Raw genomic sequence first — 115,343 nt, 5'->3', positions numbered from 1 at the left:
AGTTTTGATAAATCACCTAAACCAATATTTTCTCGAAGTGTTAACTCGTATTTCAAGAAATCCTGGAATAAAGCTGATATCCTCTTATAATATGATTTTTTCTGTATTGAACGAATATTATTACCGTTTATATAAATGTTTCCTTCATAATTATCATAAAGTCCGCAGACTAATTTAAAAATAGTACTCTTCCCTGAACCATTTTCACCAACAATTGCTATTTTTTCTCCTGATTTAATTGAAAAACTTATGTTATTTATCACATTTTCCTTACCATCATATGAAAAAGAAACATTTTCAAACTCGATAGACTTAATATCGTTAACTACTTTTTCTTTTAGATTATTGTATTCAGTCTCACTATGAGTGAAATCATATAGTAACTCCATGTACAGTGATCCATTATAGAAGGAATAAATATTGTTCACTATATTTTTGGTACTCGTTTGCATTGTTGACAAAGATCTAATAAAGGTTGTTACATTTCCAATTAAAATTATTCCTAAAAACGCCTCTCTAACTGCAAGAAACATTATTATTGACTCTATCATAATCTCCAATATTCCCAATAAAATACCATTTCCCATTTTAGATTTATTTATGCTATTTTCCTGAGTAATAAATAGTTGATTATTTTTGTCAAATTTTTTTAAAAAATAGTTTTCTAATATGCCTAACCTTAATTCCTTAACAGCAAAATCATGTGTTAAAATATGGCTTATGTACCAATTTGCCCTTTCATCACTACTCCGCTTATATAACATTTCAAATTCGTTTTTACCTATTTTTAAGTATATATAAATTGAAATTACCGGAAGAATAATCAAGAGTGGAAAAATTGATGTTTTCCAATTCAACAAAATGATAAAGGAAGAAATAAATGATACTAATGAAGAAAGTACAGAAATAATAGATTTATATATTTGAAATGGTTTATAGGATATTTGATTTTGTATACGTGTAATATCATCATATATTTCTGGAGTTTCAAATTCAGCTAATGTTAGCTTTACAGTTTTCTGCATGACCAAGTGATTCATCAGAGTTATTTTTAGTTGTCTTTAAATCTAGGTCGAAATCTTTGATTGTATTTTTCATCTTATATTTCCTCTCTTATTTATATGTCCGATATATTTACGATGTTATTATTTCATCTTAAGTTCAGAATCTGTTCAGAAAAAAAGCATTTGGACAGAAAATTTCTTACAATTTCTGTCCAAATGCTTTAAATTATATCTATTTCTTCTTAATGGATAAAATTGCACTTGCTCCCCCTCTTGCTGGGTTTACCAACTGAAGGTGCCCTCCATGCTTAATAGCAACACCATTAACAAAAGCTAATCCAATTCCGTAATGCTTATTTCCTCTACTATTATCTTCTGTGTAAAACAATTTAGTGCCATTTTTCAAAGTACAATCATTAAACTGGGGACCATTGTTCCATACTTCAAAATAAATGAGAGTTTCCGATTCAGATAATATGACCTCTATTTTCTTATTTGAAGAGGGTGTAAATCTAATTGCATTAACTAGAAGATTAGATATTGCCCGTATCAAATTTTCTTCTTCTCCATAAAAAGAACTGCTTACAAGGTGATTCCCAATAGAAAATTCAACATCGTTTATATTCAAAAGATCATCAACCTCAAAATGTAACTCACTTAGCAGTTCTTCAACAACTATCAACTTTGCTCCTCTATCTTCTGAAAGCATCCGAGTATAGGAAATCAATGAGTCGAAATAGCTCTCAAAAACAGAAATACTATTATCCATTGAAAGAACATAACTTTGTTGACTAGTTGTTAAGGACGTTAATTCTAATAACTCAAGGTTCCCTTTTAAAACAGTTAAAGGTGTCTTTATATCATGAGAGAGAGCAGATATTTGAAATGATAAATCTTGTTTCTCTAATTTTTCTCGATCAATCAAATTTTTCAAACCATCTCCCTTTGTATATAGGGTTGCCAGGATATCATCAAATTCCGTTATTTTAGAAAAGTTTTCTTGTTTAGATAATCTTTCTATCCCCATTTTATTTGCTATTTTCTTTATTTCTTTAAAATTCGAAGAAATTTCTTTCACAAACCTTGTTGAAGCAACCACAATACTAGTTATTATTCCTAACCCTAGAAAATAAAAAGTCAACATATTATATGGAACATCCCTAAACTTAGGATTAGAAAATTCTGGCATCTCATTATATCTAATAACAATACTATAATCAACATTGTTATAGAAGTCATAATGCACTGTGTCCAAAATTAAGTTATCTTTTTCTTCTACAACTTTTCTGAATAAAGAAAATTCTTTAGGTATGTATTTCCCCTTAATGATTTTATTTACCTTATTATCTAAAATAACATAATCTAGTCCCAAAGATTCCGCATAGTTTGTCAGTTGTTTTATTGTTTTTTTATCTTCAAAATGATATTCCTCTCCAATATTATGGGACGTCACTATATTTAGCCTTAAGAAAGAAAATGAAATTATATAGATTATTAGAATTGTAATAAAAAAACCAGCACAAACTTCAAAAACTACTAACCAGACTCTTTTTTTTATTGAATATTTTTTAGACATCCCACTTATAACCAATCCCACGTACTGTTTTTATTGGATTAATTCCAAAGCTTGCAAATTTCATTCTAATTTGATAAATATACTCTGAAATGGAGTGAAATAATGCTGACGCCTCCTCGTCATAGACCTGTTCATATATCTCTTCTTTTGTAAATACTTTATGGGGATAACGAGATAATAATTCCAAAATATCATATTCCCTAGAAGTTAAAGTTAAAGGGATCTTATCGATGTATAGCATACGTTCCTCTAGATAAATTTCTAGAGGAGGAAAGCTCCTTTTATCTCTTTCAATCTTTAACCTTGCTCTTTCTTCTCTCTTCAAATGAGAATTAACCTTAGCTATAAATTGTTTCAAACTAAACGGTTTAACAATAAAATCATCTCCTCCTACGGTTAAAGCTTGGATAATTTCATCGTCATGAGATAAGGCACTAACAAAAATAATTGGAGAGCATACCTCTTCACGAATTTTATAACAAAATTCTATTCCATTTATATTAGGCATCAGAATATCTAATAGAATTAAATCATACCCCTTAAATTTATCAAAAACTATTGGTACTTGTATTTCTTGTAAAGTTGTGACTTGATAATTCTCAATCTCTAAAGCTGTCTTTATAAGTTTTAGAATTTCTTCGTCATCATCAATGGCTAAAATCTTATTCATCATTACTCCTATAATACTATAAGTAACACACAAATTAGTGAGTAACAGCAAAAATTCGATATAAAAGATAAAACGATTTTCTTTTATATTGTACCATAATTACTTTTTTAATACCTTATTTTTAGAATTTTCAATTAAATATTTCTCAATACCGTTATCAAATTTCTATCATAATATTGGTAAAGTTATAATGTCATGAATCTAATGGATTTTTCTGATTGTCACATGAATCATCAATAATTTATGACCAACCACTTTATCATCATACTTTCAGATAACTATCCAAGAAGGCACATATCTTGTATATAAGAGGACTCTACTATTTAATTAGTGAGCGTTTTTACGATACCAAATTTCTCTCAGTTCCAATTAAACAAGTACAATGTTTTAGAATGTAACTACTGACTGGAATTAATGAAGGTGCTGTCAAATATTCCCAAGGTTATGCAAGCCTTGTTTTGATGCTATCAATAATTATGTGTAAAAACTCAAACAGATTGAACTGTACCTCAAAAGTTAGACAGAAAAAATTAATTTTTGAGGGTGTTTTTTATGATGAAAATAGCCTATAAACAGTTCAATCAATCATAACTATCTCCATCTTTCATGTAAATATAAAGGGTTTATGGTACAATGATATTGATATACAAGGAGGTATGCCATGACTCTTGATGTAAATGAAGAAGAATTAACAATTTTAGGAATTTCTTTTGATAATTATTCAGATTTTGATACCGTTTGGTATGCTATCGGATCTTCAATGATTGAAAATTATGAGCCTACTGTTCAGGATGTAATTGATTTAAAAACTTATGTCACTAACAGACGAAAGGAATTGAACATTGGTTAAGAATCAATATGAAGGATATAAGTACATTGACCCTAATAACCAATATACCTATCCAGATTCTACAGTCTTAGTCAATAAACAAAATATTACAAATATCGAAGAAGCTTACCGAAATGAACACTTATTCGTTACTAGAAGGCTTGCAGACTTGCGTTTAGAGCCCATTCAGGTCTATTCCATGAGCGATATTCTAGCCATCCACAATTATTTATTTCAAGATGTTTACGCTTGGGCTGGACAATATCGCAAAGTAAATATCTCTAAAAGCGGTAATCCTTTTATGCCAATACAGTCATTTAATACAGCTGAAACTCATATGAATCATCTGATTCATTCCTATCATCAAACTGCCAACTCCAAAGATGAAATCATTATGCATTTAATAGAAATTCTTGATAATCTTAATTATTTTCATCCCTTTCGAGAGGGTAATGGACGAACTCAACGAGAGGTTATTCGTGCTTTAGCTCTATCAAAAGGTTACTCTGCACAGATACGAGTGGAACAAGACGATGAAGTTTATAATCTCTATATGGACGGGACAGTCCATGAAGACTTAGAAAAGTTAAAAGAATTATTTATCAGAATACTGATTAAATTATGAGTTACTGTACTACCTTTCAGTACTGTCTTACCTCTTAAACTAATTCTATACGAACATACGTAATATATCCCTGCTGGTGTTTATTAGTCAGGGCCACCCTTTCTCATGTAGGGCTAAAGTAAAGACAAACATTCTTTTGATGTTTGTTTTTTTGGCTCTTTTCTACCAAAAAACACCACCCTCAAAAGAGAGTGATGTTACAACTCTTAAGCAATGTCCACATAGCGTCTTGCACCGCTATAGGTTACATAAGACAACCAGGTGTGGCCATCAGCTGTAAGGACTTTGTCATAGCGAACGGACATGCCTTTATCATAGTAGGCTAACTCTGGACTAGCAATACTTGGTTGAGCCTTGATAGAGCTAGGTTTGGTAAAGGTATAAGTACCAGTCGCAGCTAGGCTTGGACTTGCTGGTTGAGCAACTGCTGTTGCCTTACCATCAATAGCAATGTAACGACGGTTGCCTCCATGGCTAACATAAGAGAGCCATGTGTGACCATCTGCAGTCACCAATCTGTCATAGTTAACGGACATACCAGCATCATAGTAAGCCAACTCTGGACTCGCTACACTTGGTTCTGCTTTAATGCTAGAGCGTTCTTTGAAAGTATAGGTACCAGATGATGGTGTACTTGGTTGAACAGGTTGTTCTACAGGTTTAGTCACACTCGTTGGTGCGATAGCCACATAGAAACGATGTCCTGAATAGCTGAGATAAGAAAGCCATGTATAGCCATCATTATTGACAACCTTGTCATAGTTGACTGACATGCCAGCATCGTAGTAGCTAACATCTGGGTTGGCTACCAAAGGTTGAGCCTTGATGCCAGTACGAGCGGTAAAGGTATATGAACCTGAAGCTGGAAGATTGTGGCGAGTTGCATTTTGAACTGGAACAGTTGTACTAGTGCCTCCGATACCTACCATTTTACCATCTTGGACATAGTAGAGATGGACAATGTATTCACCTGCTTCAGCCTTATGGTCACTAACATTGATACGAACCTTGTAGCTACCATCACTTTGTCTGCTAGCTTGGTGCCATACAAGGTCGTCTTGGCCGTCTTTAGCTGTCCAAACTGGAACACTTACGCCTTGAATAGCCTTGTCTCCACCAGAAACATTAGTGATATGAACGTCAAAACCGAGGTTAGAGAGGTTTTCAATATTGATAGTACCGCTTGGTTTGCTTTCTTGTTGAGCAAGTTTAGCCACGGCTACATAACGTCGGTTGCCATTGTAGCTGAGGTAAGAAAGCCATTCATAACCATCACCACTGACAATCTTGTCATAGTTGACTGACATACCAGCATCGTAGTAGGCCAACTCTGGGCTTGCCACACGAGGTTCTGCCTTAATGCCAGTACGAGCAGTAAAGGTATATGAACCTGAAGCTGGAAGGTTGTGGCGAGTTGCATTTTGAACTGGAACAGTTGTGCTAGTGCCTCCTATACCTACCATCTTACCATCTTGAACATAGTAGAGATGGACAATGTATTCGCCTGCTTCAGCCTTATGGTCACTAACATTGATACGAACCTTGTAGCTACCATCACTTTGTCTGCTAGCTTGGTGCCATACAAGGTCGTCTTGGCCGTCTTTGGATGTCCAAACTGGAACACTTACGCCTTGGATAGCCTTGTCACCACCAGAAACATTAGTGATATGAACATCAAAACCAAGGTTAGAGAGATTTTCAATATTGATAGTACCGCTTGGTTTGCTTTCTTGTTGAGCAAGTTTAGCCACGGCTACATAACGGCGGTTGCCATTGTAGCTGAGGTAAGAAAGCCATTCATAACCATCACCACTGACAAGCTTATCGTAGTTGACTGACATGCCAGCATCATAGTAAGCCAACTCTGGACTTGCTACACGAGGTTCTGCCTTAATGCTAGAGCGTTCTTTGAAAGTATAAGTTCCTGAGTCAGGAAGGCTATAACTAGTAGTTGTGTGAGTTTCTTCGACCTTGGCAGGAACTGTGTAAGTTGTGCCACCAACACCAACTAATTTACCATTAGTTTCAACATAGTAAAGATGAACATTGTAGAGACCACGTTCATTCTTATGGTCAGTTAGACTGACGTTAACCTTGTAGTTACCATTGTTAAGACGAGTCGCATTGTACCAGATGATGTCGTCTTGACCATTCTTTTCAGACCAGATTGGAACAGATACCCCGAGGACACCGTTTTGGTCTGAAACATTACTGATAACTACACTAAAGTCACCATTGTCATGACTTTCAATAGCGATATCGCCTCTTGGTTTAGCTACAGCCTCTGCAACAGCACCTAGGTCGACATAACGACGAGTACCACTGTACGAAGTGTAAGAAATCCAACGGTGGTTGTCCGCAAGCAAAGATCTATCGTAGTTGACTGACATGCCTGGATCAAAATTGAACTCAGTCTTGGCAGTCAAGCTAGGTTGGTTCTTCACATCTGCAGGTTTAGTGAAGTAATAAGTACCACGTTCAGGGATGGTTTCATCTCTAGTCGCTTCAGTGTTGCTACTAGTATTTTCAGCCTTCAATGCTGCGATATCAGCGTAGTAGCGTTCATAGTCATAACCAATATAAGAAATCCATTGATGATTGTCTCTCTTCAAGACCTTATCATAGATAACATGGTCGCCTGCACTAAAGACAAATGTAGGTTTGATATCCATGACTGGAGCTGTACGAATTTCAGTTGTGCGACGGAAATAATAGGTACCGTTTGATGGGATATCAAGAGAACCATCAGCAGTCACAGGACCATCTACACCTGGCTGACTAGCATTAGTTAAGACAGTACGAAGACTAGTATCGACAGCTTCACGGTCAGTAACTCTAGCTTCTGCTACTTCTGAAGTTGCTGAACGGTTAATCTCACTAACTACTTCAGAGCTAGCTACTGATGACACTTCATAACGTGGACTAGCCACCTCTGAGCTCGCAACAGAAGCGACAGCAGATGCAGATTGAGCAACCTCTGCTGGTACTTCCAAAGAAGCAGCCTCGCTGACCACTACACTACTAGCTTCAGAGGAAGCAACTTCACTGCTGGCAAGCTTAGGTCTTGGCGCTTCAGATCTTGAAGCTGGTTCATTGAGAACCTCGGTAACAGCTTCTGAAGTTGCTTGGTCAATTTGGGGTGCTTCAGAATTATTTACAGTAACTTCATAGTCCGTGATAGAACCTGTGCTATTGGCTTGTTCCTGAGCCAAAGCATGCCCACCAAGCATCAAGCTCGCACCAATCAAGACTGATGCAGCTCCAAAAGAATATTTACGAATTGAGTAACGTTGACGTTCCTTAAAAACATATGCCTTTCTCATTTTGATCACTCTCACTTTCTAGGCTGTTTCATAAAATAATGGAACCGTTTTTACGCCTATAGTATACTTCTTTTAAAAATATTTTACAAGTATTTCATTAATATTACTAAACTTTATTTTGTAGAAAATTGATCGATAATTTTTTCGATAACTATTACCTATTATAATGAAGAAAAGTCCTTAGATATATCTAAGGACTTTTCAAACATCTAATTTCTTGACACATTAAGCAAATCTGAACAGATTAATCAATTTATTCTGAGTTAAATTGACTATAGATATCATTCTAGTCTAAGTCTGATTCATCATAGATGTATTCCTCTAAATGTTCAGTCACTGTAATCTCATCACAGGAGCTAACATTTTGAAAATCCTTAATGTAAACAATTTTATATTGATTTGGTAGAAGTAATGGAAAGGCAATTGGCTTACCATTCTTACACACGCGAAACATCTGAAAGTTATCTGTTACATTACTAATAAAGACAAACGGAAACAAATGAGGACTGGGAGAATTCAAATAGTGATAGGTACCCTTTAAGGTGCCACTAGTACTTCTCACTTCTCCATGTTCTTTTTGAGACATTTTTAAAGTGTGCTCCTTCTACTACTTGTGATTTCCTTTTCTTAAGTACTGAGGGACAATACCATCAATCTACTTTATTGTAAACATGCATCCGACCATATATCGCATCAGAACCAAAACGAATCTGTCCGTTACTATCAAAGAAAATTGGGTCACTGGTTGGTCCATCATTATGAGCAAAACCTGCTACATAACCGCCATCTTGAGCAAAACCATTAAAGAGCTGACTACTTGTATCACTATAACCACTTTCAGCGCCAACACGAGTTACACTACCGGATGGGGATACTGTAATTGTATCTCCTAAGTCATTTTGATAGGTACCAGCAACACTAGAGAAATCACCATTAGCCATTGCCGTAGCATCAACTACTGTGGTAGCTGGTGTTTGTTCCGCTGAAGCAGCTGGTTGTTCTGTAGGAGTTCCTTGATTTACTCCAGCTGTTTCTTCATTAGGATTTGTTGGGGCAACTTCTTGTTGAGCAGATTCAGCAACATTTCCGGCTGATGGTTGTGAAGCCTTTTCTCCAGAGGTTTCTTTTGAGACTTCTTCTGAACTAGAAGATTTTGTCTTTTTCTCAGACTTCTTCGCTTTTTCTTTTGAGGATGGTTTTGTCGATTTCACTTTCTGACTAACCTTACTAGAGCTCGATGTTAATGTGGCTTCCTTCTTGTTATTACCACATGCACCAAGTAATAGAACGGAAGTTAAAGCGAGTGCGGTTAAAGTTGTGAAACGTTTTGTAGTAGGCTTCATAATAATTCTCCTTAATTAATAGCAATATAACGGCGATTTCCACTATAACTGAGATAAGAAATCCAAGTGTGTCCCTCATTAGTCAATACTCTATCATAATTAACCGTATTACCAGCGTCATAATAAGCTAATTCAGGGCTTGACATACTAGGTTCTGACTTTATACTGACTCGTTGTGTGAAACGATAAACACCACTTGATGGGATAGTATAGGTATCCTGATTCTTTTGCACATTAACAGTAGTCCCACCAACACCAACAAGTTTACCGCTATTTTCAACATAATACAAGTGAACATTATAAACTCCTGTTGAATTTTTATGATCACTTACGTTTACATGTTGACGATATGTTCCATCAGATTGACGAGTAGCAGTGTACCAAATAATATCATCTTGTCCATCAATTTCAGACCATGTTGGGAGCGATACTTTTTGAACTCCGTTAACGTCTGAAACATTGGAAACGATAATATCAAATGTTCCTGTCTCAGAATCATTATTTACAATTCTTATAGTACCCGTTGGACTACTAGTCACATTTACAATTTCACGAATAGGGATATAACGACGATTTCCAGCGTAAGATAGATAAGAAATCCACTCATGACCATCTGCAATCAATTTACGATCATAGTTTACACTTTGACCTGCGTCATAGTACGCAAGTTCTGGGCTTGACATTTTAGGTTCTGATTTTATACTAGCACGTCCTTTGAAATAATAGACACCACTTTCTGGAACTTCTTGGTCTACTGAAGGTGATGGGTGATTTGAAGAATCGTCCACCACTCTATTAATATCCTTAAAGTGAATAAATCCTGTTACAGTATTTTTATTAACTACCTGTCTATGATAAATATGATCATCATGCCAGTTATACTCTTCTAATTCAATGTAATCCCCCATGACATTAGATACCCATGCAACATGTTGATATTGATTATCATACCAAGCCACTGAACCCAATGCTGGAGTATTATCTACCCTGTAACCTTCACTACGTGCTCGATATCCCCATTTTCCTGCGTCACCATAAGCATAAGGAATTGTAAATCCATTTACTGTACTTAGGCGATAAGCTACAAATGATGTACATTCCCTAACATATTGTCCCCAATCATCTGCATCTACCCAAATTCTACCATTCTTGAATCTTTGAGGGTAGTCATCACCACGTGCAATTGAACCACCACCTGCTGAAAACAAGACAACATCTCCAGATGAAACATTATTAACATTTGTTGAATGAATGTACTTACCATCTTTTTTGGTAGCTCGAATCCGTGTCACATCATTAACAATGGAGGTCTCTGGCTTATCAATATTCGCAGCAGCATACCCAACTGTTTTTTTGCCTTCTGGGTTAGTAGGATCTACTTGTTCAATTGTATCAGCTTGTTTATCCTCAGCTACCACTTTGAGTGTCTCTTTTTCATCCTTTGTCTCTAACATAGGTGTAGTACTGTTTTCTGAGACTTTATTACTTGTGTCTAACTCGGAAATACTTAACTCAGATTTTTTGATTGTATCAGGTTTTACTTCATCCCTCGTTTCATTTGGGCTTCCTAAAGGAACTTCTGGAGTATTAGCTTGTACTACTTCTGTAGATTTTCCAATTTCTGTATTTGTAGAAGCCACTGTAGCATCTGATTTTTCTGTTACAAGACTTGATGGAGCGACAGCGTTCGCTTCTGTCACTTGATCAGCAGATACTGATACTCCCATAAAGAAAAATCCTATTAGAACAGATGCTACACCAATAGAATATTTTCGAATTGAATAGCGGGCTAGTTTGTTATTTGAGTATTTCATAATAAATCTCCTTTGTGTATTTTAAATAAATTTTATGACAAGTGTAAATTCCTAAAATCCCCAAAGAAAATAATGCACTCAAATTTCTATTCTTCAATTCGCTTTATGAATATAATATACTGCATATTAGAAAAAAAGAACAGGACACGTATGTCCTGCTCTATTCTTTCATAGCATCTCTCATTTTCTCTGATATAATGTCAGCTAAAGAGGTATCTCCTAACAATCTAGCCAAGATTATCCCTTCTTGATAGGCCTTTTTAGCCTCAAAAATATCATTCTTTACAACATATAGATACTGTCCCTCTAGCATTCTCAATATTGGTTTTTTCTGATAATCTTGAGTTTCCTCCATAATGTGATGCAGTTGATTGAATGCTATCTCCGATAAATGAAACTTTTTTCGTTCATATTCAACTATTGGAACCATTAATAAGGCATCCCTAAGTAAAAATAGATACTCCGTGGGAATATTATCATAACTATTTATTAGATTTCTACAAATAGTATAAAAAGTCCCTTCACTAAACCCATCTGACCTCATACTATCACCATCTCCTAACGAGATTTGATATAGTTCTATAAGTAGTAGATCATTGATAGTGTATACCCTTTTCTCACATAATGATGGTAAACTCTTCTCCAATATGCTCATGCCAAATTTTTGATGTGTCTTTGAAGTATAAGAGTAAAGTTTTGACTGTAAGATATCAACAACCCTCTGTTCATCAGCTGGCAAATCATCATAATAGCTATCAATAATTTTACCCAGCTTTTCGTCTAGTTTCATTAGATTATTTGGCTTATCTAGACTAGTCGCATGCATCAATTGATATTTGAGATTGAGGTATTCTAACGGCAGCTTTGAGCCTACAGCTCTCTCTCCAAGCAATTCCGATAAAGATATATTCAGACGTCTTGCCAAGTGCTCTAAGGTCTCTAATTTAGGTTGAGACTTCCCTGTTTCTATACGTGTCAATTGCCGTATTGATAAAACCTCATCCCCTTCACAAAATTTTTCTTTAGTTAGTCCTTGTGCTAATCTCAACTCTCTTAACCGATGACCGAAGTATTGTTCAAACATCGCTAGCTCCCTATTACTTGAAACTATTATAATTTTTATTATTTGTAATAGTATACCACCCAGTATTCACTATTTCAATTTTGAAATGAAAACAATTTTAACTTTCATGATTCTTATGTAGAAATAGATAAAAATGTGTACAAATCTTTGTCAAAAATTAAAGTCGTTGTATATCCTCGTTAAGCTAATCATCACAATAACTTAAAAATAGATATAAAGGCAAGATTCTCTCAATTTCTTTTTGTGTTTCTTTTTTGATTTAGAAAAATAACTTACGTTTTGCCTAGAGAGAGGTGAATTTTTCCAAATATTTTTGGAAAAAGAGGATGCAATCCTAGCTGTCTGCAAGACCACAATAATAATGACTCTGTCATTATTTCAGAATGAAGACAAACATCGTTTTTGATATTTGTCTTTTTTATATTCACACTTAATTCTCTCAAAATCCAATAATATTGTGGATATTTGGATAAAATAACAGTTCTTCCCTACGATCATTTTTACCAATTTTTTGTTATTTAAACATGCCAAAGTAATCCCAACTTTATCTTCATAAGTTAATTTCATAATAAAAACACTCCAAAAGTTAGATTTTTTCTGTCTAACTTTTGGGGTGCAGTTCATTTCTACCGAAGCTCGTTTATTTAATATTAAGAGGATTATTACGCATTTTACGATCAATTTTTTCAAATTCTATGTAGATTTTGTAACCTTCTAAAAATTTCATCTTTTTGATTGTACTTCACTATTTTTTGTGTATAATTATAACATATGGGAGAAAATTTATGAAAGATATTGAAGATAATATTACCAACACCCCTAGAATAGGGGCACTTGCAGATTTTTTTGAAAAGACTGCGTTAGGCGAATTGGGAAAACCAGACAATACTTATCTAGGTGATATAAACTTATTTAAAAATGACGAAAAAATGTTATTCTTTTATTTAAATCATAGAAAATTACAAGGACAATTTGACAAACATTTCTACTCAAGTATCCCCTTTATATTAGAGGAAGAATGTCGCGTTGGCTCGGCATTAAAAGATTACTTAGAAAAAAGAGAGGGGACGCAATATTTGTATGTTCTTGGAGCTGCTGAGGGAACAATGGCTAGAACAATTGGAAATTTAAGTAATGGAAAGATAAAAACTTTATCTTGTAGTCCAACAAAAGCTAATCAGGATAATTTTTTTAGATATGGTAAACCACTACATTCCAAATTTATCTTATCTCCTTACAATAAAATAAACAACTCAAATATCAGAGAATTATTTCCTAATTTCAATGGTTTTGATGTCATAATAGAAGATACGACATTTCAGATGTACAGTCCAGATAGAGCTAAACAAATAAAATTTACAAAAGAAAAACTTAAAAATGATGGTATAATTGGTTTTATTGAGAAATTTTCCAATAAAGATATTACTGAATTTCTAAAAAGAGAACATATTAAAGACTCTCTTTTTAAGAATAGATTTTTCTCACAAAAAGCCATTCGACTGAAAAAAGAGAATGTGTTAACAGATATGAATAACTGTCTTGTAACAATAGATACATTTAAAAACATTTTGGCTAACTTTTTTAAATATGCTGTCATAAATTGGAATTCTGGAAATTTTTATACAGTCTACGCATCTAATAGCAAAAATAACCTCTTAAGTTTTTTATCTAATATGACGCCAGCATTAACCCCTAGTCAGTTTGTACATACCAAGCTTCCAGTCCCATTGCTAAACTTAAATGAGGATGATATAAAATATAGAGTTGTAAAGGAAAAATAATATGTCATTATCTACATGGATATCATACACCATCGCTTGCATTCTACTTATTTCCCCTCCTGGACCAACAGTAACTTATCTTATAACAACTAGTATGACTCATGGAAAAAAAACAGCCTATGAAATAGTTTGGGGAAGTTTCTGGGGAGGACTTGTTTGTCTAATCCTTTCCTTTATTGGGATTGGAGCTATACTTAAAGCTTCGGAAACCTTGTACGCAATCTTACGTTTACTTGGAATCGCTTATCTTATCTATTTAGGAATCAAAAGTCTTCTTGGTGCTAATAAGGTAAAAGATAAAACTGAGAAAATGACACCTCCTGAAAAGGGAGAAGTCTTTAAAAATGCATTTTTACTGATATTTTTAAATCCTAAAAACATTATTTTCTTTGCTTCATTTTTACCTCAATTCATTAACCACAACTCTCCATTTTTATTACAAACTACAATATTAGGTTTGACATATCTATTTGTTGGTTTAATCAACGATTATTTATATAGTTATTTTGCATCGAATATTGGAAGTGCACTTGGAAAACATTCTGAAAAATGGATTGCATATATCGGTGGTGTAGCTATGATACTATCAGCTATAATCGTGGTATTTCAAAATTTTTAGTGAAATATCGAAAGAATTTTGAAAGCCTCCGAATTATTCACAAACCACTCTCTACTCCATTTACTTCATCAGGAAAATCATCAGAATATATAACTCTAATACCTAAAACTCAACCTCAAAATAACATATGATCGGAAAAGTATTTTTTCCACTTAAACAAAAAACACTCTAAAAACTTTTTTTTGAACGACACCTCCAAATTAGACAGAAAAAATCTAATTTTGGGGGTGTTTTTATTATGAAATTGACTTATGAAGATAAAGTGCAAATAGATTATCTTTGGAAAGCTTTAAGCGATCTTAATCAGAAAAGGAGTACATGAAAGCTAAGAAGGCTATTCTAAAAAAGTTGAAAGAACTCCGATTGGAGGAAGAAAAAGAGCAAGAAGAAAAACGATAATTATCCAAGGGTTGGTAACAGAGTTTTCTTTAGAGATTTTTCCAAGGTAAAACTAGAATACCTTGATATACTTGACAAATGGTAGAAAAGGACTTAGCCCTATGCAATGCAGAACTAAATCCTTTGCTTAAATAAATTATCTAACTTTTGGGGTCAGTACACAGTTCGATTTGCTTTTTTTGTAAACTAGTTATCACAATTCTCCATCTTCTCCAGCATCAAATTTCTGGAATCGACTGTCGCTGTCTAACCTATTCTTCTTTGGTAAGCTTTGAGTCGGAGGAGTAATGCTTGAAGTATCACCCTTTGGAGTAATTCTTCCAGCTCCACCAGTACTATTTAAGATTTTGTCTCTAACATTATCTCTAGTATTTGTATAACCTGCTCCGAAACTACTTGAGAAGTCTCTCTTAACTGTTTGACTAGCATTCCTGAATTCATTGCCAACAACTTCTTTACCAGATTTAACAGTCTCTCTGACTCCTTTAGACACATTACGTCCAGCAGCACTCATTGACTGACCAACAATCTCTCTATACTTAAGACCATGAGCTCTCCTATCAGCCATTGCTTTCCAAGTACCAGCGACTGTACCAGCAGTAGCACCAGCAGCAGTTAAGGCACCTCGTCTGATATTGTTAGCAGTCGAACCTACTGTACTTCCAGCAGTCTTAAGTCCCTTTACACCAACTTTGGTTCCACTACTAACACTATTTCTGAGACGGTTAAACCCACTTTGATTTCGTCTGCCAGTAGTTGGATTATACCTACCAACAGCGAAGTTTCTAGCACCGCCACCCATTTTATTAGCAGCCATCGCACCAACAGCCATTGTAGCAACTCCAGCCTTAGTTCCACTTGAAAGGTTAGTATCAATACCTATCCAGCGTTCCAAAACTTTTGAACCTTGAGAAACCGCAAGATAAACACCAAGGTAAACCGCAATCGTCGCAATGGCATGTTGGAATGGATCTAGTCCATCATAGAAACTTCCACCTAGAGTTTTCTTAGCAACATCAGATGCTCCAGAACCTAGATTGAGTTTCACTTCACTATAAGTAATTAAGAACCATTGAGCTACTTTAACGAATAGTAGTTGGAACCAGATGGCAGCAATTCCTGTCATAACTTCCTGCCAAACTTCCAAGATTCTCATACTATTTCCCACTGCTGCGTAAGAAACGAGGGGTGAAATAATCACTGTTATAAGCGTTTTGAAAATTACTCGTACCGTCGTTACTAGCAATCCGACAAGAAGAAGCAAAAGAATAATTTGCTGGGTTATCAGTGCTATCCAGTCAACCTTATAGCGAGCGTAAGTCGGCAAAAAGGCTGTATTATCAAAGCCAAGGAAATAACCTGATTTTGACGTAGTGACTCGTGCATAAGCTATCTTACCATCTGCATAACGAATGGTGTTGAGCGTGGATCTCATTACATCAGAGAAACCATTATAAGGTGAATTTGCCTGGTCCTCCTTCAAGTCTTTTTGCTCTTTCCAACCAGTAAAGAACAATTTACTGATTTGAAGAAGGGCTGTTACTGGGTTAGACATCGCAGCACTATTTTTAACCTGTTGCCACCAATCAACCGAACCGTCTTCTCGTATTCCTAACATCTTAGGTAGCGACGATACTCGTCCTTCACGTCCAGAATAATACTGCAACATGGCTTTATTGGTTGGGCCATAGGTTTCAGTAAAATTGGTGAACCAAATATTACCATCTGAAATGGTATTCCAGTTTTTATCACCCGCTATAAAATGAGTATCTTCATTATAGCCTAACTTATCTGTATCAAAATCCATTGCATACAGCATTTCGAGGTCAACCGTATTACCCCGAAATGGGGTTACAGAAAGTGAAACACTCTGACTACTACCAGTTATGTCATAATAGGCTAGTCCTACGGTATCCTTCGCTATAGCACTACCAAATTTTGAAGCGAATACCGGAAGTGCAGTTACAGAAAAAGTTACCAAAATAATGTGATTGAAGAATTCTCTGTACCTGAAAGGTGCTCCTGCCATTGCCATTATCAGACGAATGAGCGTTACCAAAACAAATAAAGAAATCCCAACGATTTGAAGCCACTTATAAACTTGACCAACAAAGCTATCGGATTGACTAATATAATCAAACATCCCGAACAACTTAAACATGTTGAGGTATGCTTTCTCAATCGCATAACTAAAACTATAGATACCTTTTGATAGCATCTCGGGAATAAAGCCAAAAGCTATAAAGACCCCAGTTGTTGGGTGGAGGTATTGGTCCCACTGTGCATAAAAGGATGCCAATAATAGCTCTTTATCCTTGTCACCTCCCCAACCTTTAGGACCAACTTCATTAGGCCAATCTTTCGATTGAGAGATCATATCTGATAGGGATGGCCAGACCTTCCCTTGTTCAATCTCAATTGTTGCTTCTGCACCCATAGGTTATCCCTCCTTGTTTTCAGCTGAAGTTTCAGTAGAAGGAGATGTTGGCGTTGCAAATGCTGTTGTTGTCGGTTCAGATGTAACTACCCAACCTTGAGTAGCTGATGGTTTTTTCTTAACATTGAAAGTAACACGACGAACTGTCGTTTTTTGAGCCTCATCCGTTGTACCAACAACGTATGTAACCTCATAGGTATCTTTCTCATTCTTAACGAGTTCAACTTTCTCCAACATTGTGCTAGAAACAGTCGCTACCTCTGGGTTAGTAAATTTAGCGTCGTTATTATCCAAGTAAGCCTTAAGCTTATCCTTGTCTCCTGAATAATAGTATGACAAGAAATAGCGAGCCATAACATCAATCTCATGTTCATGATCTTGTATCATTATAAGACGCTCAACTTTATCTGTTGTGGCCACAAGTTCTTTCTTGACGCGCGTGAAATTGCTATTGTAGACCATTAGCATCAACAATAAGAACACCGACAACGTACAAGAGACAATAGCCAAAATCAATGGCAACTTACTTGGTGGTCCTACTTCTTCATCTTCATACACTCTGCCTGTTTTCTCCTTCCGTTTCTTGGCTCCAGCAACTGACTGTTTATACTTATCCTTATTCGACATAAGACGATTTGGAAGTTCTCCTTCAATCGTTCCTGGTTTTGGATAAGGTGGCATATCAACAAGAGACAAGCCTAAACTTTCAGCATAACATGGAAGCAACCCCATTGGACCACTGAAAAAGTTGGAGATCCCTTCATATGTTGTTTTCTCAAACCGTTTATCACGGTGTGCTTCTTCGATGAGTGGGGTAACGAGTTCCTTATAATCTTTCGTAATAACAAAAGGGGTAATCTGAGGTTGTCCTTCAATACTAGGGACTCCCGTTGTTGGTCGTGTGACACGACCATTTTGTTCCATCGGTTGACTAGCAAGGGCAATTCCTTTTAAGGTAAATTCAGAATAACGCTTTTTGATTTCTCGAAAAAGTAATTCTGCTTGTTTAAAAGTTAGAAATGGTAGACTTTGAGCGATACTTTCCTTTTTATTACTAGGGAAATATTCAGTATCTAAGTCATCAATGATATCCGCTAACTCTTCATCCTTTTTAGGATTTGCATTGCCTTTCCACTCGATATAAAGAAACAAGGCATCGGGAAACAATACCTTGCGATTCCCCTTTATGGTAAGTAATTCTTTTTCCATAAAGTATACCTCTTAACTACTTATTTGGGTTGCCAAAGATATTCAACAACCGAAGCAAGTGCCGAACCAACACATAGTGCGATCGCAATCCACAAGAGTCGGTCAAGGGCTTCCGTTCGTTTCTTGTCACCCATCATCATCAATATACATGCAAGTAAACCAGATATTATTGCTATCCCTGGGAATACAAGTCGCAACATACCTGAAACATCATTAAGCGTATTAGTAGCCTCATTAGCTGGGTTAGTAGCTTTTCCTCCAGTTTGCTCCGCAAAAGCAAGTGATACAGAGTTTAACGTCAACAAAGCAGTCATTCCTAGTGTTGATGCCTTTGTCTTCACGTTGTTCAAAAATGTGTTTTCTTTCAAAACAGCCTCCTTAAAATTTTAATATCTGTAGTCTACAATAGTCCATCTACGAGTCACAACCTAGTGACACCCCTTAAGAAGTAAGCAAATAGTTACCATACTCCTCTGGAGGTATCCGTTTGACACTAATATGTGTCTGACGTCTATCTTGAACGGTCTTTCTACCTGAGTTCCCATACGCAAACGTTCCTGGTGCATGTCCAGATAAAGACACATCAACCATAAAGTAATCTTGTGGCTTTCGCCCAAGGAAATACAATTGCTCAAAGATTTCATCAGTTAACACTTCATCAATAGTTCTCTCTAAAGGCCTTGCTCCATCTTCTGGACTAACACCGACACTACTAAGATATTCATAAAAGTATTTTTTGCCATCGATAGTTTGGTTACCATCCTTAACATCCTCATAATTAATAAGGATATGATGCTCTTTAAACCAACTACTCTCATGCACTGCCATTTTTGAATAGACAATCTTATCAATGGTTTGTTTCGTCAAGATATTAGTCACTTCAATTTTCCAACGGTTGATAAATTCAGGACGTTTAAAGATCTTGATTAACTCGTCTCTCATGTCCTTCATGAACTCTTTATAGTCAGTCTTGTTCATTTCTGTAAAAGTTTGACCAGAGGTGATATATTTATCTTTGATTCGCTTATGACCCACGTTTGATGTTGCAATGATGAACGTATTCTTAAAATTGATTTTTCGTCCACGTCCATCAGTCAAATGTCCATCATCAAGCATTTGCAAATACAAAGCCCAGACATCTGGATGAGCCTTTTCTAACTCGTCCAATAGTACTAACGAGTAGGGATTCTTCTTAATTTTTTCCGTTAAGTCACCTTTTCGTTCGTCATTTCCTATAAGACGAACAACGGCATTATCTGTCATGTATTCTGACATATCCAGCCGAATCATCGCTTCTTCACTACCAAACAGTTGTTTGGCTGCTTGTTTCGCCAATTCAGTTTTACCTGTACCAGTTGTTCCAAGTAGAAGAAGAGTTCCAAGAGGTCTTCGCTTGTTCTGTCCTCCCTGGATTCCCTTATACATAAGGCGTGCTATGGTTCGAATCACATGATCTTGCCCCTTAACAACAGCACGCATCCCTTCCGCAAAATCCACTGGAGTTGAAGACGTGCGTAGTAGACTTTCCATTGGAATACCTTTTTTACGGTGAATGACATTCGCAATATCTCTTAAGGTAATCTCTGATTTTCCATCTATATTTGCAGTCGCTGAAGCTTCATCAATAATATCAATAGCTTTATCTGGAAGCATTTTATCCGTAATATAACGAATAGATAATTCCACTGCCGCCTTAATGACATCATTAGGAATCTCAATGTCAAGTTCTCGTTTGTACTTTGGTCGACGTTTTTTTAAGACCAAAATAGATGCCTCTTTGTCCAGTTCATCAACGTAAACTGGTTGTAGACGTCGTTCCATTGCAGGATCTCGTTCAATAATCATAAACTCATCAGCTGTGGTAGCTGATATAAGATAGATTTCCCCACGAGATAAGGCTGGTTTCAAGCTATTAGCGACGTCAAGAGCACTTCCCTCAACCCCAGTTCCCATAATGGTATGCACTTCATCAATAAAGAGGATAAACTCATCTTTATGAGCCATAAACTCTTTAATCAACCCGTCCATTTTAGCAATGATGTTCACCTCTTTACCAGTATGGTCAAATTCTTTCCCTTGGATAGCAGATAATTCTAGTTGCTTAACCTGCTTACCTCGGAAACGTGTTGGGACGTGGGCTTTATTGTTAAGAATATCCGCACAAATTCCTTCTACAATAGCTGTTTTACCTACACCAGCTTCACCAATTAGTACAGGAGAGTTTTTTTCTAATCGATTCAGTGAGATAAAGACTTGTCTGATTTCATCTTGTCTACCCCAAGCCACAAAATCTTGACGCTTGGGTCTGATTTTCTCAGTAAGGTCTGTTGTGTATTTGTCAATATAAGGAGTCTTACTAAGATTATGGTTAGTCCTCTCCTTCATCTATTTATACTTCCTTCCTAAACGTTCTGCAGCCTTATCCATTAAGTAGCGACGGTTTTTCGAGCCATCATCTCTCAACTCTGGGTAACAGTTCTTATCAATTGGATAATAACGTTTCTTTGTCCGACGGTGTGCATGAATAAATTCCCAGAACTTATTTCCACCAGACGAAGAAGGGATCATCCAATAAATCGTTAAAGTCATTGTACAGAGTAAATTGATTAGGAACTTCAACTCTTGCCCTCTAGGGAAAAATATATCCCTGAATTGTAGCGGAAAAACAAAACTCCCTACTATAATGAAGGCTTTCATTACCGGAACACCGTAGTACTTTACCTGTGTGTAAAGACCACGAGGCAGTCCCCAGTTCCCCTCTTGTTGTTGATTTTCTTCTTGATTCATCCAGTACCTCCTAGAAGTCAATATCCATCATTGGTTGAATATTACTTTCAAAATAAAGGAAATAACGGAATTTCTCAGTCAAAAGCTCTACTTGATTCCTCTGAATACATATAGAACCTTTCTCTCCAAAATCAATATCCAAAAGGTCCGTACATTCAATACGGCATTGGTTCAAGTGTTTCTTGACTACCTCAATGGATGTTTCAGCGTCATGATGAACGTTACTTGAGACAAAACTACGAAAGTTCTTCCAACCAACTTCTTTATCAATGATTTGGTGTAGGCGTTCTAAACCGTCTGCCCATTTCCCTCTAAAAATTTGAAGGGGTTCATTCATAGCGTTACCTCGCTGATATTTCATCAATAGGCAATCTTGGTTAAGTAAGTAGCGTTGTTCGTCAATTGTCATAATCGTTAATAAAGTCCTTTCTTTCCTTTTTATATTTATTCCCCAATATCTTGTTTTACTGATCGTACTGGTGAATTAAACTTGTAAGTACCATTCTTAACTGCTTTGATATTCTTTTCAATCTGTTCAATGATTGTCTGAACATAAGCAGCATTTTCACGCGCTTTCGCTCCATCCTTCTCTTTAGAGTCCATACTTTTCTCGATAGCTTCCATATCACTCTGCTTATCGGTTAAGTCGTTACCGACCAAGTATTCTGACTCACGCTTCAACTGCTCCAATGTCTTAGTATCTTCCTTGACACTGTCATCAAGTGTTTTTGCAGAATTCAGAAGTTCTTTCCGTTGACCTTTTTGATACTTCAACTCCTCTTCGAAAATATTAAGAGCAAACTTCTCACGTGATAAATTCTTAACATACTTGTTTTTGAGAAGTTCATTTTGAGGAGTTACAAAGAAATCAACATAGGTCTTGTTAAAATCATTATCTTTTTGTTTTTTCTGATTGAAAACTGAATTACTACTTGATGACAAGTAATCGTCATATTCTTGAACATCCAACTTTAGACTGTTAGAGTTTGGCGTCTTATTGGTCGCTCGAATAACCATGAGCGTATAATCTGAAGGAACATTACGCAAAACCAGATACACTTTATCTCCAGTTAACGGAATAACTTCTAAAGTCACTGCTTCTGGGTTCTTGACACTACTTGGCAAGAAAACTTGCCAATCAAGATTTTCAGTATTGATTCCTTTCTGAATAGCACTAGTCGCATCTGATGTTGCTAATTCCATAACGACCATTCCATTAGATGGTGAATACGTCATAGAGGTTGCTGTGATGCTTCCAAGGCCATTACCAAAGGTTTGCGTCGCTCGCAGCTGTGTCTCCGTGTAAGTAACCCGTTTAGGAGAGAAATAGCCAGTCGTAGCTGTCCATACCATTGTACCCAGTAAAGTATAGCTAATGATTAGCGTTCTCTTTAATCGATGTCTCCTAAAGTAAGAGATGACACTATTGATTGCCCTAATGGATTTTATCTTTTTAGAGGCCCTAACTGGCCAATTGTACCAGCCTTCTAGTTCCTGTGTATTTTCATAATCTTTAAATTCTACCATGAAGCCATGATAGGCTATTTTATATAGGTGTCGCAACCTAGTGACATAGGTTGACTTTTGAGATAATAACACTCTTATTCTGATTTCCTACCCTTGAAATAACACAATCAATAAGTTAGACTAGAAATGTATCTATTTCTGGAAGGCGAGGTTCCTGAAGGTGCGAGACTAACTGACTATGTTGATTTTACTAGCTTACCCAAAAATGTTTATGTAGTAGTTTGGGGAGAAAATGGGAAATTAGATAGAAATGGTTTTCAGGCGGAATAATTGAGATAGATTTATTCAAGGAGGAAACAAATGGTCATCACAATCAAACCAATGGTGACAGCTGAGGAGATAGAAGGGAAATCCAGAGTTCATTGGCAGACATGGCGTGAAGCTTATGATGAGATTTTGCCCGCGGATTTTCAAGAACAAATGACTTTGGATAAGTGCCGGTTTTATAGTCAAAAGTATCCTGAAAATACCTTAATCGCATTGGATGATGCTAAAGTGGTCGGCTTTGTTAGCTACGGTGATTTTCGAGATTCAGCTACGATAGCGGGTGAAATTTTCGCCTTGTATGTCTTAAAAGATTATTATGGCAAGGGTGTGGGCCGGCAGCTCATACAAGCTGCTTTTGCTGCCTTGGATGGTTATCAAGAGATTATATTATGGGTTTTAGAAGATAACAAACGTGCCATCGCCTTTTATGAAAAAATAGGTTTTGTTTTTGACGGTCAGGAAAAGGTCATTGACCTAGGAGAAGCCGTGAAAGAAAAACGGATGATTTACATTAGAAACTCTAACAGTTAGTTTGGAAATAATAGATATATTTGTAAGGAGCACACAAGCGTTATGCACTTTTACTCCGCGGTATCAATGTCGGCGGAAAAAACAAGGTCGTTATGGCTGATTTAGGATTTTTCCTAGATACAAGTCATTGTTTTTATGAAAAATATTGTTGTTGTGGCCATTGGAACTTCCTGTTGTTCCAATGGTTTTTTTAAAGTAACCTTTACGAGACAACAAAAAACGAGGCAAGTCTCAATGGACTACCTCGTTTTCCTAGTATTATTTCTACAAAGAAGAAAAACAATGACTATTTTTAGTTTATCTGTTAGGGGAGAAACCTAACAACACTAAAAACAGAAAGTACAGTTATGTTTATGGGATGTCCCTGTTCATAACTAGTAGAAATGAAAAGATTATGTTAGTTCCGAGAGGAGAAATCTCGTCTAACCTTACAACAACAATGGTGGGGTTAAGGAGAGGGGAGAAACCTCATTCCTTAACCTTGATATAAGTATATCATAACAGGTCTTGTTTTCGAAACTCAGAGGATACTTTATTTCACTTTTTTATATTTTTTCAACCAAATTTCGTAAATGCTAACAATCAGATTAAGCGAGAAAGCAGATTGCTTTATCGAAGCAACCAATCTAAACAAAAAACACCATCCTAAAATGAGTTACTCCGTTCAGTTGAAAATGAGCCAATAAATTCTCTTATTTTCTATATCAGATGCACATGCTATAGCTTACAGTAGTGAAATTTTTCAACTTTCTACTCTTTATGAAAATGATGTTTGAAAATTAAACTTCTTTTGTATTTCTATCAACATTACTATCTATAGATACCTTTGTTATAACTAGAAAAAGAAACATAAGAATTGAGATTAGCAAAGTATAGAGATAAGCATTTGCACTACTAGTTACTTTTACACTAATAGCTTTAGCTAGTTGAAGCGATAAAACATAATATATAGAGTTGAAAATTGAAGAAATAATCACAATCAAAAGACTGTAAATCCCCGCCTCGGACAGACGAACAAAATATCTTTGTGATTTGGAAATGCCAAGTACATTCCACTGTTGAACAACCCTTTTTTCTGCAAATGAGGACAGTATCGTAATGGTAATGATATTTGCAAGAATAACTAAGATAGGGCCTGCTACAAAGAGCAGTAATACTGCGTTAGTTTCATTAGCCTGCTGAGACTGATTTGCTAAATCACCATATGAAACAGCAGAGTACATCAAAAATCCAGAAATCAGCACTATTCCCATCATTACTGAAGAAGATAGGGACTTTAGATACGAACGATTTTCAAGAACTTGCCACTTAGCTAATGTAGAACTATAACTATGAGTTTTTCTAAATAACAATTTTACGATAAACTCTGGTAACTCTGGGGAAAGAAAATGAATCATAATAATATGAAGTATTAATATGACTAAAATATTATCGTCCAACTTAAATATTAAGTCATCACCTGATAGAGAAGTTGGAGGGTAAAAAAATTCATATGCTAACCATCCCCATAGGAAGAATAGTATGGTCGTACCACCTAGCTTAGCTACTCTAGATAACTTACGTCTTTTTAAATTATCATTTTCTTGTGATTCGATAACTTGATTTAAGATTTTACGTGTATGTATAAAGCTACCACAAAAAGCTAATATTGAAATTAACAATATGGTGAGGCAAAAAGCTTTAAAATCAAAAACGATGGGAATACTAGGTAGTTGTGCTTTTCCAGCTAAATGTTGAACTAGACTGTAATAATATCTAGCAACAAAAATGGAGATAAAACTTCCAACAATACTGACCAAAAAGGAAATAATTGTGATTTGCCCTGCAACTAAGAAAGCCAGTTGATTCCTATTAGTACCTAATTTATTCCAAGTTTGATAGTCCTCCTTAAAATAATTTAACAGTAACTGAATCGAACTTGATATTAAAAATAATAAAGTTAAGCCACCAAAAATAATTGGACCTACAAATATGGGCAGTGGAGTTCCAACATCTTGAAACAGTATCGGATTGGCAGAAATGTTGTTAGCGATTGTTAAACAAGTCCCCACCAAAATACTCGAAATTAAAAATACAGGTATTGTTCCTAACCATTGCTTTTTAGTATAGCGGAACTGATAATAAATTAATGTAAGCATATCGTCCTCCTGTTACTCAGCCGGTATGGACTCTAATGCCTGATATAATACATCTGCTGAAGGGTTTTGTAAATCCTGAAAAATTTTTCCCTCTTTTAGTATTAATGACCTATCTGTACGTGAAGCTAGTTCAATATCATGCGTTACCATAATGACACACTTCCCTTGCCTCACCAAGTCTTTTAGTAAATCAAATATCTTCTGACGTGAAATACTATCTAATGCACCAGTTGGTTCATCAGCAAAAATAATCTGACTATCTGCGAGTATGGTTCTAGCAATAGCTACTTTTTGTTGCTCCCCACCCGATAAAGAACTAATTGAACTATTTAGATTAGCAGTAAATGCCATCTTGTCTAGTAACTTTTCTATTTGTTTTCTATCTACCTTTTTATGAGATAATCTTAAAGGTAGCGCAACATTTTCAAGCACCGGTAGTGCTGGCAATAAATTATAAGATTGAAAAATTAAAGAGATATCTTCTCTCCTAAATTTGGCTAGTTTGCTATTATTCAATTGATATGGATTAATTCCATTAACTTCTACTTCACCACTTGTTGGTAATGAAAGGCTCGAGAGACACTTTAACAATGTGGATTTTCCTGAACCACTAATTCCTAGAATAGAAATAAACTCTCCATAATGTGCTACAAAAGATACCCCTTTTAAAACATTATTCACTCTCTCGTTAGTTATTCTAAATTCTTTCGATATTCGCGATGCCCTCACCGCAACCTTTTTTTCCATATAAGTACCTCAATTATCCTATTGTTTCAAGAAAATAATTCAATATGCTGAACATTAAATTATCGTTATCATCATCCCAACCACCATGTCCATAAAATCATACTAACATCACTATTATATCACTCTTGTATCCCTTTTACGAGACCATAGGAATCATCTTACTTAAAAGCTGCATCATTTTAGAACTCCTTCAACTCTTCAAGGACAACATCTAAGTCCTCTTTTACCACTATTTCTCCAGGTTCTACTTTCTCTCCTGATAAAACATAATCATGGATCTTGCCATTTCGTCGAATAATACTGATTTTATCTCCCTTGATAAACCCTCTTTCTATCGCTTCCATTACTTCATCATAAGTCATCATATTATATACCTCCTATTTTCTACAATATATCTATTCGTAAAAGATACCAAAAAGTAACAAAAAATGCACTCAAAGTTAAAAAACTTTAAGTGCTTTTTTAATTTCTACTATTAAGAGTCACTAGCTTGGAAAAATTCCCAATTTAACTCCATATCATCTAGGAAAGCATAGGCAATTAAATCTGCAACTGCTTCCCCACACGTTAGTTGCTTAACAACTCCAGGCATTTCATCTAACTCTTCTAGAGTTGTCTCTTGTGCCTATGACAGCTCTTCTTTCGAAATCTTAAGTAGCCCTTTTTTTATGATATCATATCTCAAAAGAGCCTGTTCAAAAGCCAATTTACAACTGATTTGAACTAATTTCATCTGAATAGTGTGAATTTTACCCTAAAAATCACTGAATTGAGCCATATTATACCCAAAAGTTCACACTATTGATGATTGTACAAATGAACAATATATGCTATCATTGAGATACAATGAAACACCCAAAATTTGAATTTTACACACGTACAAACGGACGGAATGAATTTATCGAGTTTTTACAAAACTTACCGATAAAAGACAGGCAGAAACTCCTAGCGACTATCAGCATGATTCAAGAGCAGGGCTTATTGGAAGCCCAACGCATGGAATGGGTTAAAAAGTTAGACAGTGACATTTTTGAAATCCGTTCTAAGGTATCAAGTAACATTCAGCGTGCACTTTATTTCCATGTTGTTGATGACCGCTTTATCATTACGCATGGATTTACAAAGAAAACACAAAAGACCCCTACTGCTGAAATCAAACACGCTAAAGCATTAAAACAAGAATTTGAGGAGAACGAAAATGGCAACCATTAAATTTGATAATTTTTTGAATGAAGAATTGAAAAATGATGACTTCAAATCTGGCTATTTGTCAGAAAAAGCTGTCTTGGAGAGCGCTCTAGCTGTCTACAACGCACGTCAAAAAGCTGGGCTTAGCCAGCGTGAACTAGCAGACCTATCACATGTTCCACAATCTACCATTGCACGTATCGAGCGGGGAAATAACACTAGCATCGAAACCATGAGCAAAATCGCCGTTGCTCTTAATAAACCTCTTACGATTCACATTGGTTAGTATTATTATAGTTTGAATCCAGCTAAAAAGCCCTATATCAAGGGCTTTTTATTATATATTTAAAGAATAATTATTGTAGAAAAATCTAGGTTAAAAATAACTTAATATCGGCATTTATCACAGCTACCTTCTTTTTATTTCACAGAAAATTCCCAATTTAACTCCATATCATCTAGGAAAGCATAGGCAATTAAATCTGCAACTGCTTCCCCACACGTTAGTTGCTTAACAACTCCAGACATTTCATCTAACTCTTCTAGAGTTGTCTCTTGTGTCGATGACAGCTCTTCTTTCGAAATCTTAAGTAGCCCTTTTTTTATGATATCATATCTCAAAAGAGGCTGGGACAAAAGTCCTAGCCTCTCAATTGTCTTTGGATTGTTGAACAAGACGCAGTGGTTGTGTGAGCTCTACTACGCTGATTTCATCAGCTTTTACAGCCCTACTCAACTGTCGGAGGTAGGACAGAAATCGAATTCTAACGAATTACTGATTTCTGTCCCACTCTCATGTTCTATAATGGATAAACCTTGCGAAATTCTTCTAAAACAACCTTGCTGTTAGGTGTAAAAGTCAGTCCTGCCTCCCTCAGCCACTCGGCGAAAAAGTCCTCATGAACCTGACGCCAATAGGCTAGGGATTTGTCACCTTCCCCTTCCTTGAAGGCATGGTCAGCTGACACTTGATTAAAGGGTTCAACGGAAACCTTTGTAATTTCGACAATGCAGACAGCTTGATCTTGACTGTCTAAAATAACATCGAATGTACCTTCCTGCGGAAGGGGTTCATCCTCTAGTGCATAAAGGTCGTAAGCTGAAGCGGTTGCCGTCTTTACGCCTTTTAAAACCAAGTCTGCCAAGAGATCAGCTTCCACTCCAAAAGCCCAGGCCTCTATCTCATCTCCGATAGAGGCGTTAATTTTCTTGTATTGATTCCACATTTCTTGCGGTGTCATGAGTTCTCCTTTCAACTGAATATACCTTTCCGATTTAAGTTTAACATATTTTCCATGAACAGATTTAATGTATCTGAAATCTCCTTTCTAGAAATGATTCTCTGAATAATTTCTGATTGTGCTTTACTGATACCTAAAACTTCATAGTTTTCATTCACGAAAGCATTCAACTTCATCTTATCAGTGAAATACTTGAAATCTCTACTAAACTGCCTTAACCAAATCTCTGTCTCTTCACCTTGATAGGCAGCAATCATCGGAGTCTCTTGTCCTCTAAAATAACATTTTAGATCAAAAAGTAAATAATCAATCCTATCTAAATATTTAGTGTAGTGATAAGTATTGATTGTTGGCGCCTTGTGTTAGGCCACAAAAATGAAGGTTTAAATTGGAACGAACAAGTTCATAATCTTCTCTCCACTTTTCATAATCATTTTCGTGAAACTTAACAATTTGCTTTCTACCACAAATAATATCAGCCGCAAGTCTAATCTTTCGTCCTTCAATATCATCTATCAAATGATCTTTTCTAGCAGGGATTTGAAACTTATTACTTAATTCTTGGTACAAAGTTCTGTCATGGAATTCTGTCAATATTTTGGACACATTTTGGGAGAAAAGACACGATTATCATACTGTACCAATAAACCATCTGTAAGACACCCTAGAAAAAGAACTCTGCCCATTAGCAGAGTTTGAATATAGATTTCCCAATAAAGACTCAGTTCATCCTTAGCGGAATCACAACCAATACAATAAATCGATTTGACTGAACAGTAATATTTAAATGTCCCTTCAATTTCATAGCCCGATCATAACTACTTTTTATCCCTATACCTTGCCGGTTAGGAGATTTTATCGACTTCATTCCATCGTAATTAACATCTACATTAGAATCTTTGATTGGATTGGCAACTTTAAAAACTAATTTGTTATTCTTAAAACGCAAAGCTATTTCAATTGGATCATCTAAGTTATTACGTTCAATTTCCTCTATAGCATTATCAAGAATATTACCCAGAATAGCACACGAATCAATAGCAATAGCACTTAGATCTAAATTATATGGAACTTGTAAATCTAAGCTATATGGAATACCATCTTTTTTCATCTTAGATATTTTTTGATTTAGCACTGCATCAATAGGTATACATCCTGTGATTTTACGATTAAATACTTCTTGTCCCAATATCTCTCTAGTTATCACCTTGATATTGTTATAATCACTACTATCTGCGTAAAAATCTATTGAGGAAACTATATTTTTTAAATCATGTCTAAGAGTTGCCAATTCTTCTTCCTGTTTTATAATTTCACAAGTCATACTATTTTCGTCAAAGACTATTTTGTTTTTGATAAGGTTATAATTTTTTTCGCTCAAGTAATTATAAAGTACAATTATAACAATATTTATTAATAATAAATAGCTATCAAATATAAGAACTTTATCTATAGGTGGTGAAACTTTATATATCAATAGAATGATGGACAACAGAGGAGTGACTGATAAAATAGCGTACTCTATTTTATTCAAACCTAATAAATTATCTATCTTAAAATGCTTTAATCCAAGTATAAATAAAAGCGTTAATAGCATCAATAAAAATTGAACGACAAAAATAACAATCGCTCTCGTCTGTTGCGCATGATTCAACAATAAAATTGTAATATCTTCTTGAATCAGGAACCAAAAAATCAAGAATAAGTAATGAAATATTTTTTTCATTACATCCCCTGATAAAAAAAAGAACAATATCAAGAATGTGAAAAACAAAGAAAAAAATTTAAAATCAATAATGGTATCGTGATTAACTGTTATAGACGTTCTACCAATGAAATAAACACCTAAAATAAAACAATAGAATTTATTTTTAGAAATTTTAATGACAAAAAAATGCTGTAAATAAATCCAAATAATAAAGCTTTGAAATAAAAAAAGAGAGAGGAGTCCAATTGAATTAAATAAGTTAATCATAACCCAAAACTCCTCTCAATAAACTGACTGTAAGCTGATATTACTATTTTCTTACGACTTCTACTAATGGTAATACAATCACCGTTTATCATCGTTACATCACTTCGATTAAGTGATGTAACATAATTCAGGTTAATCATAGTGCCACTATTGACTCTGACAAAATGGGTTTGGGGCAGACCTTCTTCAATTGACGATATTTTCCCATAAAACGACACATTACGACCATCAACCAATTCAAGATGAATTTTTCTACCAAATTCCGAGTACAAGCACACGATATTATCCAAGTTTACCTGAAAATGCTCCATACCTACTTGATAAAACAGAAATTTCTGTTTTGCAGTTAACTCCACAAGAACATCCTTAAGAACAGCTCTCAGTTTCTCAATAGATACTGGTTTTATTAAATATCGAAATGGTGATACTTCAAAACTCTCTAAAGCATATTGCTCATAACTTGTAACATAGACTAGGATGAAACTTTTGTCCAAACTCCTCAATAATTTTGCAGTTTCAATACCATTGAGACCCTCCATTTCAATATCTAAAAATATCAATTGATAGTTATCCATCTGTTCTCTCATTGATTTCACTAGACGGTCTCCTTTATAGTAACCGTCAATCTCATATTGAATGTTAAGCTCATCAAAATATCTCGAAATGTGATTTTCTAAATTACTAACGTGTAGACTATCATCATCACAAATTGCTATTCTATACATCCGCTTCCATAAATTCCTTTTTGGAGTATTATATCACTCACAGTGCTTTTTTTTCAAATCCTTTCATGGTAGCCATCAATAATAGCATACAGATGAAAAGATAGCTTAGCAAATGGACCATAGATAATCCAAACGAAAAACGATAATTAGATACAACAAAAAAATATCCTGGAACAAATTTAGAAATAATAGTAACATATGACAATAATTGACATAAAAAGTAAACACCTAAACTTGCAAATGCAGCTACTATTGCCGAAACATATAATGATAAGTAAAAAGCTACACTAGCCAATAAAATAATGAAACCTAAATTTACTAAACTAATTATTATTGATTGCATATTTGTAGGATGCAACTTCCAAAAATTCACATAGCCAAACTCACTTCGAGATAAAAAACAAATATATGTGATTAGTGATGATAAACAGTTCAGTACATATAAAAATAAAATTGATAAAATGACAACAATATATTTAGAAATAATTAACGTTTTCTTACTAGACACTCGATTTACTTCTAGTAAAATTTGCCCTCCTTGGATTTCTCCTCCTAAGATAAAGGAAGAGGTGTATAAGATTAATAATAATGGAATAGTTAATATCAATAAAAACGTCCACATCGTTGTAATAAAGGTAACCAAATCTAACTTAGCACCAATCTTTACAAAATCCCAATGCAAAAAAGCACCCAATCCGTAAATCAATGACCACAAAGATAGTACCGCTAATACAATAAAATTTTTTCGTTTCAGTAATTTATATAGTTCTGCTAAAATGATTGAGTTCATTTTGTCACCCCCTAAATAATTCTTCTATAGAATCATTTATTGTGATATCATTTATTTCACCGTTATATCTGTAAATAAGCTTTAATGTTGAGTTCAGTAGTGACATATCTTCTGGTAAAGTTATCTGATTTTCTTTCATATCAACCATATCTCTTAAACTATGTTCCAACTCTGGCACCACATTCCCTAAAGTAATAACTATTTGATTTTCTCCTAGTTTAGAATGTGTTTCAACTCTCTTATCATTTATAAATAAAAAATAGTCACAAATTTCTTCAATTTCATGTAACTGATGTGATGAGATTAAAATTGTAACACCCTTTTCTTGACGTAACTTTACAATATAATCAAGAAGGACTCTAACCCCCGAGGGATCCAAACCAACAAATGGTTCATCTAAAATCAAGAATTCAGGATCATCTAATAATGCCAGCGCCAAACCCAATCTCTGCTTCATACCAAACGAATAAGATTTTACTAGTTTTTTACTGTTATCTAAACCAACAAATTTTAACAACCTATCAATTCGGTCATCTAGATTTTCTTCATTAACTGTTGAAGAATACATAGAGAATAATTTCAAATTATCATATGCAGAGAAATCTTCAAACAACCTACAATCTAAGAGGAAACCAATTTTATTTAAAGCCTTTCTTTTAGTATGATAATTCGAATCACCTTCAAATTGAATATCACCTTCAGTTCGTGATGTGAGACCCAATATCATCTTCATTAGAGTAGTCTTCCCACATCCATTTTTTCCAATCAAGCCAACTATATCTCCTGATTGGATGTCAAAATTGATATTAGTTAACACCTCTTGTGAACCAAACGATTTACTTAAATTACACGCTCGTAGTATTGTACTCATGAATAGCTTCCTCCTTTGAATTATTTCAACATCACTGTTGATGGTTATAGGATACCTTAAATTATTAAGACTAAATTTCATTTGTATTATTCTGTTATTTTAAGTGTAGTAAATAGTAAAATAGTTTATTTGATAAAATTTTTATTTTATAGGGGTTTGGGGATTCTCCCCAAAATAAAATAGAAACATCAGTCAAAAGGTGTCAGTCTGACCTTTACTGATGTTTCTATTTTAACGATAGTGTGTGTACACTATCTGAGCTCGCAAAGTCCTAGTATCATATTTTTAGATAAACTCTAAATTTCCCGTATCAGATACGGTGCCTCACATTGTTTGGAATTATGTCAATATTTTGGACACATTTTGGGAGGAAAGTTTGAAGGCTAGCGCCCTTCGGTTGCCGGACCCCTTCAACTCTTCAAGGACAATATCTAAGTTCTCTTCTTCCACTATTTCTCCAGGTTCTACTTTCTCTCCTGGTAAAACATAATCATGGATCTTGCCATTTCGCCGAATAATACTGATTTTATCTCCCTTGATAAACCCTCTTTCTATCGCTTCCATTACTTCATCATAAGTCATCATATTATATACCTCCTATTTTATACAATATATCTATTCGTAAAAGATACCAAAAAGTAATCACATAAAGAGAACACCAACAAAAAATCATCTGTTGGTGTTCTCTTCATTTTTAGATTTCTGAACAAAACTCTTGTCCATGGATCAGTAGGTACCTTTTATCTCTTTTTTCATGAACATTATTTTATAAACAGCAGATTATATTCTTAATATGTATGGAAATATACAACTGTTCTATATCAACTTATATTCATACCACTCTTCATCTACTTTCTGAAATCCCAAAGCCAAAAACATTCTTTGACTTTGAGTATTAAAAGGATATATTTGTGCAGAGACCTTTACCATTTTTTGTTCTTTCGCCAGCTGTATCATTTCAGAAACACATCGTCTTCCGATCTGTAAATTCTGATACTCTTTGCTGATAACTATAGAAAGTTCCGAGTTATCTTGGAGTGTCACATCTCCAACTAACACTCCTTCATATTGGATATAATAGCAAGAACCATGTGAAGTTAGGTAATCATACATTTTATGAAGTTTTGCTAGATTATAAATCTGATCAGTATTATCTACTTGTTTGCAAACCTCACTATCTTGATACCAAAGAAGGGAGATGTCATCATTTCTATAATAAGGAATAAGCGTTATCTGATCGTCTACTATTCTATTCATCTTTATTTTTCCTTATTTCTTCTTTAAAAAAGGCTCAACCAAATCAACCCACTCTTGAGGCAGGTAAGCTGATAAATAGCCGTGATGATAGCCCTTTGCTTCATACAAAATCGTATTTGGATGTAGCTACTGAAATAATTTCGCCGATGCTTTCACACAGTTTAATTCTTTTTCACCATAGATATATAAAACCTGAGCTTTGCTAGCAGAAATCGTATCCTTCAGTTTGTAACGCCCCATATAGGTTTTGTAAATAGTCACTAATGTTTTGACAGGCGTCCTTGGCAGATCATCCAAATAATAAGCTTTTAGTTCCTCTGGATAAGCCAGTTTAGGATAGAATTTGTTCATCATGCTTAACTGAAGTTTGCAAGAGAATTTATTGAACATCAGTTTACCAAATAGAGACACTAGAAAGATGCTGATTTTGGCTAACCTTGGTTGAGGAATACAGAGGCTTCCGTCTATGATGGCCTTCTCAGCAATTTCACTGTCTAAAGACAAAAGCTCCATGGCAATTTGACCACCAAGTGAAACACCACCAATCGCAAACAACTTCCCGCCACAGTTTGCTTCGATACAGTCTAGGATCTCTAAAGCAGAATCTTCCGTAGAAACATAATCGAGATGATATTCTTCTCCGTGTCCATTCAAAGTAGGTAAAATAACACGGTATTCTTCTGACAAGATTTTTGCTTGACGAAGATAATTCCACCAGGAACTGCGACCACCATGTATCAGTAAGATAGGAGGCAAATTCTTATCACCAAATTCATGGAATTTCATGTTTAGACTCCTTACTTTAAGACTCTCACTAGCTACATCCTTGTTTAATCAGCTCGTACAAGCAAAGCTACACACTCCACGTATGGAGTTAGTCAACATCTATATTATAGAACGAAAGGGATAGAGTTGTTGTTTAAAATTAAACTTTAGATTGAAAATATTTTATAGTTACCATTTTTCCAACTTTGTAGCTGATAATTGTCACTTAATAAATTTACTTGCTAACTTGTAAACTTTTTGAATCTCTTTACTCTTAACGTCCCAACTATCAAGTTCTTCTTTAATCAAGTCTGGAAATTTTTTGCTAATATCCCTCAAAGCATTACCAACTGATTTTCTAACATATTCACTAGAATCTTCTTTTAATGTTGCGATTCGTTTAATAGCTTCATCTGGATTATCCTTGAAATATGGTCTACTCGTCCATATTCTCAAACCTTCTGTAACAGCTCTTCTGACATTTGGATTATTATTTTGTAGCCAGTCGTCAATAACCGGAAGAGATTTTTCATAACCTGTTTGCTTACAAAATTCATCAAATGCTTTTGCTAATACTTCTTGAACTCTCCAATTGTCATCCTTTGAAACCTCATCCCTCATAAAGATCAAAATTTCTTCATACGATGACAAATGGCCAAAGAGAAATACACTGTACATTCTAACTTGATATACATTGGATTTAAAAGCTAAAAATGCTAATTCTTTGGTATACACATTATCGTTTGATAGATAATCAGCAAGAGCTCTTTTCTCTTCTTCTTTAAATCCATTATCTATTAAAGAGAATTCTTTTTCTAAATTTAAAATATATTCTTTCATGTAACTTGACTCCAAAACAACATTCCAAGTTTCAAGATAATTCTCGATAGGTATTAATAAAGAATTGAATTCGTTATAATATGAGCAAATAATCTTGACATTTTTTCAAATTGATATTTAAACTCTTTTATTATTAAGCCTTTTTCTCAATCAAATACCAACTAGGAATGATTTGCTTCATATCATCATACCATTCTAAAATTTCCTTAGCTTGATGTTGCATTACTGATATTTCTTCAGCTCCGTATGGTACAGCCCATGGCAGTGCACCAACTATGTTATTTAGAATATAGATAGCGAGAAGCTTCCAAAATAAATCCGGAACCTTATGATCAAAATATCCATCTATCATACCAGACGCAAAAGAGGGAGAAACTTGAGCAGACCATACAATACGATTGAACTCCTCCCAAGGATCTCCAAGATCAAATCGATCAAAGTCAATGACATAAATTTTACCATCTTTTCCAATCATGAAATTTCCGATATGATAATCCCCATGTTGGAAAACCTGAGGTCTATCTTTTAACCATTCTCGATTTGCATTTAAATAATCAATAAAAATCTGACCATTTTCGTATTGAACGGGACATTCTTTGTATTTTTTGATTTTGTCATCAATTTTTCGATTATAAAAGGGTTCCCAATTTTCACGAACTTCTGTAACAGGAAGTGAATGAATTTTTCGAAGTATATTTCCTGCTTCTACTCCGTAAGTGTATTGTTGTTCTTTCGAAACAGTTAAAATGGTTTCTCTTGCATCTTTCCCGTCTATCCATTCGTGTAAAGAATGTACTTCGTCATCGCAGAGTTCAATGCTAATTGGTTTACACATCGGAACTCCAAGATAAGCTACTTTCTTCATCATATCAAATTCAAATTTCTTAGAACCCAATTTTTTCTTCTCAGAAATACGCAAGAAATAGTTTTGCTGATTTTGATCTGTCACACAATATTTTTTATCATCTGACCAGCCTTTATTTATGGCTATCTTACTACTAAAATCCATCAAGCACTCTCCGATTCTTTTCACATCACATCTTGCAGTTTTCACTAGTAACCTATCCAGTTCGTCTACGCTAGCTTGATTATTTAATAAATAATATTTTTACTGATTCTTATTGGCTCTCTATTTATAACTAACTGTATTCTATCACAAAAACGCAAAAAAGCCTTGCAATCAAGGCTTTTCATTATTGATTCATTACAAGGTTTTTACGCTTTTATAAGCAATCTTACACACTCAGCGGTTCGGAATTACCGTATTATTTCGTCGTAATATCCTCAGTCTACGAAAGCTATAGCATTTGCCGAACATCTACTTCACTGATGAATTAGCTCGCACAAGCAAAGCTACACACTCAACATGTTCAGGATGTTCATAGACACTGCTAGAAACTTGTTTAAAGGAGATACCTAATCGATTGGCTACATCAAAAATTGAAATTTGCTTACATTCCTCTATATTCATAAAATATCATCATTTTGTCGTAGTATTCGGCAATGATGGAACAGATGAGGATTCTTCTAAAGTTTTAGAAGTTGCCTTATCTAGTTCATCTAACCCAGATTTCCAAACCTGTACTTGATTGACCAATAACTTACCAGGTAGTTTAGAATAGGACAATTTAACCGTTCGGGTTTATGTTTGGTTTGTCTTTGATTGGTTGGCATTCTTTAAATCAGATACATAGGTTACATTATAAGACACCATGGCAATAGCTTGATTCGTAGTCTGATTGACAAAGATATCAGCTTTTTCAAAATGATAATCCAAAATATAGTCCTTATACACTTGGTTCATGGCATCGTTTTGACTTGTCAATTCTTGAGAATAAGCCGATTCAGTCATATAAGGTTGAATACGTGTATTATTTTCCCCTAGTTTTTCTTTCGTATAGTACTGTGTCAAAAATTCTTTTACAGTATCTGATGATAAAACACTTGCTTTATCTTCTGCTTGTTTGTCCTCTACAAGTTTAGCTACAGCCAATTCGATTTCTTTTCGACTTTGTTTGGCAGTAGAATGTTGACCAGCAGTATATCCCATCATGAGAATAAAGTTAGTTGCGCCTACTGCTCCAACACTAATTAAGGCTTTAGTTTTGACTTTATTTAACATCTTAGACCTTCTTTCTATAAAAACTAGGTCAAGAATAGCAGATAAATCTTGAAAAAAGTATCACAGAAGTAAAAATGCCACCCGAAGGTGGCCAATATAACTTACAAAATTAGTAATCCGTCTGATAAAGTTTCTTATACAAACCATTTTTCAGATACCATAGACATAATGATTTCCTCCTTAATTACTAATAGATTATCAAATTTACCGTTTATTAGAATGAGTAATATGTGCAATTTTTGTAAATAAATTAAAAAAGCTGCATCTTCTGCAACTTTTTAATCTGGTGGAAAATAGCCCAACTGCTCAGCGATATGAATCGCCTCCTGCCTGTTAGTCACTCCAAATTTTGAAAAGATATTGGCCAAGTGATTGGAAACTGTACGTTTACTCACATCGACCTTGTCACAGACATCATCAATGGTCAAGCCATTTCTAACCAATTCTAGTATCTCGATTTCTCGTGGTGTTAGCACCTCTACCATCACTTCATCTGAAAAGACCTTACCACCTAGATAAATCTTTTCCAGTTTTTTCACCAACTCATCTGGGTTCATGCTTTTATCCAGAAAGCCATAAGCCCCCATAGCTTTAGCTCGGTGTTCATACATCTTTTTGCTGTATCCCGTCAAAATTACAACCTTACTAGAACAACCATTATCGATAATCTCTTGTGCCAAGGTCAGCCCATCATCTTGATACAGACTCGTCAGGTTGATGTCAATCAAAATAATGTCGTAGTCATTAAAAGCAATCTCCAAAATAGTCGAAAAATTATCCACTAACTGGACCTTTTTAATGTTTTCCGATAACTCTAAAATCATCTTGATACTTTGGCTAAATAATTTATGATCATCAATTAACAAAATTTTCATAACACAACTCCTTATCAATCGGGAGAGAAATTTCTACACGAAATCTCTTATTATTTTCAAAAATCTGCATCTGACCACCTAAAACACTAATTTTATTAGACATATTTTTCAAGCCATAACCTAAGGATTTTTCTGTTTGAAGGCAGTCATTTTCAGAAATGATAAAAATAGCGTCATTATTCACATCAATCTTCAAAGAAATCGTTCCACCACTAGCGTACTTAACGGCATTGGTCGCCAACTCCTCAACCAGACGATAGGCAATTTTATCGTAAGGAGATAAAAGCCTAAAGTGGTCAGGAAACTGTGTGACGACTTCATTTTCTGCGTGATAGCGCTTGACAATCCGATTAATCAGCCCTTGATACTGGATGTCTAACTGCTCGTCTGTTTCTACCATTGGCTGATAATAATCCATCCGCTCACGAATCCGCTGAACCAACTCCTCTGTCACCAGATTGATCTGTTCACCAAAAGCTTGATTGCTACTATATTGATTGAAATTTTTTATCGCCATCACATTTTGCAGGATTTCATTGTGAAGAAATTCGGAGAACTGTTGTTCTGTGTCTTCATTTGCCAGCAGACTTTTCACCATACGATTACGCTTTAAAAAGAGAACTTTTACATAATCCCTAGCATCTAGCATTTCAGCAGAACGAAAGAGGCGAATCAATTCTTCCGAACAAATCCCGAACAATAGTAACATGATATTCAAGACTAAAAAGCTCGTGTTTAAGTCTAGACGAAAGATGATGAAAATACCTACTAACAAAAATATAACTAGTAAAAACAAGTGTGAAAAAGCTTTTATATAGGACAATTTCAACTCTGATACCTTTTTTTGAAGAGAGCTGACAATCGTTTTGAAGTGTACAAAAGCTAAGATACCAAGAATTTCTAGATACCAGACTAGGTTCATCACTCCTGAGCCCGTCGTATTGATATACAAAAAGAAATAAGAAAGAGGCAATATCAAAGCTAATATCCACAAATTTCGTCTCTGATACTTGAGTTTGCTTTTCAACTCTTTATGATATAAAATCAGTAAAATCAAGGGAACAAGGTTTAAAAAGAAAGACGCAAACAAGGACAGAAATAGAAAAATTGAAGGACTTAACAGATACGAACTAATGGTGATTAGTGTCAACACAAAGGACACACTCAACAGTTCTTCTCCTATTTTCTCTCCCAGAAAGATAATAGACAGAGAACTATACACCAATAAAAAAGAGTTGAGCGGATGAAGAATATCAAAAAAGTGCAACAGGGTGCTCGCAACTCCTTGATTAAATATGGATTGCCAGCTAATGAGAAACATCATCAGGAGCAACCAAAGTTTCAACTCACTATACCGAAAGGTCACAATATTACAAATATAGCTAAATACAATTAAAGCAATAATCAGCAATAAAACCATCTGTAAGGAAAAATCTGTCGAAAAGTCCAGAGGAATCCTATAATAAATATAAATCATCAAAGTTAGATGATTAAAAATCGTCAACCACCACAATAAAAGTGAGTTTTTCGAGATCAATTTGACAAACTGTTTCATAAGTATCCACTTCCTGAACTACTTTAATATCATTGTAACACAATACCAGAATTGTCGGATAGGCAACTCTGGTATTTGACTTAATTTTCAATAATTTGCCAACTTACTCTGTAAGTCACTAGCAGGTAAAGGACAAAGAGTAAAACCGCTACTCCCAGATAGGTGATATCAATAGAAATGCTGGTATTAGCGAAATTCTCAAAATAGCCCAAAAGAGCTGTACTCAAGGCAAGTGCTAGCGGACCAGCGATAACCAGCGGAACCAAGAAATAACTTAGAATCTGTTGCAAAAGAATAGAGCGATTTTGATTTCTCTTATTCCCAAGAAGGTATAAGATTTGATAATCATTGACACTATCCAAAGAACTTGTAGAAGTTTGAAGTGACAAGATACTGAGGGAAATAATGATAAAAATAACACTGACAAAAATCATGACAAAGACGATGACGCCCATAAATCCAAGATAAATCTCAAAAATTCTTCCTTTCGTTTGATAGGTGAACGGATTCAACTCTGCTCCATCACGAGTGAAGTAGTATTTTTCTATCCACTGACTTAAGAATGTTTCTACTTTCCGTTTGTCGATATTTTCTTTGAAATTGGCAACATAGGTCGTGTGGTCTTCCATCAATCCAACTACTACCTTATCTGGTACAATTAAGGTTCCTGTGTCATTTGTACCCACTGACGATAAAAAGTAAACTGTTTCAAGTGGCTTTGAAGACGCAAGATTAAGAGAATAACCGTTAATCATGAGGGTTTTTCTCGTTAATAGAAAGTCCTGAATCTGCTTGGCAGTTCCTTTATAGTTAGCATTGACCAGAAATTGGTTATCTGCCAAGTCAACCTCTCTTTCACCTTGCAGTTTGCGGAGATGATTGTAGGCAGAAATTCCTAAAATCGGTACTTTTGATTTAGGAAGTTCCTTATCATGCGCCCAGAGATTGCTAGTATCAATCAAATCTTTATAGGTTAAATCACTAGAATAGATAGGATAGCTGTACTCCTCTTTGAAGAGGTTAAAGTCAAATCCATCTTCTTTCAATCTGTCTTTGACAGATTCCTGAGAAAACTGGAACTCTTGACCACGATAAAGATTGACAGATACGTCATAAGGTGAGTATTTGTTCAGCTCTCGGTTCATAGTCGTATAGGCACTACCACTAAAAACTAGTAAGCTGAGAGCCAGTGTCAAGGTCAAGGATAAGACAGCCAACGTGACCGAATTACTATCAGCTTGTTTTGAAAATTGACGAATTTTAAAACTGTTTAGTTTGTTATAGTAGGTTTGAGGTAGTTTTCTAAGGGAAACCAAGATAAAATGGCTCAAGGTATTGTAAAATAAAATCACAAAAATCACGAAGACAGATACCAGCAAGATACCCCAGCTTTTCAAGAGTGATAGATGGTGATAGTCTGAAAAATAGAGAGCACCAAAACCGATAACAGCTGTCGAAAGAATAAAGAGAAGTGCTTGAAGAACAGGCTTGCCTTTTGCCAAGACAGATTTCTTGACCCCATTTTCTTGAATGAGTGCAATGATATTTTGCTTTCTAAAGGTAAGAATGTCCATGACACCAACAATAAAACTGGTTACCAAATAGGAATAAACTAGTAAGATGACAGACTTGCTATCAAAGAAAAGCAGACTACCAAAGTAATTGGCCATAAAAAACTCAGATGCAATCTTAGCTAGAATGACCAGTAAGATCACTCCAAGCAAGAAACCTAGAATCAAGGAAAAGATATTGACCAGCATGGTTTCAAAGAACAGGGTACGGATAATCTGCTTCTTCTTCATTCCCAGCGTTGCATAAAGTCCTAGCTCTTTCTTGCGCCGTCCCAGGACAAAGTTTGTGGAATAAACGACGAGAAAGGCAATCGCCGATAGAATCAGATAGGAAAGCAAGCCCATGTACTGGCTCATCACCGTCGTTAACATTTCCTTTGCTCCTGATAAACTTTGCATCACTGGATGGCTTGGTAAAGCATTAAAAGCGTAGAGCAAGCTATAAATCAAGGTCAGACTGAAAAAATAGATGGTATAGGTCTGTAAATTTCGAAATACATTTCGTAAAATCAATTTTGGATACATACTCTCCTCCTCCTATCTGGTACGGCTGTAAATCTCTTGCAAATACTGTTCATTAGATAAGCTGTTACGTTCCAAATCATCCATAATCTTTCCATCGCTAAGTAGCACCATCCGTGAAGAGTACTTGGCTGCGGCAGGGTCATGCGTAACCAGTAAAATGGTAATACCAAAACTTTTATTGATTTCCTGCAAAAGTACCATCAGTTTTTCAGAATTGGCAGAGTCCAAGGCTCCTGTCGGCTCATCTGCGATAATCAGTTTAGAATCATCAATCAAGGCTCTAGCAGTTGCCACGCGTTGCCGCTGACCACCTGATAACTGATTAGGAAACTTATCTTTTAAGTTTTGGATGGCCAACTTATCCAAAATTTCCTCAATCTTATCCTGATGTTTTTTGATAGTTTTCCCCTGAATTTGAAGAGGTAGAACAATATTTTCATAAACTGTCAAGGTTTCCACCAAGTTGTAAGCTTGGAAAATATAGGAAATGTTTTTAGCACGATAGTCAGCTAGTTCATTTTCCTTGGCATGGATGATGTCAAAATCTTCAAATCGAATCTCACCTGATGTTGGTTTATCAATCGTTGAAATACAGTTGAGAAGTGTTGTTTTTCCACTACCACTAGCCCCCATAATTGCCAGAAATTCACCTTTTTCAACGGACAAGTTCACATCTAATAAAGCATGAACGATATTATCCCCTTGACCAAATGTTTTCGTTAATCCTGTCACAATAAGCTGTTTCATCATTTCATTCCTCCGTTTCTTTTTTACACTCTCATTATACGGTTTCTTTCAAGGTTTGCCATGAGTATTTTGTGCAATATATTTATACTATAAAAAAAGCCGATACTTTTTAGGTATCGGTCAATGTTGATTATTTGCGATCGTTTCTTTTTTTCATAAAGTAAACAATCCCTATGACAACAACTCCTAAGACCAGTACTGGTGCATAGAAGTCTAGTGTTCCAATAATTCCTTCCATTTTATCCTCCTATCAAAAAATAGAGAGTTTTATCCACAGCACACGTTTGGCGAAATACATTCATAAGAATATGTAAACCACCACCCACAGCGCACCTGTGCTGTTAATCTAACAGCCGTATCCCACCCAGCATCAGGTTTACCATTCAACTCTTGGCTATTAATTTCATAATCCAAAGAATCAATCTCAAAGTTGTCTTGTTTTATTTGTATTTCTCCCCGTAAATATAACACCAACTCAAAATCTTGTCAATGTTTTGTAATAAAACACTAGAATTTTCCTTTTGTTTTATCTAACAATGAACATTATTTGTCGTACACTCATAGGAACAGGTGAACCAACGTCCCGCCAATGTAAGTTGAACAGCTGTAAACCAACCAGCTCCTGATTTCCCGGAAAGTTCTTGGTTTTCAACCTCGAAACTTAGAGAATCAATCTCTGGACGACTTGTATTTTTAGCCATAAGGTTGCCTCCTTCCTTCTTTTAGATGATCATCTTTACAGTAACTAGTATAAACTCTAGTATTGGCTAAGTAATGAGTAAATCGTGCAAGTTTCTTATTTTCGAGAAAAATTTTTATAGTGCCCAATTAAAAAGTAGCTGAACAATCTCTTTCTCAGCTACTTTTTAATCTTCTTGTCCAACTAATGATTTTCAAAACACCACATACAAGCAAAGATAGATTAAATATCGCATAAAATCCTGTAAAACTGTTCAGACCATTCTGGGATAGATCTTCTATGTATAGGTTTGATTCAGTAAAGAACAGATAAATTCCATAACCCTCCACGAAAATAAGAAAACTGACAAAACCAATCAGGAAAAGTCCACTGGCAATGAGTAAGATTCTCCATAAAAGAATGAGAATTCCTCCTACTGCTAAAAAAAATTACCGGAATAAGGAGTAAATCATTCATGACTTTCTCCTTTCTAGTCGATCAATTGACGATACTTGGTGGCAAGAGAGGAATCAAACTCTTCTAATTTTTGAACTAAGTTCAAATACTCCTCTTTCTCATGTTCTTCAAACTCAACATCTCGATGATTCTGAAGAGCGACTTCCAATTGGCTAGTGAGTTCTCGTATAGAAAAACTGTAATCCCCCATCACTTCCACATAATGTTCCTTTAGTTTCTTGTAAGCTTGGTATTCTTCAGATGCTTGAAATCCTTGCACCAAGCGACAGCAACTGTCACCACCGTTCCCAGGGCAACTGAACACAAGGTACGATACTTTTTACTTTTACGGAAAACGTGCTTTTCACCTTTTTCCTGATTCACTAAAAAGTGATGATGGATTTGTTTTGTCATAGAAAACCTTCTTTTCTTTTGATGTGTAGTAACAAGTTGTCACTCTTATCCCTTCATAAAAAAGAAGGCTTGATTTTATTATCACAGAAATTGAGAACAAAAAGAAAAGAAGCTATCAGTAGAACATCTGATAGCTTCAAAACAATAATCATAAATATAAAAACGGGAGGACTGACGCATCAGACCCTCCCAGACGTGACAAGCACGCCCCAATTCGATATAAATATACTACCGTTAATTTCATTTTCCGTCAACAAATTGATTTGAAAGCTGTCTAAAGCTCTCTCCTTGCTTTCTCAATTCATATATTTGAACTTTATCTTCATAAGTTAATTTCATTATAAAACACCCCAAAAGTTAGATTTTTCTGTCTAACTTTTGGGGTGTCATAGAACATGTCAAGTCGAGTTTTTAAGAGTGTCATTGTTTTATAAGTCTACAAACTCATTCAAATCTATTATTTCATCAAATTGTTGGATAATTCTATCGGTGTCTACATGTGTGATGTAAATAATTAATTTACTCGTTTGTAAAAGTCGATTCTCTATTTTTGATAACGTTTCAAGGTCAATACCAGAAGAAAATTCGTCTAAAAATAAGATATCCGTCTTCATCAATAAGGCTCTTGCCAAAGCAATTCTCTTGGCTTCTCCTCCTGAAAGTTTTATAGTATCATTTGAAAGCATTAACTCTAAAGACTCTCTATTAGCCCACTTAGATAATTCTACAAATTTCAATGTCTCAAATAGTTCCTCTTCTGAAACATCCTCAGAAAATAGAGTAAGATTATCACGAAGTTTTGCATTGAACATATGAGGGTGTTGGGGTACATAAGCTACATTATCAAAGATACTACTCTCTTTGATAATTTTAACATCAATACCATTAATTTTAACTGTTCCTGTGTAATCGTTATACTCTCGTAGGATTGCTTTTAATAGTGTGGTTTTACCAGTTCCACTCTTCCCTTTTAATAGGTACTTCTTATGCTTATAAAACTGCCCATTAAAAGGGATAGCTTCCGAATTATTTTTAAAACGAAAATTATCAAATGATATAACTTCAATATGTTCCAGAGTATTAAGATTTTCCTCTATAATTTGAAATTCAGTAGAAAGAGTCTCTATAGTTTTCTTACCACTAATAAATTTAGCTAACAAATCAGAAGAAGCATATATTGGGTAAGAGATCCTGACTAATAATTGTGAGAATGCTATTAAACTCCCTAATGTCAGTTGACTATTTATGATTAATAGTCCCCCAATAATCCAACTACCGAAATAAAGAACATTTGAAAACAGCTGATTTAAACTGACAACAACATATTGAGATTTTTCAACATTTGTTTGGCGTTTAAGTAACTTTAAAGTTTGAATATCAAAGACTCTATTAATGTCAAAACTCTTGTTGGCAATTTTCCAATCAGGTATACCTTCGATAAGATCTTGAATAGCTGATACTGAAGTATTAGTAGTGTCAATTAACTCTTCTTGTTTCTTTTCTAAAGGAGTTTTAAAGAGTATAGCTACAAAAAGATTTGGTAAACTTAAAATCAGAGTTAAAGCTGCTAATAAAGGATTAAGATAGAGAGAAACAATTATAGCAATAACTAATTGGCAGATTAAGTAGCCACCCCAGTATATGGAATAAAAATAATTAAATTCAATTTGATCTATTTGAGTAGTTAATGAGGCTAGAAGTTTGTCATTTTTATTTCCTGTGAGTAACTCTAAAGGTGTTTTCTGAATACCTTGGAAAATAACATTCCTATAAGCATATGCAGATTTCTTACTAATGATTGCTGTCAGTGATTGTTGAAAATAGTAGATAAGTGTTTGAATCAACAAGAACACAACTACAAAAATAGATGTAACAACATAGCGCCCCACTCCAAGTTTGATAGAATCAATGATTAGTTGCATCAAATAGGCTTCACTTACCATTGCAATAGACAATAAGATAGTAAGTATTGAATATACTTGGATATCTTTTTTAACAACTTGATAAACAGATTTCATTAATCTCTCCTTTTAACATGTCAGAAAAATCAAATATTTCAATAAATAATAACATATAATTTTTTAGAAGTTTATTATTCAAAAATGACGCTAAGTATAAAGCAATTTCCTTATTCAAATTTGTTGAACATAGAATATCATTCCGATTATAATATGTCAATATAATATATTACGTTTTTTTATTTTATGTAATAATATATTTATTTGTATATATTTCAGGTGTTTTTTATCTAAAAAGAATATGTTCTTTATTTCAAACCTTTGATGTACAGTGTGCTAAATAAGAAATAAAAAGCTTGAAACATACTTTAAAGGTATATCTCAAGCTTTTTATAATATAGAGAAAATAAAATGTAGTTATTTGAACATCTTCGATATGTAATGCTCAACTCTTAAAGCCATTTCCTTATTGTCATCTAGGTGCCTGTAGATATAGAGAGCATTATCAAAATATTTTCTAGCTTCACTTTGATCGGAAAAATCTTCACAAATGTTGCCTAATAATAGATACAAATCTGCAAGTAAATAAGTCGAATTGAACTCTTTACATAATTTTATAGTTAGAGTTAGTTTTTTAATAGCCTCTTCAGTTTTACTCTGGAGCCATAAATAGCGTCCTAAATTATAATTGAACTTAATGGCTAATTCTAACTCTTCTATTGTTGTTAAACTCAGTTGCTCAACTCTTGCAGACAAATCATTTTCAATTTCCTTAAAACGATCCAAGTTATCTGTCTCATAATAGAAATTAAATAAACTATTTAAAATTTGAAGATAGTGTATATCAGTCTCTTTAAGTTGCTTAATAGCTTTTTCCAACTTAAAAATCCCATCTCCTTTTTTGTGATAAAAGTAAAAGTCTATAAGTGATTCAATCCATTCCATGTATATCTTATCTGACAATGATAAACGATGGGAGGTTTCCTTTTCCAATTCATAGATGTAATTTAAAGACTCGTAATCTCTATCCATAATAAAAGTCTTTGATAACTTTTTGAAATTGTTGAGTTCGTTACTTTCACTTGAAATTTGCTCATCAAAGAAATAATCCATACTAACCTTTAATTTTCGAGATAATTCATAAAGAAGCACTGACCCAGGAATATATTCTCCATTTTCTAGCCGACTAATTTGTCCTTGTTTACAAATTCCTTCCGCCAACTCTTTTTGTGACATCTTTAATTCTTTTCTTCTATTTTTTATTCTAGATGCTAATAATGTACTCATAATTATCCTCTTTAATATAATAGTCATAAATCATTTTATCACTAAGAAGGATAAAATCAAAACAAAAAATGTGAATATGCATAATAAAGGCAGTGTGGCATTTTAAGAGATTTATTTTACAACATAAGTGCAATCAATACTTCATTAAATGAACAAAAACATGATAACTTTATACGAGTTATCATGTTTCCTTTTTAATTCTTTATCAATGTCCTACATCTGGATATGCCAACTCAGGTGCAGAAATCTTTGGTTCTGCTTTGATACTTGAATGGCCTTTAAAAGTATAAACACCACTATTAGGAATTGATGGTTTAGAAGGATTAGATGTAGTTGTTCCACCTACACCAATTTGTTTACCACTATCAGTAACATAATAGAGATGTGGAATTCTCCCAAAATGTGTCCAAAATATTGACAGAATTCCATAGTATGACATTGTTCTGTTTCATTTCAATCATCACTGCTTCTGTCACTCCAAACCTATAGTTCATATTAATTATTAGTCTAGTTATAGGATAGCACACAATAAAACATACTACTATACCATAAGTCAGTCGTTCTCTAATTATAGGGGGTGTGACACCCCCTAAGTCCATTGTATCCTATCTCATAAATTGATATAATCTTCTTGTAGTTCAATGAAACTACACTCGAAAATTAATCCTTTCTGTCTCTAATCCTCCTAATAGAAATAGAGACTCCTAATCAATCCCGTTCACATCATAATCTCCTATAAACCCAGATGTGAACAAACCTCCTTTACAACTAGGGCCATCGCCCTAGTTTTTTTGTGTTTAAAAGTTACATGATGTCCTACTCACGCGCATACTGAAAAAAAGTGATAGGCTATTCTACCCATCACTTGTTGTATGAATTTTACCCAAACAAATATCGGAATAACAATACCAAGAAAAAAAGCAAATATGACAGAAAGTATTGGAGTCATCAAAAACCATAAAAACTTGTTAAAAACTGATAGTTGTTTTCCATAGTAAATAGGATGCCATACAGCTATATTAATGAATTTAAAAGCTTCAGTTATTAAGAATCTAGCATAAAGAATCGACAAAACCTTAAATGCTACTAATAACAAAATAATTAGCACAGTAATAAAATAGTGGGAAAATATGAAAAAAAGCCCTTTAAAATGAGGCTTTTGTCGTTCGGCATACGACTGCTCAACTAAACTTTGGCAAGAACACTTTAGAGTTTCTCATCTACCTATATCTGATTTTGTTTGTAGAGCCACAGTTTTGCTATCACTTCCTCTCTCCTCAAGATCACAATCGTCAAACTTAGGAGTCTCTATTGGGTTATTTGGTTCGTCGGTAACAGGATAACCGTGGGACTTTCATCACAGATGTACGACATGACGTCGTACACAAAAGCACTATAAGCGAAATATTCGCCATAGTGCCACTAACCCCCTAGTTATGACTACAAACTAGTTTTTTGTTCTATAAACTAATAAAATACTCTCTGAATAATCTGAATTAAATTTTAATGAAGTAATATTATTTGACTCTATATCAAGTTTTTTAACCGAAAAATAAGTTTTATTTTTATAACGAATATTGAAATCATCGTAGGAATCAGTTTTAACATCTTCGAAATTTTTATTATCCAAACTAAAATCTGAATTCTTTATTGACTCAATATTCTCTTTAGTACTAATTACATAAATAACCCCATCAAAATCAGTAAATGATGCTTTTAGAGTCTCTCCTTCTTTTTGTTCCGTAATATAAGTTATACCTAAATTGTCTGTATCATCTTTGGACATTTGTTGTTCTATTTCTTGTGTAACATCTTTTACTGTTTCATTTGTACTACATGAAACTAGCATAATGCTTGCAAGAGTAAAGATCATACATAATATTACTTTTTTAATCTTCATGGTTTTCACTCCTAACATACTCTAAAATATCACCAGGTTGACAATCAAGTGCTCTACATATTCGTAAGAGGGTAGTGAAACGTATACCTTTTGCTTTTCCCGTTTTCAAAATTGATAGATTTGCCTCTGTGATATTTATTCTTTTTGCAACTTCTTTAGATGTAAGATTCTTTTCTTTAATTAACTTTTCTAAATTTATTTGTATCTTATCCATTACATTAAATAAAGTCCTCATTTTCTTTTTGAATATTTTTTCCTTTTTCCAATACGATAATCAATATAGCGTTAAATAATATGAATACAGTATGTACCACGTAATTTTTCAACGAAAAATCAAATACTTCACTAACATTTTCTACACTTAAATAGTTGAATATTAGATTAATCAATAATTGAATAGCAGTCACCAAAACTAGAAATATCATCGATCTTTTTAATTTTTTAAGATTCTCAACACTAAAAAATTGACCCTTACTGAAACCAAATAACAACTTACTCCAAATTTTTAATAACTGGATAATAAAAATAAAAATTATAATTAACAATATAAGAATAACTAATGGAAAAAATATTGGAACATTAATAATGGAATCACCATAGTCAAATGTAAACATCCAATGACTTCTCTGTCCCCCAAATAAAACTCCTACTATTCCTAAAAATAACAGGAAATTTATTCCCCAAACAGGATACCTCATTAGAGACAAGAGATTACTTGTTATTTTTAATATTTTTTTCATGTTAAATACCTCAATTATTGTCTTGCAATAATTCTTTCTTCGATATTATTGTAAGACAATAATATTTTTTTGTCAATAATTCTAAAAAAATTTGGCTATTTATTCGTAAGTATGCAATAACTGAGAAATACAAACTACCGTATCACAAAGATGATGTACAGTTTAACAACAAATATACAGTTTCTTCGTGCCAGTGCAATTTCTTTTTCTATCCTGAAGATATTCAAATTGTCCCAGATATTATTTCTAAACACTTAGAAAAAATCAAACAAATCAAACATTATTTCTAAATATTTGAAAATAATTACTATTTATATTATACTGTCTTTGAGGTAACTATTATGAACTATATTAAAAGACCACATTATTTAGACTTTTTAAGAAGACATCGTGACCGACAAATCATCAAAGTTGTGAGCGGAGTTAGGCGAGCTGGTAAATCTGTACTTTTTCAACTCTATAAAGAGGAATTACTAGCAACTGGGGTAGACGAGGAGCAGATTATATCCATCAATTTCGAAGATTTGAGTTACTATGAACTGCGACATTTTCAAACATTATTTACTTATATAAAAGAGCGGTTAGTTGAAGAGAAAACATACTATATCTTTTTAGATGAAATTCAACATGTTGAAAAATTTGAACTGGTAGCAGATAGTCTATTCATCTTACCAAATGTAGACCTCTATTTGACTGGATCTAACGCCTACTTTATGAGTAGCCAATTAGCAACAAACTTGACTGGGCGTTATGTTGAGATAGAGGTTCTTCCTTTGTCATTTGAAGAATACCTATCAGGTCAATCTCTCTCAGAGAATCTGAATACAACAAAAATTTTTAACAATTATCTATTTAGTGCTTTCCCTTACTTATTGCAAACATCATCTTACGCTGAAAAAATTGACTATCTCAGAGGAATATATAACTCAATACTGTTAAACGATATTGTAACTAGATTGGGAAATCCAAATCCTACTATTATTGAGCGCATTGTCAGAACCCTTCTCAGTAGTACAGGTAGCTTAATATCAACAAATAAGATTCGCAATACCCTAGTCAGTCAAAATGTTTCCATATCCCATAATACTTTGGAAAATTATTTGACAACTTTGACAGATAGTTTACTTTTTTATTCCGTTCCACGTTTTGATGTAAAAGGTAGAGCATTATTGCAACGCTTAGAAAAATATTATCCCGTTGATTTAGGTTTACGGCATCTCTTATTACCAGACCACAAAGAAGACATTGGTCATATCTTGGAAAATATTGTATATTTAGAATTGAGACGTAGATATTCACAAGTATATGTTGGTAATTTAGATAAGTATGAGGTTGATTTTGTTGCTGTAACTGATGTTGGTCACTACGTTTATTATCAGGTCAGTGAAACAACACTTGCTCCAGAAACACTAGACAGAGAACTTAGACCACTAGAAGCCATTAAAGATCAATTCCCAAAATATCTATTAACAATGGATACGATTCAGCCAACAGCAAATTACAATGGTATTGAGAAGAAAAATATCATAGATTGGTTACTAGAAAAGTAGATAGACACTGAACACATAAATTGAGACGCAAAAATAACACTCCTGTTGAGATCTAGTAAAACTATGAACAGGAGTGTTTTATTATGACCGAAAAAGATTATTCAGTAGAAACTAAGTTAGGCTTCACCAAAATAAAAAATGATAGAGGTTAAATAGTGGGTCATTACGTTTCAGTAGAAACGAAAAAAGCTTGATTTAACGGCTCTATAATATTTGTAGTGGGTAAAAAACAAGATATTTTGTCTGTTTAGCTACCAAAAAGATACCATAGTCATTCATTCTTTTGTTTCTTTTCTTCGTACATTTCAAATAATCTTTTGATAGATTTTTTATTTCTATCGTCTTTAATACTTTATATTCCGTTCGACAAACTTGAAGTTGTTTACTTACAGTACTCCTCTATTTTGTAGCTATATTCTTTTAGAAGTCCCCGTGAATAAATTTTTTTATTTTTTGAATCTCTAACTTCTTTCCAAAGGATAGCCGCAACTTTTAACTTGTTGGAGTAATGATTGCTAAATTCATCCGCACAAAAGTCTTTTAGAAATTGATTCCATTGGCAAGCTGAATTATCATACTTGGCGTAGTCTGACTCTCCATAGTATATTTTAATCATATCTTGGATTGTAAAATTTATGTTGTTGTCCCGTTTTACTTTTCGCCAAGCTGTTGCCATATCAGCATTAAATTTAAACGGATTAACACCTGTTACAGCTGAAAAATAATCACGAAATTTCTGATTAAAGGAAAACCCACATTCAAGTAATGATGTATTTAGGGTTATTATTTCGGTTTGATTTTTGTTTCTTTTCCTCAAAAATTTTTCTACTCTATTTCCCTTAAAATATTGTTCTATAATATGATTTAATTCTTTTTTTGTACATCTGTATTCTAATCCAAGGTACTTACAAATTTGTGAAAGCTCTTCTCGATACCAGTAGTATCTGTTAAATTCTTCAAACGATTTTATATCTCTAAAATCAGGTCTATTTTCTTCCAAATACTCACCTCTACAACTCCAAGTTTATCCTATTATACCATAGATAATAAAAGTCATTCCCTGGCTAATTTGCCATATAGACCTAGTATCTCATATATCATAGTATGACATTGTCCTGTTTCATTTCATTCATCTCTGCTTCTGTCACTCCTAAACTATTGTTTATATTAATTATTAGTCTAATTATAGGGGGTGTGACACCCCCTAAGTCCATTGTATCCTATCTCATAAATTGATATAATCTTCTTGTAGTTCGATGAAACTACACTCAAAAACTAATCCTTTCTGTCTCTAATCCTCCTAATAGAAATAGAGACTCCTAATCAATCCCGTTCACATCATAATCTCCTGTAAACCCAGATGTGAACAAACCTCCTTTACAACTAGGGCCCTCGCCCTAGTTTTTTATTTGCAAAAAAAAAAATATTTTTAAAAAAAGTTGATATAAAGCGTTGCCATAAGTCAACGAATTTTCATCATTCTGAACATGCAAAAAGAGAAGACCTATATGGTCCTCTCTAGATGTTAGCTTTTCATCACCCACTACAGTTGACAAGGAGCCTTTTTTTCTACAAAAACATAGACTCCATAATTCCTACAGTGGTTTTACCCACTACAGAAATTATAGAGCCAAAATTTTAAGTAATAAATGAATTTAAGATAGGAGATATAGTAGCGAATAGTTTATTCAATTTGTGCTAATAACTCCTAGCTGAGCAGCTAGATGTAGAATATTTATTGATACAAATCAAAAAAGTTTAATCAAACAAAATTGTTTTATTATGGCTAATACATTTTTTTGACTCATCCCAGTAATTAATACTTTCAAAACTTCCTTCACGTAAGTAAAGGGGCAACCTATTTTTAATTTCTTCTTGCATAGGTATTTCTTCAATATCTTCTAAATTCCACCATTTAGGTTCTCCTTCTCTAGAAGCACGAATATCTCCAGAAAAATTTGTACACAAAAAATCGTAGTATACGAACCTTTCGTTACCAATAGTATTGGTAAATCCAGAAATACCTTTTAATTTTAAATTTAAAGCAGTTAGACCAGTCTCCTCTTTTAATTCTCGAATAGCAGCTTCAAAAAAACTTTCAGGAAACTCTACTTTCCCACCTGGAGGAATCCATCCAGGAAAATCATCATGTTGTCTATTAAGTAAAAGAATTTTATTGTTTTTTACTACACACACATTAACCCAGTTTTTTATATTTTCTGCCATTTATACCTCCTAATATAAAACCAATTATGACATTTTTTAGATTATTTGACAAGGAGCCATTTTATCTTTTCTTTTTCTATCAATAGCCTATATCTGAATAAGCAATGTAAAATCGAACTTCTTGGTCACGATTTTTTTGAACAAAGCTGTACCACCACTCGCCGTTTTCGTACATGTATTTGTCCCACTCAATGTTTGTTTGAGGTTGTACATAAGCAACACCGCTGCTTTTATCAGGTGAAGCATAGACAGGGGTATCTTTTAACAACTCCAAAGTACCAGAAGTGGCTTCCCAACCACCATAACCTGTTTTCGGATCAGATTCAGAAGTTGTGGTTCCAGCTTGATTAGCACTGTTCCCTTGACTTGGTTGCGTTGGTGTTTGAGCTTGCGCTTGTGTTGGTGTAGTAGTTGTTGCACTAGAAGCAGCACTAGCTTCATTACTTGTAGCCTCGGTGCTAGAGTCTGCTTGTGTAGAACTTGACGTGCTACTTGATTTCTTGGAAGAGCTCTTTGTCGACCTCTTACTGCTAGAGGATGACGTTTTGCTCGTCTTTATATCCTTGCTATAAAAGCCACTTTTATCTACTTTACTACTACCACAACCTTTTAATAGTACAAAAGCAAGTAAGATAACCAATACAGCTACTATCAAGCCTGTCACGATTTTAATTGTTTTTTTCATCATATTCTCCTATGCTACGCTAATGTAACGTCTGTTACCTGAAGCAGCAGTATAACTAATCCAGTAATGACCATCAGACAAAAGCACTTTGTCGTAATTAACACCGTCTCCGGTATCGTAATAAGCCAGTTCTGGTGAGGACATTTTAGGTTCTGCTTTTATACTAGCATGTGTAACATTATTTGAAGTGTTTGTAGATGAATCAATGTTGGTTGTTTCAACGTTTCCATGTGAGTCCTCAGATACAGCAGAATTGTTTAAACTGTCTTCCGTTCCTTTGGTAGCCTGCGCTACTTCTTGAGTAACAGTTGTTTCTTGAACAGTAGAAGCTACTCCGATAGAATATTTTCTGATTGAGAAACGTTGACTTCGTGTCATCCAAAATAATTTTTTCATAGGTTTGTACTCCATATATGTTTAAACGAACGCATTTAGAGTTTATTCAGAAATTTAGCATACAATAAAGCAAATTCAGAACAACTCTTTATTATTGATATGTGATTATGCAACTATTGTTATTTATCCCTAGGATGATGCGAGTCAATATCAAAATCATCCTCTATGATAAGCACTTGATTCATATTAACACCTTCATTAATTGATTATTGAACAAAATTTGTAATGTTCAGCATTCTAAATTGATTACCATTTCCATCATGACTTAGCCAACTATTGTCATACAAGATTTTGATAGCTTCATCAAGCTGATTTTTTAAGTGATACTTTTCCATAATTAATCCCAAGGCAGCAGATACTTTTGGGGTGCAGTTCAAACTCTACTTGAGTGTTTACACATAATTATTGACAGTATCCAAATTTTTGACTGAAATTTCCTTATTCTGACATAAACAATGGATATATTTTTAAAACATTATTCGTTTTTCTTCAAAGCTGCCACTGTTAATTTATAGAAAAGTAAACTATATAGACTATTAACAACTAGAAAAATCGTCAAATCTATTAAGGACATATCTGTTAAAGAACGACTGCGTAGGGCAATCATTGGTTGAGAATAAGGGAAAAACTTTGTAAGATTCTCGTTAATAAAAATCAGCACAAAGTTTAACATGCTACCAATTGTAGCAACTCCAACAGCTTTACTAAAATTACGAGTCTTTGCGGTTACGAAGGATTGAAGCGTCATTATCGGAAAAGAGGCCACCACTGATAACAGAAGCCATTTAATATGAACTGCTAAACTGAGGTCAAACGAAATCCCGTCAACTTTGGCAGCTACAACAAAAATAAGTAGTAAAAAAAGTTGGACGGAAAGAATCAGAAAGAAGCCACTTAATAGTTTTCCAAAGTACAATTTATCCATTGAAACTTGATTAGCTTTTAACATCTCAATGTTTTTTCTCTCAAATTCTGGCATCAGTAACTGTCCCACAATAATGGCTAACATAGGAGGATAGAGAAGTGTACTGTTATAAAATGTTAATTGTCCCCATAAAACAAGGGATTGTGTCTTATCAATTAAGACAGCCCTATTAGCAAAATAAACTCCTAAACCGATAAAGCTAGAAAAAATCAAAAATGCCATTCCAATCATGAACAATTGTAATTTGCGAGTCTTTTTCCACTCAGCAAAAACATAAGGTCTCATTTCAACTTCCTCTCTTTCTCAGAATAACATTAGCTAAACCGTATAACATCAAACAATAAATCATAAAGAATACTAGTTTCCAAGGTAACTGTTGATCCAAGAGGTAGGTATATGCCCCATCCCCAAGAAAGTGATACTTATAAGGTGCTAAACTGCCTGCTCCGGTCAACGGATTAAGCAAACTAGCAAAACCATAACTTCTTGGATTTAAGACGATTCCTAAAAAACCTCCTAACAATCCTAAAGCCAGTAATACGCCTTGTTTTTCTAGAACCATTGCTAACGTTAAATAGATAGAAACTAGAGCGAAAATAGATAGTAATTGTCCTAAAAATTGAACTCCTACAATGTCCATAGGAATTGAGATACCAGATTGTTTTCCAAAGCAACAGATAGCTACAATTTCTGCAAAAGACATGACAAAGAAGAAGACCATTGTAAATAAAAATTTATGTCTAAAAATAGTCATCAAACCTAAGCCATTTGTAGCTTGTAATTTAAAGGTCTGTCCTTCACGTTCATTACTCACAATTCGACTCACAAATACAGAAACAGCAATAGGAAGCATGAGAAGGTTCACATTCTGATTACTAAATAAAGTTCCGACATTTTTTAACTCTGGATGCGAAAAAACAGACATAAACATTGCAATACTCCACAATGTCGCTACAATCATCAAAAGAGTAACAATTGAAAAAGATTTTGTTCGTCTACTTTTTAACCATTCAATGTACACACCTTTCATCTTATACCTCCTTTGTTAGTTCCAGAAAAATATCTTCTAATGTCTCACTTTCTCTAGTGACACGAAAAATTCTAAAGCCAAGGTCTGTTATATAGGTGATAATATCCGCAAGACGATCGTTACTCATATCGTCTAATTTAACCTCACTCGCCGATGCTTCCCGTACTCTGACTGAACCGAAATCAACTAAGTGTTGAACAATATTATTTTGCGAAAAATCGCCACCAATCTCAATCCAAGTATTTGATTTGATCTCTCGAATCTCTCCTTCATAAACTAAACAACCATGATTTATAATACCAACCCGATCAGCAATTTGTTCTATCTCTGATAAAATGTGACTGGAGATAAAGACTGTTAAGCCTTCTTCTTTTGCTAATTTAACAATCAACTCACGAATTTCATGAATCCCTGCTGGATCAAGACCATTAGTCGGTTCATCTAATAATAAAATTTGGGGCTTTTTAACTAAAGCAAAAGCTAAGGCTAAACGTTGCTTCATCCCTAGGGAATAGGCTTTCACTAATTTCTTACGATTTTTGTCCTCTGCCAATCCAACTAATTTCAAAGTTGGCCAAATATTATCCTCATCAAAACCTACCATTTTTTGAAATACTAATAAGTTTTCATATCCCGTTAAATTTGGATAATAAGATGGTTCCTCAATCATCGATCCAATTTGATTTAAGTAATCTTTATTCTCTTTGATATTTTGACCATTGACTAAAATCTCTCCTAAAGTAGGCTCCACTAAAGATAAGATCATTTTCATCGTAGTTGTTTTCCCTGCGCCGTTGGGACCTAAGAAACCATAGATTTCCCCTTCTCTGACTGTCAGTTTCTTAAGATCCACTGTAGTAGTGTCTTTATAGACCTTTTTAAGATTTTTCAATTCAATAATATTATTCATCTCATTAATTACCTTGTAATCCTTTTAGCCAGGATTGCTCCTTTCTTTACAATGTAATTCTACTTTATCATCTTAAAGATAACATTAAGATAGAACAGAATATTTTCTATACTTTTGAATTAATAAAGTTGAAGTAACTTTCATTGGTTTTTATTAGATTACTATGGGTATCTATATAGACTTTACCTGTCTCATCGGCTATATAGATAACTCTATGGTATAATTAAAACAAATTTTATGAGAGGTGCATATATGAATTTCGAAGCGCAGCTATTAAACAAACGGATATTAATAGTAGACGATGATGTTTCACTTAGTAAATCTATTAAAGAAGTTTTGGTGAGCAGGGGCTTTAAGAATATTAGTAATGCTTACAGTATTAGCGAAGGAATAGATATTTTTTCTATTTCTAAAATAGACCTCATTATCCTAGACGTAATGTTGCCTGATGGAGAAGGTTATCTACTTGCTCAGTACATCAGAGAAACTTCTGATATACCAATTTTATTTTTAACAGCCAAAAATAATCCAGATGATGAAGTTAAAGGATTAGATTCAGGTGGTGATGACTTTGTCACAAAACCATTTCTTCCTAAAACTTTAATCTATCGTATAATTGCTTTACTGAGGAGAGCATATAAAGGAGAATCAGAATTAATAACTTTAACTTCTTGTATCATTGATTTAAATAATGCTAGTGTAAAAAAAGAGGAACAGCATTTATCACTAACTCCAACTGAAATACAGATTCTAAGAAAACTATATACCAATAAAAACTATATTGTGTCAACAGAAGCAATCTGCGATACTATTTGGGGAATAGATAGTTTCGGGTATGAAAAATCCTTAATGGTACATATTCGTAATATAAGAGAGAAGATAGAATTATCCCCATCAAAACCACATCATCTCATTACAGTCAAAGGGCTGGGTTATAAGTTAGTTATCTGAATTTACGGAGTCTTCTATGAATATTTTCAAAAAAGGTATATTAAAATTTATTCTCGCCTTTCTTACCATAATATTAATCGATTTTGTTCTATTAGTAGCTACAACCAACTTTATCCGTAGCCAACAATCTCCTATAGATATCATACAAGGTGTATCTTCGAACATCACCCCATCAAATGGAACATATAAAGTTAATCAAACTGCAAAAAAACTGATTAAAAAGCACAACTTATGGGTCATGATTCTTGATCAAAAAAGTGGAAATGAAAAGTTTAATATCAAAAAACCTAAAAATATAAAAACACAATTTGATTATGCCGATGTCATTAAGTTTTCACGTTATTATTTAGATGACTATCCAATATTCACTCAAATAAAAAAAGAACAAAAAGATATTTATATAATTGCATTTCCAAAAGAAAGTATCATTAGATACGGAAATAATTTCTTTGATCTAAAAAGAATTCAAATTTTTCCGATTTTAATTTTAGTTATCATATTTGTTAACTGCCTATTTTGCCTATTCCTATACCTTTATAGTGTTACTTTCTTAAATCGCAACATCCAGCCAATTATTAACGCAATAGGTAAATTACCTGTCGGTTTAAACAAACAGGTAAACTCTGTTCAAGAATTAAATAGATTAACTTTAGCGGTTAACTCTGCTAACAAAAAACTACGTAAAAATGAAGAATTCAAAGAGAATTGGATTTCTGGAATAGCTCATGACATCAAAACCCCACTCTCAGTTATCGTGGCTAATACATCATTAGCTATTGAAAAAACAGACAATGATGACCTATTAAAAAATTTGAAACCTACGCTGGTTGAGAGTCACTATATTCAAAATTTGCTAAACGATCTCAACATATTCGCTAGACTAACAAACAGTAATTTAAAATTAAATCAAGAAATAACAGACATTATACCCTTCTTTAAGGAAATAATCATACAAATTATTAATCAAGAGATTTGGAATGATTTTAATTTTGAGTTTATTCCTGATAATAAATTGCTGGGTAAAAAAATGTACATTGAAAAATCTTTGATGTCTAGAGTTATTCACAATCTCATTTATAATTCTGTATTGCATAACCCTTCTGGTTGTAATATTCAGATTGTCCTTAACTATATTTCCCGTAATAAATTTTCAGTTATTATACGTGATAATGGAATTGGAACTTCTACAGATATACTTAAAAATATTAATAAAATTGAGGAATTTAATTTTGATATTTCTGGGGTTCGCAGAAGTGGTATGGGACTAAAAATTTCTAACCAAATTGTTGATTTACATGGAGGTAGTATGATTATCACAAGTGAACAAGGAGAATATTTTCAAACAGAAATTATCCTTCCTATTGAGTCACCTACCTTATAGTACCCAGTCATTCCATTTTAAATAATTGAGGCTATTATATCACTCTTGTATCCCTTTTGCGAGACCATAAGAATCATCTTACTTAAAAGCTGCATCATTTTAGAACTCCTTCAACTCTTCAAGAACAACATCTAAGTCCTCTTTTTCCACTATTTCTCCAGGTTCTACTTTCTCTCCTGGTAAAACATAATCATGGATCTTGCCATTTCGTCGAATAATGCTGATTTTATCTCCCTTGATAAACCCTCTTTCTATCGCTTCCATTACTTCATCATAAGTCATCATTTTATATACCTCCTATTTTCTACAATATATCTATTCGTAAAATATACCAAAAAGTAACAAAAAAAGGCACTCAAAGTTAAAAAACTTTAAGCGCCTTTTTAATTTCTACTATTAGGAGTCACTAGCTTGGGAAAAATCCCAATTTAACTCCATATCATCTAGGAAAGCATAGGCAATTAAATCTGCAACTGCTTCCCCACACGTTAGTTGCTTAACAACTCCAGACATTTCATCTAACTCTTCTAAAGTTGTCTCTTGTGCCGATGACAGCTCTTCTTTCGAAATCTTAAGTAGCCCTTTTTTTATGATATCATATCTCAAAAGAGCCTGTTCAAAAGCCAAATTTCTTTCACTTTTAGAATTAAAACGCATCTCGAATATCCCCTTTAAAAAGAGGGCGGGACAAAAGTCCTAGCCTCTCAATTGTCCTTGGATTGCCGAGCAAGACGCAGTGGTTGAGTGGGCTCTACTACGCTGATTGCATCAGCTTTTACAGCCCTACTCAACTGTCCCACTCTCATGTTCTATAATGGATAAACCTTGCGAAATTCTTCTAAAACAACCTTGCTGTCAGGTGTAAAAGTCAGGCCCGCTTTCTCCAGCCACTTCGTGAAGAATTCCTCGTGAACCTGCCACCAATAGGCAAGGGACTTATCTCCTTCCCCTTCCTTAAAGGCATGGTCGTCTGACACTTGATTGAAAGGCTGAACAGAAACCTTGGTGATTTCGACAATGCAGATAGCTTGATGTTGGCTGTCTAAAATCACATCAAAGGTTCCTTCTTGTGGAAGGGGTTCGTCCCCTACTGCATAGAGGTCGCAGGCTGAGGCAGTTGCTGTTTTTTCACCTGTAAACACCAAATCCGCTAAAAGGTCTGGTTCCACACCAAAAGCCCAGGCGTCTATCTCATCTCCAATAGAGGGGGTGATTTGCTTGTAGGCATTCCACATTTCTTGCGGTGTCATGATTGCTCCTTCTTTTCTTTTACCTTCCAATTTCTATAGCTTGTCAGTTCTAATTCTGGAAATCCTAGTAACTCTGCCTTCACCTTCAATACTATGGGTGAGGCAGTTTCTTCGGTAATCTGCTCGATCGGAAGCCAAATGGCATTTGCTGAATCATTGCTTCCATCAAGAACTTCATGAGGAAGGGATTTTTGAGAGTGTTCCAAGTCAAGTACTATATCATAAAAGGCCATGATATGGTGTACGACAAAGTCTTGCCCATCTTCTTGAACCAGCACATCATAGATTCTAGGGTTTGAATAATCGCTAAGCATATAGCCCGTCTCTTCCAGAACTTCTCTCTTGAGAGTTTCTGTCAGGCCCTCACCTGGTTCTTGACTACCACCAGGTAAATCAAAACGATGCTGATAAGGTCCTCTTGTTTTTTCAATGCAGAGCAGTTTCCCCTCTTGAAGACAAACTCCATAGACGCCAAAGTGATTTTTGATTTCCATATTCTTAACTTCCTAGCTTAATTTTTTAACACATAAATATCATCACATTAATCTTGGGTTGGGGGACACTCTTTATTAAATACATTTTGTCTATTTAACTATAACAGACTTTCAAAACAAAAAACGCAAGAGTTTTCCCCCTTGCGTTAAAACGTCATGTTGATATTCCACGACGTTCCATTATCATGGTGAGATATCCCCATGAATAACAATATTATCGTTTCTAAAGCTATTTTACCATATTTGTAAAGACTTTTCAACCAAAAATATACTGTCAATTATTTTGTGTTTACACAACTTATTTTACACTACCACCAATACATAGCAACTCCTTAATGATGAAGTCTTCATTGAGTGTGATAAAGACCAAAGCCTTGAAGATATAGCAAGTCTAATGGGTATAGCACCTAACTGGATGCCTGATAGCAACCTTCGAGCGAATGGATATGAATGTTCCTTTTACCAGAAGGATTAGAGACAAAAAACGGTTCACTACCCAATATATGGTAATGAACCGTTTTATATTACATAATAGTTGTCATGAGTTCTTTAACAATCTGAACTGATTTCTCAAAAGAAATATCTTGTGCATATTTGAATTGTCTTTGATAACGTGTCCAAAGTTGCTTTTGATACTCATCAGTTTCAATACTATTTAGCTGACTTTCCCAAATATCAATAGCCTCTTTACTTCCTCGTTTTTCTACAGTATTGGCCAGAGCTTTACGCAACACATCGAAATCTATCTCATCTTTTCTGGTATGGTACAAGGTAAAAAGGTCATAACGATCACGAGGACGTGTTGATGCTACTCCTCGGCTAATGATCGTTTCCAATTTTTCAGCTAGAACAGTTTCCAAATTATAAGTCCAAACCTCAATGGTTTCATTTGCTAATAGGGATGACATCGAATAAGTAATTTCTCTAGGTGTAATCTTATCACCCGTTGTAATGTCGATGAAAACAACCTCTCTTAAAGTATCAAATGTAGCATTGAGTTTTAGAGAAAATCCCCCGTATTCGTCATCTTGGCGAATCGGCTCTAGTTTATCTACTTCAAATGAAAAGACATCGTCCGAATCCGAAAGAATCTCTTCAAAGATGGTAACCAGATTTTCTTGACTAAGTGTAGTCCCTTTAAGCGTCACATCTAAATCCATTGTCGTTCGCTTATCAAGTCCTATCAACTGTCCTATTAGATAACCGCCTTTAACAATGAAAGAATCCTTATAGGAACTTTTAGCAATCAATTTCAATACCTGTTCAATCAGGAAGTTTTGCTGAAGCTGCTGGGCAGGAATACCTCTATCCTTAGCCATATTCTTAATCTTTGCCTTAAAGCTATTTGCATTGGAAAACATTAGGTTAATACCTCCATGTAAGATTGCAACTTATTAGTCACCTTGAATAACTGTGCATAGTGAAACAGTTTTGAAGAGTTAACTTTGTGATTTTGAAAATACATCTTAAATGCAGGAGCTATAACTTGAACATCAACTTGATAAACTGGTCTCAAACATTCTGCTAAAACTCTCTCCGGCTCGTAAACCTTAATCTTCTGCCCCACTTGTCGCTCAAGCTCAATAATTCCTTCATCATAATAAGAACGAAGAACTAACGGACGTATACCTTCTGATTTAACATTTTTTGTATTGGTTCCATAAGGAAAGCTCATCGTCATCTCAAAGGGAACTGTTAGTGATAATCCATGTAACCAAAGAGCTGTTTCTAAAGAAAAAATTCCTTTTGAAAAACGTTGCTGCGCCACAAACCATTCGTCCAGATAAGTATCAGGGAGGCGATATAACCCCTTTCCTTCAATCTCTACTTGTCCCTCATCAATCATTCTCAGCAATATTTTGTAAGGTAATTTCTCTTCAAGTACTTGTTGAAAGGTCAAAAATCCTTGATGTTGTTGAAAAGAAGCCATAATCATTTCAATATTATTCATAATAGCACTATCCTTTCGTAAGAAATAAAATGCTAACACTTTTATTAAATGTTAGCATTTTATTTCTTTTTTATCAACTATTTCGGGTTTAATTCCTTCAATAAGGATCCACCAGAGCACGAGTTTTTGGCAAGCAATAAAAACCAGTAGACCGTATAACCCTTTTAAAAAAGCCACGTATAAAATACGTAGCTTACCTTTCTACTGAACTGCAGGCCCTAAGTCGAGATAGAGAATGTCTCGCTTAGTCGCATACTGTAGTGCATGCTCATCAGCTTCAAACAAATCTGAAGCTAGAAACCTTTTTGTAAAGACTGTTTCGTCTTTACGCTTAAATGTTGCTGTATAACTATGTTTAGTCATTATCTTTCTCCTTTAATATTCGTACTGACCTTTGACTCCACTATAGAGCCAATACACAGCTTTATCGTAACCTTGCTGAAGGGTACCGTTAGCATCCTCCATTAGGTCTCTCAAGGAATAAAATCCTCGGTAACTGTCTAATGCAGATTCCATCAGACAGAAAAGATAGGTTGGCATATCTTTTGTTCCCCAAGCTAGAAGATCTAATTGACTTAAATCATCTCTTGCTTCTTTTGGAAAACGACTCGGAAAATTACTTGTCGTAAAATTTCCACATTCTTTTGCTCGCTGTAACATAATCAAGCGAGTTTCCAACATGTGTATATCAGCTTCTTGAAAAGCTTCTGCATGCTCTGTGGTAATAATCAACTTTGATAGACCAGGATTGATTTCCTCAACTTCATAATAAAGTGAAGATTCAAACGGGATCTCAATCGGAGGAAGGTTAGATACTCCCTCTCGATTCAAGACCACGTTCCTAACTGGTCGGCATAGCAAACTTTGTTGCATATCCGACTTGTTGCTATCAATAATCGACGCAATCCGGTCATCAATTAGGTCTGACGGAAATCCAGCAATATTACTATTATATTGGTGAACCTTTTCAATATAATAGAGTCCTTGAGTGATTGTCATTGTTTTCTCCTTTTTTATTCAGGTCAAGCCATTACAACATCGTCAAGACCGAGCTCCTTGAACTCTTCTTGTGTCTCGCTATTGCTTTCAGTTGTCTTCAATTTGATGACAACATTCAGCCCCATAGCACGTGCTTGTAACAATGCTGAAGCGAGTGCTGGTTCGGGTTTTCCCTCAACGAATAGGGTTTGAACCTTACGCTCCTTCATTTCCAGAATTCTCTTGAGATAAAGACAAGAGAGTTCCAAGAATGAATAGGATTGAGCGTTATCAATCTGAGGGAAAGTTGTAACGCCTTCAAGAAGGTCTTTGGCAAAAAGATCCGCAAAGACCTCTTGAGTTTTTTTGTTTTTATAAATATAGATATGTTTTTTTGTCATTGTTTTTCTCCTTTTTATTTTAGAAACTGGACTACCATAACTTCTCTACTTAACAGAAGGAAGCTCCTCGACACGACGTAAGAAAGAAAGCAGCTCCTTGCGCGTGTTGATGTCTTCAACATCTTCTGTTACTGGCGTATAGTAAGTAAGATGATACTCACCATTGTCCCAACTCTTAAAGACAGAAGACTGGCAGAACTCAATCTGGTCATCTTCTACCTGATATACCAGGTTAGCCATGTAGCCATTACCAAAGTAATAGCGATGGAACACAACCTTACGATTGTTTCCCAAACGTACCAAAACTTCTGGATTTTGACGTTTATATTGAGTTGGTTTAATGAAAAACCCAAATTGTGACCCTAAACTAGTCATCTTTAAGTCTTCCATTGCCACCAATGCCTCATCACAAGAAATAGGCATTAACCCACTTTGTTCTAACAAGGTATTGATAGCAACCATTCCATCCTTCTTGATAAAAAGATGGCTATTCCCAGTCTCGTTCAAAAATTGACGCAAGGTCATTCCTGAAAATGAATCATTAACCTCTTTATCAGAGGAAATATGAGCAAATAGTTTTCTTCCTAGTAAATTTGTTGATAATGTTGTCATTGTTTTTTCTCCTCCATAGAAAAAAGAGGAGGTGTAACCTAGAGTTACTACCTTCCTCTTTCTCTTATATATCCAATATACGATGTATCTTACACGATATACTATTTATAGACGTGGCTTACCACTGCATCTCATCAAGTTCTCGTGGGCTTAACTTACGCCCCAAGTTCTCTTCAACACGCGCAGCCCACACAAGATTCCCATTCTTGATCATTTCAATCTCCTCTGGTGTCTTGTATGGTTTTTCTGGTAAACCTAAAGACTCCCAATCGGCCTTAAATTGTTCTACTATCCTCATGGTTTGTCTACTCCTTCCTTCAAAAAGCGGTCAATGAGCAACTGGCATGCTGCCGTATGAAACATCACACGGTTTGTATTTGCAATACGACTGCAACCATAGCGACGCACGTAGTAATCTAAAAGAGCAGTCTTTGAAAGACAGATCATGACCCCCTCGAAACCACGATTGAAAGCATCTTGGGCAACATGTGCCAACAAAAGCCCTGCTATCCCTTGATTTTTCTTATCCATACGAACCTCTAACTTATGAACAAAGGTGTAAGCATCTCTAGGCTCAGGAGTGAACTCAATCATTCCAGAAACCTCCCCTTGAATCACAAAACCACTGGTCATAGCATCAGATGAACTCCTTACCGTCCAATCAACTTCAAACCCTTCTGACGTCAAATCAGATAAGGTCGAAATCGCATCTGAACTAAAGGTCCAAAAGAAGGTCTCTTTCATGCTTTGTCTCCTCGCTACATCTTTTTCTTTATACCTATTATAACACCATTTTTAGATAGACAGTCGGCCTAAAGCAAGCTCTTGGTCATAGGCTTCCTCTAACTCTTTTAGATAAGACTCTGAGTAATCTCCAAGGTCTTCATCTGTTAAGAGTTTAGTGGTTATCCCTTTACCAGGGACATTGCGAGTCATAACGGTTGCTTTATAAATAAAGTTTACGCCAGACTCTGCATCTACATAATCAAATGTGGCTGACACCGGGATATCACTAAGAGTGCTATCTTGCTTTAAGATGTTAGTCAAAAAGCTATCGATATTCTCTCGAATATTCCAGTTCCCACAAGCTGTAAAAGGAAGTGTCGCTGAGACAACTCCTTCTTCAGTTGTGATACAATCTGCTTTTCTTGGATGACCTTCTATAGTCGTAGGTCTCCAAGCTTTGGTATTGATTACCCTATGAGTAGCCACAAGCACCTCAATATCTGAAAATGTTGGTGCGGAAATAGTTACCTTTCCAAAGGCATCAGAAATATTTCCCATTCTTTTTCTCCTTTCCTAGAAACAACGCATTCTTCCGTTATCTCTAAAAGAATAGTAATTATCCTTCGTTACGATAACATGGTCTAAGACCTCCATCTCAAAGAGCTTTGCAGCATCTTCAAGGGCCTCAGTGACATTAATATCATTACTGGAAGGATATACACTTCCAGAGGGATGGTTATGAGCTACCAACACGTAGCGAGCTAAATTCTTCACTGCATAGTGAAAAATCTCTCTTGGACACGCCATACTACGATGAACGCTACCGATGAAAACTACTCGCTCCTCGATAACGTTATAATGCACGTCTAAGTACCACACTACAAGATGCTCTTGTTTCTTATGTCCATAGGCTTTTTGGATACTTTGAGCAAAATATCCTGTCCCAGTGACACAAGTTGGCTTTTCTTCCTCACCTTCTGAACGTTTGAAAAGTTCAAGCATTGAAAGAAAGGCAATAGCATCTCTCTGAGTTAATCCATAATGTTTTAACTCCTCGATACTTAACTCACAGACCTTCTTAAAGACCTTCTTAAAATCTCCTTGCAATTCAGAATACAAGGCATCGACCTTTTCTGAAGGAATCCAGTGAGTGAAAGCCCTTTTGAATAGCTCTCTATCACCAAAGTCTTTAGGATGTCTAACTTGTCTCCTAGTAATTGTTTCTGTCATTGTTTTTCTCCTTTACCTGTTAAACCACAAGCCATTTTTCCTGCAGTTGCATAGCGACTGCTGCGGTTGTGGTTACTTTAAAAAGCAAACGCTCCTGGTTATCTCTTGCAACTACAACAGCAGCACTCCCCTTATACAAAACCGAAATGGTACTTTTTCGAGGAAGTGCTTCTAGCAGAATACTGATTCTATCCATAACGACCTCCTCCTAGGCTGGGGCTACTACCCACATAGAGCGGATAGCTTGCACCTTTCTATTCGTCTCTGCACGGTCTAAGTGACAATCGCTATCAAAATTAGTACCGTAGACATCTTCGTATACCTCTCGCATACGTTTGCCCAGGTCCTCAATATGAGACAATTGCGCTTTCGAGGCACGTGCATTGAGGTCAGTCATATAACGATGATAAGCTTTTCTAAACATCGCATTTAATCTGGCATCATTCTCTAGGTACCATTTAAGGGAGTAATTCTTGTAGTGCTCTTGTAACCACAAGGCTTTTTCTCTTTTTGTCATTGTTTTTTCTCCTTTATAAAATAAAAAAATGGCCCCTAGGACCATTTTTCTGTTCATGTTTTGAGGACTGTCAGTTCGTTAAGCAGGGCTTCGTAGTAAAGTCTCCGTTTCAGACGTGACGAAAACAAATCCACAAATTCCTTGTAGTAATGAATATCTTCATTCGTATAGGATTTACAGGGACGGTCTTCATCATAAACGATTAACCAGACTCTTTCTCCAGGGACAGCTTCACTCATTGTATTGACTCCTCTGTTATCCAAAGCTTCAAGACCCGCTAGTGAAACATACCCTACTCGAACCTTATGCCCGTCGTTCTTTAGATAAGTACACACTTTCGCCATACATTGCCTATGTTTTTTGGGCTTATGGGCACCCTCTAAAAAACACAGTATATTAATAATAGACGTCTCCTTCCTTTGTTCAACTACGAAAAAGGTGTTGAATCCCTTCTATCAAAAGAATAGGGATTAGAAATACCACGGCAACTACAGGTTTAAAAACCAATTTGTTGCGAAGCAAGTTGCATAGGAAAAAATAGTCTAGAATGGCCACTAACCCAATAAACAACAACTCTGGAAGTATCTGTTTAAAGAAAGTGTACCAAACTTGTTGTTCGACATAAGTTCGGTTTGAATGGAAAAGATCTAAAACACTGGTGATTGTTTATCTGACAAAGTAGTCACGACTAATCACCTCTTTTTGTTTCTGTTGCAAAGCATGGTTGTACATATTTAGCAAAAACTCCTTCTTAATAGGGTCCTCTTCTGCTATATATGCTTCAAAAAGATCATTAATATTTTGCATACCCATTCCTACCTTAGTCGTTATAATATCATGTTGTATAATTCTTATCCTATTATATCATACTCTTTCTCACCCAGGGATAGTTCTACCCTCTGGATAATGTTCAATTAATGCCGATCAGGTAAACGCCTCTAATTAACATTTCTCTTATTTTGTTGCCGTAATAAAGTCTGACCACTTTTTGTTCTACTACTATTGTTGTTGTGCCTGCTGACGTTGTTTAGAAACAAAATCAGATAAAGCTTTGAGTTGAACAGTCAACCCTTGGCTTTCTCCTAGCTGAGACCACTCAAGCAACTGGCTTTCTGTTGCTCCAAGAGACAATGCTGCTTCTTCACCACGAGCAACCATTTGAATCAGTTGATCATCGTTACAAGCAGTTTTTATCCCTTTTGTAGCTGTTTCACTCTTTTGTGGAGCTACTTCAGACTCGCTAGTTGCTTGTGAGACACTATCACTTGCCACTTTGTTATCTGATGTCACCTCACTAAGTAATGTCTGTTCACTGCTACTCAAAGAAGTAGCTAGCGACGCTGACTGAGCAGTCTTTCCATAGCGGGCACCCGTTGGTTTGCGAGGTGTTTTCACTTGGGCTTTTGACTGATAATTATGGTTACTATCATAATTACCAGTCTGTTGAGCTGATTGCGAATGATTTGGCACATTGTCCATATCTAGTTCTTCGCTATCAGCCTCAATACCAAGCAGTGTTTTCACCTCGTAGCGTCGCAGATAGGTCACCTGTGCTCCCAGATTCTTAATATCATTGACATTGTAGAATACAGGAACAGACTCAATGTCGTAAGAGACACCACTTTCATGAAGTAGTGTCGTCACAACTTTGATACCATTGGCATTCCCAAACGGAATGTGTTTAGTTTGCTGAGTCAACGTCAAGCCGAACTTGTTAAGAGCTGGACGTACAGCCCCTAAAATCTCTGATAGAGGTGCGAACTTAAAGTCCACGTTCTTAAACGTGACTCTACTTGTCGCTGTTACCGACTCAAACTCAGCTTGAGCCTTGGCCAAAGCCTCAAACAATGGAGCCATAAGCTCTGGCTCCGGTTTAGAATGGTCTTTTTTAGCTTGTTCAGCCTTTTGCCATTCTAATTGCATTTCAGTCTTAGCTAGAGCTACTCTAGCTTCAATAAGTTCAGCTACTAAGGTTTTCTCATTTGGTGTGTTCAACATAGTTTCAGTCATTGTTCTTTCTCCTTCATTTTAAAAAGTGGCCTTTAGACCACTTTCTCTATTTATTGTTGTAAAAATTCTGCCATTGTTTTTGCCGTAACTAACGACTTATTCGTCAAACAGTAATCACAATGACCACATCCTTCGACAGACTTATGTGCTAAAGCATCTTTAAGTACTTCAAGATGCCCATAGAAGATGTCTCTCCCCATTTCAATGATAGTATCATCAATCATAATTAACTCCTTATCTGGAACAGGTTCTTTTGAAACTGCCATAATATAAGGTGTAAACTCATAACCGTAGGTTTGCTTCAGCAACTCCTGATATACGTACATTTGTAGCGTATACTGATATTCTACTATGTTATAGAGAAGAGACTTCGTATAACGATGAAGTGTTGTCGAATATTTTTCCGACTGAAGACTCTCCATCGTTTTCAAGTCTATGAAATAACCACCTGAAAGATTCAGACTATCAATTTTGCACTTGAAGGGAATCCCTTCTAGCGTACCAGTGATAATCCGTTCTTTCTCCACCATTTCATCATCTGTACCATGATACAAACGATTAAAAAGCTCCTCTTTTTCTAAAGCAGCAATCATCTTATCTGCTTGTTTGAAAGAGGCTTTTACCTGGCCAGCAGTTTTTCCTCGTTGACTAATGATCTTATCTCGATTCATTTCCAAGAAAGCTTCATGAGCTTCTTTAGTCTCAAAATAAGAATGGACATAATTACCAACAAGTAGGCTTTCTGTCTCTGTCTTCTCAGGCCAAAAGCCCAAATCGACAACTTGTTGTCTTAAGGGACATTTGATGTACTCCTTAAAACGAGAAGTGGACATATAATACCTATCTTGGTAGTAATTATCCTCTGTCAATGGAGGAAGTATCTCTACTTCTTTTATCATTCTTTCTCCTTCCAAAACAAAAAGAGCCCAGTATGACTGAACTCTCTACTTTCTTCTTAAAACCTTAAACTATGTACTAGAAAGGAATATTCTCAAACATAGAATCATCTAAAGGTTCTCCGCCTCCAGGAAAGCCCCCTTCTGCAGGTCCAAAATCTGGACTTTGCGAAGAAGCGTTACTATGGTCACGAGGCTGTAAGTTGTCAAAGTTTGACACATTAACCTCGGTCACATAGACCTTTTGACCTTGTTGGTTTTCATAAGAACGAGTTTGCAACCGTCCTTCAACAGTCACAAGATAGCCTTTCTTGATCCAGTTCGCGAAATTCTCCGCTTTACCCCAAATGACGAGGTTAATAAAGTCGGTCTCTCGCTCTCCATTTTGATTTTTGTAATCACGGGGAGAAGCGATTCGAGCCGTCGCTACTGCCTTGTTCGAAGGTGTGTAGCGAAGTTCCGGATCTGAGACCAAACGACCAGTAATAATGACTTTGTTAAGCATAAGCTTTTCTCCTTTTTAAAGTTGTTGTTGTAAAGTTGCCTTGGAAAGCCTCGAATACTTATTCGTAGCCTTTCCTCCGCTTGCCGACAGTTTAGACTTGGGAACACCTGTTCCTCTCCTCCAAACATCGAGATGTCGCCTTCCTTTTTTGTCCGTCTACCCAAACTCAAAACAAAAAAAGCATAACAAAGAAGCCGGCAAGCCTTGTCTCAAAAAACAAGGATGCGCGTGCCTATGGCAAACCATAGGAAAAACTTCTCGTTATGCTTACTTGCTAATAACGTTTGTTGTAGCCTTTCAAAAACTCAAGGCAATTTTCTCGTACGTGTTTCAAAGCGTTAAGCCCCTTATTTCTGTCTGATGGCTTAACTGATAGCTAAAAGCGAGTACGCTCTCTTTTAACCCCTTAAACACGGTATGCTTTTCACTGGGACAGAATCAGTAATCACATATCCTCCTCCATGTTTCCTCTTTTCTCTAGTCACTTGACTATGAGTTCACCGTTTGAGGTGTGGTGAAATAGATATAAATTAAACAATTTATGTCTTTAGTATAGCAAACGCATGAAAAAATAGCAACCTAAGGTTAAAGATGACTTACAGTAAAATAAAAAAACACCTAAAAGGCGCATGAAATACATTTCCGAGAGTTTTTTGGCTCTATAATTTCTGTAGTGGGTAAAACCACTGTAGAGATTATGGAGCTTTTTGAGTGCAGACAAAAAGTCCCATAAGAACTATAATGAAAAGCAACCAAACCATCATTAGGAAGAACTTATGAGACTTATTAAGAATACCACAGAATTAATCGGAATTAAAGACCCTAACATTATTATTTCTCTTGTTTTTGAAACCGATACTCATATCGAGATTCATGCAAAACTGGATTACCCTGCACCACCATGCCCTCATTGCAAAGGAAAGAAGATCAAATATGATTTTCAAAAACCTTCTAAAATCCCTCTTCTCGAACAAGCTGGAATTCCAACACTACTACGCCTAAAAAAAACGTCGCTTCCAGTGTAAAAATTGTAAGAAAGTCACGGTAGCTGAGACATCAATTGTTGAGAAAAACCACCAAATCTCCAACCTTGTCCGACAAAAGGTTGCTCAACTTCTAACTGAGAAGGCATCACTAACGGATATTGCCAGAAGACTTCGTATAGCGAGGTCCACTGTCTATCGTAAACTTGACCGGTTTACTTTCAAGGAACATTATGACAAGCTCCCAGCTGTTATGTCTTGGGATGAGTTTGGGTTCAAGAAAGGTGAACTCGCTTTTGTGGCTCAAAACTATGAGACCAACAAACTCATAACCATCCTTGATAATCGCCGTCAAACCACTATTCGAAACCACTTTTTGAAGTATCCATTGAAGGTTCGCCAAAAAGTGCAGTTTATTACAATGGATATGTCAGGAGCCTGTATCCCACTAGCTCGTAGACTTTTCCCAAACGCCGAAATCATTATTGATCGTTTCCACATCATCCAACACCTTGGTCGAGCCTTTTTGAAGACAAGAATTGCCATTATGAATCAATTTGATAAGAAGTCACTACCCTACCGAGCCTTGAAAAATCACTGGAGACTCTTCCAAAAGGACAGCCGTAAGTTATCTTGTAAGTCATTTCACTCGAAGACCTTTGGTCAAACCTTAAGTCCATATGAAGTCGTTAAGAAGACACTAAATTTCTCAGAAGAACTCGCTAACTATTATAACCTCTATCAGCTGTTGCTGTTTCACTTTCAAGAAAAGAGGGTAGATGAGTTTTTTGAGTTAATAGTGGAGAATATAAGCAAGCTCAATCACTACTTCAAAACTGTCTTTATAACCTTTCTTAGACACAAACAATACATCAAAAACGCACTAGAAACACATTACTCAAATGCAAAATTGGAGGGGACCAATAAGCTTATCAAAGACATCAAACGTCTGGGCTTCGGTTTTAGAAACTTTATTAACTTTAGGAAGCGTGTTTTCATCACTCTGAACATAAAAAAGAGAAGACCTATCAGGTCCTCTCTAGATGTTAGCTTTTCGTCACCCACTACAGTTGACAAGGATCCAAAGTAATTCAACATCAAAAAAAGCCCGTCACAATAGGCTTTTTCTTGTATAGTTTGATGCCGATTGCAGCGATTGAACCTGTGACCTAGGCTTTACGAGTGCCTTGCTCTACCAACTGAGCTAAATCGACGATTACACTTGCAGTATAGCACTCTGAGAATAGATGTCAAGTAATATTATTCAAGCTTCTTAATCAAAATCTGACAAGGGTTTTGAGAGCCCCAAAGCTGTGGAAAAATCTCTAACTTTTTAAAACCAAGACTGCGATAAAAGACATTCGTTCGATCATAATCTTTATTAGAACCTTCTGCCACTGTTTTGACCTGCAGATAATCAACTTTTTTACGAGCTTCGCTCTCTAAAGTAGCAAGCAATTGGCTCCCAATTTTTCTACCTTGATAGGATTTTTTTACGCCGAGACAATCAATCTCTGCACAATCTTCACTAGAATAGGACAAGCTTACAAATCCAGTCAAATCACTCTCCTGATAGGCAGCCCAAACTTGCAGTGTCGTGGCTCCTTCTATATAGGCTTGTGTGCTTTCTGGGATTCCAAACCATTCTGGCAAATCCTTCAAAACCTCAGCGACAACTGCCTTTTTTTGATTTTCATTCTTGACTTCTTCAATTACAAACATCATAAGTTCCTTTCTTGATTTTAGTCTTACTTTAGCTTTTCGTCACCCACTACAGTTGACAAACATACTAAGATTAGTAGTGAAGAAATCTCCGACGGGAGAGAGTACTCACTACTTTTTCTTTATGTTAAAGTAGTGGTGTCTTGTAAAGTCGTAGGGCTCTATGGCGCTAGACGTCGCTTGACAAACTGGCAAGACACCTTGTTTTAGGTGGAGTTTGATCAAAGTATGTAGGACGCTAAACGTCGCGTATTGAAAATAAAATCACTAAAACATGGAATTATTCAAGACAAAAGAGGTAATGTCATGCGTGCAGTATTTGGAATTGATGTCAGTAAAACAAGTTCTGAGGTGGCCATTTTAGTCAACGGTGAGAAGGTTCATGGCTACACCATACTCAATGATGCCATTGGATTCAATCGCCTGTTGGGCGACTTGAAAACTGTTCATAACCCTGAGATTATATTTGAGGCTACAGGTGTCTATTCTCGACGTCTTCAAGCCTTTCTTGAGGAATATAGTTACGCTTACACACGGCTAAATCCACTGGAAGCTAAGAAGCAATTGGACAGTCTGCGAGTTCGTAAAACAGATAAAATTGACGCTGAAAAGTTGGCTAAATCTCAGCTTGTGCACAATCGTAAACCAACTTACGTGCAGGAAGAAGTTTATCAACACCTGCGTGATTTAAGCCGTTTCTATCAAAATATGACAGAAGATCTTGTTCGAACTAAAAACCGTCTGCACAAGGTTCTACAAGTCACCTTTCCTGAATTGGAAAATCTATTATCCACACCTACTGGAGAGCAATATTGGAACTTAGTGATGGCTTTTCCATGCAAAGAGTTTGTATTAAGCCTATCTCAAAGTAACTTGTGTGAGATTATCCGTCAGTCTACATCAAAACGCATCTCTGAAAAACGTGTAACTTACTTAGTAGATAAGCTTATAAAACTAGCTAATCAGTCTTATTGTGCGGTCAAGAAAACCTCTCCAATGCTTGAAGAGGTTCGTTACTATGCTCAAGAATTGCTTCGTCTTTCTGAACGCAGACAAGTTGTCTTAAGCGACATGGTAGCTCTAGCTCAGCCTTTACCAGAGTATGACATCTTACGGTCAATTCCTGGCATCGCAGAAACCACAGCGACATCTATCATTGGCGAGTTGGGAAATATTCGTCGCTTTCAGTCTACCAATCAAATCAACGCTTTTATTGGCATTGACCTGAAACACTACGAATCTGGGAACTTTCTCGCCAAGGAACACATCACTAAACGAGGTAATCCCTATGCCAGAAAAATCTTGTTCAAGTGCATTCACAACATCGCTTCAGCTAGTCATACCAATCCCTGCCATATCGCTGACTTTTATGAGAAACGAAAAAGACAATCGACAATAGCTTCAACTAAGCCACATACGATTGCCTCTATACATCGTCTCATTCGAACAATGTATTACCTCATTACGCATAACAAACTTTACGATTACTCTTTGACCCAAAATCGATAAGGCTGTCTATGCCGTATTATTGTAACACCTTGTTTCAAAAAATACCAGATGAGGTGTTTTTTTAGCATGCCCATTTATGGATAAAAAAGGGTTAAAAATAAGACAGTAACCTCAGAATAGCTACTGTCTTATCTCTTTTTTTACTTAAAGCCTTGATAGACTTGACAAATGGTAGAAAAAATACCAGATGAGGTGTTTTTTTAGCATGCCCATTTATGGATAAAAAAGGGTTAAAAATAAGACAGTAACCTCAGAATAGCTACTGTCTTATCTCTTTTTTTACTTAAAGCCTTGATAGACTTGACAAATGGTAGAAAAGAACCAGTTTTTTCATCAGTCAAGATCTGAAGGAATAGAATAACCCTATAGATTTTGGAACCATTCGAAACAACACAGCTCTAAAACCCTTTCGCCAGTGTTCCAATCACGCATACAGTTTTGGAACCATTCGAAACAACATAGCTCTAAAACCAGCGATACGGTCGGTGGCGTGAATCTCTTGTTTTGGAACCATTCGAAACAACATAGCTCTAAAACATCTGGATTGATGAAATCTTGTTCTTCCCTGTTTTGGAACCATTCGAAACAACATAGCTCTAAAACATCTCGTATGTTACTAACAAACGAAGCCTAGTTTTGGAACCATTCGAAACAACATAGCTCTAAAACCTCGTAGGGTATCTTTTCTACCAGATTTCGTAATCGCACTATTAATCTCAGCATGACTTCAGCTTCAAAATGATTCCGTTTTTAGGTTTATTATACTCTAAAAAACCTTATATAGCAACGTTTTAGACAAGATGTGACTGTCACCATATTGGATTATTTCTTAATAATCATATGTCAAACAACTTAACTCATCCTCTATCAAAACCTTATAATCTACTCTCTAACAAAATAATTATTCCATTCAACTTCATACAGAAACTACTAAATAATAAAAGATAGTCTTGAAATAACGGCTCTATAATATTTGTAGTGGGTAAAAAACAAGATATTTTGTCTGTTTAGCTACCAAAAGGATACCATAGTCATTCATTCTTTTGTTTCTTTTCTTCGTACATTTCAAATAATCTTTTGATAGATTTTTTATTTCTATCGTCTTTAATACTTTATATTCCGTTCGACAAACTTGAAGTTGTTTACTTACAGTACTCCTCTATTTTGTAGCTATATTCTTTTAGAAGTCCCCGTGAATAAATTTTTTTATTTTTTGAATCTCTAACTTCTTTCCAAAGGATAGCCGCAACTTTTAACTTGTTGGAGTAATGATTGCTAAATTCATCTGCACAAAAGTCTTTTAGAAATTGATTCCATTGGCAAGCTGAATTATCATACTTGGCGTAGTCTGACTCTCCATAGTATATTTTAATCATATCTTGTATTGTAAAATTTATGTTGTTGTCCCGTTTTACTTTTCGCCAAGCTGTTGCCATATCAGCATTAAATTTAAACGGATTAACACCTGTTACAGCTGAAAAATAATCACGAAATTTCTGATTAAAGGAAAACCCACATTCAAGTAATGATGTATTTAGGGTTATTATTTCGGTTTGATTTTTGTTTCTTTTCCTCAAAAATTTTTCTACTCTATTTCCCTTAAAATATTGTTCTATAATATGATTTAATTCTTTTTTTGTACATCTGTATTCTAATCCAAGGTACTTACAAATTTGTGAAAGCTCTTCTCGATACCAGTAGTATCTGTTAAATTCTTCAAACGATTTTATATCTCTAAAATCAGGTCTATTTTCTTCCAAATGCTCACCTCTACAACTCCAAATTTATCTTATTATACCATAGATAATAAAAGTCATCCCCTGGCTAATTTGCCCTATAGACCTAGTATCTCATATATCATAGTATGACATTGTCCTGTTTCATTTCATTCATTACTGCTTCTGTCACTCCTAAACTATTGTTTATATTAATTATTAGTCTAATTATAGGATGGCACACAATAAAACATACTACTATACCATAAGTCAGTCGATCTCTAATTATAGGGGGTGTGACACCCCCTAAGTCCATTGTATCCTATCTCATAAATTGATATAATCTTCTTGTAGTTCGATGAAACTACACTCAAAAACTAATCCTTTCTGTCTCTAATCCTCCTAATAGAAATAGAGACTCCTAATCAATCCCGTTCACATCATAATCTCCTATAAACCCAGATGTGAACAAACCTCCTTTACAACTAGGGCCATCGCTCTAGTTTTTTGTGTTTAAAAGTTACATGATGTCCTACTCACGCGCGTGCTGAAAAAAAAGTGATAGGCTATTCTACCCATCACTTGTTGTATGAATTTTACCCAAACAAATAAACGTGTCCATAAAATCATACTAACATCAGTCTCCCTTTTAGGAATAAAAATATACTGTTTAGGCAAACATTCCCTAATTTATATCTTATTATGGCATAATTAATTAAATTACCTAAAAAGGAAATAATGTATGAAACGGTATGCTTATGTTGCTCAAATGGATATGCGTGACTGTGGTGTCGCTGCCCTTGCCTCCATTGCCAAACACTACGGTTCTGACTTCTCACTAGCTCATCTTCGAGAACTTGCAAAAACGACAAAAGAGGGTACTACTGCCCTAGGTATTACTGAAGCTGCCAAAAAAATGGGATTTGAAACCAAGGCAATTAAGGCAAATATGGAATTGTTTGATATGACGGATATTCCTTATCCGTTCATTGTCCATGTCAATAAAGAAAGGAAATTGCAACATTTTTATGTTGTTTATAAAGCTAAGAAAGATTATCTGATTATTGGTGATCCAGATCCGAGTGTAAAAGTTACTAAAATGTCTAAGGAGCGCTTTAAGCAGGAATGGACAGGTGTTGCTATTTTCTTAGCACCAGCTCCTAGTTACAAGCCACACAAGGATAAGAAAAACGGTCTTTTAAGTTTTCTCCCTTTAATCATAAAGCAAAAAACACTAATTACCTATATTGTTTTAGCTAGCTTGCTTGTCACTTTGGTCAATATTGTTGGTTCTTATTATTTACAGGGAATTTTGGATGTGTACATTCCTAATAATATGAAATCAACTCTAGGCATTATTTCTCTAGGACTTGTCATCACCTATATCCTGCAGCAGCTCATGGCATTCTCCCAGTCCTATCTATTAAGAGTGCTTAGCCAACGACTGACAATAGATGTCATTTTATCCTACATCCGCCATATCTTTACACTACCTATGTCTTTCTTTGCAACTAGGAGAACTGGGGAGATTACCTCTCGTTTTACAGATGCTAACTCCATCATAGATGCTTTGGCATCAACTATCCTATCCCTCTTTCTAGATGTTAGTATCGTTTTTATTGTCGGTAGTGTACTAGTGCTTCAAAATATACAGCTATTTCTTTTGACACTCGTAGCTTTACCGATTTATACAGTCATTATTTTTGCATTTCTCAAGCCTTTTGAAAAGATGAACCATGATGTGATGCAAAGTAATGCCATGGTTAGCTCAGCTATTATAGAGGATATCAATGGTATTGAAACGATTAAATCACTAACTAGTGAGGAATTGCGTTACCAAAAAATTGATAGCGAGTTTGTTGATTATCTCGATAAATCTTTCAAACTAAGCATATATGAAAATGTCCAAACTTCATTAAAGCACGGTGCTCAACTCATTTTAAATGTTGCTATTTTATGGTTCGGCGCTAGCTTAGTGATGGATAGTAAAATCTCAATCGGTCAACTCATCACTTACAATACTTTGCTATCTTATTTTACAAATCCTATTGAAAATATTATTAATCTTCAAACAAAGTTGCAATCTGCTAAGGTTGCTAATAAACGTCTTAATGAAGTTTATCTCGTTGCTTCTGAATTTGAAGGCACAACTAGTATGACGTCAAAACTTTCTGGTAACATCACTTTTCATGATGTGTCTTACAGATATGGATTTGGGACCTACACTCTAAGTGACCTCAATTTAACTATAAAACAAGGAGAAAAAGTCAGTTTAGTTGGAATCAGTGGTTCTGGTAAAACGACACTTGCAAAGATGATTGTAAACTTTTATGAGCCTAACCAAGGCAATATTCGACTGGGTAATATGGATTTGAAAATGATTGATAAAAAGCAACTCCGTCAGTACATTAACTACCTTCCACAACAATCATATATTTTTTCAGGATCTATTTTAGACAATCTCACCTTAGGAGCAAGTCCAGACATTACTCAAGAAGATATCCTTATGGCTTGTCAAATTGCGGAAATTCGAGCAGATATTGAAGCTATGCCCCTTGGTTATCAGACAGAACTATCTGATGGAGCTGGCTTATCAGGTGGACAGAAACAACGCTTAGCTTTAGCACGTGCTTTACTAACCCAAGCTCCTATTTTGATTCTTGATGAGGCTACAAGCGGTCTAGATGTTTTAACAGAGAAAAAAGTCATCAATAATCTGATGCAGCTAACAGATAAAACAATTATTTTTGTCGCACATAGACTAAGTATCGCTAAACAGGTTGACCGTGTTATTGTCCTTGACAAAGGAAAATTAATTGAAGAAGGTAGTCACCAAGAATTGATCAATAAACAAGGCTTCTACTACCATTTATTCAAGTAAGGAGAGTTTTATGAACAACCACTTATTTCAATCAGCGGAGTTCTACCAACGTCGTTATCATAACTTTGCTACTATACTCGTGCTACCTTTGACGCTACTGGTCTTATTCATTGTATTATTTTCTTTGTTTGCTCATACAGAAATAACGGTAACAAGTACTGGGGAAATCACGCCAACAAAAGTAATCGAGGTTATTCAATCTACTAGTAATAATATTATCTCAACTAACAATCTTAAAGATAATAAGACAGTAAAAAAAGGAGACCTTCTCGTTAAATACTCTGATAAGCTCGAAGCTTCTCAGAGTAATAGTATTCAGCAGCAAATAGATAGAGATGATAGACAAGCTGCTGCTTTAGAGACGTTAATTAACAGTTTAAAACAAGGGACGAATCTTTTCGGAGATAATGATGAATTTGGCTACTCTAGCACAATCAATGCATTTTTAAACCAAGCGATTACTATTACTAGCCAAGTTAATCAAGCCAATGTCACAGTTGCAAAGCAAGAGGAAAGTGTGAATAAAGCTAATTCTAGTATTCCTAAACAAATAACAGAACTACAAACACAGGTCAACCAATATCAAGAACCACAATCAGACATTGACAATCTTAATCTGAAGCTTTCTAGTAATGTAACCACTGGAACTTACGATAATAGCGCTTCTTCACAAATAGAGACACTGCGAAATCAGCAAGTATCACAAGCTCAAGAACAGCTTAATCAAGTCAATAAAGACAAAGAAAGTCTTCAAGCCCAACTTGAACAAGCTAATATCAGAAAAGAAGCAACTAGCCTGTACGCTAACTCAAATGGTGTCCTACATCTCAATAGTCAAATCAAAGGCGAATCTTATATACCTCAAGGAACTGTTATTGGACAAATTTATCCTAATCTTTCTGAAGCTAAAAATGTAGCCATAACATACTATGTCAACTCAAACTATATCAACCAATTGAAAAAACAACAAACTGTAAGATTTACACTAAATACCGTTGGAAAAACTCCTACAGTTATAAAAGGAGAGATTGTCTCACTAGATAAAGCTACAACAGAAACAAAAAACGGTAACTTCTTCAAAGTAACCGCTAAAGTCAATGTAACATCACAAGATAGAGAAAATCTTACCTATGGTATGCAGGGAAAAGTAGTGAGTGTTATCGCTAAAAAAACTTTCTTCAACTACTTTAAAGATAAATTATTGAATAACAATTGAATCCTTATCGTTACGTTTTTTATCGGCTCTATAATTTCTGTAGTGGGTAAAACCACTGTAGAGATTATAGAGCTTTTTGAATGCAGACAAAAAGTCCCATAAGAACTATAATGAAAAGCAACCAAACCATCATTAGGAAGAACTTATGAGACTTATTAAGAATACCACAGAATTAATCGGAATTAAAGACCCTAACATCATTATTTCTCTTGTTTTTGAAACTGATACTCATATGCCAGAAAAATCTTGTTCAAGTGCATTCACAATATCGCTTCAGCTAGCCATACCAATCCTTGCCATATCTCAGATTTCTATGAGAAACGAAAAAGACAATCGCAGACAACTTCAACTAAGCCTCATACGATTGCCTCTATACATCGCCTTATTAGGACAATGTATTATCTTATAATACATAATAAACTTTACGACTATACTTTAGCCCAAAGTCATTAAAGTCGTCTATGCCCTATAATTCTAACACCTTGTTTCAAACAATACCAGATGAGGTGTTTTTTTAGCATGCCCATTTATGGATCAAAAAGTGTTAAAAATAAGACAGTAACCTCAGAATAGCTACTGTCTTATCTCTTTTTTTACTTAAAGTCTTGATAGACTTGACAAATGGTAGAAAGGAGCCGTTATACAGAACACAGTCTTTATTTAGTATTTATTTCTAATTATAAAATTCCCAATTCTTTCATACGTATTTTTAAGGTCTTTAAATGTAATCGTGACACAGGACAAGTGGTTCCCTCAAAAAACATCACTTCCTTCGTCTTTGAGTCATAACTAGCAATATTTTGAACATTAACAATAGCTGATCGGTCAACACGTTGAAAATGGTTCTTCGTATCCAATTGCAAAATTTCAGACAAGCTACCATAAAACTCTTTGATAAACTCACTAGTATAAATGACTAAGCGATGCGATTTTACAGAAGTTTGAATAAAAAGAATGTCTGAAATGGGAATGTTGATGCCTGGTCTTCCTTGATAACTATAATGTAAAATTTCCTCATGCTTATTCGTCTGTCCATGTTTTAAAACCTGCTCTAAGCATTGTTTGACACGTGCTCGATAATCTTTCTCAGGTAGGTCTTTTGTGATAAAATCAAGTGCTGAGACATGATTTTTAAAGACTAAAGGCATAGCTTCTGAAAGAGTTGTCGTAAAAATAATAACAGCATAGGGATTTGTTTCTCTAATAGTTTTTGCTATTTGAAATCCTTTGTCTCTATCTCCATCAATCTCCAAATCAAGGAAGTAAACTTGGTTGACAGCTTCCTTTTGTTTATAGTCTTCAAACTCCTCTAATGTTGTAGCGCACTCAACATAAATATGAAGGTTCAAGTTTTTTGCAACATCATAAAGCGCTGATTCTAGTCGCAACTGATGATGAATATTGTCCTCTAAAACAATGATACGCATACTCCACTCCTTTACTGAATCGTCATTATCTGAGTAAAGTCCTCTTGACCGACTTTCGTCTCTAAACTTAATTGAGGATAATCTCCCAATAATTTTTTGAGATTATACAAGCCCAATCCTCTATCGTCTCCCTTACTTGATACACCTTTTTCCCAAATACGACGTTTATTTAAAGGTATTTTTGAACGTGTATTATAAATCATAACTGTTATAACATTATTTTTATTTGTTATAGCAACCTCAACGAGAGGTTTATCAGCTTCTTGCGCTGCTTCAACTGCATTTGTTAGAAGGATTGATAATATCCTAATCATATCAAGCATAGAAATATCAACAACTGGAATATGCCCTGGTACATCACACTTGAAAGTGACGCCTTGTTTTTCAGCTTCTAACATCGCTTTAGCAAGAGCATTTCTAAAAGCCAAATCATCAATATTTTTCAAATCAAAGGCAGAATAGTCTAACTTTTGAAGATTTGCATTTGTGGTTAGCAAAACATCTTTGTAAACTAACTCTATCTCATTAATATTTCTTTCTTGGATAACTGGAGCTAGACTGGCTATAATACCAGCAAAATCATGTCTAAATCCTCGAATTTCATCATATAAACTACCAAGCTTATTAACAAACTGATTAAGCTCTTTGTTCGCATCCTCTCGTCGTTTAATCTCTTGATGAACCATGTAAGTATTTTGTTGAGATTTAAGATATTGAGCGACATATAAAAAGAGCAGCAGGTGAACCAAGGAAATGGTTGAACCAAACGTATTAATAAGAAATGCATGGTTTCCCATGATAATAGTCCACATAGTCATGGAAAGAAGTAAAGCAATAAAGATAATATTAGCTTTACAGACTATCTTTTTAAAATCATCTTTTTCTAGCAGATCAAACCTAAGGTCTATATTTTTTAAGACAAGAATGAGACAAAATAAAGGAACCAGATATTCGACAAAACTCACAGCTAAAAAAAAATTAAAAAACAAATGATAAAGACTATCCAAATCAATAATCTTAGTCATGACACTGCGAAAAAAGCGATGGAAAGTGTCATAACTAAGTACTATAAAAGCTGCATTAAAAAAGGAAAACGCTCTATTCTTTTTATTAGCCAGACGAAAAAGGATATAAAAATAGGCAATAAAAAGAAATGGTTCAAAAAAGTAGGGTAAATTGACAGCAACAAGGTAAATAGGAAAAAATAAAAGCCAATAAACTTTACCAATACTACAGCCCAGTTGCTTACAGGTAGCGTAAAACGGCAGATAAGCCATCAAAAGCATCTCAAGAATATTTAGTACCGTTATGAGCGCTACAAACACATAAGGTAACATTTACTATCCTATTCTCCCTTTTCCCCTACAATTAGTCAAATCACAAAAGAAATGATTGATATCATTGAAAATCGACATTCCTCCACCTTGAACAGTGGCTAATTCTTCATTCTTTAATACTTCAAAGTGCTTTTCTTCTGCTTTACGATGGTTTCCATTTAACATAAGATTTTCCTCTCTCCCAATCATTTTATTGTAAATATCATAAATGATCAATATGAAATAATTTTTTAGGAAATACCATTATTCTGTTATCACCTAAAAATACCCTTTATTCACGATAAAACTTTATTACAAATTCTAATCATCATAATAATACAACCTCTCACTATATATGAGCTTTTTATTCAATTATACCACAATAATCTTATTTTAATGAATTATTAATTGAAATGTCGATTTTTGTTCCTTAACTAATTTTATTCTAACTTTATTGCAAGCTTTTTATCATGTTCGCGCAAAGATACCTCCATGATATCATCTTTTCTTCATTTACATCTAAAACCATAAAGTATTGATGTTAGTATGATTTTATGGACACGTTTTGGTAGACTAGTATCTAACCAAAGGAGATGTCCAAATGAGCCAAAAATATACCAAAGAGTTCAAGGAAACAATTGTTCAATTGCATGAAGCAGGACAGCCTATTTCAGATCTAGTCAAAGAGTACGGAGTTGCCAACTAAACTATATACAAATGACTTCAGCTATACGGGAAATCTAAAAATCAAAATGTATCCCTTCATGAACTCCAACAAATGCGCAAAGAGATGGCTAAAATGAAGGAGGAAAATGAAATCTTAAAAAAGCCTTGAAGTTCTTTGCGAAGAAATAAAAGATTCTACTATCTTCCAAATGATTGATCATCTTTATGCTAGTCATCAGTTTTCTATCAAGGTGATGTGTCGCTTATTCCAAGTTTCACGGTTTAGCTACTACGCCTTTAAAACCACCAACCAAGCCAACGAGATCAAGAAAATAAACTTCTTAAAAAGGAGATTATGATCTCTTATCTTGCTTCTTCTAAGCGATATGGTGCTCCAAAGATCCATAAAGATTTATTGGAAAAGGGATACCAGATTTCCGAAAAGAGAGTACAAAAACTGATGACTGAATTAAATATTCGTTCGATCGTTAGAAAGAAATACCGACCTGCTTCATTGTCAAAACAAGAAGCAAAAGAATACCCCAATTTGTTAAAACGTGATTTTTCAACAGATAAAATCAATCAAAAGTGGGTAACTGATATGACATATATTTACACACTTTCGGATGGCTGATGTTATTTATCAAGTATTTTAGATCTTCATTCTCGAAAAATTATTGCTTGGAGACTTTCCAGACAGATGGAAACACGACTCGTTATAGAAACACTACAAGATTCCTTAAGTACGCGAACTGTAGCAGATGGGCTTATCCTTCACTCAGATAGAGGGAGTCAATATACAAGTAAGGAATACAATGATTATCTTGAACACCACAGTATTCGACACTCCTATAGTGCCAAGGGATGCCCATATGACAATAGTTGTATAGAGTCGTTTCACGCTACGATTAAAAAGGAGTGTATTTACGCCAAAACTAATGTTGGTTATAAAGATTTTCAGACCTGTTACAATAGTATTTTTAAGTATATTGAAGGTTTTTATAATTCGAGGAGACGTCACAGCAAACTGAACTATATTTGTCCGAATGAATTTGAAAAACAAAATGCTTAGTTAATAGCACTCCTTCTACGAGCTTATAAAATTCATTTTATGATCTCGTAGAAGAGCGCTAGCCTTCAAACTTTCCTCCCAAAATGTGTCCAAAATATTGACAGAATTCCAGACAGAGACGTACTGTTATAAATTTTAAAGTAGAAAAATTAGAAAATGTACAAGTATAACGGGAAATGATAGATACAGAATGTATAATAAGAAATCAGATATAAATACTTAATATTATTGTAATTACAGTATATAATATCTCTGTTGATATAGGAGTATCATACATTTTAGGCTTTATTGATATCATTTCAGGAATTATCATAGAATGTAAACGTTTTTACGATATACTATAAATGTCTCGAGATAAAGCAATTTTATTTAGGAGGTATTCGTTATGAATGCAGTGTTAAATCAATTTGAAGTTATGGATGATATTAAGCTTTCTTCTGTTGAAGGTGGTGGATGGGTAAGATGCGCCCTAGGAACGGCTGGTTCCGCTGGTTTAGGATTCTTAACTGGATCTGGGGCTGGTACCTTTACTTTTCCTATTGTTGGAACTATATCTGGCGGTGCAATTGGCGGATGGTCTGGCGGCGCAGTTGGTATCGCAACTTTTTGTTAAATTTTTCAACTAATGAAAATATTAAGTGTTTTTATAAAAAATATACTTCTTATATTTTTTATAATACTAGGTTGTATCAATATATTTAAAGACCAGACCATTTTCTTGAAAACTTTAAATATAATTGGGCTATTTGGATTTGTCATAATTGCTTTTAGAGTATTTAGTAAAAATAGAAACTAATTCATACTCTAGAGTATAATCGTACTTTACGATGAATATTATATGATAATCAGAAACAATGAGCAGTGATGGACTTCTGTAATTTTAAAGTCTGTCATTGCTTTTTTATTTTATTAGCGAGTCAAAATAATAAAGTATTCTTCTCCTTCCTCTGTAAGGTTCACATAAAGAGATCGAACAGAAAGTATTAGTATTTACACATGAATGGTTAACCTAATATTTTTAGGGCATGTTCATGACCACATAGGTAAAGACACTTCAGTGTAAACGTTTTTGTGACATATTGAGTATGCCAGAGTTGCAACGAGACAAACTAAAATGAAAAGGAGATATTGACTATGATGACAGCAATGGAACAAAATGTATAATAAGAAATCAGATATAAATACTTAATATTATTGTAATTACAGTATATAATATCTCTGTTCTTATTTAAGATTCTATAGTTTTGATATTTAGTACAAGATGAGTATAACTGTAACATTACGATGGTTATTATTAACTATAGTGGGTTGATAAAAACTATGTAAGAGAGAACGAGATTCGTTCTCTCTTTATGTGTTCAAAGTGATGAGAATCTTAATTTTAAAGTTTTTGAAGTTACGAAATCCGAAAACCTACTGTTTGATGTCCTTGATAAGTTTATTGGTAGCTTCCAGTTTAGTGTTGAAATAAAAAGTGTCAATCAAGACCTAATTATAACATTTTAGGCAAAAACGTAAAATAATAGAAAGCCTGTGCTATACTTATCCCATCTTAAGAAATAGCTTAAGATAAAAATAAAAAAAGGAGACAATAGTAATGAATACTATTAAAGACTTTAAAAGTCTAAACACTGACGTATTAGCTACTGTTGAGGGTGGCGTTTGTAGACCTGTTTTATATGGAGCAAATGGCTATGGTTGTCTAGATACTAGGACTCATCAATGGCGTTATGTCGTTACCACTGGAAATGTTCAAGCAACTGTTAACACAGTTGTTAATGGCTGGATGAGGTATGGACCATGGATTCCTCGTCCATAATTAAAGGTTGATCACTTACATAAGGGGACCATAAGCAGATGATAAGCACACATAGTAATAAAAAAGAAGTTAAATTGACAAAATTGCTTGATGATTGTCTTGATTCTAAATTGTCTCAGTCTGAAAGGGTGATTTTACAAAAAGCTAAAAGTGATTTAGAAAAAAAGAGTTCTTATTTTCCACGAATTGTAGCTGATTTGGAATCTTCACTTCGTCCTTTGGCAATTAATCAAAAGTTATCAGATAGTGTAAAGCTCCTCTATATGACAATTACTAGTCATGAATATAAAAATAAAGGACTTGGAATCGGTTTGATGAGTATTGGACAATGGTTGTGAGTTTATTTTAGATAAAAGAGCTATTCTCCATTTGTTGAGTGCGAACTTTATTTTATTCCAATATTATGAATTAGTTGACAATAACTTAAACTAATGGGATAGTAAGGCTGGTTAGTGTCATAAAGCGAAATGCAAACGTTTGAGACTATAGTAAGTCTTATTATATTAAAAGTTTCAAGCTGAGCTTGTTCAATGGTTGTGAAATGAGCATCATTGACAAGCTCTCTTTTGATGTCTTATTTTCTTTCTAGATAATTCTCGAAATCATACTCTAGTATATTTATTGAGAGCTTTGGTAGTATGAACGATAAATCCTTCTTTAGGTAATACCTTCTCGCTTAGAAACATTTATGTACAAGATTGAGACGCATTAATGAGAAAAGGTCGACAGTTAGAGTATCTATATTTGTAGTATCTTCCCTTAGCAAAGAATTCTAACTGATGAGGTTGTGTTCTGCCCCATTTATGATTAATCTTTGTTTTTTTTGCCCAAAAAGCACCTTTTGGGCAAAAAACTATACCTTTTAGGAAAAGAAGAAAAAAGAGAGTTTCTTTTATGATATAGTCTTAAGACAGGAAACTTAAAAAGTGAAAGGATGATAACTATGATCAAAAAGCAACTAAAACAGATAACAGTGTTAACAAGTATCTTATTTATAGCTAACTTTCCAAATGTTTTAGCAGATGAAACCAGTTCTATAGATCAAAAAACAGCGATTATAACTGAGGATACGGTTGGTCAAAATAATTCAACCGTTGATGAAATACCAGAAATTACTGAATCCACAGATAGTTTTACACAAGTACCCGCAGTCGTTTCTGAAGAGGCCACAAGTACTAATATGGAAACACCTGTTGCTGAAGAAGCGTCCGATATAGAAGCTGAAGCTGCTCCAGAAGTTACACAAGAGCAGTATCAAGAAAATGTAGAGAACTTAACTAAAGTTTCTATCAATGATGTATATCAAATGTTTACCCCTGATGAGAATAAACATCTTCTTTATGTTGGGCGTCCAACTTGTTATTACTGTCGCCAATTTTCACCAGAGTTGAAAAAATTAAATCAATTAACACCAGTTGAATACTACAATACAGATGGTGAAGATTTTGATAAGAATGCAAGTGATTTTCTTTTCGGTACTGTGGGTATCCCTGGAACACCAACTCTTATTCGTCTTGAAAATGGACAAGCTATCTCTGGCTGGGTTGGCGGCGGCGGAGCCGATGATATTTATCGCTATATGTTTAAAGATCTAGATAAAAAAAGTAGTGAGGTAGCTTTTACTGAGAGTAACGTAGGCAACAGCGAACAAGAAAAGCAACTCCCTAGCGTTGGAGAAAAAACCGAAGCTACTAACAAAAATACAGGTGTTAGCTATACTACTTTATCAATAACGCCTACATCTTCAAATGAAAAATCTATTGGTACGGCAATAGTTGCGCAGTCAAATAATCTTCCTAAAACGGGAGATAAGAAAGATTATTTGACAATTATTGGAGGTATTATGTTGCTGATAGTCTATGGACTACTTAAGAAAATTGATAAAAAGTATATCAGTTAACAAATAATCACTTGTTTTCAAGGGAGATCAAATGAACTTTCTATCACTTAAGACAAATTCTAGAGTTTATCAGTTTGCTCTTGAAGATATTTATTACATTAAGACAATCAAGGAGCATAAAATTGAAGTGGTAACGATTGATTGGTCTTATTCATTTTCTTCAATACTTATATTGAAAAGTGTAGGAGGTAACCATTATGAACAAAGTTTATTTTAAGAGATAAATTGTAAAACATAGTGCAACAAAAACTCTAAGCAGGCTCTGCCTGCTTAGAGTTTTTTGTGTTTAAAAGTTACACGATGTCCTACTCACGCGCGTGCTGAAAAAAAGTGACAGGCTATTCTACCCATCACTTGTTGTATGAATGGGGCCTTAAGGGATAGCTAGACGATTTTAGCAGCTCTCACTTACTAATTCAGACACGCAGACCAAACAGCTCAATTTTACACCTTGAATATACAATATAAGTGCACAATAAAAACTCATAAGATTTTCTAGTAAAATAGAATTGAACGAACTAGTTACGAAAGGAAATCTTATGAGCTACCATCATTTTACCATAGACGAGCGTGAAAGTATTCTCGTTTACCGTACGCAAGGCCTAAATTTTTCTCAAATTGCTAAATTACTTCATCGTCATCCGTCTAGTATTAGTCGTGAGTGGAAACGACATCTAAAAGAAGGAAGCTATTCTCCAAGTCATGCACAGGAATCTTACCATATGGCTAAATCACACTGTGGGCGGAAACGTATGCTTGAAATAGATCACAATTTAAGCAATACCGTCAAACATCTATTTCTCGATTACCAATGGTCTCCCGAAGAAATAGAAGGTCGGTTGCGATTAGAGTATGGAAGAACTATTATTAGTTATCAAACAATCTATAGAGCCATTTACAGAGGGCATTTTGATGATAACTCACTATCTCATGGTGCTCGTGGTGTCATTCGAAAGCTCCGTCATCGTGGTAAAACACGTCATACAAAAGGTTATGTCGAAAATAGAGGGAAAATCTCTATATCTCATACAATTCACGAAAGACCAGAGAATGCTAATAACCGAACTAGAATAGGAGATTGGGAAGCTGATACTGTTGCAGGTAAAACTGGAAAAGCTTGTTTAGTGACTCTAACTGACCGATATTCTCGTTTTCTAAAAATCCGGAAGGTAGCTGTCAAAAAAAGCAAGTTGGTAATAGAAGCTATGGTAAAAATGTTAGAACCCTTGACCAAGCATACAGTAACTCCTGATAGAGGGAAAGAATTCACGTATCATCAGAAATTGAGCGATCAATTGAACATTGAAGTCTATTTTCCTGACCCTCATGCTCCATGGCAACGAGGAACCAATGAGAACACGAATGGATTACTTAGAGAATATTTTCCAAAAGGGAGTGATCTAACATTGGTTGATAATCAGACTATTCAGCTGTGGGAGAACAAACTTAATAATAGGCCACGAAAATGTCTTAACTGGAAAACACCTTATGAAATATTCTACGGGGAAAGTATGCACTTAATTTGACAATTCAAGATACAAAAAAAGCGTAGGAGAATTTCCTACGCTTCACGCTATGTTGAAATTTCACAGCGTTTCCATTAATCCCTAATGAGGGAGACTCATGGAACAAATAATCATTATCTAATACTATTATACTAAAAGACTAATTCTTTATCAATAAAAAACATAAATATCTTTATATTTTGTGGTAGTGTAAAATAAGTTGTGTAAACACAAAAAGGAATTTATCAATTAGAATATCGTCATAAGCAAGTTCACCACCATTAGCAAAATCATGCAGGAATTTAGTAGGTTTTATACTTCTACCATTCTTACCAATTGGTTCAAGCCCAGTTAGGTGCATAAACTTACTTTCCTTGAACCTCTCTACCATACCTATTAATTTTGCTCAAATCACTTTCACTAACAGACCGGTATTTGGGTGTTTTTCTTGACTTTAAGCCACCTTTTATGCTAATGTTTATATAGCGAGAGGATATCGTAGGACGACTGGTAACAGAGCGTTCAAAGGTATCAGTTTCTGGTACGGGTGTGGGACTGCCTTCAGCTTCAGGCTGTAAAAACCCCATGTACAAAGAAGTCCTCTCTTTTTTTTATTTGCTCCTGACTATGCTCAGGGGCTTTTTTTGTATCCTCAATTTGATTGTGTGGTCCTTGCTCGGTTTCTGTTACTAACATATCAATTTTGTCAACGACTAATTTACTATCCATAAAATAAACCTCTCTATCTTCTTTTAAAAACACTTACAAACTAAACAAGGGCTTTATGATCTTCATGCCTATGCTCACTTAAAAGCACTTCACCAAATTGTACCCCGCTATCTTCACTGACTCGTTCCTGGCAATCGACACAATACAATTCTCTAGCCAATCGCTGTTGTCGCCCACCTACATAGACCACCTCTTCCATTCCAGGCAACATATAAGGTAGCATGGTGTCAACCAGCTCATCAAAATGTGATTCATCGTTACTTAAAAAGAAACGTGCAGGATGATCACTATTATCAAAATCTCCAATGGCCACAAGACTATCATCTTCAGTCAAGAGATAGTAATAAGCAGCTGTGCGGTCTTCTGTGTATCGAAAGAATAAATGTGATTCATGACAAAATGGGCATGTTTTATACTTATGACCAATAAATGATTTTAACCAACGTACAAGCAAATCCGATAAAGAAGCTTTGATTCCCTTAAACCAGAACAAGACATTAGGTAGAATGAAACCAACAATTATAGGGATGACAGTTAGATTATTGTCTACCACCAAAAGATAAAACTGGAACATGGCTGTTAGTCGTAGAAACCAGACAATCGTATTAAGAAAAATCTGATTCGTGCCACTCAGAAAAGTACTGACAACTGTAGACTCTTTATTCTTCACAAAAGTAAGAGTAACACACTTGATGGTAAACATAACTACAAACATAATGACATAGGCTAACATTCACTTACCTCATTTTCAGCATCAGTAAATTCAGAAGCTACACCTCCCAAAAGAGAGATTAACTTAAAAGCACCCAAGGTATTATCTTGACTTAAATTGGTAAGCATACGATCCAGAGTCTTTAGACAACGTTTCTTCTCTGAGAGTTTTCGTCTATCCAATAAAGCACTATCTTCTAAGTCTTCTGTGTTACTAGAGGAACGTAGTTCATTTAGATCATATACATCACCAACGTCTAGGACTGATAGCTTACGAAGCACCCTAGAAACGACTAATGAAGAATAAGTCTGCGCGTGCTCTAGACGTTCAGCAGACTCTTTCAACCTTTGAATAATGGTGTTTCTTTTGGCAAGTTCTTCCTCATCTAAAAGCAAAGCATCCAAGGGAAAGAGTTGTTCCACGATTGTCTTTTGACCTGGTACAAAAGTGTTACTTTGTCTCAAACCAGTGCTAGGAACAAAATGCTTTCCGTTAACAACTATAAGTCTCTTTCCTAACCACTTGTCGACGAAGCCACGCTCACTAGAAACTATGACACCATCCATTCGTGTTATTTGGACAGCAACCTCGTCACCTGCTTTTAGGCTAGCTATCCATTCTGAAATATCTTTTTTTGATAAATACATTATTTTGTTTCCTCCTTTGCAACTGACACAATATCATGGATAGCATCCTCATCAAGACGAGGTGCAGCATGTTTTCCACCTGCCATTCGTTCAATACGTTTAGACCATCCACCAGAGTTCTTATCCTTATGATAGATAACTGCTGTTGCTGCTTTCTCTACTCCCATAGCTTTAGCTAAATCCTTGCCACTTTCATCAAGAACATTAACATAGATAATCTTGTTTCGTTCTTTTTCAGTTAAGCTCTTATTGAGTACTGGAATTGATTTTTGACAGTAAGGACAATCAGGACGAAAGAACACATAGATCTCTGAAGCTGTATTTTTCTTATAAGGATAAATGACATTATCTTCTTTAAAATAATCAAGCTGGTTTGATGTAATCTTTGTTGCGTGGAAACTTTGTTGCGTGAGTTCCTGATCAAAAACCGTCGTAACCATACGATTACTATAACTGTATTCATTCTTATAACTAGAGGTAAAACCAATCAGAATTACAGGTAACATAAATAGCCCAAGAACAATTTTAGTCGATGTAAACTGGTGGGCATGGTCCACACCTTGATATACGATATAAAAGGTCGTAAGAACCCAAGGTAAGATAATTCCAAAAAGCAAACCAAACCAATCAAACGGAAATGAATAGACAATCCTATGGTTCACTACAACAACCGTTAAAATAGATAACGTCACAAGGATCGCATAGCTAATATACCACCCCTTGTAAAGAGGATTATCCTTTAATTTGGGGAATGCATCACAGAGGGATTTCCAAGCAGATTCAATTTTTATTTTCATTAATTACCGTTACCTTTCAATCTTTTTTATCTTTAAAACAACACCTGATACTTACAACAAATTCAAACTATCATGTGACTTTCCTACATACTTTTAAATAGTTGAGAGAATGATAATATGTTGCAGTTGCTGCGCGTGACTTATTCTTTTTTCGCTGATAAGAATTCATCAACCTTCTTGATAACCTCGTTATGTGGGACAAATAAAGTATAGAGCGTTGGGATGATTAATACCGTTTGTAAAATAATTTCCATCACATTATTAAGTGATAGAGAACGCCATGATAGGAAAAAAGTAACTACCATAAACAAGTACAAAATAAAATATGTGACAAGAATCAACCAAGCAATCGTTAGAAAAATAAAGTAGTGGATTTTTCCAATAGCTGCATCACTAACTATGGCTAGCCTTTTCAAAATCTTTGGTCTTTTTACTACGATTACAACTACAAGCGAAACAACTAACCATACTAGTCTTCTCCCTAAGTATTCCAAATAATCCATTTACAAACACCTTTACTCTATCTATAAACAATAATGAAATAATCATCAAAAGGGAGTTTGATTTTTTCTGGTAAAACCTCTTTAGGGAATACAATGATCATATGTTCATACTCTATTGAGAATTCTTCATATAAACTAGTTAAGTGTGGAATCAAGTCATTTTTGATATATGCCATAGGTATCATAGGGTACTCTTTCAATTCCCATGAGTCAGTTTCAACAACAGCTGATAACTGGAATTTATCATCATCTAAAGGTTCTGATATCTCCTTTACAAGATAATCTATTTTCTGCAGTTCAGAAAAATCATAAGCATCGCAATCACACCAATCTTTATGATTTGAAAACATCTTTTCTTGAATGATTTCGACAATAACGTCAGAAGCATTTGTTGTTGTTTGACTGAATAAAGAAATATTTTTACGCTTTAACATGTCATGTCCAGTCACACCTTCAACCTCAACCTCATTTACATATTCCAAAAAGTTCATTAAACGTTTAGATACTTGCGTATTATCTTTACGACTACTCTCAAAAACGAAAAATAAACTAGAATTTTCGAATGCTGGTTCTTCTGCGTAACCAAATATTTTAGAAAGTAGAATTGTTTGACGTTCTGTTGCTCGGTCATACTCAATAAAAAAAGGGTTATCGTTCACAAATACAACAGCATCAGGAACCATTAAAAGATTAACCCGACTAATAGGAAATACGACTTGTATGTTAAGGTCGTAAACAGACTTGTCTTGGTTTTTAAAAAAAAGCTTGTTTAAGATTTTAGCAACTAAACGTCTGGTCTCTAGATCATGAATATTTACGGTTTGAGGTTTTCCTCCTAGAAGATTATTACTGACAATGCTATATACTGACCTATCATATTCTGTCGTTGTCGTCAGCAACCGTATTTTATCAATACCCTTAATCATAGTAAGCAACCAGGTACTAAAGCCTTTGTTCAGATAATATATTTTTCTCTTACCGCTTCTAGCATCCGAACATGCTGAAATAGGATGATTCACCTTCCCAACAAGACGATAAAACCATGAATTAGGGGTTTTAGATTTTCGAGTTACTGCAGTATAAATGAGGTCTATGATTTCCTTATCAAAATAACCAAACCTTAGTAGATGATAAAAGATGATAAGCTCCTCTTCTGAAAACGACAGAGAGATATTTTGATTTTTTGAAACAAAATAAGTAGCTATTTTATTCCTCTGGGTGTAATGAATTTTATTTTTTTTATTTGAAATAAGTGAGGTAAAATCTCTATTTTTTATATCTTGCATTTTGTAGTCCTAAAATAGTCAATCAATAGGGTATATAGTCTGGTCTTTTTTCGAAGAGTGCAACGATTACTTTTAAAATCGTGTTATGCCTTTGCTATTGCCCTACACAAGCATTCTCTTGTGCCCGTAAAATGCTGATTGATACTTTCATCTCCTCTCATTCATAACGTCGTAGTTTATTTTTATAACGATAATCCCTAAAAAACATGGTTTATTCTAGCTAAATAGTAGCCACTATTTACTCATTTATGATTTACGAGTTTCTAATATTAGTCGTCAACCCAATAAATACCGTAAACTCTTAGACTTTTGTTCTCTCTGTACTTTCATTCATAAATTCTGGTTATTACATAACACTCGTAACAACCGGTTTTATGGGGTTTTAAGCACTTAATAACTACATTTAGGATTCATTTATAATAGGTCGCTATAGTGTTCAGTATACCCTAGAATAGATTATTTTCAAGGGAGTGACATGGGTTGACTTTTAATATTCTTGCTCTATACTATTAGATATAATTAATAATTAAGGAGCAAATTATGGCAGGAAAAAACAAAAAAACTGAATCAGATTTTATTAAGGAAATTGAGGCATACGAACAACAAAAAAAAGATGCTATGGAACAGCTTAAGGCCTATCAAAAATCACAAACTGATAAACTAGGTCAGCTCTATTTCGAATTGAAAAAACTAGAAAATCCAGATTTATCTATTGATGAGTTAGTTGTTGAAACACAAAATAAGGTTAAAGAGGTAAAGAAAGAAATTAAGAATAAAAAAGCTGCAGAAAAAGCAAGAAAGGAGGCTGAGAAGACTAATAAAGAAACATATAATGACTCTCAAAATTAGAACAAAAGCAACGGAAATCCGTTGCTTTTTATGTTATCTAAAAACCTTCTTCTTCATCAATAGCCATTTGTTCTACATTACTTTTTAAAGTTTTAGTTGCTTTCTCACGAGCTACACGAGAGAGTTCTTGAGGTAATTCAAACTCTTGATTAGGTGCTTGAATATTTTGAGTATCGACTGTTTCGGGTGTAGATGATGGAGCTAGGATCACTCTTTGAGTTATTTCTTTATCCTCTAACTCACCAATATCATTTTTGCTATTTACAGTTTGTTTTTCTTCAACAACTGGTGGAATTTCAGAGATATCGACCTCCACTTTTTGCTCAGTGTCCTCTGTCATCTCTTCTCTAATTGAAGTGTTTTCTCTATGTTCTGTCATACTTTCGTTGACTAAGATTGTTCTTTTAACTGATGGAGAATCATCTTTTTTACCAACTGTATCATTTACATTACTATCAACATTTGGTACCTTAACATCCATAATTGCTTGCCATTCTTCTTCAGTAAAATCACTTTCATAGAGGTGACTTTCAGACTCTTTTTGAGCGTAATATTCTATCACTTCTGCTCTCCACAACTTGTATGCTTTTGCAATTTCCGGTTCTTCCTCTCCAAGCCCATAAACCTTATTGAAAGGTGTATGTGAGACAAAAGAGTCCTTTGAAATATCCATTTCAAAATGCGGAGATGTTGTCAAATAAATCATATTTGAGACTTCATCATCACTGACGATAACACCACCAACTTGGAATTTCTCTAGGTTATTTGCATCTCTGGCAGTGAAGTTATCTTCTTCTACTACTTCCTCTGAAGTCGCACTTGAGTTCCCTTGATTCCCTGCTAAGAGATCATCGTTTGCTGCACGTTTGGTTTCTTTAAGTGAATAATGTTTTCCTCCTGAACGTAGATTAATGAACTCTACAACCTTTGTTGAGGTTTGTTGGAAAGTAAAGGCATTACGATAAGACATCTTGATTGCATCAGCCCCAGATTCGCCAATAGAATCCCTAATTTGTTCATCATGTTGATAAGCATGCATAACTGGAACATGGAACTTACGAGACTCATCTAGGAAGTTACTATCATTACCTGGCATCAAGTAACCATTCTTTTCATCTTCGTAAAAAGCAAAGAATGGAGACTTATCTGGGAGACGTCTTTGAGCAGCATTTTGCATAACTAGTGTCACCATCTGTGCTACCATTCGAGACTTTTCTTTACCAAGAACACCTTTAGCAGAATTGACCAAAATCATTCCACCCGTTTTTAAAACAATATCTAAATCTTTGGTACTTTGAGAGAAAAATACACGACGGATTTCTGGTGAAGATGATAGGTCATCAATAACTGCTTTTAGACCAGACACGTTAGCATCAAAGGTATAATAATATTCCTCTGTGTACGAATTTAATTGATGAGCATTGATGAAATAATCATAAGAACTTTGGAGGTTTTCAAGTTTATTTCTTTCATCATTAAATGCGTTTATAGCTTCATGAACATTCTCTGGTCTAAGGATAGTATCAAAGAGTTGTTCGTGTTCACGATTGTACTCTGATTCCTCTAACCACTTTTCTTTTTCCTGCTCTAAGAACTCTTCATGCTTTTTCAACGTTTCTTCAAAAAGCCTTTTCTTTCGATTGAGTAATTGTTCAAAAACTGCAATATAGGCTTCAATCCAATCACTAGAACGCAACATATTTGAGAATTCAGTTAGTGTTGGAGATTTACCTTTTAACATGTAGTTTATTGGGGCATCTGGTATCAATGCTACCTCTTTAATGACCGTAATGATATTATCAGTAAGTTGTCCTTCTTGGTTAAGGAAGAAAGAAGAACCAGTCCCACTTGGATCACTAAATCGTTTAAATAAGTCTCGAACAGCCCCTTTCACCTGAGTAGTATCTCCATCCAAAATATTTATTGCACCAGTTCCTGGGTTAGTAGGATCTAGAGTCCAAATCATTTCATCAGGGAAGCCCATTTTATGAGCGTACTTAACAATTGTGCCATACATCGAACCTGATGGTTCAGTCATATAAATACCATTTGTAAGCTCTGCAGCATAACCATTGTTATACCACTGCTCCAACAATTCACGTCTTTTTTTCTTACGTTCAAACTCTGTGCTAAAGAATTCTTGTTCCAGTTCTTTATCTACTTTCATCAAATACTTACGATAGGATAATAGATAGTATTTCATATTTTCCATATCCTGTAGCATTGCTGGAATCAGAATCGTTGCCGATTTACCAGTACCAATCAAACCAAAGATAATAGTGTGATAAGTCCTCTCGTTAGCGTGTAAAATCACTTGCTCTCCAGTTTTAGAGTTAAGTCCCATAACCAAATTTGCTTGACCTTTTTCATCTTGATTATGAACAATATTACTTAATACACTATCTTGGAAGTAACGTCCTCCTAGCCATTGCTCAACAAGTTTCTCATAGGTTTTTTCAGCAATCCCAGTCGCATAGCTATTGTAAAAAATAAGACCAATTGCTCCAATCGGAGTTAACAATAACAAACTGTTGAACCAGTCAGCTCCTATTAAGGGTTTTAGGGTATGATAACTTAATACAATACCTGTCTGACTTCCATTTGGTATCGACCAGGGCATATATTTGAGATAATTATCTGCTACATCATACATACGATTGATGAGGGATAAGATAAAGTTATTGATTGTTAGTACATATAATCCAGAAGATATAAGTACTGCTGCTAGTGCTGCTCTTATAGCATACTTAGCAATAATCTTCTTTCGTTCTGCTCGTTTTAGGGTATCATATTTTTCAAATAACACGAAAATTTGACGACTTGTAACATTACTGTGCCATACACCAATGTATAAAACTAAAGCCATATTAACGAACAAAAATATAAATAAAGATATAAATACCCAATTAGGTAAACGCCATCTAAAGATAAACATAATAATATTGAAAGCAAATAATCCAAAAGATATATGATATACCCAATCAATATATTTTCGCCAACAATACAGTAAGATATCTATAGTTCGCTTACCATTTGTATAATAACGATTAAAAAATAATTTTAAGATTTTCCGCATAAAGCACCTCTCTAGTAAGCAAACATTTTTTTCAAGACTTCCATAAATACAACAATAGCAATCGGACTTATTATTCCAAGTCTAATGAATAGATTTCGTCGAGGTAAGCTTGTTGTTTTCTTACCTTCTGTAATCAACCATTGATAGTGATATATGTATCCCTGTATGAAACCATATGCAGGTAATATTCCAACTGCTAGAATTTCTATTAGGGTAAAGACCTCTACGAAACTAATCATAGAGAAGTCACCACTATGTGTTCCTCCCTTTGATATCATTGCGAGTCCATAGATAATAAAAATAGGGATAAAAGTAACGATATATAAGAATAAAATTGATTTTAAGGCAAAATTTACTCCCATGATTTGTTTCTCTGGATTATTGATAGATTTAGCATAACTCCACCTACCGATACCGATGAAGACCAAGGTAATAGGTAAGACATACCGAAAAAAGACTATCAAATAATAGACAATAGCATTGATATTGTGATGATTCATGATCCCTCCTTGTTAAATTTTTCTGTTCCGAACGTAAACAAAAAGTTCCCATTTCAGAGGGAACTATATGCGACTCAACTAATAAAAAATGTCGATAAGATTTTACTGTTCACACGATTTGGATAGAAACTATTGAAACGTGATTTGATACGAAACAGACATTTTTTCTCTTCCGTATTCTGTGAATTACTGCTCACTTCTTCAGTTTTTTTAGCCACTCGACGCCCCCTGCTATTTGCGTCTACCCAGCGATAATGAGCATCTTGAATAACAACTGAAATTTCATCTCCTTGCTTAAAAGGAACTCTATTTAAAGAACCTGAGTCCTTCATTTTAATTTTGATTCCTGGAAAGTCAACCAACTCTACTGTATGTAGACTTTGTGGGTCAAAACTGATAAATCGCACTTTAAACAATCGTCCTATGACTTTCTTATTATCGATCATCTCAATCAAAGCATCTTGAGGTGCTTCTTCGAGAACTTTCATATCTCCCTCAATACGAATATAGTCATGGATAATGTGACGTTCTCTTTGATTTGGACTTGGTTTTTGGGTATTGGCCCCGGTAATTTTAAATTCCACCCTATCAAAGACTGATACTACTTCGTCTAGGTTAACAAATGAAGAATCACACTCATAACTTACCCTATGTTTTGGAATAAATACCGTTTGTAATTTTTTGGTCATTACCATGATACCTGCATTGCTACCATTGTTAATCACGGCAGATACAATACCTTCATGAGTACGTTCTAAGATGTTTTTTCTATCTCGATTACGAGAAGAGTTATCTTTACTCTTTTCAATTTGCTGAAGAAGTTGATAATTAGTTAACCACTCAGCTAACTCAATACTACCTTCAACAACATAGTTTGATGGGTTATTGATTGTGAGTTTATAATTGTCGATAGTTTGGATATGGATTTCAGTTAATTTACAAGGAAAAATCCGTCCAACCATTTTAAAGAAATCTTTTGGCTGGCGGAAGCCTGATTCAGTTTGTTTAATATAAACTGCTGTTCCAGCAAGTTCTCCATTTTGGATACGCCCTACTAACATATCGCAGAAAGCTACACCTTCACCGATAGGGCGACCATTTCTATTTCTAGGAATAAATGGCTGTGTTTCAAGCACATTTTCTACCACAACTGATACAACCTTATTAGTTGCTTGTTCTAACAAATACTCATCTTCAGTATTTCCAAGATCAATATATGGGAGTGTATAGTTTCGAATGATATCTGAAACTTCTTCTGGGACACATTCAATTTCTGGTTGCTCAAACCATTGTTCTTGTTCATCTTTCCTATCTGCAATAACCAATGTTTTAAATTTTTGCTCCCCTAAACTAGCATAATGGACGTTCTCATAACCGTCCTCTCTTATAAGTTTAAGTGCTTTCATATGTTTCTCCTTTAATGTCTTTTTTGACATTAAAAGCATAACAAAAAAGGTCACTACCTGTAAGATAGTGACCCCCCTTGACTTTTGTTAATTCATAGCGATAAGAAGCCCAACACCCAAGACTACAATTGGTGTAATTAAGGCGAAAATTGAAAAGATTTTCTTGGCGATACCGATGGTAACATATAAGAAACTCGCTAATGTTAGTAATAGAACCAAGATCATAAACATAATTCTCACCCTTTCTTCTGGCTCTGTTTTAATTATTATTATATAGATTTTTGATATCAATGCAAGGCTAGAGAGCAACAAATGTAAAGATAACTGATTATAAACTACTTTTTCCCTTTGGAATAATACTTCGCTTGGGTGGTAAACCCAATCTAATATAATACTTTAGAGGGACTTTGGGATACATCACTAAAAACTTTTAAGAACTACTAGTGCAGCCCTGAGGTTTTCAAAAGACAATAAAACTCCAACACTGATTAATGTACAGGTAGGTTAGTGCACCTTTTCGATATTAAAAAAGTAATCTAGATATCCACTAATGTCATTAGTAAATCCTGCTAATGACTTTTTTATATCAATAACACCTAAGAGTTCGAGATGTTCATTGAATATTCTTTTATAATCAATGTTTGGTATCAATAAAATAATTTGTGCACTAACGTTACACCGCCTAATTTTTTTGACTTTTTTCCCATAGTTACATCCATGTGTAAGTGTGATAAAATATAGACAATTGGTTGCTGTAGTAATTCTTAACGAATTAAAATGATTACTAATTTTAACTTTCAACTTATATTTTCTTATATACCTTTTTACAGTAATCAACAACCAAAAGTGCTTTACAATATTGAGCATACTTCTCCTCCAATTCTATTTTTATTATAGCTTGGTTATACCGTTTAATTAGTCAAATATCGTAAACGGTTCATTTATTGTCATATAAGATAAAAATATACTGATGATGATAGTTTCTAGACTGTTTACGACATAACGGTTTTATTATTCCAATCACTACTTTTACAATATTAACTTGGAGAAGAAATATGGATTTTTATTTAGATGCCATAGAAATGCATTAATTACCCCTAAATAATGTCATTCTTATCTAAAACAACAAGTCATATAATTTTTAATATTGGAAAAGACTTCGATGTTTTTTGTTTTAGGATAAGGAAGACACAATTACTAAATATTTTAGCGAATGAGGAGTACACTAATTGTTAAATATTTTTATTTTAGAAGACGAATTTTTACAACAAACACGAATAGAGACCGTTATTAAGGATGTTATTGCAAAAAAATCTCTAAAATGTAAAGGACCTGAGATTTTTGGAAAACCTAGCCAGCTACTTGATGCGATTACCGAAAGAGGTTCTCATCAACTTTTCTTTTTAGATATTGAAATTAAAGGAGAAGAAAAAAAGGGGCTAGACATTGCAAAAGAAATTCGGAAAAAAGACCCTAATGCAACAATTGTTTTTGTAACAACACATTCAGAATTTATGCCAGTCACTTTTAAATATAGAGTTGCTGCACTAGATTTTATTGATAAAGCTTTGGATGATGAAGAGTTTTATGAACGTGTGCATTTAGCAATTGAATATACCATGGATAAAATCGGTGCCACTATTGCCCAAGATTCATTTACTTTTGAAACAGCTACGGCCCATGTTCAAGTGCCTTTTAACAATATTTTATTTTTTGAAACATCTCCAACAATACATAAAGTTATTTTGCATACTAAAGAAGAACGCATGGAGTTCTACGCCAGTATTTCAGAAGTTGAACGAGCTGATGACCGCCTATTTCGATGCCATCGTTCATTTATCGTTAATCCTGAAAATATCGTTAGGATCAATAAAGAAGATAAAATGGTAATGTTTGAAAATAATAATGAATGTCCCATTTCGCGTACGAAATATAAGGGCCTCCTAGAAAAAGTTAAATCTCTGAAAAGCTAAGGTGTTTCTATGGATATAGTTATAAATTTATTTCTGTTCTATTCTAAGATTTTAGTAGCATTGTTACTGTTTCAACAGGTTAGTAACCAACCAATCAAACCTTTGTGGTGTATTATTGGTCCATTTTTGTATGTTCTACTCCTCATCATATGTCCTCCTGTTGGGTACTTTACTTTCTTTTTTATCTTTATTGCTTATAACATATATCAAAATAAGTATGGTAGTAAAACACTTGATATTTTTTATGGCTTGTACCCCGTTATCGTTGAAAGCTTGCTAGGTAGAATGTCAGCATTCTACGTTTTCCCTCTACTAAGAGTCTCTGTCTTCAATGAAGTCAAACTAAGTTGGTATGATATCTTAATTGAATTACTGGTTTTCCCTCTTCATTTACTCATAGTAAAATCTCTTAGGTTAGATTTTAACGAAATAAAAGAAGGTTTCAAGCGTTACTATTTCAAGTATTTATTGTTACTGATCAACATCTCTATGTTTGTATATATGCTCTTAGTTTCTATACTTGTTATTTATAGAGACAAATTAGCTGATGCAGATAATTGGAGAGGACATATTAATAACTTTTATATTGTTCTGTTTTTTGTAATGCTACTCTATCTCAATGCAATTTCAAAAGAAAAACTAGAGAAGGAAATAATTGATCAAAAAGATACTCAATTAAATGAACTATCTATTTACAGCCATCATGTTGAATCACTTTATGAGGAAATTAGAAGTTTCCGTCATGACTACATTAATATTTTGACCAGTCTAAAATTAGGAATTGATAATCAAGATATTGAAGCTATTAAAACTGTATACAATGGTGTACTTAGAGATAGTGCAAACCAATTCTATGATAGTAAGTTTGATATTGCTAAACTTAGTAATATTAAGAATGATGCTATCAAAAGTATTCTTTCCGCTAAATTACTTGAGGCACAAAATAGGGGAATTTCAATTTCTGTTGAGATTGACGAACCTGTTAGTAATTTTAGGATAGAATTACTAGATTTCATAACTGTTCTTTCTGTCCTTTGTGATAATGCCATTGAAGCCACCATTAAAGCCACAAGTCCTAGAATGACTGTTGTTTTCATAAACAATGATGATTCATTGGTACTTATCGTTGAAAATAGTATAAATTCAGAAAAAGTGGATGTTAGTCATATTTTTGCTAGGGGGTACTCTAGTAAAGGGGAAGGAAGAGGCCTTGGGTTACATAATGTAAATAGCGTATTGGAAAAATACCCTAAATCTACGATTACCACTCGTAGTGCAAATCATCTCTTTTCTCAAACTATCAGATTTTGTAAGTAAGTCTCAACTTTTAACTTTAACCTCTTTAATCGAGTTAGGTTTTACATTTGAATAGTCTGTTTCTAGTATTTTTTGCTACATAGCTTAATAATTTTGGGGACCACTAGCATAGCTAGTGGTTTTCGTAAGACCAAAAAAAAGACAGTAACTTCAGAATAGTTACTGTCTTCTTTTATTTCATGTATATCTTAAAGTCTTGATAGACTTGAACAGTGTTTTATAAAGACTTCTTAATCCTTTATCAATGTCCTACATCTGAATATGAAATATAATAACGTTGCCCATCTTTGACAAAACTATACCAGTTTCCATCAGGTAAAATTTCATATTTATCCCAATCAACATCACCTGCAGGCATTTTAGAAACAACCCCACTGTCTTTATCTGGTGCAGCATATACAGGGGTTTCCTCATCAAGTGTCAATGTTCCAGAAGTTGCTGTCCAAGCACCTCGACCACCTTCAACTCCTCCAACTTGAGAAGCTGGTGTTGTTGCTTCAGCCACTTGCCCAGCATCTGTAGTGCCTGCTTGAGCTTGTTCTTGAGAGGAAGCTTTAGGCGCTACTGCTGAATCCTGATTGCTCTCTTCTTCTTTTGAAGTTACTGAAGATGACGAATGAGCTGATTTCTTATCCTTCTTAATAGCTTTACTTGAGCTTGAAGATGAATTCTTGATCGTTTTGGCTGGACTGCTACTTGTACTAACACGAGCTGATTCATGGCTGTTAAATTTAATTACCAAAAAGACAGCGAGGATAACTACAATAAGAGCTGATAGGATACCAATGAGTTTAGTTGTTGTTTTCATGATTGACGTTCCTTTTCTTATGATTTACAAGATTAGTATAATATAAAGACAACTAAAGTTTCATTGAAGTCATAAACTGTAGTTTTTTCGTCATAAAAGGACAACATCTTCTATTTTTAGCATCTATTTAAAATGATAGTCTTTAAATCGTGTTGACAAAGAACAATTAGGATACCTCCCTAAAATCTGTCGAACAGCGGACAAACCTATACCATGTCGCTCCCCTTTACTTTAGTATCTGAGTTTAAAGATATGGAATACATTGACAGATTCTACTGCTCTCCAAACCTGATTCAATAGGATTATCCCTTTAAATTAGAATATAAATACTCCATTATATCAACAAAAAAGAGGCTATAACCCCCTTTTTGTTGTTCAAACGCTTACGCTGATTCTTATTTTAGCATAAAACATTCTATAGTCAATGTTAGTAATTACTTGTGGCTGTACCATCTAAGTAGTTAATATTAGCATTCTTTGAAACATTCTGAAGTGTGACCGAACTCACATTTCCATCACTCGTTGCTAATCCTGCTTCTGATAGTTCAACTCCATATTGTGTCCCATTTTCATCAAAGGATGTCCAGTAAAGCGTTACAGTCCTAGGTACTAACTCATTGTCAGTATAGTTTGCAATAACACAATAATCTAAGTACATATTTTGGTTTTTCTTCAACCATTTGGCTAGTGCATTTTCGTAGTATAGCATACCGTTTGGATTATTAGCATCCGTTTTACTATCAGACATCGTACCTGCATTCAAATAGCGTGTCATAGGTACTAGATTTTTTATTTCAGAATTCAATCCAGAAAACTGATAACCAATAAGATGCCCACGATTCATCAGATAAGCTTTTTTGACTTTTCCAGACTCATCTTCGTACTTAAAACGATAGTTATGCCAACCGACTGGATCAACATTAATTTTACTTTCCCTATCATCTTGTGGTTTGTCCGAATACTTTAGTCTGATGTGACCATATGTTGCTCTACCAAGACTATCCAAATCTCCATTGACCATTAGCTTATGGTTTTCAAAAGGCAATGGACTATAGCTGAAAGGATCAGACTTTACACCACTAGTTTTAGAAGAACTGTTTCCTGTTTCCGAAGATTCTGACTTGGGAGTAAATTTCCCAAATAATTTTCCGACATCACCTGAATTGGCATGTTCTCCTTTACTAATAACATTAAAGCCACTAGATAAAATACCAGGTACATTAATTCCTTGGGACATACCATATCCAGCTATACAAAACATAACAACAATAGCTATCGGTATCCAAATCAGATTGCCAAGACAACCTCTTTTTTCATTGTTTTTTCTAAGCATAAGACCTCCTTAATTCTCTATAAATTCATTATAGACTTAGAAGTCACTGTTCGTAACCCAGTGACATAAAAAAGGCCTTAATTGACCTTTTGACTAATCTTGAGACAAGTTTATACTATCAATCAATAAATCTTATAAGGTGATTCTTATCTAAACTATATCCTTGTATTTCAGCAACTTTCTTAATATCACCTGTCTCTTTATAAACAATAGAGGCGTGGCTGTCTTTTAAAATACTAGGAGTAATTACCTTACCATAAGCATGTCCAATGTTCTTTGCTAGATGCCCTATTGTATTTCTCCCCATAGGCTTTTTCAACATGGTTAAAAATAATGACGGTATAGAAGGGTCTAAGTCCCAGCGTCCACGTCGTTCCTTAACAAATGGAGCTATGTAAGGAATGGTGAAAGGAAGAAAACGTATAAACTGTTTCTCGTTGTTTCTAACAACCCAAATACCTTTTTTACGCATATCAATATCCCTAACTGTCAAGTTAACAACTTCTTGAGTACTTGCTCCAGTACCAATTATGATCGCAAATATAGCAATATTTCGCTCTTTCTCCTTTTCCCAATTATCAGCCTTTTTCTGAGTTGGTAGAGTTGTAACGTAACTGTTTGCCATGAAATCAAGTAAGCTTTCTAGCTCTTCCTGCGTATACAAAATAGTCTTCTTCTTTGATTCGGAATATATTATGTTGTGGTAACTCTCTTTGTAAACTATCTTCCATTCATTAAACACGTTACGATAAAATAACGGCATTCCTCTCTCAATTGTAAAGGAGGTATTCGTAAGATAATTCCAAAATGCTGCTAAAGTATAGAGAATAAATCTTTTTCCTGCTGGTTTCAGACGTAAATTTGCTAAATAATTTTGAACAAATTCTCGTGGTAATTTTTCTAAGTCTGTCAATGATAGGGAAACAGCCTCTTTATCAATCGTAATTGCATAGCTATTTAAAAATTTCTGGATCACTGACAAACGTTCAACCATTTTGGGAGAAGGTTCTTCGATATTTACTTGAAGGTAAGATATATACTCATCTATAATATCTGGTAATTGCCTTCTAAGTGCTAGATATTTATCTTTCTGTTTTGACATAATTCTCCTCCTCTCAATAATGATAGCAATTAACTACAGGTTTACCAATTATATTTTATACCTATTATATCATACAAGATTGCATGTTAATTTTAGATTTAACTAGTAAAAAATTTTCTAAAACAAAATAGCGATACATCGTGTATCGCTATTATATATATAATCTATCTACAAAAATATATCTGAAGTTATACTTTAAAATAATCAAGTATCTCAGTCAAAAGTTGTTCTCTTGTCTCTTCAAAATGACTATCAGACAGTGATTCTAAACCTTTATCTTTAAGTTCCCACAGCTTCTCTTGCAACAGTTTCTCTGCTAAATGTTTAATATCCGCCTTATTATCTTCGTCAGGCGTCTTTGAGAGTTCTATTTTAATTGCTGATTTAACTGCTACTACTACTAGTCCTAAACGGTCTTTGTCATCCGTTCCATTTTCATAGTTTGGCTCAGACCAGTCTGGAACATTTGAAGGACGATTATCCTTATTAGTTGGATGACTATCTCTCAAATCTGAAAGTTTTGTGTACCCTGCTACTTCCCATTTATTGAGCAACGTTCTTGTCCAACCGAAAGTACGGTTTGCATCACTTCCTGTTCTTTCCAACGCCTCAATAACTAGTTCATGGTCCATTGTTTCAAGCCAACGTTTGAGTTGATTTTTATTATTGTAGTTGTCAGCCTTGCTCCCTTTAGGAAAAACAGTGTAGAATTTCTCCATCACGATAGCCATCTTACGTTTGAAGTCTAACTCCTTCTTCTTCTCAAAGGTAATGACTTTATCGTTTGTTGCAACAATACGTCTCAAATCGTCATCGAACGGTTTAAACCTAAATATGTAGTGGGTAATTGATTTTCCTTTTTTGATTCGCTCTACTGTCAAATCTTGAATAACAGGAAGTCCATGCTCATCAACCAATAGCGTATTGATTTCATCCATTGCTTGCTGCAGCTTAGTACCTTTCGAACGAAGTAAACTTGGACTATCCAAGATCAAAACTTCTTGCTCTAGTTCTTCAGCTGTATCTTTTACAAAACCTGTTTTACGCCAGTCTGCTAGATGTCTAAATAATCGTTTAGAGTACTTACTCTTCAATAGGTTATGGTAGTCACGTCCATACTGAATGTACTTAGCTTTTTTACCCCACTCTGGGTTGTTAAAAAGGTCTTTAACTGTACGCCTGACCGCTACTTTTACTTTTGTTCCATCTTCTGTAGTTACTTCATCATATTCAGTATATTCCGCATCAGACAGGTGGATTTTAATGAGTTTATTTTCGTGGTCTACTCTAAAGGTCTTGAACAGTGGGATGGAGGTGTAAGAGACAACCTTACCATCGACAACCTTTTCGGGATGTCGATATACAATTTTAGTCATTCTTTCCTCTAGTTCCTCAACTGTAGTTTCAAATCGCTTACCAGTCCTAGGAACTATTTTTTGTTCCCTAGAACTGTAAAATGTATTTCCTGCTAGCATTGCCAGACTCGAATAAGAAAATATTGCTGCTTCGTTTTCATCATAAACATCTCGCAACTCACCAAATATAGAGTAAATCATATTTTCTTGAAGAGGTGAAAGGTCTCCCAGCTGAAACATTTGGGTGAACTTATTATCATATTTGATGATTTCTCTGAACTCTCTATTCTCTACCAAATGCTTCTACCTCTCTTAGTTCATTCATCATACATTTTGGTCGTATTTTAAATAAAAGTAATTATTTTACTACAAGCTAATTACTCACTGCAATATGTGACAGGGTATAAATATATTAATTTACAACCCTTTTGTATGACATTATATCACTAATATTCTGATTTTCATAGTATTTTTTAAAATTTACAACCCTTTTGTAGGATATACATACAATTTTATATGACATACATACATTTTTGTAAACTTAACATGCAACTTTATAGGACATACATACCGATTTGTAGGATACACCTACAATTTTATATGACATACATACATTTTTGTAGACTTAACATACAAGTTTGTGTGACGTTCATGCAAAATTATATGATATACCTACCAATTTGTAGGATATACATACAGTTTTATAGGATAAAGGTAAGCTTAGCTCAGTAATAGCAAGGGTTCCAGGAGTTCTACTACTTAAACTATAATTAACTACTTAGTTACTATAATTAACCACTTAATACTACTTAATACTATTTAAACTATTATTACTAAAACAAAATTAATAATACTAAGCTTTATAACATCACTATTTTCTCTCTCAACTATATGCTAAATTACAACAACACAAAAAGTGTAGTAATTACCTACACTTTTGTATGCAAAAAATGATTTCAATACGAGTTACCTACATTTTTGTATGATAACTACATGTTAAACTAGATTACTTAAAACTCATCTCAGTTTCTACCAATGTATTAAACAATTCCTTTTGTTCTTCATCTAGAAGTTGGTACATCTGATCTAACATTTCAGTGAATAGCTTATCAGATCCCCCACGTTTAGGATAATTGCCATTTTCTCCTTTGAGGTCTCTTTTATTTAAAACAGCTCTTAATGCACTAAAACGAGACATAGATAATTGTGTCATGTTTAGATTTGAACGCACCTTTTCTTCAGGAGTTTTTGCTGGTTCAAGTTTAGTAGGAATTTTGTTTTTTTCTTTTTTCTGAGTAACAATGTTTGCTTTTTTAGGAGAAACAGCAGCTTTTTTGGGTTCTACACTTGCTTCAGTTAGATAGGTAATATCATGCTTCTCCTTAAGTTTATCAATTACTACTTCTTCAATCTCTTTCCCTTTAAAAAAACGGTCAAATACTTCTTTAGCTGTTTTGCGATCATTTGATTCAACAGCTGTTAAAAGGTTATTATAATTTCTTTGTTGGATAGTATTAAGCTTTTTCGCCATTGTGTTCTCCAATCGTCTTAATTAGTTCATTCATCACATTTGTGATTTGTTTTTGAGGGATGCTATAGCCACTATTTGTAAAAACATTTGCTTGATTAGCAATCATATCTTTGTATTGTTTATTATTAAATAAGTATTGCTCAAAAACTTTAGTATTATGTTCTTCCGCAATTTTCTCAAGAGTTGTTACTGCTTCTCTTGCTTTGACTTGTTTAATTGATTTTTTACTAAAGCCGGGCCCTTTATCAACCTGAGTGATAACGATTCCAGCAATAACAATATCAATTCCAAAGAAAGAAAATCCTTCTTGAACAGCTTCAATATCTTCGATTGTATCTTTTACACCTTCAATACCAAACTTATCAGGTGTAGTAGGAATAAGAACATAAACTTTCGAATTTGTAAAAAGGGTACTTGTTGTAGAAACACCAAAGAACGGAGGTGTATCAAAGAGTACAAAATCGTAGTAATCATTGATATCTTGAACTACGTTCCTTAAACGAAAATCCCTATCTTTTAGTCCTGAAGCTTCACTCTCCCAGTTCTTCATGAGCTTACTACCTGGAAGCAGATCATATCCGTCAACTGGCACAATGGCATCAGCTACTTCTACTTCTTTTTTTAGTACAGAATAAATCCCTTCTTGTTCGTCTTCGTTCACTCCTGCTGCCGTAGTTAGATTGCACTGACCATCTAGATCACCTGCACACGTTTTATAGCCAGCATTTCCTAGAGCTTGAGCCAATAATAAACTTAATGTCGTTTTGGCTGCTCCTCCTTTTTCATCCATCACTACGATTGTATTTGCAACCATATCTACTCCTTTCAATCCGATATGTACGATACACTATGTATAACAATGCGATACATATTATTAACTACTTAAAGTATACCATATAGAAATCTAATAGCAAGTACTGTGTAAGATATATCGTAAACAATACATGATACACTATGTATAGTATATAAAAAATATAGCCTAACAAGGTTATCACGCATTAGCTAATACATAGTGTATCGTTCACTATATACTATTCAAAAACAAAACATATTACAACTATCAAACAACAACAAGAGTTATACCCGATACACTATATATTATATAAAAAAAATAATATATAATAGACGATGCATCTTACAAAGATATATAATACATACTGTATTGATATATAGTGTATAGTATTATGCTCGAGTTCTAACTTAAACATAATACAATTTGCACACTACACTATACATAGCATTACTATATATAAATGACTAACAAAACAAATTGCAAATTTTTTATCGTATATTATAGACGATGTATAGTATATGAACAAACATTGTAATGCAAAGCATTATATCGTATATCTTTTATAAAATACTTCTGGAAATAAAGAAAATTAACGCACATCACCATACACGATACATTATATACTATATAAAACATAAGAATGTACTCTGGACGATGTATTTATTCCATATATAATATACATAATGTATCGATATATAGTGTATATCACTATATTTGACTTTCTACAAAATATTACACACTACACTATACATAACCTCACTATATATAGCGTAGTGCAAAGAAAAACTTTGTAGTATGCTATAGACGATGTAAGATATATCGTTAAGTAATGTACTGCTAGGTATTATATCGTATATTCTTTATTCATTCATTTAATATAATAAATAAGAACAGTTCTATCACAAGACGATACCTAATACATTATGTAATGTGAATAATGTGTAGTTTCTTTATTTATCGTATATAGTAGATAATATACGATGCATATTGAACGATACATTAAAGAACTATATATGATTATATTCTTATTGGTTAATAAGTTATATTTAAAATTAGTATAAAGAGTGTTCTAGATTATTTATGATACAAGATACATAGTTTATCAATGTATCTTGTATTTCTTTTTTCATGACGACTGATTCTTCGCTTATTACTATTGGTGGACTATACATAATGTGTTGTAAACTATAGACTATGTATAGTATATAATACAATGAAGAGTAGTATATATGGTATAATTCGAATAACGATAAACTTGTAATGTTAGTTGCTCTTTGCTATACTAAAGACATAAATTGTTTAATTTATATTTTTTCCACCACCTCAAACGGTGAACCTTTGGTCACGTGACTAAAGAAAAGAGAAGCATGGAGGAGGAGATGCTATTTCTGGTTCTGTCCCAGCAATAGGTATCCCATGTTTGATTGGGTTAAAAGGGAGCGTACTCGCTTTTAGCTATCAGTTAAGCCATCAGACAGAAGAAGGGGCTTGACGCTTACAACAGGTACGAGATAATTTGCCTTTAATTTTTTGAAAGGCTACAACAAACGTTATTAGCAGATAAAAGCATAACGAGAAGTTTCCTATGGTTTTCCATAGGCACGCGCAACCTTGTTTTTTGAGACAAGGCTTGCCGGCTTCTTTGTTATGCTTTTTTGTTTTGAGTTTGGGTAGTTGGACAAAAAAGGAAGGCGACATCTCGATGATTAGAGACGAGGAACAGGTGTTCCCAACTCTAACTTGTCGGCATACGGAGGAGGGGCTACGAACAGGTGTTTGGGGCTTTCCAAGGTAACTTTACAACAACTTTTTAAAAGGAGAAAACAATGACAAAAATTATTACGATTGGACAAACCGAGATGATTCGGGTAGGACGTGATTACCCTTGCCCTATTTGTGGCAAACCAGATTGGTGTCTGGTTTTTGCAGATCAATCTAAAGCAGTCTGTGCTAGAAAGATTGACCCAGACAAACCACAATTTGGTAGTGCTGGGACAATTTATGATTTGGATCCCCAAAAAGCTAAAGACGTGACGTTTGAACCTAGTTGGAAAAGTCAGCCTTTGGCAAGTATCTCAAC

At 34.6% G+C, this 115,343-nt stretch carries 116 protein-coding genes, 1 tRNA gene, 13 pseudogenes and 1 CRISPR repeat array (2 of these 131 cut by a window edge); of the genes and pseudogenes, 28 read left to right on the top strand and 102 right to left on the bottom strand.

Annotated elements, in window-relative coordinates; all coding sequences use genetic code 11:
• From A6J31_RS00860 to A6J31_RS00850, 3 genes are all read right to left on the bottom strand, one after another.
• Window positions 1-1,025, bottom strand: the 5' portion of a protein-coding gene (locus tag A6J31_RS00860; RefSeq protein WP_225791530.1) for an ABC transporter ATP-binding protein. Its footprint begins 460 nt before the window's first position; 1,025 of the gene's 1,485 nt are visible here — the first part of the coding sequence; its start codon is at window positions 1,023-1,025; its stop codon lies off the left edge, out of view.
• A 211-nt stretch (window positions 1,026-1,236) separates the two neighbouring features.
• Window positions 1,237-2,580 (bottom strand): sensor histidine kinase, encoded by a 1,344-nt coding sequence (locus tag A6J31_RS00855; protein WP_080610246.1) that lies wholly within the window; start codon window positions 2,578-2,580, stop codon window positions 1,237-1,239.
• Window positions 2,573-3,250, bottom strand: a complete 678-nt coding sequence (locus A6J31_RS00850; RefSeq protein ID WP_037601586.1) for a response regulator transcription factor — start codon at window positions 3,248-3,250, stop codon at window positions 2,573-2,575. The genes A6J31_RS00855 and A6J31_RS00850 overlap by 8 nt, the downstream gene beginning before the upstream one ends.
• 661 nt (window positions 3,251-3,911) lie before the next feature.
• Between A6J31_RS00850 and A6J31_RS00845 the strand changes: the two genes are divergently transcribed.
• Window positions 3,912-4,100 carry a hypothetical protein gene (locus A6J31_RS00845; RefSeq protein WP_011227223.1) on the top strand — a complete coding sequence of 63 codons (189 nt, stop codon included), beginning with the start codon at window positions 3,912-3,914 and terminating at the stop codon, window positions 4,098-4,100.
• Window positions 4,093-4,704: a Fic/DOC family protein gene (locus A6J31_RS00840; RefSeq protein ID WP_080610245.1), complete on the top strand. Its 612-nt coding sequence runs from the start codon at window positions 4,093-4,095 to the stop codon at window positions 4,702-4,704. Before A6J31_RS00845 ends, A6J31_RS00840 begins: the two co-directional genes overlap by 8 nt.
• Window positions 4,705-4,910: 206 nt before the next feature.
• Here A6J31_RS00840 and A6J31_RS00835 read toward each other — a convergent pair whose 3' ends face one another.
• The 6 genes and pseudogenes from A6J31_RS00835 to A6J31_RS11660 form a co-directional block, all read right to left on the bottom strand.
• Window positions 4,911-8,027, bottom strand: coding sequence for an SH3 domain-containing protein (locus tag A6J31_RS00835; RefSeq protein WP_080610244.1), 3,117 nt, complete (start codon window positions 8,025-8,027; stop codon window positions 4,911-4,913).
• 286 nt (window positions 8,028-8,313) lie between these two features.
• Entirely contained in the window at window positions 8,314-8,613 is a 300-nt protein-coding gene (locus A6J31_RS00830; RefSeq protein WP_080610243.1) for a hypothetical protein, read from the bottom strand.
• A gap of 64 nt (window positions 8,614-8,677) precedes the next feature.
• Complete coding sequence (locus A6J31_RS00825; RefSeq protein WP_080610242.1) at window positions 8,678-9,370, bottom strand: DUF6287 domain-containing protein; 693 nt, start codon at window positions 9,368-9,370, stop codon at window positions 8,678-8,680.
• 11 nt (window positions 9,371-9,381) lie between these two features.
• A complete protein-coding gene (locus tag A6J31_RS00820; RefSeq protein ID WP_080610241.1) occupies window positions 9,382-11,184 on the bottom strand; it encodes an SH3 domain-containing protein in 1,803 nt (600 codons plus the stop codon).
• Between the two features lie 160 nt (window positions 11,185-11,344).
• Window positions 11,345-12,268, bottom strand: a complete 924-nt coding sequence (locus A6J31_RS00815; protein WP_080610240.1) for a helix-turn-helix domain-containing protein — start codon at window positions 12,266-12,268, stop codon at window positions 11,345-11,347.
• A gap of 272 nt (window positions 12,269-12,540) precedes the next feature.
• A pseudogene (locus tag A6J31_RS11660) lies at window positions 12,541-12,832 on the bottom strand (hypothetical protein); the annotation flags it as partial.
• Between the two features lie 221 nt (window positions 12,833-13,053).
• Between A6J31_RS11660 and A6J31_RS11465 the strand changes: the two are divergent.
• From A6J31_RS11465 to A6J31_RS11655, 3 genes and pseudogenes are all read left to right on the top strand, one after another.
• Window positions 13,054-14,049, top strand: a complete 996-nt coding sequence (locus A6J31_RS11465) for a hypothetical protein (protein WP_192573918.1) — start codon at window positions 13,054-13,056, stop codon at window positions 14,047-14,049.
• Between the two features lies 1 nt (window position 14,050).
• Window positions 14,051-14,668 carry a LysE family translocator gene (locus A6J31_RS00800; protein WP_049554275.1) on the top strand — a complete coding sequence of 206 codons (618 nt, stop codon included), beginning with the start codon at window positions 14,051-14,053 and terminating at the stop codon, window positions 14,666-14,668.
• 303 nt (window positions 14,669-14,971) lie between these two features.
• Window positions 14,972-15,105 (top strand): annotated as a pseudogene (locus A6J31_RS11655) (IS3 family transposase); the annotation flags it as partial.
• Window positions 15,106-15,260: 155 nt separating this feature from the next.
• Here A6J31_RS11655 and A6J31_RS00790 read toward each other — a convergent pair.
• From A6J31_RS00790 to A6J31_RS00760, 7 genes are all read right to left on the bottom strand, one after another.
• A complete protein-coding gene (locus A6J31_RS00790; RefSeq protein ID WP_080610239.1) occupies window positions 15,261-17,504 on the bottom strand; it encodes a hypothetical protein in 2,244 nt (747 codons plus the stop codon).
• 3 nt (window positions 17,505-17,507) lie between these two features.
• Window positions 17,508-18,713 carry a hypothetical protein gene (locus A6J31_RS00785; RefSeq protein WP_080610238.1) on the bottom strand — a complete coding sequence of 402 codons (1,206 nt, stop codon included), beginning with the start codon at window positions 18,711-18,713 and terminating at the stop codon, window positions 17,508-17,510.
• Between the two features lie 20 nt (window positions 18,714-18,733).
• Entirely contained in the window at window positions 18,734-19,081 is a 348-nt protein-coding gene (locus A6J31_RS00780) for a hypothetical protein (RefSeq protein WP_080610237.1), read from the bottom strand.
• 73 nt (window positions 19,082-19,154) lie between these two features.
• Window positions 19,155-21,098, bottom strand: a complete 1,944-nt coding sequence (locus A6J31_RS00775; protein WP_080610236.1) for an AAA family ATPase — start codon at window positions 21,096-21,098, stop codon at window positions 19,155-19,157.
• Entirely contained in the window at window positions 21,099-21,500 is a 402-nt protein-coding gene (locus A6J31_RS00770) for a hypothetical protein (protein ID WP_002887310.1), read from the bottom strand.
• A gap of 10 nt (window positions 21,501-21,510) precedes the next feature.
• Complete coding sequence (locus A6J31_RS00765) at window positions 21,511-21,909, bottom strand: hypothetical protein (protein WP_080610235.1); 399 nt, start codon at window positions 21,907-21,909, stop codon at window positions 21,511-21,513.
• Between the two features lie 35 nt (window positions 21,910-21,944).
• Window positions 21,945-23,027, bottom strand: coding sequence for a hypothetical protein (locus A6J31_RS00760; RefSeq protein WP_225791529.1), 1,083 nt, complete (start codon window positions 23,025-23,027; stop codon window positions 21,945-21,947).
• Between the two features lie 300 nt (window positions 23,028-23,327).
• Between A6J31_RS00760 and A6J31_RS00755 the strand changes: the two genes are divergently transcribed.
• Window positions 23,328-23,825 (top strand): GNAT family N-acetyltransferase, encoded by a 498-nt coding sequence (locus A6J31_RS00755; protein ID WP_080610233.1) that lies wholly within the window; start codon window positions 23,328-23,330, stop codon window positions 23,823-23,825.
• 779 nt (window positions 23,826-24,604) lie between these two features.
• Here A6J31_RS00755 and A6J31_RS00745 read toward each other — a convergent pair.
• The 3 genes from A6J31_RS00745 to A6J31_RS00735 all read right to left on the bottom strand — a co-directional run bounded on the left by A6J31_RS00745 (window position 24,605) and on the right by A6J31_RS00735 (window position 27,075).
• On the bottom strand, window positions 24,605-25,963 hold the full coding sequence (locus A6J31_RS00745; protein ID WP_080610231.1) for an FtsX-like permease family protein: 1,359 nt from the start codon (window positions 25,961-25,963) through the stop codon (window positions 24,605-24,607).
• 12 nt (window positions 25,964-25,975) lie between these two features.
• Window positions 25,976-26,710, bottom strand: a complete 735-nt coding sequence (locus A6J31_RS00740; protein ID WP_073687230.1) for an ATP-binding cassette domain-containing protein — start codon at window positions 26,708-26,710, stop codon at window positions 25,976-25,978.
• 179 nt (window positions 26,711-26,889) lie between these two features.
• Window positions 26,890-27,075 carry a Paratox gene (locus A6J31_RS00735; protein WP_080610230.1) on the bottom strand — a complete coding sequence of 62 codons (186 nt, stop codon included), beginning with the start codon at window positions 27,073-27,075 and terminating at the stop codon, window positions 26,890-26,892.
• Between the two features lie 481 nt (window positions 27,076-27,556).
• Between A6J31_RS00735 and A6J31_RS00730 the strand changes: the two genes are divergently transcribed.
• Both A6J31_RS00730 and A6J31_RS00725 read left to right on the top strand, forming a co-directional pair.
• The gene (locus tag A6J31_RS00730) at window positions 27,557-27,922 is read left to right on the top strand and encodes a type II toxin-antitoxin system RelE/ParE family toxin (RefSeq protein ID WP_080610229.1); all 366 of its coding nucleotides are present in this window, start codon (window positions 27,557-27,559) and stop codon (window positions 27,920-27,922) included.
• Entirely contained in the window at window positions 27,909-28,184 is a 276-nt protein-coding gene (locus A6J31_RS00725) for a helix-turn-helix domain-containing protein (protein ID WP_073689102.1), read from the top strand. Before A6J31_RS00730 ends, A6J31_RS00725 begins: the two co-directional genes overlap by 14 nt.
• Before the next feature lie 514 nt (window positions 28,185-28,698).
• On the opposite strand, the gene A6J31_RS00710 is transcribed toward A6J31_RS00725, so the two are convergent.
• From A6J31_RS00710 to A6J31_RS00570, 30 genes and pseudogenes are all read right to left on the bottom strand, one after another.
• Complete coding sequence (locus A6J31_RS00710) at window positions 28,699-29,139, bottom strand: ASCH domain-containing protein (RefSeq protein ID WP_080610227.1); 441 nt, start codon at window positions 29,137-29,139, stop codon at window positions 28,699-28,701.
• A gap of 11 nt (window positions 29,140-29,150) precedes the next feature.
• A complete protein-coding gene (locus A6J31_RS11650) occupies window positions 29,151-29,396 on the bottom strand; it encodes a hypothetical protein (protein WP_225791528.1) in 246 nt (81 codons plus the stop codon).
• Window positions 29,397-29,463: 67 nt separating this feature from the next.
• Window positions 29,464-29,709, bottom strand: a complete 246-nt coding sequence (locus A6J31_RS11645) for a hypothetical protein (RefSeq protein WP_225791527.1) — start codon at window positions 29,707-29,709, stop codon at window positions 29,464-29,466.
• 151 nt (window positions 29,710-29,860) lie between these two features.
• On the bottom strand, window positions 29,861-31,114 hold the full coding sequence (locus tag A6J31_RS00700) for a GHKL domain-containing protein (protein WP_080610226.1): 1,254 nt from the start codon (window positions 31,112-31,114) through the stop codon (window positions 29,861-29,863).
• Window positions 31,111-31,839, bottom strand: a complete 729-nt coding sequence (locus A6J31_RS00695) for a LytR/AlgR family response regulator transcription factor (protein WP_080610225.1) — start codon at window positions 31,837-31,839, stop codon at window positions 31,111-31,113. The genes A6J31_RS00700 and A6J31_RS00695 overlap by 4 nt, the downstream gene beginning before the upstream one ends.
• Window positions 31,840-31,876: 37 nt before the next feature.
• Window positions 31,877-32,629: a hypothetical protein gene (locus A6J31_RS00690; protein WP_080610224.1), complete on the bottom strand. Its 753-nt coding sequence runs from the start codon at window positions 32,627-32,629 to the stop codon at window positions 31,877-31,879.
• A gap of 4 nt (window positions 32,630-32,633) precedes the next feature.
• Window positions 32,634-33,500, bottom strand: coding sequence for an ABC transporter ATP-binding protein (locus A6J31_RS00685; protein ID WP_080610223.1), 867 nt, complete (start codon window positions 33,498-33,500; stop codon window positions 32,634-32,636).
• Window positions 33,501-33,839: 339 nt separating this feature from the next.
• Window positions 33,840-34,085 (bottom strand): Paratox, encoded by a 246-nt coding sequence (locus A6J31_RS00680; RefSeq protein ID WP_105291371.1) that lies wholly within the window; start codon window positions 34,083-34,085, stop codon window positions 33,840-33,842.
• Window positions 34,086-34,316: 231 nt separating this feature from the next.
• Entirely contained in the window at window positions 34,317-34,757 is a 441-nt protein-coding gene (locus A6J31_RS00675) for a GNAT family N-acetyltransferase (RefSeq protein ID WP_073689056.1), read from the bottom strand.
• A gap of 12 nt (window positions 34,758-34,769) precedes the next feature.
• Window positions 34,770-35,543, bottom strand: a pseudogene (locus A6J31_RS00670) (alpha/beta fold hydrolase).
• 201 nt (window positions 35,544-35,744) lie between these two features.
• Complete coding sequence (locus A6J31_RS00665) at window positions 35,745-36,362, bottom strand: DNA alkylation repair protein (RefSeq protein WP_080610222.1); 618 nt, start codon at window positions 36,360-36,362, stop codon at window positions 35,745-35,747.
• A 133-nt stretch (window positions 36,363-36,495) separates the two neighbouring features.
• A complete protein-coding gene (locus tag A6J31_RS00660) occupies window positions 36,496-37,371 on the bottom strand; it encodes an aminoglycoside phosphotransferase family protein (protein ID WP_080610221.1) in 876 nt (291 codons plus the stop codon).
• Window positions 37,372-37,842: 471 nt separating this feature from the next.
• A pseudogene (locus A6J31_RS00655) lies at window positions 37,843-38,484 on the bottom strand (peptidylprolyl isomerase).
• Between the two features lie 278 nt (window positions 38,485-38,762).
• Window positions 38,763-39,359, bottom strand: coding sequence for a response regulator transcription factor (locus tag A6J31_RS00650; RefSeq protein ID WP_080610220.1), 597 nt, complete (start codon window positions 39,357-39,359; stop codon window positions 38,763-38,765).
• Window positions 39,340-40,914 (bottom strand): sensor histidine kinase, encoded by a 1,575-nt coding sequence (locus A6J31_RS00645; protein ID WP_073689037.1) that lies wholly within the window; start codon window positions 40,912-40,914, stop codon window positions 39,340-39,342. Before A6J31_RS00645 ends, A6J31_RS00650 begins: the two co-directional genes overlap by 20 nt.
• Window positions 40,915-40,994: 80 nt before the next feature.
• Window positions 40,995-43,010, bottom strand: a complete 2,016-nt coding sequence (locus A6J31_RS00640) for an FtsX-like permease family protein (RefSeq protein ID WP_080610219.1) — start codon at window positions 43,008-43,010, stop codon at window positions 40,995-40,997.
• Window positions 43,011-43,022: 12 nt separating this feature from the next.
• A complete protein-coding gene (locus A6J31_RS00635) occupies window positions 43,023-43,757 on the bottom strand; it encodes an ABC transporter ATP-binding protein (protein WP_080610218.1) in 735 nt (244 codons plus the stop codon).
• A gap of 130 nt (window positions 43,758-43,887) precedes the next feature.
• Complete coding sequence (locus A6J31_RS00630) at window positions 43,888-43,995, bottom strand: QVPTGV class sortase B protein-sorting domain-containing protein (protein ID WP_020901952.1); 108 nt, start codon at window positions 43,993-43,995, stop codon at window positions 43,888-43,890.
• A 29-nt stretch (window positions 43,996-44,024) separates the two neighbouring features.
• Window positions 44,025-44,228, bottom strand: a complete 204-nt coding sequence (slmA, locus tag A6J31_RS11640) for a salivaricin M family lantibiotic (RefSeq protein WP_318655380.1) — start codon at window positions 44,226-44,228, stop codon at window positions 44,025-44,027.
• Between the two features lie 59 nt (window positions 44,229-44,287).
• Window positions 44,288-44,458 carry a salivaricin M family lantibiotic gene (gene slmA, locus A6J31_RS00620; protein WP_080610217.1) on the bottom strand — a complete coding sequence of 57 codons (171 nt, stop codon included), beginning with the start codon at window positions 44,456-44,458 and terminating at the stop codon, window positions 44,288-44,290.
• A 154-nt stretch (window positions 44,459-44,612) separates the two neighbouring features.
• Window positions 44,613-44,913, bottom strand: a pseudogene (locus tag A6J31_RS11635) (DUF5966 family protein).
• A gap of 13 nt (window positions 44,914-44,926) precedes the next feature.
• Complete coding sequence (locus tag A6J31_RS00610) at window positions 44,927-45,175, bottom strand: DUF5962 family protein (protein ID WP_073689033.1); 249 nt, start codon at window positions 45,173-45,175, stop codon at window positions 44,927-44,929.
• Window positions 45,172-45,306: pseudogene (locus A6J31_RS00605) on the bottom strand (putative cross-wall-targeting lipoprotein signal domain-containing proteiin); the annotation flags it as partial. The pseudogene A6J31_RS00605 and the gene A6J31_RS00610, both read right to left, overlap by 4 nt.
• Window positions 45,307-45,561: 255 nt before the next feature.
• Window positions 45,562-45,645, bottom strand: a pseudogene (locus A6J31_RS11630) (transposase); the annotation flags it as partial.
• Between the two features lie 89 nt (window positions 45,646-45,734).
• Window positions 45,735-47,324 (bottom strand): ATP-binding cassette domain-containing protein, encoded by a 1,590-nt coding sequence (locus A6J31_RS00600; RefSeq protein ID WP_080610216.1) that lies wholly within the window; start codon window positions 47,322-47,324, stop codon window positions 45,735-45,737.
• 357 nt (window positions 47,325-47,681) lie between these two features.
• Entirely contained in the window at window positions 47,682-48,551 is an 870-nt protein-coding gene (locus A6J31_RS00595; RefSeq protein ID WP_073689107.1) for a helix-turn-helix domain-containing protein, read from the bottom strand.
• Window positions 48,552-48,759: 208 nt separating this feature from the next.
• A pseudogene (locus tag A6J31_RS00590) lies at window positions 48,760-48,936 on the bottom strand (lysozyme); the annotation flags it as partial.
• Between the two features lie 1,062 nt (window positions 48,937-49,998).
• Window positions 49,999-50,451, bottom strand: a complete 453-nt coding sequence (locus A6J31_RS00580; protein ID WP_049554115.1) for a hypothetical protein — start codon at window positions 50,449-50,451, stop codon at window positions 49,999-50,001.
• Window positions 50,441-50,665 carry a helix-turn-helix domain-containing protein gene (locus A6J31_RS00575; protein WP_045772572.1) on the bottom strand — a complete coding sequence of 75 codons (225 nt, stop codon included), beginning with the start codon at window positions 50,663-50,665 and terminating at the stop codon, window positions 50,441-50,443. The genes A6J31_RS00580 and A6J31_RS00575 overlap by 11 nt, the downstream gene beginning before the upstream one ends.
• A 4-nt stretch (window positions 50,666-50,669) precedes the next feature.
• Window positions 50,670-51,191, bottom strand: a complete 522-nt coding sequence (locus tag A6J31_RS00570) for a DUF2975 domain-containing protein (RefSeq protein ID WP_225791526.1) — start codon at window positions 51,189-51,191, stop codon at window positions 50,670-50,672.
• Between the two features lie 341 nt (window positions 51,192-51,532).
• Here A6J31_RS00570 and A6J31_RS00565 point away from each other — a divergent pair, with 341 nt between their 5' ends.
• Window positions 51,533-52,741 (top strand): ATP-binding protein, encoded by a 1,209-nt coding sequence (locus A6J31_RS00565; protein ID WP_049554117.1) that lies wholly within the window; start codon window positions 51,533-51,535, stop codon window positions 52,739-52,741.
• A 382-nt stretch (window positions 52,742-53,123) separates the two neighbouring features.
• Here A6J31_RS00565 and A6J31_RS00560 read toward each other — a convergent pair whose 3' ends face one another.
• From A6J31_RS00560 to A6J31_RS00525, 8 genes and pseudogenes are all read right to left on the bottom strand, one after another.
• Entirely contained in the window at window positions 53,124-53,741 is a 618-nt protein-coding gene (locus A6J31_RS00560; protein ID WP_005376691.1) for an SAP domain-containing protein, read from the bottom strand.
• Window positions 53,742-54,499: 758 nt separating this feature from the next.
• A complete protein-coding gene (locus tag A6J31_RS00555) occupies window positions 54,500-54,967 on the bottom strand; it encodes an 8-oxo-dGTP diphosphatase (protein ID WP_045772495.1) in 468 nt (155 codons plus the stop codon).
• 79 nt (window positions 54,968-55,046) lie between these two features.
• Window positions 55,047-55,652, bottom strand: coding sequence for a hypothetical protein (locus A6J31_RS00550; RefSeq protein ID WP_045772494.1), 606 nt, complete (start codon window positions 55,650-55,652; stop codon window positions 55,047-55,049).
• Window positions 55,653-55,661: 9 nt separating this feature from the next.
• A pseudogene (locus tag A6J31_RS11625) lies at window positions 55,662-55,820 on the bottom strand (SH3 domain-containing protein); the annotation flags it as partial.
• Window positions 55,821-56,254: 434 nt separating this feature from the next.
• Window positions 56,255-56,416: pseudogene (locus A6J31_RS11615) on the bottom strand (peptidase S8); the annotation flags it as partial.
• A gap of 107 nt (window positions 56,417-56,523) precedes the next feature.
• Window positions 56,524-57,258 (bottom strand): ABC transporter permease, encoded by a 735-nt coding sequence (locus A6J31_RS00535; RefSeq protein ID WP_003095151.1) that lies wholly within the window; start codon window positions 57,256-57,258, stop codon window positions 56,524-56,526.
• 1 nt (window position 57,259) lies between these two features.
• Window positions 57,260-58,003 (bottom strand): ABC transporter permease, encoded by a 744-nt coding sequence (locus A6J31_RS00530; protein WP_003095064.1) that lies wholly within the window; start codon window positions 58,001-58,003, stop codon window positions 57,260-57,262.
• A gap of 1 nt (window position 58,004) precedes the next feature.
• On the bottom strand, window positions 58,005-58,913 hold the full coding sequence (locus A6J31_RS00525) for an ABC transporter ATP-binding protein (RefSeq protein WP_003095062.1): 909 nt from the start codon (window positions 58,911-58,913) through the stop codon (window positions 58,005-58,007).
• A 252-nt stretch (window positions 58,914-59,165) separates the two neighbouring features.
• Here A6J31_RS00525 and A6J31_RS00520 point away from each other — a divergent pair, with 252 nt between their 5' ends.
• Together A6J31_RS00520 and A6J31_RS00515 are read left to right on the top strand one after the other, a co-directional pair.
• Entirely contained in the window at window positions 59,166-59,864 is a 699-nt protein-coding gene (locus A6J31_RS00520; RefSeq protein WP_073688845.1) for a response regulator transcription factor, read from the top strand.
• A 16-nt stretch (window positions 59,865-59,880) separates the two neighbouring features.
• Window positions 59,881-61,245, top strand: a complete 1,365-nt coding sequence (locus tag A6J31_RS00515; RefSeq protein ID WP_080610212.1) for a sensor histidine kinase — start codon at window positions 59,881-59,883, stop codon at window positions 61,243-61,245.
• A gap of 99 nt (window positions 61,246-61,344) precedes the next feature.
• Here A6J31_RS00515 and A6J31_RS00510 read toward each other — a convergent pair whose 3' ends face one another.
• The 21 genes from A6J31_RS00510 to A6J31_RS00425 all read right to left on the bottom strand — a co-directional run bounded on the left by A6J31_RS00510 (window position 61,345) and on the right by A6J31_RS00425 (window position 72,815).
• A complete protein-coding gene (locus tag A6J31_RS00510) occupies window positions 61,345-61,530 on the bottom strand; it encodes a Paratox (RefSeq protein WP_037601381.1) in 186 nt (61 codons plus the stop codon).
• 111 nt (window positions 61,531-61,641) lie between these two features.
• Window positions 61,642-61,902, bottom strand: coding sequence for a hypothetical protein (locus tag A6J31_RS11460; protein WP_173669678.1), 261 nt, complete (start codon window positions 61,900-61,902; stop codon window positions 61,642-61,644).
• Window positions 61,903-62,054: 152 nt separating this feature from the next.
• Window positions 62,055-62,495 (bottom strand): ASCH domain-containing protein, encoded by a 441-nt coding sequence (locus A6J31_RS00500; RefSeq protein WP_080610211.1) that lies wholly within the window; start codon window positions 62,493-62,495, stop codon window positions 62,055-62,057.
• Window positions 62,492-62,989, bottom strand: coding sequence for an NUDIX hydrolase (locus tag A6J31_RS00495; RefSeq protein ID WP_070839473.1), 498 nt, complete (start codon window positions 62,987-62,989; stop codon window positions 62,492-62,494). The genes A6J31_RS00500 and A6J31_RS00495 overlap by 4 nt, the downstream gene beginning before the upstream one ends.
• 524 nt (window positions 62,990-63,513) lie before the next feature.
• Window positions 63,514-64,350 carry a nucleotidyl transferase AbiEii/AbiGii toxin family protein gene (locus A6J31_RS00490; protein ID WP_080610210.1) on the bottom strand — a complete coding sequence of 279 codons (837 nt, stop codon included), beginning with the start codon at window positions 64,348-64,350 and terminating at the stop codon, window positions 63,514-63,516.
• Window positions 64,350-64,940 (bottom strand): type IV toxin-antitoxin system AbiEi family antitoxin domain-containing protein, encoded by a 591-nt coding sequence (locus A6J31_RS00485; protein ID WP_070839476.1) that lies wholly within the window; start codon window positions 64,938-64,940, stop codon window positions 64,350-64,352. Before A6J31_RS00485 ends, A6J31_RS00490 begins: the two co-directional genes overlap by 1 nt.
• A gap of 201 nt (window positions 64,941-65,141) precedes the next feature.
• Complete coding sequence (locus A6J31_RS11455; RefSeq protein ID WP_171963507.1) at window positions 65,142-65,303, bottom strand: hypothetical protein; 162 nt, start codon at window positions 65,301-65,303, stop codon at window positions 65,142-65,144.
• 12 nt (window positions 65,304-65,315) lie between these two features.
• Window positions 65,316-65,939: a hypothetical protein gene (locus A6J31_RS00480; RefSeq protein ID WP_021151529.1), complete on the bottom strand. Its 624-nt coding sequence runs from the start codon at window positions 65,937-65,939 to the stop codon at window positions 65,316-65,318.
• Window positions 65,940-65,962: 23 nt separating this feature from the next.
• The gene (locus tag A6J31_RS00475; protein ID WP_070839478.1) at window positions 65,963-66,319 is read right to left on the bottom strand and encodes a hypothetical protein; all 357 of its coding nucleotides are present in this window, start codon (window positions 66,317-66,319) and stop codon (window positions 65,963-65,965) included.
• 45 nt (window positions 66,320-66,364) lie between these two features.
• Window positions 66,365-66,931 carry a hypothetical protein gene (locus A6J31_RS00470; protein WP_080610209.1) on the bottom strand — a complete coding sequence of 189 codons (567 nt, stop codon included), beginning with the start codon at window positions 66,929-66,931 and terminating at the stop codon, window positions 66,365-66,367.
• A 118-nt stretch (window positions 66,932-67,049) separates the two neighbouring features.
• Window positions 67,050-67,229: a hypothetical protein gene (locus A6J31_RS00465; protein WP_080610208.1), complete on the bottom strand. Its 180-nt coding sequence runs from the start codon at window positions 67,227-67,229 to the stop codon at window positions 67,050-67,052.
• Window positions 67,226-67,675, bottom strand: a complete 450-nt coding sequence (locus A6J31_RS00460; protein WP_105291369.1) for a GNAT family N-acetyltransferase — start codon at window positions 67,673-67,675, stop codon at window positions 67,226-67,228. Before A6J31_RS00460 ends, A6J31_RS00465 begins: the two co-directional genes overlap by 4 nt.
• A 51-nt stretch (window positions 67,676-67,726) precedes the next feature.
• Window positions 67,727-68,215, bottom strand: coding sequence for a hypothetical protein (locus A6J31_RS00455; protein ID WP_080610207.1), 489 nt, complete (start codon window positions 68,213-68,215; stop codon window positions 67,727-67,729).
• 15 nt (window positions 68,216-68,230) lie between these two features.
• Window positions 68,231-68,887, bottom strand: coding sequence for a JAB domain-containing protein (locus A6J31_RS00450; RefSeq protein WP_080610206.1), 657 nt, complete (start codon window positions 68,885-68,887; stop codon window positions 68,231-68,233).
• Window positions 68,888-68,906: 19 nt separating this feature from the next.
• A complete protein-coding gene (locus tag A6J31_RS11450) occupies window positions 68,907-69,083 on the bottom strand; it encodes a hypothetical protein (RefSeq protein WP_192573917.1) in 177 nt (58 codons plus the stop codon).
• Between the two features lie 12 nt (window positions 69,084-69,095).
• Window positions 69,096-69,404, bottom strand: coding sequence for a hypothetical protein (locus A6J31_RS00445; protein WP_080610205.1), 309 nt, complete (start codon window positions 69,402-69,404; stop codon window positions 69,096-69,098).
• Between the two features lie 53 nt (window positions 69,405-69,457).
• A complete protein-coding gene (locus A6J31_RS11610; protein WP_225791546.1) occupies window positions 69,458-69,643 on the bottom strand; it encodes a hypothetical protein in 186 nt (61 codons plus the stop codon).
• 427 nt (window positions 69,644-70,070) lie between these two features.
• Window positions 70,071-70,211, bottom strand: a complete 141-nt coding sequence (locus A6J31_RS11445) for a hypothetical protein (RefSeq protein WP_192573921.1) — start codon at window positions 70,209-70,211, stop codon at window positions 70,071-70,073.
• Between the two features lie 192 nt (window positions 70,212-70,403).
• Complete coding sequence (locus tag A6J31_RS00435) at window positions 70,404-71,414, bottom strand: ERF family protein (protein WP_080610203.1); 1,011 nt, start codon at window positions 71,412-71,414, stop codon at window positions 70,404-70,406.
• Window positions 71,415-71,464: 50 nt separating this feature from the next.
• Window positions 71,465-72,313 carry a PD-(D/E)XK nuclease-like domain-containing protein gene (locus tag A6J31_RS00430; RefSeq protein ID WP_080610202.1) on the bottom strand — a complete coding sequence of 283 codons (849 nt, stop codon included), beginning with the start codon at window positions 72,311-72,313 and terminating at the stop codon, window positions 71,465-71,467.
• A 76-nt stretch (window positions 72,314-72,389) separates the two neighbouring features.
• Window positions 72,390-72,815, bottom strand: a complete 426-nt coding sequence (locus A6J31_RS00425) for a single-stranded DNA-binding protein (RefSeq protein ID WP_080610201.1) — start codon at window positions 72,813-72,815, stop codon at window positions 72,390-72,392.
• 776 nt (window positions 72,816-73,591) lie between these two features.
• Here A6J31_RS00425 and A6J31_RS00420 point away from each other — a divergent pair.
• Window positions 73,592-74,841: pseudogene (locus tag A6J31_RS00420) on the top strand (ISL3 family transposase).
• Window positions 74,842-74,939: 98 nt separating this feature from the next.
• Here A6J31_RS00420 and A6J31_RS00415 read toward each other — a convergent pair.
• Both A6J31_RS00415 and A6J31_RS00410 read right to left on the bottom strand, forming a co-directional pair.
• Window positions 74,940-75,012: transfer RNA gene (locus A6J31_RS00415), tRNA-Thr, on the bottom strand.
• A gap of 46 nt (window positions 75,013-75,058) precedes the next feature.
• Window positions 75,059-75,520: a GNAT family N-acetyltransferase gene (locus tag A6J31_RS00410; RefSeq protein ID WP_080610200.1), complete on the bottom strand. Its 462-nt coding sequence runs from the start codon at window positions 75,518-75,520 to the stop codon at window positions 75,059-75,061.
• 306 nt (window positions 75,521-75,826) lie between these two features.
• Between A6J31_RS00410 and A6J31_RS00400 the strand changes: the two genes are divergently transcribed.
• Window positions 75,827-77,029, top strand: coding sequence for an IS110 family transposase (locus A6J31_RS00400; protein ID WP_080610199.1), 1,203 nt, complete (start codon window positions 75,827-75,829; stop codon window positions 77,027-77,029).
• Between the two features lie 369 nt (window positions 77,030-77,398).
• A CRISPR array of direct repeats spans window positions 77,399-77,698; the repeat unit is 36 nt; unit sequence GTTTTGGAACCATTCGAAACAACATAGCTCTAAAAC.
• 473 nt (window positions 77,699-78,171) lie between these two features.
• Here A6J31_RS00400 and A6J31_RS00395 read toward each other — a convergent pair.
• Complete coding sequence (locus A6J31_RS00395) at window positions 78,172-78,789, bottom strand: SAP domain-containing protein (protein ID WP_005376691.1); 618 nt, start codon at window positions 78,787-78,789, stop codon at window positions 78,172-78,174.
• Window positions 78,790-79,486: 697 nt separating this feature from the next.
• Here A6J31_RS00395 and A6J31_RS00390 point away from each other — a divergent pair.
• From A6J31_RS00390 to A6J31_RS00380, 3 genes and pseudogenes are all read left to right on the top strand, one after another.
• Window positions 79,487-81,625: a peptide cleavage/export ABC transporter gene (locus A6J31_RS00390; RefSeq protein ID WP_045772469.1), complete on the top strand. Its 2,139-nt coding sequence runs from the start codon at window positions 79,487-79,489 to the stop codon at window positions 81,623-81,625.
• A gap of 10 nt (window positions 81,626-81,635) precedes the next feature.
• A complete protein-coding gene (locus A6J31_RS00385) occupies window positions 81,636-82,841 on the top strand; it encodes an HlyD family efflux transporter periplasmic adaptor subunit (RefSeq protein WP_080610198.1) in 1,206 nt (401 codons plus the stop codon).
• 231 nt (window positions 82,842-83,072) lie between these two features.
• Window positions 83,073-83,294 (top strand): annotated as a pseudogene (locus A6J31_RS00380) (IS110 family transposase); the annotation flags it as partial.
• A gap of 224 nt (window positions 83,295-83,518) precedes the next feature.
• On the opposite strand, the gene A6J31_RS00375 reads toward A6J31_RS00380, so the two are convergent.
• The 3 genes from A6J31_RS00375 to A6J31_RS00365 are packed head-to-tail and all read right to left on the bottom strand — an operon-like array spanning window position 83,519 to window position 85,770.
• Window positions 83,519-84,268 (bottom strand): LytR/AlgR family response regulator transcription factor, encoded by a 750-nt coding sequence (locus A6J31_RS00375; RefSeq protein ID WP_080610197.1) that lies wholly within the window; start codon window positions 84,266-84,268, stop codon window positions 83,519-83,521.
• An 11-nt stretch (window positions 84,269-84,279) separates the two neighbouring features.
• Complete coding sequence (locus tag A6J31_RS00370) at window positions 84,280-85,605, bottom strand: sensor histidine kinase (protein ID WP_225791545.1); 1,326 nt, start codon at window positions 85,603-85,605, stop codon at window positions 84,280-84,282.
• Window positions 85,606-85,608: 3 nt separating this feature from the next.
• Window positions 85,609-85,770 (bottom strand): bacteriocin, encoded by a 162-nt coding sequence (locus A6J31_RS00365; protein WP_003094124.1) that lies wholly within the window; start codon window positions 85,768-85,770, stop codon window positions 85,609-85,611.
• Window positions 85,771-86,185: 415 nt separating this feature from the next.
• Between A6J31_RS00365 and A6J31_RS11405 the strand changes: the two genes are divergently transcribed.
• From A6J31_RS11405 to A6J31_RS00350, 4 genes are all read left to right on the top strand, one after another.
• Window positions 86,186-86,290: a helix-turn-helix domain-containing protein gene (locus A6J31_RS11405; protein WP_125411941.1), complete on the top strand. Its 105-nt coding sequence runs from the start codon at window positions 86,186-86,188 to the stop codon at window positions 86,288-86,290.
• 315 nt (window positions 86,291-86,605) lie between these two features.
• A complete protein-coding gene (locus A6J31_RS00360) occupies window positions 86,606-86,884 on the top strand; it encodes an IS3 family transposase (RefSeq protein ID WP_080610196.1) in 279 nt (92 codons plus the stop codon).
• 15 nt (window positions 86,885-86,899) lie between these two features.
• Window positions 86,900-87,322 carry an IS3 family transposase gene (locus A6J31_RS11815; RefSeq protein ID WP_080610195.1) on the top strand — a complete coding sequence of 141 codons (423 nt, stop codon included), beginning with the start codon at window positions 86,900-86,902 and terminating at the stop codon, window positions 87,320-87,322.
• A gap of 385 nt (window positions 87,323-87,707) precedes the next feature.
• The gene (locus A6J31_RS00350) at window positions 87,708-87,935 is read left to right on the top strand and encodes a Blp family class II bacteriocin (RefSeq protein ID WP_003094837.1); all 228 of its coding nucleotides are present in this window, start codon (window positions 87,708-87,710) and stop codon (window positions 87,933-87,935) included.
• 685 nt (window positions 87,936-88,620) lie between these two features.
• Here the strand turns inward: A6J31_RS00350 and A6J31_RS11435 are convergent.
• Window positions 88,621-88,804 (bottom strand): annotated as a pseudogene (locus A6J31_RS11435) (transposase); the annotation flags it as partial.
• Window positions 88,805-88,919: 115 nt separating this feature from the next.
• Between A6J31_RS11435 and A6J31_RS00345 the strand changes: the two are divergent.
• The 4 genes from A6J31_RS00345 (at window position 88,920) to A6J31_RS00325 (ending at window position 92,567) form a co-directional block, all read left to right on the top strand.
• Complete coding sequence (locus tag A6J31_RS00345; protein ID WP_021151505.1) at window positions 88,920-89,141, top strand: garvicin Q family class II bacteriocin; 222 nt, start codon at window positions 88,920-88,922, stop codon at window positions 89,139-89,141.
• A 38-nt stretch (window positions 89,142-89,179) separates the two neighbouring features.
• A complete protein-coding gene (locus tag A6J31_RS00340; RefSeq protein WP_021151504.1) occupies window positions 89,180-89,479 on the top strand; it encodes a bacteriocin immunity protein in 300 nt (99 codons plus the stop codon).
• 605 nt (window positions 89,480-90,084) lie between these two features.
• Window positions 90,085-91,041 carry an LPXTG cell wall anchor domain-containing protein gene (locus A6J31_RS00335; RefSeq protein WP_021151503.1) on the top strand — a complete coding sequence of 319 codons (957 nt, stop codon included), beginning with the start codon at window positions 90,085-90,087 and terminating at the stop codon, window positions 91,039-91,041.
• A 539-nt stretch (window positions 91,042-91,580) separates the two neighbouring features.
• Entirely contained in the window at window positions 91,581-92,567 is a 987-nt protein-coding gene (locus tag A6J31_RS00325; protein ID WP_080610193.1) for an IS30 family transposase, read from the top strand.
• Window positions 92,568-92,739: 172 nt separating this feature from the next.
• Here A6J31_RS00325 and A6J31_RS11605 read toward each other — a convergent pair whose 3' ends face one another.
• The 7 genes from A6J31_RS11605 to A6J31_RS00300 all read right to left on the bottom strand — a co-directional run bounded on the left by A6J31_RS11605 (window position 92,740) and on the right by A6J31_RS00300 (window position 97,220).
• The gene (locus A6J31_RS11605) at window positions 92,740-92,937 is read right to left on the bottom strand and encodes a PBECR4 domain-containing protein (RefSeq protein ID WP_125411971.1); all 198 of its coding nucleotides are present in this window, start codon (window positions 92,935-92,937) and stop codon (window positions 92,740-92,742) included.
• A 176-nt stretch (window positions 92,938-93,113) separates the two neighbouring features.
• On the bottom strand, window positions 93,114-93,275 hold the full coding sequence (locus tag A6J31_RS11395) for a hypothetical protein (protein WP_160290168.1): 162 nt from the start codon (window positions 93,273-93,275) through the stop codon (window positions 93,114-93,116).
• 40 nt (window positions 93,276-93,315) lie between these two features.
• Window positions 93,316-93,990, bottom strand: coding sequence for a hypothetical protein (locus tag A6J31_RS00320; RefSeq protein ID WP_225791544.1), 675 nt, complete (start codon window positions 93,988-93,990; stop codon window positions 93,316-93,318).
• An 11-nt stretch (window positions 93,991-94,001) separates the two neighbouring features.
• On the bottom strand, window positions 94,002-94,634 hold the full coding sequence (locus A6J31_RS00315; RefSeq protein ID WP_105291368.1) for a hypothetical protein: 633 nt from the start codon (window positions 94,632-94,634) through the stop codon (window positions 94,002-94,004).
• On the bottom strand, window positions 94,634-95,431 hold the full coding sequence (locus tag A6J31_RS00310) for a thioredoxin family protein (RefSeq protein WP_045772464.1): 798 nt from the start codon (window positions 95,429-95,431) through the stop codon (window positions 94,634-94,636). The genes A6J31_RS00315 and A6J31_RS00310 overlap by 1 nt, the downstream gene beginning before the upstream one ends.
• A gap of 140 nt (window positions 95,432-95,571) precedes the next feature.
• Window positions 95,572-95,934 carry a hypothetical protein gene (locus A6J31_RS00305; RefSeq protein WP_045772463.1) on the bottom strand — a complete coding sequence of 121 codons (363 nt, stop codon included), beginning with the start codon at window positions 95,932-95,934 and terminating at the stop codon, window positions 95,572-95,574.
• Window positions 95,935-95,951: 17 nt separating this feature from the next.
• Entirely contained in the window at window positions 95,952-97,220 is a 1,269-nt protein-coding gene (locus A6J31_RS00300) for a replication-relaxation family protein (protein WP_225791543.1), read from the bottom strand.
• Window positions 97,221-97,760: 540 nt separating this feature from the next.
• Between A6J31_RS00300 and A6J31_RS00295 the strand changes: the two genes are divergently transcribed.
• Window positions 97,761-98,069 (top strand): hypothetical protein, encoded by a 309-nt coding sequence (locus A6J31_RS00295; RefSeq protein ID WP_045772462.1) that lies wholly within the window; start codon window positions 97,761-97,763, stop codon window positions 98,067-98,069.
• Between the two features lie 37 nt (window positions 98,070-98,106).
• Here the strand turns inward: A6J31_RS00295 and A6J31_RS00290 are convergent, their stop codons facing one another.
• The 4 genes from A6J31_RS00290 to A6J31_RS11410 form a co-directional block, all read right to left on the bottom strand.
• Window positions 98,107-100,935 carry a hypothetical protein gene (locus A6J31_RS00290; protein ID WP_225791542.1) on the bottom strand — a complete coding sequence of 943 codons (2,829 nt, stop codon included), beginning with the start codon at window positions 100,933-100,935 and terminating at the stop codon, window positions 98,107-98,109.
• Window positions 100,936-101,156: 221 nt separating this feature from the next.
• On the bottom strand, window positions 101,157-101,645 hold the full coding sequence (locus A6J31_RS00285) for a hypothetical protein (protein WP_045772460.1): 489 nt from the start codon (window positions 101,643-101,645) through the stop codon (window positions 101,157-101,159).
• A 74-nt stretch (window positions 101,646-101,719) separates the two neighbouring features.
• Window positions 101,720-103,051, bottom strand: a complete 1,332-nt coding sequence (locus tag A6J31_RS00280) for a hypothetical protein (RefSeq protein WP_080610191.1) — start codon at window positions 103,049-103,051, stop codon at window positions 101,720-101,722.
• Window positions 103,052-103,138: 87 nt separating this feature from the next.
• Window positions 103,139-103,282: a hypothetical protein gene (locus A6J31_RS11410; protein ID WP_002887149.1), complete on the bottom strand. Its 144-nt coding sequence runs from the start codon at window positions 103,280-103,282 to the stop codon at window positions 103,139-103,141.
• A gap of 998 nt (window positions 103,283-104,280) precedes the next feature.
• Between A6J31_RS11410 and A6J31_RS00270 the strand changes: the two genes are divergently transcribed.
• Together A6J31_RS00270 and A6J31_RS00265 are read left to right on the top strand one after the other, a co-directional pair.
• Window positions 104,281-105,024 carry a response regulator transcription factor gene (locus tag A6J31_RS00270; RefSeq protein WP_060972488.1) on the top strand — a complete coding sequence of 248 codons (744 nt, stop codon included), beginning with the start codon at window positions 104,281-104,283 and terminating at the stop codon, window positions 105,022-105,024.
• A gap of 9 nt (window positions 105,025-105,033) precedes the next feature.
• Window positions 105,034-106,341: a sensor histidine kinase gene (locus A6J31_RS00265; RefSeq protein WP_080610190.1), complete on the top strand. Its 1,308-nt coding sequence runs from the start codon at window positions 105,034-105,036 to the stop codon at window positions 106,339-106,341.
• 241 nt (window positions 106,342-106,582) lie between these two features.
• Here the strand turns inward: A6J31_RS00265 and A6J31_RS00260 are convergent, their stop codons facing one another.
• The 6 genes from A6J31_RS00260 to A6J31_RS00235 all read right to left on the bottom strand — a co-directional run bounded on the left by A6J31_RS00260 (window position 106,583) and on the right by A6J31_RS00235 (window position 113,284).
• A complete protein-coding gene (locus tag A6J31_RS00260) occupies window positions 106,583-107,149 on the bottom strand; it encodes a transcriptional regulator (RefSeq protein ID WP_080610189.1) in 567 nt (188 codons plus the stop codon).
• Between the two features lie 427 nt (window positions 107,150-107,576).
• Window positions 107,577-108,410 (bottom strand): DNA/RNA non-specific endonuclease, encoded by an 834-nt coding sequence (locus A6J31_RS00255; protein ID WP_225791541.1) that lies wholly within the window; start codon window positions 108,408-108,410, stop codon window positions 107,577-107,579.
• A 190-nt stretch (window positions 108,411-108,600) separates the two neighbouring features.
• A complete protein-coding gene (locus tag A6J31_RS00250; RefSeq protein ID WP_080610187.1) occupies window positions 108,601-109,584 on the bottom strand; it encodes a tyrosine-type recombinase/integrase in 984 nt (327 codons plus the stop codon).
• 188 nt (window positions 109,585-109,772) lie between these two features.
• A complete protein-coding gene (locus A6J31_RS00245) occupies window positions 109,773-111,236 on the bottom strand; it encodes a replication initiation protein (protein ID WP_080610186.1) in 1,464 nt (487 codons plus the stop codon).
• Window positions 111,237-111,945: 709 nt separating this feature from the next.
• A complete protein-coding gene (locus A6J31_RS00240; protein ID WP_070847697.1) occupies window positions 111,946-112,470 on the bottom strand; it encodes a hypothetical protein in 525 nt (174 codons plus the stop codon).
• Complete coding sequence (locus A6J31_RS00235) at window positions 112,454-113,284, bottom strand: ParA family protein (protein ID WP_021151484.1); 831 nt, start codon at window positions 113,282-113,284, stop codon at window positions 112,454-112,456. The genes A6J31_RS00240 and A6J31_RS00235 overlap by 17 nt, the downstream gene beginning before the upstream one ends.
• Window positions 113,285-115,089: 1,805 nt before the next feature.
• Here A6J31_RS00235 and A6J31_RS00230 point away from each other — a divergent pair.
• Window positions 115,090-115,343, top strand: the 5' end (the start) of a protein-coding gene (locus tag A6J31_RS00230; protein ID WP_080610185.1) for a DUF3854 domain-containing protein. The gene runs 1,087 nt beyond the window's last position; 254 of the gene's 1,341 nt are visible here — the first part of the coding sequence; its start codon is at window positions 115,090-115,092; its stop codon lies off the right edge, out of view.

It is taken from the genome of Streptococcus sp. FDAARGOS_192 (assembly GCF_002073815.2).
In the GTDB taxonomy this organism is placed as follows: Bacteria; Bacillota; Bacilli; order Lactobacillales; family Streptococcaceae; genus Streptococcus; species Streptococcus salivarius_H.
The sequence above is the reverse complement of the archived record's forward strand: the minus strand, read 5'-3'. Positions and strand labels throughout refer to the sequence as shown.

Excerpts from the sequence above, each read along its gene's own strand:
- A6J31_RS00735 (WP_080610230.1), bottom strand. The coding sequence starts at position 27,075 with ATGATGACTTATGATGAAGTAATGGAAGCGATAGAAAGAGGGTTTATC.
- A6J31_RS00775 (WP_080610236.1), bottom strand. The coding sequence starts at position 21,098 with ATGAAGGAGAGGACTAACCATAATCTTAGTAAGACTCCTTATATTGAC.
- A6J31_RS00455 (WP_080610207.1), bottom strand. The coding sequence starts at position 68,215 with ATGGGAAATATTTCTGATGCCTTTGGAAAGGTAACTATTTCCGCACCA.
- A6J31_RS00490 (WP_080610210.1), bottom strand. The coding sequence starts at position 64,350 with ATGTTTTCCAATGCAAATAGCTTTAAGGCAAAGATTAAGAATATGGCT.
- A6J31_RS00785 (WP_080610238.1), bottom strand. The coding sequence starts at position 18,713 with ATGGAAAAAGAATTACTTACCATAAAGGGGAATCGCAAGGTATTGTTT.
- A6J31_RS00630 (WP_020901952.1), bottom strand. The coding sequence starts at position 43,995 with ATGGAAGGAATTATTGGAACACTAGACTTCTATGCACCAGTACTGGTC.
- A6J31_RS00240 (WP_070847697.1), bottom strand. The coding sequence starts at position 112,470 with ATGGCGAAAAAGCTTAATACTATCCAACAAAGAAATTATAATAACCTT.
- A6J31_RS00660 (WP_080610221.1), bottom strand. The coding sequence starts at position 37,371 with ATGGATTTTAGTAGTAAGATAGCCATAAATAAAGGCTGGTCAGATGAT.
- A6J31_RS00365 (WP_003094124.1), bottom strand. The coding sequence starts at position 85,770 with ATGTTAAATGGAAACCATCGTAAAGCAGAAGAAAAGCACTTTGAAGTA.
- A6J31_RS11460 (WP_173669678.1), bottom strand. The coding sequence starts at position 61,902 with ATGCGTTTTAATTCTAAAAGTGAAAGAAATTTGGCTTTTGAACAGGCT.
- A6J31_RS00710 (WP_080610227.1), bottom strand. The coding sequence starts at position 29,139 with ATGACACCGCAAGAAATGTGGAATCAATACAAGAAAATTAACGCCTCT.
- A6J31_RS11610 (WP_225791546.1), bottom strand. The coding sequence starts at position 69,643 with ATGAGTGAAGCTGTCCCTGGAGAAAGAGTCTGGTTAATCGTTTATGAT.
- A6J31_RS00290 (WP_225791542.1), bottom strand. The coding sequence starts at position 100,935 with ATGGCTTTAGTTTTATACATTGGTGTATGGCACAGTAATGTTACAAGT.
- A6J31_RS00695 (WP_080610225.1), bottom strand. The coding sequence starts at position 31,839 with ATGTATAGAATAGCAATTTGTGATGATGATAGTCTACACGTTAGTAAT.
- A6J31_RS00730 (WP_080610229.1), top strand. The coding sequence starts at position 27,557 with ATGAAACACCCAAAATTTGAATTTTACACACGTACAAACGGACGGAAT.
- A6J31_RS00570 (WP_225791526.1), bottom strand. The coding sequence starts at position 51,191 with ATGAAAAAAATATTAAAAATAACAAGTAATCTCTTGTCTCTAATGAGG.
- A6J31_RS00565 (WP_049554117.1), top strand. The coding sequence starts at position 51,533 with ATGAACTATATTAAAAGACCACATTATTTAGACTTTTTAAGAAGACAT.
- A6J31_RS00450 (WP_080610206.1), bottom strand. The coding sequence starts at position 68,887 with ATGACAGAAACAATTACTAGGAGACAAGTTAGACATCCTAAAGACTTT.
- A6J31_RS00370 (WP_225791545.1), bottom strand. The coding sequence starts at position 85,605 with ATGTTACCTTATGTGTTTGTAGCGCTCATAACGGTACTAAATATTCTT.
- A6J31_RS00855 (WP_080610246.1), bottom strand. The coding sequence starts at position 2,580 with ATGTCTAAAAAATATTCAATAAAAAAAAGAGTCTGGTTAGTAGTTTTT.
- A6J31_RS00250 (WP_080610187.1), bottom strand. The coding sequence starts at position 109,584 with ATGTCAAAACAGAAAGATAAATATCTAGCACTTAGAAGGCAATTACCA.
- A6J31_RS00800 (WP_049554275.1), top strand. The coding sequence starts at position 14,051 with ATGTCATTATCTACATGGATATCATACACCATCGCTTGCATTCTACTT.
- A6J31_RS00685 (WP_080610223.1), bottom strand. The coding sequence starts at position 33,500 with ATGAGTACAATACTACGAGCGTGTAATTTAAGTAAATCGTTTGGTTCA.
- A6J31_RS00320 (WP_225791544.1), bottom strand. The coding sequence starts at position 93,990 with ATGTTTGTAGTTATGTTTACCATCAAGTGTGTTACTCTTACTTTTGTG.
- A6J31_RS00260 (WP_080610189.1), bottom strand. The coding sequence starts at position 107,149 with ATGAAAACAACAACTAAACTCATTGGTATCCTATCAGCTCTTATTGTA.
- A6J31_RS00400 (WP_080610199.1), top strand. The coding sequence starts at position 75,827 with ATGCGTGCAGTATTTGGAATTGATGTCAGTAAAACAAGTTCTGAGGTG.
- A6J31_RS00325 (WP_080610193.1), top strand. The coding sequence starts at position 91,581 with ATGAGCTACCATCATTTTACCATAGACGAGCGTGAAAGTATTCTCGTT.
- A6J31_RS00640 (WP_080610219.1), bottom strand. The coding sequence starts at position 43,010 with ATGTATCCAAAATTGATTTTACGAAATGTATTTCGAAATTTACAGACC.
- A6J31_RS00825 (WP_080610242.1), bottom strand. The coding sequence starts at position 9,370 with ATGAAGCCTACTACAAAACGTTTCACAACTTTAACCGCACTCGCTTTA.
- A6J31_RS00385 (WP_080610198.1), top strand. The coding sequence starts at position 81,636 with ATGAACAACCACTTATTTCAATCAGCGGAGTTCTACCAACGTCGTTAT.
- A6J31_RS00305 (WP_045772463.1), bottom strand. The coding sequence starts at position 95,934 with ATGGATTATTTGGAATACTTAGGGAGAAGACTAGTATGGTTAGTTGTT.
- A6J31_RS00485 (WP_070839476.1), bottom strand. The coding sequence starts at position 64,940 with ATGAATAATATTGAAATGATTATGGCTTCTTTTCAACAACATCAAGGA.
- A6J31_RS11455 (WP_171963507.1), bottom strand. The coding sequence starts at position 65,303 with ATGACTAAACATAGTTATACAGCAACATTTAAGCGTAAAGACGAAACA.
- A6J31_RS00470 (WP_080610209.1), bottom strand. The coding sequence starts at position 66,931 with ATGACAACATTATCAACAAATTTACTAGGAAGAAAACTATTTGCTCAT.
- A6J31_RS00760 (WP_225791529.1), bottom strand. The coding sequence starts at position 23,027 with ATGGTAGAATTTAAAGATTATGAAAATACACAGGAACTAGAAGGCTGG.
- A6J31_RS00845 (WP_011227223.1), top strand. The coding sequence starts at position 3,912 with ATGACTCTTGATGTAAATGAAGAAGAATTAACAATTTTAGGAATTTCT.
- A6J31_RS11410 (WP_002887149.1), bottom strand. The coding sequence starts at position 103,282 with ATGTTTATGATCTTGGTTCTATTACTAACATTAGCGAGTTTCTTATAT.
- A6J31_RS00465 (WP_080610208.1), bottom strand. The coding sequence starts at position 67,229 with ATGAGGATAGTAGAACAATTTAAGGCCGATTGGGAGTCTTTAGGTTTA.
- A6J31_RS00550 (WP_045772494.1), bottom strand. The coding sequence starts at position 55,652 with ATGAAAAAAACAATTAAAATCGTGACAGGCTTGATAGTAGCTGTATTG.
- A6J31_RS00460 (WP_105291369.1), bottom strand. The coding sequence starts at position 67,675 with ATGAAAGAGACCTTCTTTTGGACCTTTAGTTCAGATGCGATTTCGACC.
- A6J31_RS00850 (WP_037601586.1), bottom strand. The coding sequence starts at position 3,250 with ATGAATAAGATTTTAGCCATTGATGATGACGAAGAAATTCTAAAACTT.
- A6J31_RS00390 (WP_045772469.1), top strand. The coding sequence starts at position 79,487 with ATGAAACGGTATGCTTATGTTGCTCAAATGGATATGCGTGACTGTGGT.
- A6J31_RS11450 (WP_192573917.1), bottom strand. The coding sequence starts at position 69,083 with ATGGATAGAATCAGTATTCTGCTAGAAGCACTTCCTCGAAAAAGTACC.
- A6J31_RS00830 (WP_080610243.1), bottom strand. The coding sequence starts at position 8,613 with ATGTCTCAAAAAGAACATGGAGAAGTGAGAAGTACTAGTGGCACCTTA.
- A6J31_RS00315 (WP_105291368.1), bottom strand. The coding sequence starts at position 94,634 with ATGTATTTATCAAAAAAAGATATTTCAGAATGGATAGCTAGCCTAAAA.
- A6J31_RS00665 (WP_080610222.1), bottom strand. The coding sequence starts at position 36,362 with ATGAAAGAATATATTTTAAATTTAGAAAAAGAATTCTCTTTAATAGAT.
- A6J31_RS00820 (WP_080610241.1), bottom strand. The coding sequence starts at position 11,184 with ATGAAATACTCAAATAACAAACTAGCCCGCTATTCAATTCGAAAATAT.
- A6J31_RS00790 (WP_080610239.1), bottom strand. The coding sequence starts at position 17,504 with ATGGGTGCAGAAGCAACAATTGAGATTGAACAAGGGAAGGTCTGGCCA.
- A6J31_RS00600 (WP_080610216.1), bottom strand. The coding sequence starts at position 47,324 with ATGAAATCTGTTTATCAAGTTGTTAAAAAAGATATCCAAGTATATTCA.
- A6J31_RS00680 (WP_105291371.1), bottom strand. The coding sequence starts at position 34,085 with ATGATGACTTATGATGAAGTAATGGAAGCGATAGAAAGAGGGTTTATC.
- A6J31_RS00445 (WP_080610205.1), bottom strand. The coding sequence starts at position 69,404 with ATGACAAAAAGAGAAAAAGCCTTGTGGTTACAAGAGCACTACAAGAAT.
- A6J31_RS00345 (WP_021151505.1), top strand. The coding sequence starts at position 88,920 with ATGAATACTATTAAAGACTTTAAAAGTCTAAACACTGACGTATTAGCT.
- A6J31_RS00495 (WP_070839473.1), bottom strand. The coding sequence starts at position 62,989 with ATGGAAATCAAAAATCACTTTGGCGTCTATGGAGTTTGTCTTCAAGAG.
- A6J31_RS11445 (WP_192573921.1), bottom strand. The coding sequence starts at position 70,211 with ATGCAAAATATTAATGATCTTTTTGAAGCATATATAGCAGAAGAGGAC.
- A6J31_RS11465 (WP_192573918.1), top strand. The coding sequence starts at position 13,054 with ATGAAAGATATTGAAGATAATATTACCAACACCCCTAGAATAGGGGCA.
- A6J31_RS00595 (WP_073689107.1), bottom strand. The coding sequence starts at position 48,551 with ATGAGTACATTATTAGCATCTAGAATAAAAAATAGAAGAAAAGAATTA.
- A6J31_RS00360 (WP_080610196.1), top strand. The coding sequence starts at position 86,606 with ATGATCTCTTATCTTGCTTCTTCTAAGCGATATGGTGCTCCAAAGATC.
- A6J31_RS00350 (WP_003094837.1), top strand. The coding sequence starts at position 87,708 with ATGAATGCAGTGTTAAATCAATTTGAAGTTATGGATGATATTAAGCTT.
- A6J31_RS00575 (WP_045772572.1), bottom strand. The coding sequence starts at position 50,665 with ATGGATAAGATACAAATAAATTTAGAAAAGTTAATTAAAGAAAAGAAT.
- A6J31_RS00510 (WP_037601381.1), bottom strand. The coding sequence starts at position 61,530 with ATGATGACTTATGATGAAGTAATGGAAGCGATAGAAAGAGGGTTTATC.
- A6J31_RS00430 (WP_080610202.1), bottom strand. The coding sequence starts at position 72,313 with ATGATAAAAGAAGTAGAGATACTTCCTCCATTGACAGAGGATAATTAC.
- A6J31_RS00475 (WP_070839478.1), bottom strand. The coding sequence starts at position 66,319 with ATGACAAAAAAACATATCTATATTTATAAAAACAAAAAAACTCAAGAG.
- A6J31_RS00835 (WP_080610244.1), bottom strand. The coding sequence starts at position 8,027 with ATGAGAAAGGCATATGTTTTTAAGGAACGTCAACGTTACTCAATTCGT.
- A6J31_RS00375 (WP_080610197.1), bottom strand. The coding sequence starts at position 84,268 with ATGCGTATCATTGTTTTAGAGGACAATATTCATCATCAGTTGCGACTA.
- A6J31_RS00340 (WP_021151504.1), top strand. The coding sequence starts at position 89,180 with ATGATAAGCACACATAGTAATAAAAAAGAAGTTAAATTGACAAAATTG.
- A6J31_RS00280 (WP_080610191.1), bottom strand. The coding sequence starts at position 103,051 with ATGAAAGCACTTAAACTTATAAGAGAGGACGGTTATGAGAACGTCCAT.
- A6J31_RS00740 (WP_073687230.1), bottom strand. The coding sequence starts at position 26,710 with ATGGAAAAAAAGGTTGCGGTGAGGGCATCGCGAATATCGAAAGAATTT.
- A6J31_RS00295 (WP_045772462.1), top strand. The coding sequence starts at position 97,761 with ATGGCAGGAAAAAACAAAAAAACTGAATCAGATTTTATTAAGGAAATT.
- A6J31_RS00310 (WP_045772464.1), bottom strand. The coding sequence starts at position 95,431 with ATGAAAATAAAAATTGAATCTGCTTGGAAATCCCTCTGTGATGCATTC.
- A6J31_RS00265 (WP_080610190.1), top strand. The coding sequence starts at position 105,034 with ATGGATATAGTTATAAATTTATTTCTGTTCTATTCTAAGATTTTAGTA.
- A6J31_RS00725 (WP_073689102.1), top strand. The coding sequence starts at position 27,909 with ATGGCAACCATTAAATTTGATAATTTTTTGAATGAAGAATTGAAAAAT.
- A6J31_RS00530 (WP_003095064.1), bottom strand. The coding sequence starts at position 58,003 with ATGAAAGGTGTGTACATTGAATGGTTAAAAAGTAGACGAACAAAATCT.
- A6J31_RS00645 (WP_073689037.1), bottom strand. The coding sequence starts at position 40,914 with ATGAAACAGTTTGTCAAATTGATCTCGAAAAACTCACTTTTATTGTGG.
- A6J31_RS00480 (WP_021151529.1), bottom strand. The coding sequence starts at position 65,939 with ATGACAATCACTCAAGGACTCTATTATATTGAAAAGGTTCACCAATAT.
- A6J31_RS00580 (WP_049554115.1), bottom strand. The coding sequence starts at position 50,451 with ATGAAGATTAAAAAAGTAATATTATGTATGATCTTTACTCTTGCAAGC.
- A6J31_RS00410 (WP_080610200.1), bottom strand. The coding sequence starts at position 75,520 with ATGTTTGTAATTGAAGAAGTCAAGAATGAAAATCAAAAAAAGGCAGTT.
- A6J31_RS00770 (WP_002887310.1), bottom strand. The coding sequence starts at position 21,500 with ATGAATCAAGAAGAAAATCAACAACAAGAGGGGAACTGGGGACTGCCT.
- A6J31_RS00235 (WP_021151484.1), bottom strand. The coding sequence starts at position 113,284 with ATGGTTGCAAATACAATCGTAGTGATGGATGAAAAAGGAGGAGCAGCC.
- A6J31_RS00525 (WP_003095062.1), bottom strand. The coding sequence starts at position 58,913 with ATGAATAATATTATTGAATTGAAAAATCTTAAAAAGGTCTATAAAGAC.
- A6J31_RS11405 (WP_125411941.1), top strand. The coding sequence starts at position 86,186 with ATGAGCCAAAAATATACCAAAGAGTTCAAGGAAACAATTGTTCAATTG.
- A6J31_RS00285 (WP_045772460.1), bottom strand. The coding sequence starts at position 101,645 with ATGAATCATCACAATATCAATGCTATTGTCTATTATTTGATAGTCTTT.
- A6J31_RS00765 (WP_080610235.1), bottom strand. The coding sequence starts at position 21,909 with ATGACAATTGACGAACAACGCTACTTACTTAACCAAGATTGCCTATTG.
- A6J31_RS00500 (WP_080610211.1), bottom strand. The coding sequence starts at position 62,495 with ATGACACCGCAAGAAATGTGGAATGCCTACAAGCAAATCACCCCCTCT.
- A6J31_RS00675 (WP_073689056.1), bottom strand. The coding sequence starts at position 34,757 with ATGAATAGAATAGTAGACGATCAGATAACGCTTATTCCTTATTATAGA.
- A6J31_RS11605 (WP_125411971.1), bottom strand. The coding sequence starts at position 92,937 with ATGGTAGAGAGGTTCAAGGAAAGTAAGTTTATGCACCTAACTGGGCTT.
- A6J31_RS00700 (WP_080610226.1), bottom strand. The coding sequence starts at position 31,114 with ATGATTAACTTATTTAATTCAATTGGACTCCTCTCTCTTTTTTTATTT.
- A6J31_RS11650 (WP_225791528.1), bottom strand. The coding sequence starts at position 29,396 with ATGATTGCTGCCTATCAAGGTGAAGAGACAGAGATTTGGTTAAGGCAG.
- A6J31_RS00535 (WP_003095151.1), bottom strand. The coding sequence starts at position 57,258 with ATGAGACCTTATGTTTTTGCTGAGTGGAAAAAGACTCGCAAATTACAA.
- A6J31_RS00690 (WP_080610224.1), bottom strand. The coding sequence starts at position 32,629 with ATGAACTCAATCATTTTAGCAGAACTATATAAATTACTGAAACGAAAA.
- A6J31_RS00335 (WP_021151503.1), top strand. The coding sequence starts at position 90,085 with ATGATCAAAAAGCAACTAAAACAGATAACAGTGTTAACAAGTATCTTA.
- A6J31_RS00435 (WP_080610203.1), bottom strand. The coding sequence starts at position 71,414 with ATGACTGAAACTATGTTGAACACACCAAATGAGAAAACCTTAGTAGCT.
- A6J31_RS00425 (WP_080610201.1), bottom strand. The coding sequence starts at position 72,815 with ATGCTTAACAAAGTCATTATTACTGGTCGTTTGGTCTCAGATCCGGAA.
- A6J31_RS00755 (WP_080610233.1), top strand. The coding sequence starts at position 23,328 with ATGGTCATCACAATCAAACCAATGGTGACAGCTGAGGAGATAGAAGGG.
- A6J31_RS00300 (WP_225791543.1), bottom strand. The coding sequence starts at position 97,220 with ATGCAAGATATAAAAAATAGAGATTTTACCTCACTTATTTCAAATAAA.
- A6J31_RS00520 (WP_073688845.1), top strand. The coding sequence starts at position 59,166 with ATGAATTTCGAAGCGCAGCTATTAAACAAACGGATATTAATAGTAGAC.
- A6J31_RS11395 (WP_160290168.1), bottom strand. The coding sequence starts at position 93,275 with ATGGATAGTAAATTAGTCGTTGACAAAATTGATATGTTAGTAACAGAA.
- A6J31_RS00255 (WP_225791541.1), bottom strand. The coding sequence starts at position 108,410 with ATGTTTTGTATAGCTGGATATGGTATGTCCCAAGGAATTAATGTACCT.
- slmA (WP_080610217.1), bottom strand. The coding sequence starts at position 44,458 with ATGGCTAAAAATACAAGTCGTCCAGAGATTGATTCTCTAAGTTTCGAG.
- A6J31_RS00555 (WP_045772495.1), bottom strand. The coding sequence starts at position 54,967 with ATGGCAGAAAATATAAAAAACTGGGTTAATGTGTGTGTAGTAAAAAAC.
- A6J31_RS00815 (WP_080610240.1), bottom strand. The coding sequence starts at position 12,268 with ATGTTTGAACAATACTTCGGTCATCGGTTAAGAGAGTTGAGATTAGCA.
- A6J31_RS00515 (WP_080610212.1), top strand. The coding sequence starts at position 59,881 with ATGAATATTTTCAAAAAAGGTATATTAAAATTTATTCTCGCCTTTCTT.
- A6J31_RS00650 (WP_080610220.1), bottom strand. The coding sequence starts at position 39,359 with ATGAAAATTTTGTTAATTGATGATCATAAATTATTTAGCCAAAGTATC.
- A6J31_RS00635 (WP_080610218.1), bottom strand. The coding sequence starts at position 43,757 with ATGAAACAGCTTATTGTGACAGGATTAACGAAAACATTTGGTCAAGGG.
- A6J31_RS00745 (WP_080610231.1), bottom strand. The coding sequence starts at position 25,963 with ATGCTTACATTAATTTATTATCAGTTCCGCTATACTAAAAAGCAATGG.